Here is a 91,178-nt window from a genome sequence, read left to right on the forward strand (position 1 = left end):
CTCTAATCTATAATCTTTTGCCATCTTTACTTCCTTATACCTTCAACAGCCACAATACAAGTTACAGTCAGAATGGTGCAAAGTAACACCCGCAGCAGCAACAGCCAAATGCCGGAAAACGAGAAGAACTCAATGGAGAGTAATGCCAAACTATGCACAAAAACACTTGCAGTAGTATATTTAAGGAAAGGAGTGATTCCCATCGTCTTGAAAGAAGGAATGAAACTATCCAGGTTGTCACGGGGAGTAAACAGACGCAGCAGGGAAGGACGAAGGAAAGCGAGGAGCACGGTAGCAGCCGCATTCATCCCCGGAGTATCGGCAAACACGTCGATGGTGAGTCCGAAAAAGAAGGCCCACAGCATCAGTTCATTCCGCGAAGTGCCGGAGTTGAACTTCAGTATAAAGTAAATATAGAGAAAGGGAGTAGCATATCCCGCTATATGTACGTTATTCAGGATAAGCACCTGAAGAAGTACCAGTCCGATAAACCATCCGATTCTATGTATATAGGTGATAATCATTCTTTTGTCGCCTTGTTTTCAAGTTTCTTCTGTTCCTCCTGACCGTTGCGCGCTACTACACGGACATCACCGAGTTTACCGAAATCGGTAGCCAGTTTTATCTTCAACAGGTAAGACAGCCCGTCGTTGGAGTCGGACATATCATCTACCGTACCCACCATAATACCTTCCGGGAATACGGTTGAGAAACCACTGGTCACTACGGTATCTCCCAAATTAAATTCCGCGTGACGGGGCAGGTCTTTCAGATAGGCATAGCGCGAATCTCCATGCTCCCACTTCAGATAACCGAAGTAATCACTGCCTATAATCTTGCAACTTATATTGGACTTGCTGTTCAATACGGAAATCACGACCGAATAAGAAGGAGACGTCTCGTACACAATACCCACAATTCCGTTGCCGTCTACCACTCCCATCTCGGGGCGGATGCCGGAAGAAGAACCTTTATCAAGGGTTATGTAGTTATCAGGCAGTGTCAGGCTGTTCTTTATCACATGCGCCTTGAACAGTTGATAATCATTCTGCGGCATCTGACGGATACTGTTGACAGTCACCGAATCGACCTGACGCTCTTTCAAGGCTTTCTCCAGGTTCGTGATTTGCTGCTCAAGCAACATATTACGATCCAACAAGTCTTCATTGACCGATTTCAGATGAAAATAAGAGGTAATTCCTCCCGAAACTTCATAAACCGCCCCCACAACCGTATTGGCAGAAGTAAAATAAGTACTCTGCTGATAGCGGTTGAACCGAAATAACAAAACAAAACTGGCTACCTCTAATATGATAAAGAGGAACCAGTAATTGTATTTCAGAAGGAAGTTTATTAAATTCCTCATCCCTGATTTATCTCATTAAGAAGGAGAAACGGTCTACATTCTTTAACGCAACTCCTGTACCTTTGGCAACAGCGTGCAAAGGATCTTCCGCAATGTGGAAAGGAATATTAATCTTGTCAGTCAGTCTCTTGTCCAGTCCACGAAGCAATGCGCCACCACCGGAAAGGTAGATACCATTGTGCACGATGTCAGCGTAAAGTTCGGGCGGAGTACATTCCAACGCGCTCAAGATAGCCGTTTCAATCTTCGAGATTGATTTCTCCAGACAGTGGGCTACTTCCTGATAGCATACGGGTACTTCCATCGGAAGGGCTGTGATACGGTTCGGGCCGTGAACAATATAATCTTCGGGAGCACCTTCGCCCAGTTCGGTCAAGGCAGCGCCTACGTTTATCTTGATACGTTCCGCCATACGCTCGCTGACTTTCACGTTATGCTGACGGCTCATGTATTCGCGGATATCTTCGGTCAGGTCGTCACCGGCAACACGGATGGAGTTGTTGGAAACGATACCTCCCAGGGAGATAACGGCAATTTCCGTAGACCCGCCACCTATATCGACGATCATGTTTCCTTCCGGTGCTTCTACGTCGATACCGATACCGATTGCCGCAGCCATCGGTTCGAAAATCAAGTAGACATCACGTCCGCCGGCATGCTCGGCCGAGTCACGAACGGCACGGAGTTCGACTTCCGTACTTCCCGAAGGAACGCCGATCACCATGCGGAGAGAGGGTGAAAATAAGTGGTTACGGGTATTTACCCGTTTAATCAATCCGCGCATCATCTGCTCGCAAGCATAGAAGTCGGCAATCACACCGTCTCTCAACGGACGGATAGTGCGTATGTTTTCGTGGGTCTTTTCATGCATCAACTTCGCCTTTTCCCCAACGGCAATCATCTTATCCGTACGACGATCCAAGGCTACAACCGAAGGCTCATCCACCACGATTTTTCCGTTCGTGATGATGATGGTATTGGCTGTGCCCAAGTCCATCGCAATTTCTTGTGTAAAAGAAAACAATCCCATTCTTTATTCTTATTATTAGTGTTTAAAATGACGGATACCGGTAGTAACCATCGCCATACCGTGCTCATTGCAATAAGCGAATGACAGGTCGTCTTTTACCGAACCTCCCGGTTGGATAACAGCCGTAACACCTTCCTTATCCGCAATTTCCACACAGTCGGGGAACGGGAAGAAGGCATCCGAAGCCATCACTGCACCATTCAGGTCGAAACCGAATGATTTAGCTTTTTCAATTGCTTGTTTCAATGCGTCTACACGTGAAGTCTGTCCTACACCGCTTGCGAGAAGTTGCTTGCCTTTTGCCAACACGATGGCATTGGACTTGCTGTTCTTCACGATTTTGTTGGCAAACAACATATCTTCTACTTCTTCGGGAGTAGGAGTTTTGTCTGTCACGGTTTTCAGGTCGGCTACCGTTTCAATATTAGTATCTTTATCCTGCACCAATACTCCGTTCAGCAGGGCGCGGAATTGCTTCTTCGGCAATTTGGCTTCCTTACGGACGAGGATGATGCGGTTCTTTTTCTGTCCCAGGATTTCGAGTGCATCCACGTCATAATCCGGTGCGATAATCACTTCGAAGAAAATCTTGTTGATTTCTTCGGCTGCTTCCTTGTCGATAACACCGTTGGTAATCAATACGCCGCCGAAAGCAGAAACAGGGTCACCTGCCAATGCGTCTTTCCATGCATCCAGTACGGTAGGGCGTGAAGCCAGGCCGCAAGCATTGTTGTGCTTCAGGATAGCGAAAGTGAGGTCGTCGAATTCGTCGATCAGGTCAACCGCCGCGTTGATGTCGAGAAGGTTGTTGTAAGAGATTTCCTTTCCGTGAATCTGGTCGAACATAGCTTCCAGATTTCCATAGAAATACCCTTTCTGATGCGGGTTTTCACCGTAGCGGAGTTGCTTTTGGTTGTTCACCGAGCAACGGAAAGCAGAGCCTTCGCCTGCATCGAAATAGTTGAAGATAGCTGAATCATAGTGGGAAGAAACGGCAAACGCTTCTTTTGCCATCCAACGGCGTTCTTCAAGTGAAGAAGTGGCGCCATGTTCCATCAACATATCCAGCAATGGTTTGTATTGAGCCTGTGAAGCTACGATGATAACATCATTATAGTTCTTGGCTGCGGCACGAATCAATGAGATTCCGCCTATATCTATTTTTTCAATAATGTCTGCTTCGGATGCGCCGGAAGCTACGGTAGCTTCAAACGGATACAAGTCTACAATTACCAAATCTATTTCAGGGATTTCATACTTCTCAATCTGTTGCATATCCTGCTCCAGTCCACGGCGACAAAGGATACCTCCGAAGATTTTCGGATGTAATGTCTTTACCCGACCACCGAGGATAGAAGGATAAGTGGTCAAATCTTCCACCGCCTTACAAGGATATCCCAATGATTCAATAAACTGACGAGTTCCGCCTGTTGACAGAAACTCTACTCCTTCTTCATGAAGTTTGGTAATAATTTCTTCCAAACCTTCTTTGTGGTATACAGATACCAGTGCAGTTTTTATTCTTTTAGATTCTGACATTGAATTGCCTATTAAGTATTTGATGCGCAAAGTTACGAAATATTGTTCATCGTACGTAATAAATAAGGTGTGAATTAATAAAAAAAAGCGTTGACTCTTCTATATGAAAAATCAACGCTTCTTCGCAAAGCTGGTTTCTATTCAAAAACTATTACCAAATAGACACGCGTTTGTCTTTAGGAACGAACATCGGGTCTTGCTCGGTAATGTTGAATGCTTCGTACCATGTTCCGATTTGAGGAAGCGCGCCGTCTACACGCCATTTGCCCAATGAGTGGGGGTCGAGTTTGGTCAATCGGAGAATTTCTTCCGGACGGATATTTCCCGCCCATACATTAGCGTAAGCAAGGAAGAAACGTTGTTCGGGGGTAAATCCGTCAACAGTTTCGAGCGGTGCGTTCGCTGTTGCGTTCTTGAAAGCCTGGTAGGAAACTTGAAGACCGCCATGGTCGGCTATGTTCTCACCGAGAGTCAGTTCACCGTTGGCATGTACGCCCGGAGCAACTTCAATACTGTCAAAGAAGTTCACCATCACTTGGGCACGTTCTTCGAACTTTTTGGCATCTTCTTCCGTCCACCAGTCTTTCAGGTTTCCGTCTTTGTCATATTGACGTCCCTGGTCGTCGAATCCGTGGGTCATTTCATGTCCGATAACGACTCCGATAGCACCGTAGTTCATGGCATCATCGGCATTCATATCAAAGAATGGCGGTTGCAGGATGGCTGCGGGGAAGCAGATTTCGTTCGTAGTCGGGTTATAGTATGCGTTGACAGTCTGCGGTGTCATCAGCCATTCGTCCTTGTCGACGGGCTTACCGGCCTTGGCAATCATTTCATTGTAATCCCATTGATTGGCACGTTCAATGTTTGCCCAGTAAGAATCGTTTTTAATCTCCAGTGCGGAGTAATCTTTCCATTTGTCCGGGTAGCCGATTTTTACATGGAAGGTAGCCAGTTTTTCCAAAGCTTTCTCTTTGGTCGGTTCGCTCATCCATTCCAGTCCTTTGATGCGTTCGCCCAAAGAAGTTTGCAGGTTCTTCACCAGTGTGACCATACGTTCTTTGGCAGCAGCGGGGAAGTATTTTTCTACGTACATCTGCCCTACTACTTCGCCGAGTACACCGTCTACCGTGCTTACAGAACGTTTCCAACGAGGTTGCATTTCTTTTTTGCCGGACATGGTACGGCTGTAGAAGTCGAAGTTCTGAGCTTCGAAGTCATCGCTCAGATAAGAAGCGGCGGCATCTATCAATCCCCATTGCAGATATAGTTTCTGTTCTTCCAATGGTACGGTATTGATAACATCGGCAACTTCTTTCATGGCAGCAGGCTGACCTATGTTCACTTCTTTGAGGTCTTTCAAACCGGAGATAGTGAAATATGTATCCCAATCGAAAGTCGGGAAGTTCTTTTTCAGCGTTTCCATGTCCATCTTGTTGTAGTTGGCATGAGGGTCACGCAGTTCTACCTGTGAACGGGCTGCTTTGGCAAGGCGGGTTTCGATGTTCATCACGGCTTTTACCGCTTTTTGTGCGGTAGCTTCATCATAGCCTGCCAACTGGAACATCTTGGCGATGTGTTCCTGATATTTGTTGCGGATATTTGCAGTCTGTTCGTCATCTTCAAGGTAATAGTCGCGTTGTCCCATTCCGATACCGCCCTGGTAGGTCTGCACCATATTCATGGAGCTGTTCATATCATCGGCGCTTACGAACATGGTGAAGTAAGGGCGGATGCCTTTCTTCTGGCTTTCGGCGATGTATGCGTAGATATCTTTCTTATCTTTGAGCGCGTCGATAGCTTCCAGTTCGGCTTTAATCGGAGCTACACCTTCCTGGTTCAGTTTCACGCTGTCCATTGCGATGTTGTAAAGGTCACCCACTTTTTGAGCGGCACTGCCCGGAGCATTGTCTGTCTTTGAAGCCAGTTCGGCAATCAAGGCTTTCAGTTGTTCACGGCTGTTTTCACGCAACATGTCGAATGTTCCGAAACGGGAGTACTCGTCCGTCAACGGATGGTCTTTCACCCAACCGCCACAAGCGTATTGATAAAAACTTGTACCCGGCATAGCCGTGGTATCCAGATTAGCAAGGTCGATACCGGACGTCAGCACGGCCTCTTTCTTACTGTTACATCCTGTTGTCATAAGGCATACGGCAAGAATTGGTAAATACTTGGTTACTTTCATATTCAATATAATAATTATAGAATTATCATGCTATTTGGTGTCAAAGTTACAGGTTCATTATATATAACGTTTAACACCCGTTGTTTTGTTCTAGCCTTTCACTTCTTCCAGCTCCATCGAAACACGCTCCCACTCTTCGACGATGGTATCCAACTGCTGTTTCAGTTTCTGATGATGTTCATACAGTTTCATGTCTGAAGCTCCTTCAGGAGTTGCCATTTTCTCTTCAACTATGGCAATCGCTGACTCGGTTTCTTCTATCGAGGTTTCACAATCCGCTACCTGCCGTTCGAGTTTCTTCACTTTCTTATTCAGTTCCTTCTGCGCTTCATAAGAGAGTTTGTTCTCTGAAGGCTGCGCCGACTCCTGTTCAGTCCCTTTAGCAGAAGCCGTAGGAGAAGACGATAACGACGCTCCTTTCTGAAGTTCGTTCAGGCTGTCTATCTTTTTCTTTTGCAAGAATTCATAGATGCCACTAAGGTGTTCTTTCACTACTCCACCACCGAACTCATATACTTTAGTCGCAAGCCCGTCCAAAAAATCACGGTCGTGGCTGACAAGAATGACTGTTCCGTCAAATTCGCGGATGGCTTCCTTCAATACATCTTTTGAACGCATATCCAAATGGTTGGTCGGTTCGTCGAGAATCAGGAAGTTGACAGGTTCGAGAAGCAGCTTAATCATTGCCAGTCGGGTACGTTCACCGCCGGAGAGGACTTTCACCTTTTTGTCCGAGGCTTCGCCGCCGAACATGAAAGCGCCCAGTATATCCCGTATCTTCAAACGGATGTCTCCTGTGGCTACACGGTCGATGGTATCGAATACGGTCAGGTTTTCATCCAGCATCTGGGCTTGGTTCTGTGCGAAATAGCCGATTTGGACATTGTGACCGATGGTGAGCTTGCCGTCAAAGTCAATCTCTCCCATGATGCATTTTACCAAAGTAGACTTACCTTCACCGTTCTTACCGACAAATGCGACTTTTTCGCCCCGGTTGATGGTGAGGTTCACGTCATGGAAAACGACGTGGTCACCATAGGCTTTGCGCACGTCTTCACAGATAACGGGATAGTTTCCGCTACGACTGGCAGGCGGAAATTTCAAACGCAATGCGGAGTTGTCTTCTTCGTCCACTTCGATGCGGTCTATCTTTTCCAGTTGCTTGATACGACTTTGCACTTGTACGGCTTTGGTAGCCTTATAGCGGAAGCGTTCGATAAAATCTTCCGTGTCCTGTATCTGTTTCTGTTGGTTTTCGTAGGCACGAAGTTGCTGTTCGCGACGTTCCTTGCGCAAAACGACAAACTCGTCATATTTCACCTTATAGTCATAAATCTGCCCACAAGTAATCTCAATCGTACGGGTAGTCACATTATTAAGGAAAGCACGGTCATGGCTGACTAACACAACTGCATTGGCACGGGTTGCCAGGAAATTTTCCAACCATTGGATACTTTCAATATCAAGGTGGTTGGTCGGCTCGTCGAGCAGGAGTACATCCGGACGACGAAGCAGCAGTTTTGCCAATTCGATACGCATACGCCATCCACCGGAGAATTCGGAAGTGGGACGTTCAAAGTCTTCCCGGCTGAAGCCGAGTCCGAGGAGTGTGCGTTCGATTTCTGCCTGGTAGTTTGTGCCCCCCATCATCAAGTAGCGGTCGTTCTCGTGGGTGAAGCGGTCTATCAATTGGTGATATTCTTCCGAATCATAGTCTGTCCGCTCAGCAAGTTCCTGATTCATCCGTTCCAACTTCGCCTGAAGTTCAAATATATGTTCAAATGCCAGTTCCGCCTCTCCCATCACCGTCCGGTTGTCGGAGAGAATCATGACCTGTGGCAAATATCCGATGGTAACATCTTTCGGAGTAGCTACGACTCCATGTGTCGGCGACTGTAAGCCCGCCAATATTTTAAGCATGGTGGATTTACCCGCACCATTCTTGCCGACCAACGCAATACGGTCTTTCTTATTAATGACATAACTGACATCCGAAAAAAGCGGCGTCGCATTAAATTCTACTGATAATCCTTCTACTGAAATCACTTCTGTCTCTGATTTATAAGATTTTGGACTGCAAAGATAACGCATCCAAACGGAATTAGCTGCTTCCGGGACGATGGAATTTAATAGTAAGGACACAAAAAAGGCGTAGATATGCATTAAATTGCATAGCCTACGCCTTATTTCAATATTTTCTTAATCAGAACAACTTAGCAGGATATTCACCGGCATCTACCAATGCCTGAATCTTGTCTACTACGCTCTGACGGTCTTCCGGATAAGTAACACCGAACCATTTGCTGGTAGTATCAAGAACTTCTACTGTCGCAGTTCCGTCATTAATCAATTTATCCACCATCAACGGGATGAAGAATTCGCTCTTCAGGTTTTCCATGTTCTTCGGGTCACTCAGGAAAGTTTTGAAAAACTCTTCGCTGTATGCAAAGTAATCAGGAGTGAAGCCCCAGAAGTTCATACTTACCGAAGTAGTGTCGGGAGTAGCAGTCCATTCACCGTTGTCGTCAATGTATTTCACTTCGCCGTCAAGACGTTGAATTTTTGTACGTTCTACGACAGAAGTCAACAGACCTTTAGCATCTGTACTACAAATACCACGGGATACTGTACCGCTCTCACTTAATGTATTTCCTACACGGAAACCTACCATTGAGTAAACGTTCTTTGAATTTTCAGGAAGAGCGGAAAGGAATTTACCCATTACCTGGAAAGAGTCACGACCGTAGAAGTCATCGCAGTTGATTACCGCAAACGGTTCTTTAATCACATCGGCACCCATCATCACCGCATGGTTAGTACCCCAAGGTTTGGTGCGGTCTGCCGGGCAAGTGAAGCCTTCGGGAAGATCGTCGATAGACTGGAATACCAGTTCGCAAGGAATGTGGCCTTCGTATTTGGAAATAATTTTATCACGGAAATCTTGTTCAAAATCTTTGCGGATTACAAATACAAGCTTGCCAAATCCGGCATTGATAGCATCATAGATAGAGTAATCCATAATAGTTTCGCCATTAGGGCCCAGACCATCCAATTGTTTCAAGCCTCCATAACGGCTGCCCATACCGGCTGCCAATAAGAATAAAGTTGGTTTCATAAATTGTGTAATATTAAAAGGTTAGTGATGTCAACGGCATCAGATTTCGGTGCAAATTTACAAAAATAGTTGATACCGACAGGACAAATATCAATCATTATTCACTAAAAGCGTACAAAAATCATTCACTAGAAGGGGTAACCGATAGCAAAATGTATTCCCAGATTCTTGAAGAAAGCTCCGGTGACATTGTAATAACCGCTCCGTTCCGTGTCATACGGCAGATGTAAAGGAATACCGAAGTCGAGACGGAAGACGAGGATATCCATGTCGTAGCGGACACCGAGCCCCGTGCCCAAAGCGATCTGTTTCGGGAAAGTTTTCAGGCGGAGCTGCGAATTGGGGCGAGCCTCATCCTTACGCATCAGCCAGACGTTTCCTGCATCGAGGAAGGTGGCTCCCCAGATGCTCTTGAAGATGCGGAAACGATATTCCACATTCGCTTCGAAGCGGAAAGTTCCTGTCTGGTCAAGATAGGAATACCGGCTTTCTTCAGGATGGTATCCACCCGGTCCGATGCTACGTACCGTGAAGGCACGGATACTGTTGGCACCACCTACGTAGAATTGTTCGCTATATGGGGCTATGGTGGAATTACCATAAGAGAAGAGAGCACCCAGTGCTACGCGGGAAGCAATCTTATTATTCTTATCCATATTCCATAAATGGCGGAATTCGGTGTTGAATTTCATAAATTGGGAGAACGGCGCACCCAGAAGCTTTTTCCCTTCTTCATCGTACGGACGGCCAAAAGCACGGTAGATGGTAGATGTCAAGTTTCCGGCAGAAGTAACAGTGGATTGCCACCAAATAGGATTCTTTACCCGGCGTACCGAAGCGTTGTCATAGGTGTATGTGTATTCCATGGCCGGGATAAATTGGTTGTCCAAGCTGATATATAGCGCAGGATTGGCAGCGGCTATTTCCTGGAATTCTTTCGTACGATGCTGTAAGACATTAAACGTCAGTTTGAAAGGCGTAATGCTATGACGGCTTGTGCGGGTCGGTTGGAAATCATAGGTTGCGTTTCCACCGAATGACAATAGTTTGTAATACTTGGCACGGTTCAACTGGTCGACGTATAGGCGGAATGTAGTGGTAGCCGGGAAGTCAAATTCCATTTTACCCAGGCGGGGGAATACGACTCTCGGGAAGGTGAGAGATGTGGAAAGCCCCATTTCCCAACTGTTCATTAACGAACTTTTGTTTCCGCCACCGGTTTGCCATTCATAAGAGCCTTTCAGTTTTACGTTCCAGCTTTCTCCACCACCGAATACGTTGTTACGGGTGACTCCGAATGAGGCACCGGGACCGGTCTGGTCGTTACTTTTGGTTACTACATTAAGTTCCAGTTCGGCATCCAGCGGTTTGGCGAAAGTGGCCTGCATCGTAATATCCAATGTATCGCAGAGGGCTGTCGTATCTTTGGGAGCGTATTGTATGTCCATATAGCTGAATATTCCCAGTTGGCTAAGTTTCTCCTGTACCTGCTCCTGACGATACTGGCTGTAAAGGCGGGTGCGGTTGGAAGCGCGCATTTGGGCATTACGCACAAATTGCTGATAATTCAGCCAACGGTAGAGCATATTGGGACGAACCTGTAATTTATTGTAATAGTGAATACTAAGGTTCTTGTATAGCATACTGTCGTTCGGGGCTTCGCCGTTCTTTCCAAACAGATAGACAGACGCATCGCCTACATAATAGGGACGTTGTGCAGCAGCGGGTAATCCCGGAACGGGAATCAAGCGCAGGCTGATATGTCCGCCGGGAATCAAGGTTGTATCTGCCTGGTATGTCATATAGTCGGGACGGAAATAAAAATATCCGCGGTTACGCAGCAGCGTGCTGATGCGGGTACGTTCTTCGTCCAGGTCTACCACGCTGAACTGTTCGCCGGGACTTATATAGGACATCCGGCGTCCGTGCTCCATAATCCGTAGGGTTTGAGGGGTGAAACGCTGATAATAAACCGTATCAATGAAGTAGGGATTCTTCATATCTACCGTATAGACGATACTTGCTTTCAGACTGTCTTTCTTGTCGACCAGTGTTTGGTAAGTCACTTTTCCGTTGAAATAGCCATAATCACGCAACAGGTTGGTTGTTACTTTGATGCGGACATCCGGATTGACGGTAGAGATAAAGACAGGCGGATTGGCGGCAAAGCGGTTGAACATCCACTTGCCGAAGCCTTTTTTGTATTTCACGAAATCGTTGTACATCCACATTTTGAAAGGGATGGGCAGAAATCCGCCGAACATTTTCGTACTGGGAGTTTTGTCGAGAGCGGCATTAATTTCAGTCAGAGCTGTCACACCTACCGGTGTAGTCGATTTATTCTCTACAACAGTTTTACTACCGGTATAAAGCACTTCCCCTTCGGGCAGATGCTTTGTCACCGAACAGCCGGAAAACAGGATGATACCAATCAGACTTATTACTACTATGTTACTATATATACTTTTCATGCTTACTTCTTTTTCTTAAAGATGAACAGTTCACTGAGCTTATCCAGTTTCTTGCGAAGTACCAGACCGACTCCGGTTTCCGTAATCTCGCCTTCGAGCACACTCTCGTAGTTCTTGTCATAGAACAGACGGACGTAGCGTGTCCCTGTCCTATCCAAACGGTATTCCAGAGAGATATTATCGATAAAGGATTCGGCATCGTTCGCCGCATTCTCGCCTGTTGATACCTTCCCGCCAATCACAATCTGGAAACGGTTATTGAAGAGACGTTGCGAATAACGGAAACTATAATCCGTACGCTTGCCACCCGTATCCGAGTTATCATGGTCTTCGACACCGACAGAGAGACTTGCATTTTTCAGGTTACCCATCAATGAGTTAATCTGGCTGCTCAATACGGAAGTCAGGGCGGAACCCATGTTCAGTTTACCGAGTCCACCGCCGCCACCGCCAATCGGCCCGGTGCCGAGGTAAGTTTTCATTACCATGATATATAGTGCTTGTTTACCGCGTTCTTCGGCACCCATAGCAGTCAGTTCATTTTGTACAGTCGCATCTTCGGGAGCTGACACATCGAATGCAAACGAAAGATTATCCAAACGGTTCTTGACTACGACGGAGACGTCGAAGTTGACCATGCGGCTTCCGCCGTTCTCGCCTTCGGATACGGACGCACGGATGCGGTCGGTCGCCTTGAAGTTCAGCATTGGATCCATCGGATTTCCCGTCCATTCCACATAGCTGCCGTTGTCAATGGCAAATTCTTTTGCCGCAATTACCGGCAGAGCGTATTTCATCAGACCGCCACTCAAGGTGTAACGTCCGGTCAGGGTCAGGTCACCTTGCGGAGTGTATTTCATGGAGAGGTCACCGCCGCCTTCCAATTCGATGCGGTTGTCATTGCTTGCGTCCAAATCGACTTTTACCCGGACGGACGGGTCGATATGCACCATCATCGCCATATCCAGTCCGCCTAACGAGACGGTCGGCACTTCCTGGCGGACAACGGTCGTGGTGTCACTGAATGAGGTGAAGGTCACAAGGCTTCCCAAGCGGTCTTGTACGGTTAATGGCGAGTCGGTCAAGACATACGAGACGTCGGTATTACCTAACAGGCTTACGTTTCCACGCATATTAAGCCCATCCAAAGGCCCTTTCACCGTTGCACGGAAATCGGCGAATACTTTACCATAAACCAAGCTTTCACGGGTGCGTTTGGCATCCAGCAAGGTATAGTTCTGTGCCAGCATATTCAGGTTTGCCATCGGACGGCTCATATCACGGAAGTCTACATAGCCGTCAATGGTAAACGGATTCTTCGATGTAGTGTAGATAGCGAATTTATCAAATAACAGCCGGTTATTTTTTATCTGCACAGGACGATTGTCAAACATGAAACGGGCACCATACTGGCGGGAAAGGACAGCAACGCTATCCAGTATCAGTTCGCCGTTTATCAAAGGCTGCTCCGTGCTGCCCGTGATGTTCAGATTACCATCCATATCGCCGGACAAGGTGACCATCTGGTCGGGAATAAATACATTGGCTACCCGGAGCGGGAAATGTTCCAGTGTCGTATTCACTTCCAGGCTGTCTTTACCCGTCCGGGTGGGAAGCAGTTTTCCATCCGCTACCAGTACTTCCACCTGGTCATGATTCAAGTAAGCATTCAGATATTGTTTTCCCTGTTCGCCGGGCAACCAGGTAGCGCCCAATGCAACGTCACCGATACGTTGGCGTTCATAGGTCAATTCATTAATAGACGCCTCAGCTGAGAGTTGCAAATCCTTTTCTGTCTGTATATAATGAGCTTCTAACGAGAACAATCCGGTTATTTCGGGGAAATAAGGCAATACACTCGTTATCTCTTGCAGACGGATTCTTCGTATTTCAACGTCTATATTCTGCAAAGATACCGTATCTCCTTGCACAGAATGAACTCGAAATCCCATTCCTTCCTCATCCCACATATCCACGTTGGCATATACACGCATATTCTTATGCAGGTATATCCAGTTGTGATTCTCGTTGAAATGGAACTTCTGGAAGGCGACAATCGGATTTTCCGGAATCAGCGTAAAAGCTATTCCATTCCCCCTGCCCTGTCCTTCGAAAAGAGGACGGGCGTTGACACCCAATAATACGCCTGTTTCTCCTTTGCCGTTTTTGTAATCTACCAGTAATTCTGCGTCACGGTCACGGATTTCTCCTGTCAGAGTGGTGGAGAAAGAGAATTGAGGGTTCTTCGGCCCGTTTATCACTCCGGCACGCAGCTTCATAAGCGTGGTATCTTGTTTGACGGTGAAGAAGATGGTATCCAGTTGTAACGTGTCCATTTTCAATGCATGTATGGCAGCCTTACCGTTGATTCCCCAATCGGGAGCTGTGCCGAATTTCATGGAAGCATCATGATAAGATATGTTCTTGGTAGCCAGGAAATAGGCCAACGGATTCTCTTTTCCTGCGGAGAAAGAGAGAATGGCTGTCGGCAATGCCTCGCGCAGTTCGGCATGGTTCAAGGCCTTTTCTTCTATCTGCTTCATCAATACATCTACGAAATGGGTAGACTGACGAATCAAAGGATTAACACCGGAACAGGCACTCAGGTTGAGTTTCATATCGCCTGATATCAGGTGCGCAAAGACACGGTTCTGACGGGCTTCGGCAGAAAGATTGAAAGCGAGCGGGCGCTTCATCGGTTCGGGCATCAGTCCCAGTTCGTGTAAATCGAGTTGGGTAACGTCAACCGTTACTTTTCCGTCGGGATAGCTGTGTGCCAGGTTGTATTCGGCATCTGTCGTCATTTTCAACAGAGCATTATCACTTGTCAGATTAGCTGTCACTAATGCACCTTTCAAAGCTCCCGTCAGATTAACATTGGAGAGATGGTATTGGGCATAGTGAAGCTGGTCTAACGTCAAATCCAGTTTGGCGTAAGAGTGATAAGACATAATATCCAAGCCGCGTCCATCGGCAGTTGCCGAAAGAGAGAGTTCGTAAATAGAGTCTTTCGGCAGGAAGTTATGGAGTTGAAGGTTGTCAATTTTCAGGTCGGCTTTGTAGACTTCGGTAGCTGTGTTTAGCGCAGCATTCACATCCATTGCTCCTTGTCCTTCTTTCAGGTGCAGTTTTGCTTTGTATTCAGGGCCTTTGATGTCAACCTGGGCAACCATGTTCATGCTGTCGGGGATGACAATCGTTCCATTAGGAGCTTCACCGGACAAAGCAGTCAGGAAGTTCAGGTTTTGAGTAATCATCTTCAGCCCGATGGTTCCCGAACGGGTGATGCTGTCAGCCAGGTTTTCGAGGATACCGCCGCCTTCTAAAGAGAATGCGCCCGGAAGGTCAACCGTAAAACGGGAAATCTGCATTTCTTTCAGGTTGCCGTCCGTACCAGCGCGGATAACAAGGGGACGGAAAGGATAGGCTTCTTTGAAGCTATCCGGCAGTTCTCCGGTGAATAGCATAACATCTTCTTTGCCAATATAGGCATTGAGATTGGCAGAAAGGCGTCCTGTAGTCGGGATATTGACAAGTTCCCAATAAGTATTAGCGGATAAATCTATTTCGGAATGAGGAGTTTGCAGTTTCAAGCCGGGAATGCTAATGATTGAATCGTTGGAGTATGCCCTGCCTGTCAGTGAGGTGATGCTTAGTCCGGAACGTTCGTTCATGGTAAATTCACGAATGATGGCGTTCATATCCCTACCCTTATATAATAAGGAGTCAAGACCGATGCGGACATCACGAACGGCAATATGGGAAGCGTCGAAACCATCGACGGGCTTGACGGCTCCGGTGTCGTAGCTGGCGGAAGTGCCCGATAGCAGGAACTTCTTCAAACCATAGAACTGATTTTTCAAGTCGGCTCGGGCATCGTCAATAGCTGCTTCGCCGATATGTGCCGCCATCCGCATGGAGTCAGCAGGAAGTTGCATACTGAACGATACGTTTTTCAGTTTCAGTTGATGAAGGTCTACTTTCCAGTTTATGGGGGCGGAAGCTGTAGTATCTTTCGGAGTAGTCGTGGTGTCGTTCATCAGCAGTTGCACGTGGGTGTCGGAGAGTTCCGCCTGGTTGATGACTGCTATTTCATTGGATAGGTCAACGCCGTGACTTTGCAAGAAAAAGTGTCCTAAAACTCCTTGTATCTGCATTCCTTCTATCATATTGGCAGAATTGACGGCAACCCGGTTCAAGGTCACTTCGTCTACTTCGACTTTTCCTTTGATGAGAGGCCATGCCTGCACACGTACATTCAGACTTTCCAAAGACAAGAGTGTGTCCGGCTGCTGAATGACTTCCACGCCACGTACCAATAGATTGAGCGGAAAACGAAGGTCGATCCGTTCCACCTGAATCTGCATTCCGGTTGCTTTTGATGCATAAGCAGTTACCTCCCGACGCAAAAGATTCTGTACGGGCGGAATGTAAAGCAATACCATTAGTATTACAAAGAGTATTATAGGAGTAAGCAGTATCCAGCTTACCCATCGTATCCATTTTCGTTTCATGTAAAAATGTGCCAGTGTAAATAAGGTGACACAAAGTAAACAATTTATTTTGAGAAAAGGTTTGGATAACGGCAAGAAAGATATAGTGACTGGCTAAGGAGTAGAATATTTCTGCCTAATCGACGTTTTTCATCGACATCAAATAGCTTTCCGCTTCGCTGATTATCATACAAACTGTTAACAATGTAGTCGACGTTGCATCGCCTATCTCACTCGTGAAAGATTCTCCACGACAGGATTCCAGGTATTTCAAAGGGGCTATGGCTTCGGATGCACCTATCAGTGTGAGAAGGGGGAGCAACTTATGTGCCATAGCGGCTATTCCGTCCGTATCTTTATCGGCCAGGGCTTGCTGCATCCGTTCAATATTTTTTTGGGTTTCTTCTATGAAGGTCTGAATGATAGAGCAGGCCGCTTCGGAATCATCTTCGGAATAGGCGGTAAGTGCGGAGAAGTTTATTCCGGTGTTTCCCATGTCTTCTGTGATATGGGCTTCGTCAGCCGAAAGCTGTCCTTCGTTGACGGTCAGCAGTAGTTCTTTCACGGTAAATGGTTTATGCAGGCATCCGGCAAAGCCGTGTTCGTGCAGGACAGCCTTATCCATTTCGCTACGGGCGGTCACGGCAATCACAGGAATGGTCTTTGCTTGCGGTATGTTAGATGTACGCAGCAGTTTCACTAAATCGAAGCCGTTAATGGCCGGCATTTGTATGTCTGTCAGTAGTACGTCGAACACTGAGGTTCGGAGTTGTTCTATCAGCTCTTCGAGTTGCTCGCAGCATACCGCATCAATGCCGTGTTGTTTCAACATGGCGGCTGTCAGACTAAGCTGGATTTTATCATCGTCAATCAAAAGGACTCGGATTACTTTCATCGAAGGAACGACAATCGCCCCTTCGTCCATATCCATAGTTTCGCTTTCGGATGATGGTTTACTTTCCATGATGGATTCTCCAATCGGATAAAGCGGCAAAACGACGGTGAAGCAACTCCCCTCACCTAATGTGCTTTCTACGCTGATTTTTCCTTCGAGCAAAGTAACCAGTTTTTTCACGATGGACAAGCCGAGCCCGAAACCTTCTTCTCCTTGCGCACCGGAAAGACGTGTAAATTCCTGGAAGATGCGTTCACGGTCTTCTGTTGCCATCCCTTTTCCGGTGTCTGCAATGGCTATTGTCAGTTTAGAGGATTCATAAGTGGCCGTGAGCGTGATTTCGCCTTTCTGTGTGAATTTTACGGCGTTGGATACAAGATTATTCACGATTTGCCGGAGTCGCAGAGGGTCGCTGATATATTTTCCGTTTAATTCCGAAGCTACGTGACATTGCAAAGTCAGTCCTTTGGCAGCGGTCAATGGTTCGAAACTGACATAGATTTCATCAAAGAGTTGGGAAGGATTAAAGGTGACACGGTTCACTTCCGCTTTATTGAGGTCGAGCCGATGGAAGTCGAGCAAGTCACTTACCAGTTTCAACAAATGTTCCGAAGAACTTTTCATATTATCGAGATAGAAGCGCTGGCGTTCGTCCTCGGTCAGTCGGGACAGAAGTTCGGTATATCCCATGATAGAGCCCAGCGGCGCTTTAAAGTCATGAGTGATGGCAAGCATCAGTTTCTCACGGGCGACGAGCAGGTCTTCCGCCCGCCTGTTGGCTATTTCAAGTTCACGGCGATAGCGGTTGCTACGGGAGATATCCCGCATAATCAATATCAGGAAAAAGGCGGACAGCAATACGGCACCAATGGCAATGCCGGCAATGATACGCGCCGAACGCATTCGCACTTCCTGTTGGAGTTCGGCATCCTGACGGGCACGTAAGGTCATCTCTTCCTCGTATTGTTTTATCAGGGTATCCATCCGGGCTGTCAACTGAGTATTCATCCGCTGGTACTTCGTACTGGTGCGGCGGATTGTTTTTCTGCGTTGCAGCCGTTTCTCTTCCGTAGCCATGCGGATTTTCTGTTGCAGGGAGTCTTTTGAAGAAGTCGGTTCGAGAATGGTATCTGTGGCTATTTCCAGTGATGTGTTGACTAATACGGCACTGTCCTGTTTGGAAGGGACAAATACTTCCGACAGCCGCTTGAAAAAACCTTTCTTTTTAGGGGTGGTTATCAAAGAATCACGTTTGGTTATGACGCGATGTTGCACCCGTTGCTGAACAATGATAGAGTCTTGTTCGGATATGATTTCTTCGATTTCTGAAGCGGAAAGAAGGCTGTCGTTTGCTTCGCTCAACACCCGTAACATCTGAATTGTATTCTGATCCTTCTCATGGAGAAGAGCCAGAAGGCTGTCCGTCCGCAGGTTCTGCTGGTCATCCGCAGCCGACAAGGTTTCCATCTCCCGATGTACAAACACCAAAGAAAAAAGAAGTATTGCCAGTAACAAGGTGTAACCGGCGGTGATTTTTAACTTTGTGAAACGGAAGGAAGCCATCGGGTATTAAATATTAAGTTTTTAAGTATTAGGTTCGGAGCTTGGGGTCGGGAAGTTTCGTCATATGGTGAAACCGCCACCAAAGCATTAATCCTGCACTTGTCAGTCCGAAAGGGAACGCCATCCAAACACCTACCACGCCCCATTCCATTACAAAGCCGCAGAAGTAACCTACGGGAAGGGAGATGATAAAATAGGCGATAAAGGCGATGACCATCATCAGCTTTACATCCGAGATTCCACGCAAAGCGTTGGCAAAAGTAATCTGCAATCCGTCACCAAACTGATAGACGAGGAAGGGAAATATAAGGGAAGTAACCATAGCGGCTACTTCCGGACTGTCGGTAAACCAACTTCCCAAGTGATTCCTGCAAAGAAAGACGATGAAAGAAAGTACGACACCCAATGTCATCATCAGGTGAAAACCGGCATAGGCGGAACGGCGTACATTGATTATATCATTCTGACCTTTGAAGTTGCTGACACGAACGGCTACGGCAGCACCCATCCCGTAATACATCATAAAGGTGAATTGGGAAATTGCCAGCATAACTTGATGGGAAGCCAGAGCAATCGTCCCCAGCCAGCCGATCATTATGGCGCTCAGGCTGAAAGAGGCTGTCTCCATTCCCATCTGGAAAGCAACCGGCCATCCGAGTCCGTTCAATCGCCCGAAGATGGCACGTGACCATCCCAAGCGGAGAAAACCTATCTTATAGCGAACGAAACGAGAGCTGCGTACAAAGATGATGATAAACACGATGACCATCACGATACGTGAAAACAGGGTGCTGATACCCGCTCCCAACAAGCCCATTTCGGGAAATCCGAGCTTCCCATAAATCAGGATATAGTTGCCGATAATGTTCAGGACGTTTCCGCCCAGCAGTATCCACATGGCGGTTTTGGTATCCGTGATTCCGTCCGTAAACTGTTTAAATCCGTTAAAAAGCATGACAAACACCAGAGAAGCAAGCAACACCAGGTAGTAAGGTTTAATCAGAGGAATCAATTCGTCCGGTTGTCCGAGACGTTCTATGTTCAGGAAAAGGACAGTCATGCAGACAGTCAGCAGAAGTGCGACCATCAGATTTGCCAGCAGACTGTTGCGTAAGGCTTGTCCGGCAGGGGCGTATTGGCGGGTACCGTACAGACCGCCCACAATGGGCGTCAGTCCGTACGAAAATCCGGTGCTGAAAATGATAGCCAGATTGAACACATTATTCACGAAAGATGCCGCACCCAGTTCTATTGTGCTATGATGCCCAATCATCAGTGTATCGGCAAATCCGAGTATAATAACGCCTATCTGTCCAATGACAATAGGTAATCCGAGATAAATCAGTGCTTTGTAATGGTCTCTGTATATATCAAATAGTCTCTTCATTATTTTTGTTTTATAAATAGGATTTATCAGGCACGGATTACGCTGTTGTCTTATGCAAGCATATTTCTAAGAACCGTGAAATCCGCGTAATCCGTGCCTGATAAAAAATCCTCATTTACTTTTATAATAGAGTACAACTCCGTTCTCTTTCCGGAAAGCCGATTGAGCTACAGTCTGCAACTGCGCAGCAGTGACGGAGCGATAACGGTCTACTTCTTTTTCCATGTCTTCGGCCTGTCCCAATAACTCGAACCAAGCAAGGTTGGTAGCTACATTCAGATAATTGATGTTACCGAATATTTGGGTAGACTCAAATTTATTTTTTACTTTTTCCAGTTCCTGTTCGCTGACAAGTTCCTGTTGCAGGCAATCCAATTCTTCACGGACAGCGGCTTCAGCCTGTTCCAGAGTCACGCCTGCAGATGGTTTTCCGGCAATATGAAACAATCCCGCGTCTACGCTGCCTGAGATATAAGCGTCGATACTCGAAAATAGTTGTTTCTCTTGGATGAGACGCTGGTTCAGACGGCTGGAACGTCCGTTGCTCAATATATCCGACAGAATATCAAAAGCATAATAATCCGGATGCCAATGGTCGCACATATGGTAACTCATGAACAAGGCGTCGAGGGGAACATTCCGTTCTACCGTCAACCGGCGTTCTTCTGTCTGTTCCGCTTCCTGCGGAAGATTCCGTCGGGGAACTTCCCGACGGGGAATAGGGCCGAACCATTTTTCTGTCAGCGCTACCGCTTCTTCGAAAGTGATATTACCGGTCACGGACAGAATCGCATTGTTCGGGGCATAAAAGCGGAAGAAGAATGCTTTTACCTCTTCCAGTGTCGCGTTGGCAATGTGCGACAGGTCTTTGCCGATGGTAGGCCATTGATAGGGATGCGCCTGATAAGCCAGAGGACGGAGAAGATGTCCCACGTCTCCATAAGGCTGATTCAGACAGCGCTGCTTGAATTCTTCCATGACTACACCTCGCTGCACTTCCAGACTCCGTTCGCTGAAATCAAGGCTCAACATACGGTCGGATTCCAGCCAAAAGCCGGTTTCCACGTTCTGACGAGGTACAGTGAGGTAGTAATTGGTGATATCATTGTTCGTCCAGGCATTATTCTCGCCACTCGCCAGTTGAAGCGGCATATCATAATCGGGAATATTCACCGAGCCGCCGAACATCAGATGTTCGAACAGATGGGCAAAGCCGGTATGTTCGGGGTGTTCGTCACGAGCTCCCACATTATATAATATATTAAGGGCCACCATCTGCGTACTTTCGTCCTGCGAATGTACCAGACGCAACCCATTGTCAAGAATGTGCCTGTTGATTTTCATATCATTTAGTCAAGTATTGTCGCTTTTATTATCTTCACATCTTCTTCGGGACGGTCGCTACGGTCTGTCTTGACCTTCTGGATTTTATCCACGATGTCCATACCTTCCACCACTTCGCCGAATACAGTATATTCGCCGTCCAGATGCGGAGTACCGCCTACGGTAGTATATGCTTCAATCTGTTCGGGAGTGAAGTGGAATTCCGGTTCTTTAGCAGCCATTTCCTGAGCTTCGGCAAACAGTTTTTCCTGTAAGTCATAAAGTCCGTTTTCATCGTTCTCCTTACGCATCTTATAGATTTCCTTCATATGCTTCTGTGCCAATGAGTTGAAAATAACGTTGATTTTATTTTCATTCATCTGGCTTTCCATACCGAGCAATGTAGAATCATTGTAGACCTTACCTGTCACAATATAGAACTGGCAACCGGAAGATTCTTTTTTCGGGTTTACATTGTCTCCCTGACGGGCTGCCGACAGAGCGCCTTTCTTATGGAAATATTTCGGATATACGAATTCTGCCGGAATGGTGTAACCGACATCACCGCTGCCCAGCATTTTTCCTTTCGGCGCATTCTTTGAATCCGGGTCGCCTGCCTGAATCATGAAGTCTTTGATGACACGATGGAACAATGTCCCTTCATATACTCCGTCCTTCACCAGTTTGATAAAATTATCACGATGCTTTGGTGTCTCATTATACAACTTCACTTTGATGTCTCCGGCAGTTGTTTCAATCTTTACCAATGTCTCTTTATCCATGTCTCCTCCTTTTTTTGTTCCGGTTTTGCAGGAAGTTAACCCGCAAAACGATATGGTTAATAATATCAATACAATCTTTTTCATAACGCTTTTATTTAATTTAAGTTTGCAAATATACCACTTTCGCCTAAATCCTCTTACCTTTGTGACTTAAAAGAATCAAAACCTGACATCATGAAAGCCATATTAATAGTTGAAGATGATATAACTTTTGGGATGATGCTCAAAACCTGGTTAGGCAAAAAAGGGTTTGAGGTGTCGTCAGTGAGTAATATTGCGCGTGCCCGGAAGCATATCGAAAGTCAGACTGTTGACCTGGTATTATCAGATTTACGATTACCCGATTACGAGGGTATCGATTTGTTGAAATGGATGAATGAACGGGGAATGGATATTCCTCTGATTATCATGACAGGGTATGCGGATATTCAGTCTGCCGTACTGGCGATGAAGCTCGGAGCACGGGATTATATTGCCAAGCCTGTGAATCCTGAAGAGTTACTGAAGAAAATATCCGAGGCTTTGCAGGCGGAAAGTAGTCCGGCGGCAACTCATTCTACAGTCCGGAGCTCTTCCAACCCTAAAAAAGGCACTTCCCATTCATCACAAGGTACTTCCGAAACTCTCCACTCTTATCTGGAAGGAGAAAGTGATGCCGCCAAGCAACTATACAATTATGTAGGATTGGTGGCCCCGACCAATATGTCCGTACTAATAAACGGTTCCAGCGGAACGGGAAAAGAATATGTGGCGCATCGTATCCATCAGCTCAGCAAACGAAGTGACAAGCCGTTTATTGCCGTAGATTGCGGCTCTATCCCCAAGGAACTGGCAGCTTCCGAGTTTTTCGGTCATGTGAAAGGCTCTTTCACGGGTGCACTGACGGACAAAACTGGAGCTTTCGTCGCAGCCAACGGCGGCACTATCTTTTTGGATGAAATCGGAAATCTCAGTTACGAGGTACAGATTCAATTACTTCGTGCCCTGCAAGAAAGGAAGATACGTCCGGTCGGTTCTACACAGGAAATATCCGTAGATATCCGACTGGTATCCGCTACCAACGAGAATCTGGAACAAGCTATCGAAAAGGGAACGTTCCGCGAGGATCTTTACCACCGTATTAATGAATTCACTTTGCGGATGCCTGACTTGAAAGAACGGAAAGAGGACATTCTGCTCTTCGCTAATTTCTTCCTCGACCAGGCCAACAAGGAACTGGACAAGCATCTGATCGGCTTTGACACAAAAGCGTCACAGGCTTTACTGAGTTATCACTGGCCAGGAAATATACGGCAAATGAAGAACATCGTCAAAAGAGCGACTTTATTGGCACAAGGGAGTTTTATTACTTTATTGGAACTGGGAACTGAGTTGCTGGAAGTTCCGGTACCCACCAGTAGTAGTATGGCACTCCGCAATGAAGAGACTGAAAAAGAACATATCCTAGAAGCATTGCGCCAAACCGGAAACAACAAGAGCAAAGCTGCGCAATTATTGGATATTGACCGGAAAACTTTATATAATAAGTTGAAGTTATATAATATCGATTTGTAGGTGACAGTTCAAAGATACTGGCCTTATAATAAGGTAGACTAAGCATCTAATAGCCCTTTATTCTTATTGATTTCTATAGGCATTCTTTTATAACTGATTCACTATTCAGACTTATTTCATTCGTTACTTTTATTTCGTTCCACTATAGTGTACTTTGCGTTCCACTATAGTGCTCCGCAAAAAGAATAAGTAATGAAGCTAATCCAATTAGGCAAAATAAGAAATAAAAATACCGCTATCTCATCTTCCAACCACCAAAAAGTGTTTTCTTAAAGCAAGCCTTGTTCTGTTTCGCCTCGTCCGAATCATATTCTATAGCACGATCGAAATACTCTATCGCTTGCGGTATATCCTGCTCTGTCCCTCGTCCGAATCCATAAGCAACACCGAGAGCGTTCAGCACCATGGCATCAAGAGGCTCCCACACCTCACCAAGCATATCATTCTCTTCTATCTCGGAAAGGAATTCGAATGCGGCATCATCATCTTGAAAAGTACCAAGACCATTTTGATAACAGATGGCAAGCTCGGCTGCCGGTTGCCAAGAGTCCTCATCATCCATATTTTGATACGCTTTATTCAACCATACAACTGCCTTGGCATAATCCTGTGCAATATTGCCACGCCCTTCAAAATAAAAGTTTCCTATCTGGAACTGTGCTTTTGCGTTGCCTGCTTCCGCTGCTATCATATAATTCTCAAAGGCCTTATCCAAATCTTCATCAACCCCATAACCGGTTCCGTAACACACAGCCACATTATAGGCGGACTGGACATCTCCGCGCTCCACTGCCATCGAATAATAATGGAAGGCTCCTTCCGCATCATCATACTCATCTTCCAGCAACTTGCCATAGTCATTGCAAGTAAGCGGATCACCTGTATCAGCAAGCTGTTTCAGATAGTTTTCGTATACCTCTTCATCAATATCCGCCAGTCCGGACTCATAAATCGTACGATAATTGCCGAATGCAGTAGGCAGACCATTATCGAACGAGTTTTCATAGTATTGTGCCGCTATGGGATAAGCAAAAGCATAATATTCATCTCCAGAATTGTACTTGCGGCTTTCTTCGTCGCCACGAATAACGAGATAATCGCCATAGAACAGGACGTTTCCCACCATATACTGACTAAAGGCATCTCCCTCCTGCGCCTGCTGCTGCACCGCCGTAAAAGCTTCCTCAAGCGAAGCGAAAGGCATCGTTTTCCGAACTGCGGGAGACAAGTTGCCGGTACGCAAGGCACACAATACCCCATCGGCACTACCCAGACGCACACTCTCCTTTATCAACCGGGACGCCAGTTCCTCATCTACGGGAAATTCCGCCCCACACCAGACAAATTCCTCCCCCAAATGGCACCGTCCAAGATAGCAGCAAGCATCTGCATCTCCCTTTTCCGCTGCCTGACGCAGAAGTTCATACCCTTCCCACATTTGTTCTTTGTCGTAGCTTTTCCATATTTTGTCAATGGCAACAGCTACCGTTTCACTGTGTTTCATTATTGCAAATTATTGTATATCCGTTTTCTTTCGATAAGTCATTTACCCCTTTATTCATCGTTGGCGACTTCCTCCGTTATGTCCACCCATTCATCCGTCATCCGAGGAAATTCACGTTTATGGTAATAATTGTAAAGCCAGTATCTGACACGCCCGATATAAGGGGCATGAGTCATGAACACCACCCAATCCCCTTCTTCATTATTCCCTCCTGTCTCAACGATATAATCGTCTTTCGTCCCTCTCACTTCCAGATAACCGTTCTGGCAACCGGGAGTCCTCAACAACAGCGAAGCACATTTACCGGCTTCGAGATTCTCGAGAGCTGCTAAAACATCTTCATAAGTGATATATTTGTATTCTTCGTTGTCCACATACAGATAATACGGCTCATCGTCAGGAGGCACCGGAGTGTAATGCCCTTTCTCCCAATCACTGATTTCCGGAATTTCAAGCCGTTCGAAGTAGTTATAGAACATCCGGACAATATCATCCGTTCTATATCCACCACAGACATACCTCATCAACCCGTCAGTCATGGCAAAATATACGGCAACCTGCGGATTGCCATCCGGCACAGCCATACACGATATCCCCGAACAGTTGCCGTAAGGAGTGATTACAGTACGACAGTTACTAAGCCATACGTCCCCGTATTTATCCAGATTCTCGATCGCCCGCCGAATTTCTTCTTTGGAGACTCGTGACGTCTGTTCACGACCTTCCGAATAGTTCAACACAAATTGCATGGATGGTCCCGACGGTTCAATCTTTTCTGTCTTTTGCTTTCTCCCCGAAAAAATTTGTTTAAAGAATGAAAAGCCCATTTTATGCACTCTTAATAAGTTTTGCTAATGCAAAAATAAAGAGATATTTTCAAAATAAGAGCAATTCTTTTCCACAAACCGTTCTTTTACTCACCAATATTTTTCAATCCTTTCATAGCCGAAGATTTTGCTGCGCTCATCCTCCATGCCCTGTATTTGCCTACATATAATCTGTGCACCAATCATACTGAAAGTTATGCCGTTTCCGCCATACCCCAAATCAAAGAACATCCGCTCCTTGCCCGGCCACGTACCGATAAAAGGTAAACCATCTTTTGTGGTACTGAACGTGCCGCACCATGCCATCTCAGTTTTGAAAGGAATATCCGGAAACAATTTCTTGAATTTCTTTTCCAATATGCGGGTTTTCTTTCTAAGCAAGGCATCACGGCGTTCCGGATCGCAGAACTTCTCATCTTCACCGCCAATGATGATACGATTGCCACCGGTAGTCCGGATATATAAATACGGTTCGGCAGTTTCCCAAATCAGACAGTGCTCAGGCCAAAGCTCAGCGGGATTCACCGGATGTGACACCAATGCATAAGTTGACGTCAAATCCATAATCTCTTGCGGCAGGAACTTTCCAGCTTCAAATCCGGCTGCCACAATCACATATTTACAATTAATCTTATGTCCTCCGTCCGTTTCTATGACATATCCCCCCTGCTGCTCAACACATTCTTTTACACCCGTATGCGTAAAAACTTTTAGCCCGTCTTCCTTCATATGGTAAAGCAACAGACCGGTAGCTACTCTATAAGCGTCAATTTGTGCCGACACCTCGTTCAACAATCCACAGCCCGGTGCCTCCAACTTATAACGTTTCTTTATCTCTTCCTTCCCGAGCAGACGGACAGGCAGATTATGTTTTTTCCTCATCTCATATTCTTCCTTCACAAGTTGCTCATCTTTCGAAGTGCTGGCATAGAACAGACTTGGTACCCTCTCAAAACAGCCATCCACGCCCGTCGATTCCAACACCTTTTCAATGTCGGAAATAGACTGTAGACACGCACGGTATGCGGATACAGCATTATCCTCCCCAATCATTTCCGACATACAGCAAAGAGGAACATCTATTTCATATTGTAATAAAGCAGTACTCGCCGCAGAGCTTCCTGTCGCAATGCTACGCTTGTCAACGACACAACATTTCAAACCGGCACTACACAATTCGTGCACCATCAAAGCACCGGTTATCCCGGAGCCAACCACTACGACATCCGTAGAGTAATCATCTTTCAATGGATGAAAATAATCCAATAACGAGTTTTTAATGACCCAATAGGGCAATCCTGAATGTAAGTCCATAATACAACTGAATATACTGGTTCAACACTAGTTACGTTCTCATTTGAAACAACAGTACATGAAAAAATATGGTTCGAAGGATATTTATTTTTTTAACACAACACATAAATGTCATCACAAAAATTACCAAACAAAAAATCTTTCCGGGCTGTTTTCTTTCTGAAGTATGAATACAATATTAACTCAAAAACCTTACGATTATGAGAAAATTAAGTTTGGCTGACCTTAAGGACAGGATATCCTGGGGCAGCGTTTTCGGTGGTGTAATGACCGTACTGGCAATATCCGTATTGCTATCTATTCTAAATTCAAGTATCGGACTATTCATGCTCGATCCTCTGTCCGAACATCCGGCTTCAGGCATCGGCACTGCTGTCGGCATCGGTTCTGCCGTCATACTGATTGTCAGTATGGCAGCAGGCGGATTTGTTGCAGGAAAACTAGCGGGCATGGACGGAATGATACATGGTTTTCTTGTTTGGGCAACAACCCTTATTGTTGCTGCCATATTGGGAATCTTCTTGGCTGTCGGAGCCGCAAAAATGACCGCCAATGCTTTGGGAGCCGTCTCATCTGTTACCGGTAACGTCTTATCCGGAGCAGGAAGCATTGTCGGAAACGGTGTTTCCGCATTATCTGAGAAAGCAGAAGATTTGTTCGGGAAGATTGATTTCAGCGGTACTTTAAAAGAAGAAAACATTCCGCAAAACATTCGTACCGCACTAATCAAAAGCAACGTGAAGGAATTGCAGCCGGACTATTTGAACAAACAACTGGAAGAGGTAAAAGATGACTTAAGTAAATCCGTCAAGGAAATCGTCGCCTCTCCTCAGGAAGCGGATGAAGCCATCAACAGTTTTCTGGACCGCTTGAAACAGCGTGCGGAGAATCTAAGTCAAAAGATTGACCGGAACGATTTGTCCAAAGCGATAGCCAACAACACCAATATGTCCAAAGCAGAAGCGGACAAGACAGTGAATCAGTATATGAATCTGATAGATAACGCACGTGCAGAAGCCGGAGAACAGATAGACAAGCTGGAAGCCAATCTGCAAAAGGCGGCACAAGAATGGAAAGAGATCAAACATAAGGCACTTGTGGCTGCCGACAAGGCAACAGATGCTGCTGCACGATCTACTTTGGTTTCATTCTTTGCTCTTTTGATCGGAGCCGCATTATGTTGTGCTGCCGGTGCATATGGTGGCAGGAAAACACAGGAAAGGGTGGATATCTGATATTCATTGAATCGAAATAAAGAGGCTTGTCGTCATATAGGGCAGGCCTCTTCATTATATCTTGTTCCCACAACATACAAAAAAAGTAATCTGTAACATTATTTATTCACTTTTATGCTTATATTTGTACCAAAAGCAGAGATATGAAAAAGAAAATTCCAAAGATTGATTTGCCCGATGATTGGGTTATATACACAGATGTTAACCAAGATTTCTTCAAAAAATACTCCGATCATCCCGTACGTCTGAAATGTGAGCTATTATTACTCTGTATGGAAGGAGAAATAGAAGCTACAGTCAATATAAGCCGAACAACAGCAAAAGCCAATGACCTGATTATACTTACCCCGGGAAGCATATTACAAATCCACAGAGTAAACAATAACTCAGAATTTCATATTCTAGGATTTTCACAACACTATATAGAACATCGTATTCCCGAAAATATCATACCCGAAACTTTATATGTCGCATTAGGAAAAGCAAAACTAACTCTGAAACCGGCAGAAGCCAATATGATAAAAACTCATTTCATGTTTTTACGGCAGCTATACCTATCAATGGATGAGAAAACGAGGAAGAGAGTTACATATAATGTACACCTGAATGCACACACCGGCATATCCATACTATATAAACACAGAGAAGCAGATACATTATCACTTTCGAAAAATGAACAGTTGTGCCGGAATTTCGCACAATTAGTATTCTATCATTACACACAAAACAGAAAAGTCGCCTGGTATGCCGAAAAGCTGGGAGTAACCCAAGTGTACTTATGTACAGTAGTCAAACAGGTAACAGGAAGAACATGCATAGATTTTATTTCATATATGGTAATCATGGATGCTAAGTCACAGTTAAAACTATCAAGCGCCTCCATACAATCAATATCCGATGCACTAAATTTTCCTAATATTTCCCTTTTCAGCCGATACTTCAAGAGATATACCGAAATGACTCCTTTGGAATACCGGAATAAAGGATGAGTCAGGCGCCAAGAAAGACTTTAAATATCTTACCAAATAGCGGGACAAACTACAAGCAAGAATCCTTTATGAAGCAGAACTCTAGCTTGTAGTATTGTCAAATAAATATTTACTAGATATAACAACGCTCGTTAATGAACAGAGCGTTTGTCAATCCTTTAAAACTTCTTCCAAATTTTTTTGAAGCTCCTCCCCCCGAAGCTCTCTGCCTATAATCGTTCCCTCTCCGTCAATCAACATAGTATAAGGAATACTCTGTATCGCATACAATTTGGCAGCCTTGCATTTCCATCCTTTAAGATCAGACAGTTGCGGCCAAGAGATTTTTAAATGATCCACAGCACCCCGCCAGTCTTCTTCGTCTTCGTCCAACGATATACCTATCACTTCAAAATCTTTATTTTTATACTTGTCATAAGCCGCCACAAGGTTGGGCATTTCTTTCAGACAAGGGCCACACCAGCTAGCCCAGAAATCTAACAGGACGACTTTTCCCTTACCGGCAAAGTCCGACAGTTTTTTTGTCTCGCCTGACAAAGTTTGTAGCTCAAAATCCGTAAACTTTTTACCTACCATCGTGTTCTTACCATTCTCCACCCTATCTTTGATTTTTATAATGGTCTGATCCCCCTGATACATAGCAGGCACTAGTTGCAATAATGAGTCGTTTTCTTCCAGTGTATTTTCACGATACATTTGTTTGAAAAGAGAAACGCCGACAAGATTGGTAATTTGTTGCTTCATACAATCTTTGACAATCTGATAATATGCCGCCTCCTTCAGCCTTACCTGTTGTTCTCCCTCCTTACGTTGTTCGTCTGTCAAAGTTGTATCACGCAAGAAAGCATAAGCCTCATCTATTTCGGCAACCGCCTTATCCACCACCTCACGGACTTTTTGATGAATATCATTAATATAGGTTCCGGTAGCGGAAACAGCCTCTTTGGTTAAACTGACAGTGATATTGCCATTTTCCAAAAAGAAATCAACCATATATTCACGTCCGTCTATCTTGCCGGTGATATAACGGCAAATCGCAGAGTCCTGCTTTCCTTCAAAAGTGAAATAACCGTTCCGGATCACAGTCGTTTCCAGTGGAGACAAATCTCCGTTCACCGCTTCCTGAAGGACTACAGTGTCGCCTTCTTGCGCATTTTCCACTGTTCCGGTAATTTTATAACCGGCATTTCCCGTACAAGCCATACACCCTACCAACATACAGGCAACGGCCGAAAAAATAGAATACTTCATATAATTCATTTAAATATAAATATGTTTCAATACATTTTTTATTTGCCTTTGAATGCAAAATCCGATTTCCACGCCGAACGTCCGACACAGTTGTTCAACACCCATCTCATTCTCATACACTGATCACGTGAAACGGAGCAATGCCCCCCTGTCGGGTCGTCCATGATATTCTCCGCCCGAAAGTAACATCCTTCACTCTCTTTGTACCATGTTTCGTTCTTTCCCGGTTTAGATTCGTCCCTTATATAATTCAATGTGTCATCACAATAATCCGTACCAATCTCATCATTCATATAATTGCAAGTAGGCAATAATCCCAAATACCGCCCGATGTAATAACCAATTTCATTATATCCCGGCTCATACTCGCTAACTTTAAAGTTCCGGTCTATTTTATCCAGTTCCTGTAATTTGTAGAGCACCCCCAAGTCCTTGGCAAGCAAAGGTTCATCCTGATATTCCTTCCATTCAATACCTTCAGGCATTCCCTGCACATCTGCCGGAACATACAGAGGAATACAACGGTTACTAACTTTCGAGAAAGTTCCGCTCACATTGCCACGATCAGAAATAAGCCATATATTCATATACTGTCCGGCAGGCCATATCAGATGGTTTGCTGCCAGAAAATCCTCATAATTATTAGTAGCATCAATTTCTTTCATCGTGAACCGGTTAATACCCGGTTCCATCATCCGGCTACCATCCGGACTATAACCGGCAAGTACCAGACGGATATGAGTATCCACCCCTACAGGGTTCTGCGTAGTTTCTCCGCTAAACATATAATTCAGTTTACGAAGCACTTGTTCTATCTGCTCCTGTTTATAAGCGCCCCCAAAAGACTCAATATCTTCCGTTGTCTGGATGATATGAAAAACAACCGGAATGCGTATTTCCGATGTATATTGCCGATCCAACGGCTCTGTCACTTGAAATGATACGGGATTAGACTCCAACTGAGTACCTTTTATCTTCAACTTTGCCGTTATTGTTTTTCCAACAAAAGAAACGTCAGTGGTAGAGAAGTAACGTTGCAAGGCAATGCCTGATTCAGAAGTATATTCCAGCCAGTCGTCCTGTATCCGTTCATCAGGAATCTGGTAGTTGTCTTTGGTAAATAAACGAGGATAGAGTTCCAATTGCGCCCTGCCGTCGGCAAGCACCATTTTCTGATTGGCTATCAATTCTATATGATCTATATCTTCAATGCTCATGATACTGTTGTCATGATAAGTATAATCGTCAGGACTGCAAGCCGAAAATGCTTGCAGCATCAACGCCATTCCGAAAAAGCGTATGATTGTTTTCTTAGTCATAAAGGTCTTTTTTTGAAGAGTTAATAAATGATGATTTGTTCCCAACCCGGATTCTGCACCATATTCTTGTTGAGTTTCATCTCCCGTGCCGGAATAGGGAAACTATAACGAAAATCGTCAGGAGTCAGCACATGTCTCTCACCGCTGATTGTCCGTTCCATTCTGATACCCAAACGCTTCATATCCAGCCAACGGAAATCCCCCTCCTGATAAAACTCCCGGTTACGTTCATCGAGAATCGCATTCAATAACGCTTCGTGTGCGGATGGTATCTCAGGAGCAGAAGTGTAACGTGCATTACAGAAATCGGTCAAAACACTGCGTGCTTCTCCATCTTTTTCTTGCCTACACAATGCTTCGGCTTTGATAAGAAACATTTCTGCCAAGCGGAAAGGCAACAGGCAACCTCTGCATTTCCCGTTTTCCCCCATCATATTGTATTTATTATTATACATACCGTTTTTGAACCACACACTTTTCCGGATATCACTGTCAGTAAAGAAAGAAGCATAGGTGGCAGTGATTCTTCCGTCACTTACGTTATCTTGCAGATAGGTACTATACAAGTCGCAGACATTGGTATATTCTCCGTCCATAATTCTCACGAAGAACTCGTCGTTCGTCAAATCTACAGTATATGTTGCCGTTGAACAGTCGAATACCCGTTTCAAAGTTTCTGCAGAATGCGTCAACGACCGTCCTTTCATAGCTTCTGTAGCATGTTTCCCCGCATCCTCCCAATCGGAAGGTTCTGCCGCACCGGACATCGCTTTCCATGTATAGACACTTGCCAGCATGGCATGAATAAAATCTTTCCGCCATATAAAGTTCCACTCATTCGTCAGTGTCTGCTCCATTAAATCGAATGCCGCGTTACAATCAGCAAATATTTGTCCGAAAACAGTTTGCTGCGTCTCACGTGACGGCATAGTGGTTCCTATCTCCATTTGAGGAGTCAGATAGACGGGAATTCCATAATTGTTATCCTTATAAGGAGCATAATATTGCAGCAATTTAAAATAAGTGTAAGCTCTCCATACAAGCGCTTCGCCTTTCACATAATTACGCAGATTTTCATTGTCTCCTTTCGCCGTACTAATATCCGAGATTATGAGGTTAATGGGACCTAAAAAATTATAATACTGCCGCCACGCCTCCTCGTTACTCATCAGCCAAGTCTGCATACTCTTCCCCGTTTGTGTATAATCACCGGCTTTCTTATCATAATATTGAGAAGAATTTGTATTGATATTCACTTCTCCGGTATATACGGCAAGATTACCATGAACATCCGAATGAAAAGGTACTGTAAAGGCATCGATACCAAAAATGTTTTCCTGTCGGGGCATATCCGGTGTTTTCAGGTAGTACATGAAACTTGCCATGATATCCCGATAATCTTCTATCGTACTGACTACCTTTTGGTCACGCGGCGTAAGTTCAAGAAACTTGTCACACGATGTTGTCAGAATGCATAACAAACTTCCGACCAATATACTTATTTTCTTCATAATTCTCCTTATTTTTAGAATCCGACAGTTAGTTTAAAGTTAAATTCGCGGGCAACGGGATAAGAGAACGCATTTCCGGTACCGACATCCAGCCCTCTATACTTGGTAAACGTCACCAGATTACGGGCGTTGAATCCTAAAGACAGGTTTTGCATACCCGCCCACTGCTTGATAAGCCTTGAAGGGAAGCGGTAACTCAACGAGAGATTAGTCAGACGGAGATAGTCTCCCTTCGAATATTTGTCAGAGGTGCACAACGAAGCCCAGTAATCATTGTCCGAAGTGGTGAATTTTGGGATGTCAGTACGATCACCCGGGAATTGCCAATAATACAGATATCGCTTTTCACGATTGGTAGCAGACACTTTCAGGTCGGAAGAATATCCGAGTGCCGCTCTCGCCGAACTGGCTTCGTTATTCGGCGCATTCTGATAATCGTTGAAGTTGGGTACAAGATGACCGGTTTTGAAAGTCCACGAGGTCGTGAATTCCAAACCTTTATATCTCAAGTAAGTGTTGAAACCTCCCACAAACTTCGGATTCGAACGACCGAGATATTGCATGGAAGGCATCTGATATCCCATTTTCTTATCACTATCCCGCACAAAATCCACTACATCCGGAATACCGTTGGGAGAGCCGATCATAGCCAAATACTGTTTCTTCTGCTCCTCACTGTAGGAATCCCATTTATCAAGGAATGCCCCATACGCCCTTTTACCGGCTTCGGTGAGATAATATTGCGGATTACCTGTCTGCGGATTTACGCCTGCCACCTTCCAGCCATAAATACTTCCGGTTTCTTGTCCGATAATATTAATGACACCACCCATGCTGACATTTGATTTAATGGCATCTTGATAAGAATCATAATCATAGAATGATTTCTTTATCACATTTTTGTTGCGGGCAATGTTGAAAGCAGTACTAAAAGTCCAGTCATTATTATTCACCCATTTAATGTTAGTATAGAATTCCAATCCCTTATTTTCAACAATACCGCCATTCGCCTTCACCGTAGTCCGTCCGGTAGAAGCAGGAATTTCCAGATTCTCAAGAATATCTTCCGTTTCATTGAAATAGTAGTCCAGAGTAATGTTCACACGACTATTGAGCAACGACATATCCAGACCGATGTTGCGGTCTTTTTTCTTCTCCCAGCCGACAGTAGGATTAGGATAAGTAAATCCCGTAGCAAAACGATTGCCCATATACATCACATTACCGAAAGAGATGGTAGAGAATGGATAAGCGGAGCGGTCAATATTTCCCGTGAAACCATAGGAAGCCCGGAGTGACAGTTCATTGACGATAGGATTCGCAAAAAATCTCTCTTTATGCAGATTGTAACGCAACCCGGCAGACCATAGCGGAGTGAACCTGTTCGTATCACCGATTACGTCGGCACCGTCAGCACGATAATTGAAATTGAAAATATACCGGTCTTTATAACCGTAACGGAGAGAACCAAGAAATGAAACACTACGGTCTTGCCCGTCCTTCGTATGGAACATATTGCTGATAGCGGAAACCATATCTTCGTAAGGTACATTCTTGTCAAAGGTAGGGATACCCGTAATGCGATAATCGCCATAATAAATAGGTGAAGTATAACCGAAACTGGTATATTTCTTCGACATAACTTCATTGGCTAGTAAGATACTGAACAAATGCTCCTTTTTGATTGTGAATGAATAATCTATCTGATTACGGATAGCCCAACTATGGTTCTTTCCGGAATTTTCGGAAAGTTCTCCATTATCATACCCGCTTGGCATGATGTCGTAATAGCGGTATGCATTGCGGGCAAACGCTTCATTCGTCCAAGATGTATACGTCCCCGGTTCTACTTCAGTAGTTTCCGTGTTGTAACTGACACCTTTCCGGAAAATAGACTCTACAGACAACCCGGGCAGCACGTCATAGCGGAGATTTAGTGTCATCTCCACATCCGAACCATCCTGTATATTACGTGTGTCCTTCATTTCGCGCAAGATATTGAACTGATCGTACACATAGCCGGAAGCACGTTCCGTAGTGTAATTATTACTCAGATAACTGAGGTCGGCTGCATAGTTTCCGTTTTCGTCATACGGACGTTCATAAGGATTGGCAAACATGGCATAGGTGAACGGATCAATAGCAGAAGCATTGTCCCTATTCTTACGCGTATTGGCGGAAACGTTCAGAGCCACAATCAAATTCTTGATAGGCCGATAATCCAGTTTCATCAACAACCCAGCACTCTGGTACTTGTTAGAGAGAAGAATACCGTTCTTTTCCTGAAAATTAACGGAAGTATAATACGTCAGTTCTTCAGAACCTCCGCGCAGACTGACATTGTGTGAATGTGAATGAGCCGTACGGAAAAGTACGTCGAACCAGTCGGTATTGATCTGTGCCAGATTCTGAATAGTGGCGTTATACTCACCCGGAGTCAGGAAACCATTCACCATTCGCTTGTAGCTATATCCGCCGCGACCTGTAAGATAAGCATATTCCAGCCCGAAGTTATTAATAATAGACTGTTCATATCTCAACTTCTCGGCAGAATTCATAAAATCGAGACGGTTAGTCGGAGCAAAAGCGCACTCATAAGTACCACTATAATTGATTTGTGTTTTGGAACGGAATCCTTTCTTAGTTGTGATTACGATAACACCATTAGCTGCGCGCGCACCATAAATGGCGGCAGCCGAAGCGTCTTTCAAGATACTGATAGATTCAATGTCTTCCGGCATAATATTGCCTACTCCATCCTGCATAATCGTTCCGGCATAATCTCCTGTATTACTTTGAGGAACTCCCTGCGTCATAGGAAGCCCGTCAACAATCCACAGAGGTTCGGAATTACCACTCAGGTTGTTTTCACCACGGATAGTGATTTTAGAACGTGTACCCGGCGCACCGGACACGGTAGCACTATTCAGTCCCGCAACTTTACCTTCCAAAATACGGTCGATAGAGGTAATACCCTGCATCTTCAGATCTTTGGCGGTAATAACCGTGGCACTACCAGTCATACGGTCTTTCTTTATCACTTCCATACCTGTAACAACGACTTCATCCAACGCTTCAGCACTTTCGCGCATCACCACCCGGATAGATTTGCCCGGCTGGCTGATATGGCGTGCCTGCATTTTCATACCGATAAAGGTGAACTCCAGCGTATATCCTTTCTCACTGGCGGGCACGCTGAACAGGAAATATCCTTCGGCATCGGTCCCCGTGCGATGTGTCGTTCCCTGTAAGGTGACGGTCACTCCCGGCAAAGGTTCTCCTGTGGTATCTACTACACGACCTGTTAATTCTACTTTATTCTGTTTGCCTTCTTGCTGGACGGACGATGCTGCCAGCGCACTCCCTGAAATGCAGAGGAGACAGAACAGGAACGTCCATACAGCACGCAACTGTCTTGCCAATGGGGAGTAGAGTTGATATTGAACTTTCATAATGTCCAGTGTTTTTTATTAGATTATCTGATTTGTGGATTGGCTACAACTGCCGGGCATTTGATTTCCAGTAGAAGGGATGGATTCAAGGGAGAATCAATATAACCACCACTATATATATCATATTCAGTTTCCATATCCTGCGGAACATAGGACTTCACTTTGATGACACCCAGAACCCCTTTTCCCGTCTGGAAAAAAACATAAGCAGGCTTAAAATCTACTGTTGAAATCTTCACCTTTTCTTCGGTAATTTGAAAAGAGAAATCATCTGCACTCAAATTCTCAAAATCAGTCTCCGAGAAACCTTCAGGCGCATTCATATAAACCGTATGACAAGGAAAATCGTACTTAGACCTATGATCCAACATACTACGAATACGTATGGGCGATTCAAAATAGAACGCCTCTTGTTCTTTATTCCACGTCAACGCCAAATCTATCTGTTCTCTATTTTTTCTAGCGTTATTTGCTATCTGACTTAAGCCTGTACTTAAAGAGAACAATGACATTCCATTGTATTCAGTATCAAAATCGGTACCTGAACTTTCGGGATCGATAAACTTCTCTCCGTCAACAATCAGACCTAACATTTCTGCACCATCTTTGAGAGGAAAACCTTCAAGACCGATTTGGTCAAGAATATTACGTATTACATCACCCGTATACCACATCACAATTTCCACCTCATCCATCAGCCCCGACAAAGAGACATTGTTATATTCGGTAGAACTAACCTGCGACACCCTGTGCTGCTGAAGTGTCCCATTATACTCTCCTGTAATATCTCCGCCAAAAGTCGTTTTACATTGAAATACTACACGATATTTATCACCATTCTTTTCAACTGTCACTTCTCCTTCAGAAAGGACAGCAGGAATGTTCTCTTTATTCTGCGTATTGTAATCGGACGAGCAATATCCAATGAAAGTATAGGGTTCCTTATCTGCTCCAAACACGTATTTTCCCGGAGCCAATTCTCCAAGTTCCGGAGATGCTAGATGGAAACAGATACAAGCTCCCTCACCTTGGGCTTTTTCCAATTCCATATTGCCGTAAAGACCTGTTTCATAGAGCGAAATCATAAAGTTACCGGTCTCAATCCGTTCATCACCAGCACGAAAACCTTCCACACGGTCAGTCACCATCGTACCACCCTTCTCGTAAGTATCCTCATATATATAAGGGATACTCGAAACAATTGCATTTGGATTACTTTGCCAAATAACTCCACTTTGCAAATTATACGGATAACCATACATTTGGATCATCTTATCAGGATTTATCAGATTATCATCCTGATCGGAACAGCCCCAAATGCAAACCAGCATACAGAAAGCCACTCCCCATAAATACTTTTTTTTCATAATACAAATTCTTAGTTAACGCAAACTTTAAATCTGGTAATACTCAGTATACCGATATTACATATTCCAATAGCTCCGAGTTAATTTTATGCAAAATAAACAAGTATGCTTATTACCATCAATATCTATTTTTTATTTTTTTGTTCATTTTTTAATATATCCACCTCAAACAGCAACATATTTCATCAAAATTTAAACAAATCATATCAAATTACCCTACAATCACCAAAGGAATTTGCCGAAAAACACTATCTTTGTATCACTAATTTGAAGCAATTCACAATAAGGATTATTCCGTTGTGAAAACATTTAGGATGGGGCATTTGTCTCGTCTTTTTTTGTGCCATTAATCAGCATGCTGCTATTTGTTGAAAAATTTCTCACAAGACTACAAACTCACCTTTGGTAAACGAAAAATCCCCGTCAGACAATAAAACTCAATGTTGTCTGGCGAGGATTTCACCGTCTTTTCTATCGAATACCGATATCTTATCTTACCACCACTTTTGCCTGCAACCTAATATCATTCGAAGCCGTCCCGACCATTACCTGAAAAGTCCCCGGCTCCACTACTGTTTTCAAATTCCGGTCTATTATCGTAAAATCACTTTCAGACAAAACGCACTTCACTTCCTTAACCTCTCCACGCTTTAAATAAAAGCGTTCGAAGTATTTCAACTGTTTCAGCGGCTGCACTACCGAAGCGTATTCATCTCTCAAATAAAGCTGGGATACTTCTTCGCCATCATATTTCCCGGTGTTCTTGACCTTGAATGAAACTTCAAAAGAATGAGGGGATATGGATGATACACGTAAATCCGAATATTCGAAAGTTGTATAACTCAGACCATATCCGAAAGCATAAAGCGGAGAAGCGGACAGTTCTACATAATCGTGGTTCTGAGGGGCTTTCTTGTTGTAATAAATGGGAATCTGCCCTACCGAACGGGGAACTGTCAGCGGCAATCTTCCTGCCGGGTTATAATCTCCGAACAGGACATCAGCGATGGCATTTCCGCCTTCTTGTCCCGGATAGTAGGTTGTCAACAGGGCATCGGCGTTTTCATCAGCCCAGGTTTTATCCAAAGGGCGGCCTTCGATATATACTACAATCAACGGTTTCCCCGTAGCTTTCAATGCTTTGAGCAATTCTTGCTGTCTCCCTAATAGAGAAAGCGTCGCACGGTCAAACCCTTCACCACATTCCATGTCACTGACCGTCTTTTCATCAGCAATTGCAGCACCCGTTTCCTTATAACTGGTTTTGAAATCACGGGCACTGGAACCACCTACTACGGCAATTACGGCTTCTGAACGTCGGGCGGCAGCGACAGCCTGTTCAATATCGGATGTCAAAGTATCGCGTATGGAACAGCCTTTCACATATTCTACTTGCAATGGAGATAACTTAGTCCTGATTCCATCCAATACGGTCTTTACATTCTTCTCTTCCTGAGGAGCGGTATAGTCCCCCAACATATTATAACGATTATCAGCATTAGGGCCTATCAATGCTACTTTGGAAATATTCTTATTTAACGGAAGCAGTGAACGGTCATTTTTCAACAGAGTGATTGAGGCTTGCGCTATCTTACGTGCCAAAGCAATATGCGCATCATTGCGCACTTCTTTCTCCGCCTTTTCAGGGATGACATATGGGTTCTCAAATAAACCCATTTCAAACTTCAACCGGAGCACACGGGCGACAGATGCGTCAAGTGCCGCATTACTGATACGACCGGTATTTACGGCATTGATTATATTCATATACGCATCACCTCCCAAATCTACATCTACTCCGGCCGATAAAGCCATGACAGCCGCTTCCTCCATGGTTGGCGCAACAAAATGGCTTTGGTGAATCCCTTCGATGCTGTACAAATCCGAAACCACAAATCCTTTAAATTGCCATTCATTCTTCAAAAGTTCAGTCAGTAAATAGTGATTTGCAGTACAGGGGATACCATCCAACGAATTATAAGAAGTCATGACAGACAAGGCTCCGGCATCAATTGCCTGTCGGAAAGGGGAAAGAAAGTTCTCGTGCAATTCACGTATCCCTATAAAAGAGGGATTTCCGTTCTGTCCGCTCTCCGAGATTCCGTATGCCAGAAAATGCTTCAATGTAGCCAGTGTGCTGTATGGTTGGGATAGATTTCCGCCACCCAGTCCTTCAACCATTGCTTTCCCTATCATACCCGTCAATACAGGGTCTTCACCGAACGTCTCCTCTACCCGCGACCAACGCGGATCGCGGGTAAGGTCAAGCACGGGGCCATAGCTAATATGTCCGCCCTGAAGCCGTATTTCTTTTCCTATCGCTTTCCCGACTTCGTTTATTAGCCGAGGTGACCATGTAGCGGCCATTCCGATTCCCGTCGGAAAGACAGTAGTACCGATTGCCATGTGACCATGCGGGGCTTCTTCCGCCAGAAACAAAGGAATCCCCAAACGGGTATTCTCCATTACGTATTTCTGCAAGGCGTTTCCGGCTTGAGCTGCCAATGCAGGATTCAGACCATTTTCGAGCGTTTTCTTTGTCCACGGGTCGGCACGGTAGGTTGCCCAAAGCATTCCGGCATGACGTTCTTTCATCAGTTGCTTGAACTTGTCGGAAGCGGTGACTGTTTCTCCTTTTATCTCGTACATCTCCCAACCTAAGGGACAGAGAAGCTGCCCGACTTTCTCTTCCACGGTCATGCGGGAGAGTAAGTCTGCCACTCGTTGTTCGACTGGTAGTTGGGGATTTTTATAGGATTCTATTGGCAATTGTGCATAAACGCAGGTTCCCACCATCAACAGTCCAACGAACAATAGTAATCCACGTATTCTATTTAGCATAAATAACCTCTATTTATATTAATGACTTTATTTCTCCATTATAAAAAACATTTCAAATAAGAAACCTGCTATCATCCCGCAATGCCTTGTGGCAAAGCTGATTTGACAGCAGGCTCCATTTGAGTGAAAAACAACCTCTATTCTACCCTATTTTAAAACGGACATTTCTGATTGTCGACATAAGTAACAGTACCACCCGGTACAGCATTATGTCCATGTCCTGTCATATCAAGCACCGTACCGTCATCTTGCGTTTCACCATCAAAACGCCAATAAGCGATTAGCCCTTCACTTGTGGGGTCTACATAGCAAACGCCATCCTCAATCTGGGCAGCCGTACGTGCCACATTCCATACACGACATTCACTGATGTAACCATCAAAGAAACGTGCGTTACCTGCAGAACGACCAATAGAGAACGTGTCCTCCCATGTATGACCATCATAAGCCATACTCAAATTAATGGTTCCGCCATTCTTGGTTTCCACAAAGTGAATTTGTTCACCATCCAAATAGAGACGTAAATACTGACCGTCATATACGGCAGCAAAGTGCAACCAATGACCGGTAGGAAACTCTTTTTCTACCCATGACTCATAATGGTCTTTCTTATCGGGATGCGAAGCCGCACCAATTGACCCTTTCACAAACTGTAATTTATTAACAGGATTACCGGCACCATCACCGAAACGGAAGAGGAAATTCTCTTCACATCCACATAAAGAACTAATCCCACTGGCACTCCTTTCCTGACCAACCGGGAAGGATACAGGAAGCACCTTCATCTCCAATGTCATCTGTCCGAGTGCTTTTACCGGACTGTTTTCCTGATTACCGAACGATGGAATATTAAAATATCCCCGACGTGCCAAGTAAGCAGCCTTGATATTGATAACCTTAGTCAACATAACATAAGCAGTACGGGAAGTTTCCATCACTTTCAGATCGCTATTTGACACAGAAGTAATAGATACAGGAAGACAATAGGATACACCTTCCTGTAATTTCTCGGAATCAGCAGTTACCTTGATTTGCGTAGACTGATTTTGCCCGGCAGGAATCACCACTTCACCACCTTCAAAACTATAACTACCTTCGGGCGGCATCTGGCAGTTACGACCGGTAGAGGCATTAAAAGACTCAAGCAGCTGAGGAGCCACCTGCACACCAACTTTCACATCAGTGTCCGTCTTATCGGTTGAAGTCACGGTCAAGCCTAAGGTAGACTGTCCCTCAACGAGAAATTTCACATTTGAAGAAGTCAACGTGCCGGTCATATAGACAGCATCACTGTAATCAGGTTCAGTCTTGCAACCTGACACACAAAGCAACAAGGTGAATAAAGATAAGAGCGTATATTTCTTCATAACTTCAATTATTATTTAGCGTAAACATTAAACACACCACATTCCAAAGATGCACCATACCAACCACCAGCATTCGGAACAGTTATTCGAATATATCGGGCAGTCAACGGAGCGTAGAAAACACAATCTTCAGCATCACTTTCAATTTCTCCCTGTGCTTTCCAATCCGTACCATTATCACTTGTACTGACAGTCATACCAGCAGAAAACGAACCACTATCACCATAATAACTGGAGCTCATCATCCGAATACCATCAAAAGAATAAGGTTTCCCCATGTCAACATCCAGCCAAAGGTCGCCCGACCTATTGGAAATATAACAGTAAGTCTCACCATTTCCATCAAAAATCGATTCTATCGGATCATACCAAGACTGAACAGTTCCATTGGTGGTAGCAGTCCATCCTGTTTGGTCTGCAACTAATGTGCCAGTACCAGTATATTGGATAGCTTCATGATTCATATTATCCTCGGTCACAGTAATAGTCAAGAAAGAAGGTGCCAGCATATTAGTGCTCAACTGCGAATTACCACCTTCTGCTGAAACAAGACGCAAAGGAATAATATATCCTTTCGCACTTTTAAGGGTAGAGAGAACATTCGCGTCATCAGTCAATTTTAGATGTACAGCGTCCGCCACCACCATTTCTCCTGCGGGAATAGTCATTTCTGCATTCTCCAGCACAACAGCTTCAACAGGCAAAGCTTCAAACTCGGTGTCATGTTCTTCATTATAAGCATCAATCAGGGAGTTATCAACCGCTACCGTTACTCTAATGTCTCCACTCGCTTTCTTTGAACATCTCGCTTCCCATGTGAAATCGACATTACTGACTGTACTGACGGGAGTCTGCACTATCTTATACTCCTTGGAATTATCCAAAATGTACACTCTATTATACGGATCTCCATAGACATCGTAAGTCTCATCATCGCCACAAGCAGCAAAACCGAGCACACAGATGGCGAACATACCTATATAAAACAGATTTTTTCTATTTTTCATTGTCATCTTTCATTAAAAAGTTAATTAATGGATAGCCGGATTCTGTATTTGGATACATTGACGGAACCGATAGTAAGGTTCAGGATTGTATTCGTGCACATTATAGTCACGATGGATAAAGAATGCTCCAAAACCTCCTTTACGTTTACCGTTCGCAGGTTTATAACGTGCCTGATTGTACATAGACTGCATATCACCTTGCCAACCGTCACCCATATTGCAGCAGTATACCACCTTTTCATCAGGCCATCCGCCGGCACCAGTTCCACCACCATACGCCTGAAGGAAACAATAATTACTATATGGAACAAGACTTGTCATGCCGGTAGATGTCTGGTCAATATTCAGCATCTTGTCACAAATGCCTTCTTGCGAAGCTATTTCTTTACCATAACGTTCTTCAATAAGTTGTAGACGTTCTTCTTTCGTGATATCCGGATTCGGCCCCATATATTTAGCCATATGCTTGTAGAAGTGTTCAAAATTTGAGCCACTCAAAAAGTCGCCTTCCGGTTCATAGTCAGCATCGAAGCCGTCAAGGTCATTCAGGAACACCTGATCAAGGAAATATTCGGCATACATTTCAAAGGAACGATTAAGCGCTGCGGTTCGTTCATCACCATTCGGCATTGCTTTCGCTTCATTATAAGCCTTCTTAAAATCGTGTTCATCAGTTTCCGCATCAATACGTGTAATTGCCACACAGAGCATTTTGGTTCCTTTCACTTTCTGCACAAAACGAATTTCTTCCCATATCTCAGTATTCTCCTTTACCGGGATGCCGCCCCACATAGAGCAAATGTCAAGACTGTCGGGCAATCCCATAAATCGAACAGCCGCTGAGTTTTGAGGTCCATACTGCGCAAACCATCCAAAAGCAATTTCATGATCACTTGCTTTGTAATCGCGCAAGTTTTGGTAGTACTGGTCGTCGTAAGTCAACGGTCGCTGAATGGTCAACGATTCGATGTCCGTGTTACACGCAGCCATCAGGCTGCCTGTGGCTATCGCGGTCAACAAGTATTTCATTGTTTTCATATTCTAATTACTTAGTTAGATTATTCTACATTATATATCTGATTACCTTTTCACATCCCACCAAAGACGTGTACCGGCAATATCCGTACCCTTCAATAGAGAGATGGCAGCTTGTGTATTCTCGCTATTGTCAGAATACTCTGTTGTCGGGAACTTCAGGCGACTGATGAGTTCTCCTTCAGGAACTTCACCACCGGAACGATTCGAACTGATAGTTACAATTCCTGGATAACCTGTACGACGCATCTCACTCCATGCCTCCTGGCCGTCAGGAAAAAGAGCAATCCATTTCTGGATCATAATACGCTCCAGTTTCTTACTTTCAGTAGCATTATCGTTCCACTTCACTGTCAAGTTTGAAACCATACTGCTTACATCAGTACTACGTCCGGTTGTCGGATCTACAAAAGATGTAGACGGCACATTTGTATTATCTGCGAGGTAAGTATCCACCCCCGTAGCACCTTTGGAAGAGAAAGATATTCTCACACCTTCTTCATAATACTCCTGTACAGTTTTATCCCCCAAGTTCAAACGCAATTTAGCCTCTGCAAGTAAAAAATAAGTTTCAGCAGCGCTCATCCACTCTATATTATCATTTTGTCCCACATTCATACTGGAAGCAGCTTCAGACAATGTTCCCTGATTACGGCTAGTTTGTCCATTCCTTACTCCATGATATGCTCCATCCTTCGCCGCAGCCTTGAAGTAACATGCCAAACGCGGATCTTGCAAACCTTTCAAATAACAATCCATAGTAGCACTCATACGAAAATCATTAAAACTTTCAAATGCTTCCCACCACTCATTGATAAAAGTGAACGATGCAGCCTGTTTCAAAACCGCATTATCATCAACAGTTCTCATCAACCCTATACTATGACCTATTGCAGTTTCTATTTCAGTCCGGGCTTTTGTTTCATCTACATAAGAAATGCGCATTGCCAAACGGAGACGGAGTGTATTGGCAAACTTTATCCACTTCTCTACTCTGCCATTATAAATATAGTCATAACGTTCCATATAAGGTTCGGATGTCCGGCTATTATATCCAGTAAGCACATCAATGGCATCTGCCAACTCTTCAAAGAAGCGATAGTATATATCTTTCTGGCTGTCATAAGCCACATGAATACCTGTACCAAACTTAGAATAAGGAATAGGACCATACTTATCCGTAATACGGCTCATACCAAACACCTTGACAATAGTCGCCAAAGCACGCGCGGGTGAAACCTCATCGGTATTCTCCACGATGCTTTGCCACGGTTGCATCACTTCAGTATAAGCGTTGTTGAACGGTGAATTATACCACTGCCGATAGAGTTTATAACAGTCATTATCTTCTGTTCCGGCATAATCCCATGTCTTGACAGGAGCAAAGTAACTGGCAAATATATCACCGGTCAGCATCTGAGTTTCCTCAAACAAACCTCCTTTATCCTTACCTACCACGAAAATACCTCTCTCCATTTGTGTGAAGTAAGCTCCAGTTTTAAGGTTATCGCGTTCCATCTGCTCCGGAGTCACCTCATTCGGATTGATATTCCAATTTTCAAAATGGCTGGTGCAAGCTGTAAGCAGCAAGCCTCCGGCAAACAACGCACCATTGACAACTTTTATATATTTTGATATCTGTTTCATCTTGTCGATTCTTTAGAAATTAAGTTTAACAGAGAAGCCTAAATTACGCAGGCTCGGCAACATAAAATAGTCCATACCGCTAAAGTGTGTACCTGTACTTGCCGTCAGTTCAGGATCATAAGGAGCCTTACAATAGAACATGAACAAATTGCGTCCGGTGAAGGCTACATTCATACTTTGAATCCATGGAATTATCTTTTGAACGGGAACGTCATAACCGAGAGACAATTCCGCCAGACGGACATTTGTAGCACTGTAAACATACATCGAGCCTACACCACTTCCCACAGTACTGTAATATTTCTGCACGGCAGGCACTTCGTGACCATCAATCAATACATATCCTAAATCACGTGCCGTAGCCGTAGCCTTAGAAACACCGTAAGCATCCATCAATGCCTGGGTCTGCGAAACAACCACACCACCGATACGGGCATTAATCAAGCAACTCAATGTCAGCCCTTTCCAAGAGAAGGAGTTACGCCATCCCATCATGTATTTGGCTTGAGAGTTACCTGCATAAATCCAGCCATCCTTACGTTCGCCGGCTTTGTCGTCAATAGCTACTGTATTATTAACATAATCCACATCAATATATCCGTGATGATCTGTACGAAGAGCGGTCACATAGAGGTCACCAATAGAACCACCCTCAAAAAGACGTGACTTCACGATTTCAAGCCCACCAAGATCCATCATGTCCTGACTCACGACTTCTCCACCCGACAAAGTGGTCGGTTTCAACAACTTTTTAATTTTGTTGCGATTGAGAGTGTAAGTAAACGTAGAGTTCCATTTCACCGGTCCAAGAGGCTGATTCAATGTCAGACTGGCTTCTATACCTTTATTATCCACTTGCCCGCCATTAATATAGATAGAAGAATAACCGGAAGATGAGGGGAGTGAAGGATTGAACAATTGATTGTAGGTAGATGTCTTATACAAAGATACGTTCAGTTCCAATTTATCATTCCAAAGATGAGACTGCAAACCGACTTCCCACGCTTTGGTACGCTCCGGCTTAATATCTGTGTTAGGATACGTAGTAGCTGTTGTGGGAGAAGCCGACTCATACGGATAGGTCTGATAAGCAATATAACGCGTAGGAGCATTTCCCACCTCACTATACGAACCACGTACTTTCAAGAAAGTAAGCACATCGTTTTTGATAGGCAACAGTTCTGTCAGAATGGCAGAAAGACCGACCGACGGATAAGCAACTGACTTCGCCTCAGTCCATGCCAAAGCAGAAGACCAGTCTACACGCCCTGTTACATCCAAATAAAGTTTGCTTTTCCATCCTAACTGTGCGGTAGCAAAAATAGATTGCGTCTGGTCATGATAACCATCTTGCTGAAACTTCACGGTAGACTGCATCAAGTTGAGCGTTGTAAAGCTATTGGCTACCGAGTTCAAACTACCACCGACATCGAAATACTGGTAGTTGACATCCTGAATGCTGGTTCCTAACGTAGCTGTTAATGAGAAATCACCAAAATATTTATCTATATTCAGCATCACATCACCATAAAGCTGACGAGTAGAAGCATCGCCTTTGTAGTATCCGCCAAAGTCCTGACAAAAGATATTATCAGTAGACGCCGAATATTTCTTTTCAAACAAAGCTGAGGTATAATCCATTTTGGCACGCGCACCTAATGTTATACCTTTAGTGATCTCGAAATTCAAACCTCCGCTTACAAGAAAACGATTCTTATGATTGATAAAATTGTCACGGTTGACAATCCAATAGGGATTCTGCAAAGCAATTCCCTGATTACTCCATGGCCAATATTGTGTCTTGAAGTTACGAGTTTCATTATACATTTCGAACTGTTGAAGCATATCCAAACTGTAGCTCGGTGACATCAGATAAACAGGAACTATCGGATTAAAATACTGTCCCTGCGATATCATATTCTGTTCGCGCACATTCATATAACTCGCACCCAAGTCGAGACGCAAACGGTCATTGAGCATACTAGTTGTATTCCGGATAGTGAAATTGTAACGATCCAACGTATTGTTCGGAACAATGCCTGCCGCATTGGTAGCAGCCATAGAAAGGAATGTCTGGTTCTTCTCATTACCATTACTGATAGTCAAAGAGTTAGTTTCATTCCATCCTGTTTGATAGAAATCTAACGGATCGTAATTACTGGGTTGTCCCATTTTCTGCCCCCAACTTTTCAGTTCACCTGTAGTTGCACCATAAGTATTTTGAAACTCCGGAGTTACAAACGGATTGAAGAACGAAGTATTGTTGGCATAACTGACGCGAAGTTTATCTTTTGCACCTTTTTTCGTGGTAATCATGATAACCCCATTAGCAGCATCGCTTCCATAAAGTGCAGAAGCTGCGGCACCGCTTAATACAGACATAGTCTCAATATCTTCGGGATTAATCATGGAAGCGCCGTCACCGGATTGTCCCATACCAGTCATAAAGTCATCCGGCTGTGTGGTTTCCAGTGAAGGCATCGGAATACCATCAATTACATACAGCGCATTATTATTTCCAGAAAGGGATTTTGCTCCACGCATCACCACCTTTGCTCCGCCACCGATACCAGATGAACTGGAGTTGATAACTACACCGGCAATTTTACCGGACAAACTGTTTACAAAATTGGCATCCTTAACACCAACGATTTCACTGGCAGATACTTCCTGAACATTATAAGAAAGCGCCTTCGCTTCTTTTTTAATACCAAGGGCGGTGACCACCACTTCATTCAATACTTGTGAATCATCCTCCAAAGTAACATTCAAGACCAAACCCGTGACAGGTTGTTCCTTCTTCTGATACCCCACATATGAAAATAATAACACCGGATTGGCAGTATGAACAGTCAACGTATAATTTCCATCAAGATCCGTCACCGTTCCATTAGCGGTTCCTTTCTCCACAATGGAAACACCAATTAACGGTTCTCCATTTTTATCAACTACCGTACCTTTAACGCTTTGCGTCTTTTGCTGGACAACTTTAGTTTCCTTAGCTGTCAGTACAATTTGATTATCCAATATCTTATATTCGATATTGGTACCTTCAAAGACTTGCTTCAGTACTTGAAAGATATTTTTATCCGATACGGAAACCGTTATCCGGCGATTGAGATTCAGATTCTTGCTGTTAATAAAAAAGCCGAATCCAGATTCACGTTCAATCGTGTGCAGCACTTCTTCGATAGTACTGTTCTTCACGTTCAACGAAATAGAGTTTCTTTGTGCATATCCGTCAGACGCATAAGTCAGCCCAACAGAACAAACAAGCAGCATTAATAGTAATTTCATAGCCAACGATATTTCTTTTAAGGTTCGTCTAAACGACTTTAATCCTCCAAGAAATTGGACGATACAATAATTTTGCATAGATTTGTAACGAGTTTAATTAGAAAATTGGTAGTTATACTTGTCTGCAAACAAGTAGTTCACAATTACTGAGGCTCATACGGGAAGATACGGCCAATATCGTCCCGTATTTTTTGTCATTAGGGATCTTTGTTTTTCATGGCGATAAGTTATTGGTTTTCAAGGTTTATGTTTCTAGTACTAAATAAATATCTCTATTTTTATCTTCTCTTTACCGGCATCTCCATTATTATTCAAATAACGCCAGCGTACTTTCGAGGAGACGCTGATAAAATTAAGTATCTGCTCCAGATTCCGGTTGGTGAAGGTTCCAGAAAAGGAGTCGTCATGAGGAACATTTTCTCGAATCGTAAATTCTGCGTTATATCTATCTGCCAAAATATCCAAAGCCTCCCGCAAGGATGTCTGCCGGAAGATGATTTTACCATCTTTCCATGAAAGTTCACGTTCGCCGGAAGTTGCGTAAAGTTCTGTTCTTCCATTCTGAGAGTTATAGATCAGTTGTTGTCCGGGAACCAACACGATATATTGCAATTGTTTAACAGCATTGTTGAATTCAAAGTTGACTTTTCCTTCAACCAAGGTTGTAATAACCTCATCTGCTTCTTTGTATGCCTTTACATTGAATTTGGTACCCAATACTTTTATAGCAGACTGATGGGCCGTGGAAACAATGAATTGTTTCTCAGGGTCTTTCCGAACATCAAAATAAGCTTCTCCATCAAGTTCAACTTTGCGTGTACGGGAAGAAAAACGATTTGGAAAAGTCAATGTACTTTTTCCGTTCACCCATACCGTGGTTCCATCGGCAAGTGTTACTTGGGTACGCTGTCCGGCAGGCACGTAAACAGTCTGCATCTCTACATTTTCTTTTTGGAAAGTCTGTATCATTATATAGCTCAAACCGAAAGCCACTACAAATACGGCTGCAATCTGCCATACCCACCGTGCAACGGGACGCAACGAAAAAGTCTTTTTCGTTTTCCGAGAGAGACTTTCCGTATCCTGCCATAGGAATGCATCGTAACTTTTACGAAGTGAAATAAACTCTTTGAGATTTGCTGCGTCCGCATCAATCCAAGTGACAACCTCTTCTTTCTCTTGTTGGGATGCCTTGCCTGAAATATATTTCAATAGTAATTCTTTATTCATGATAACGTATAGTTTATAAACAGTAATAAGTAGGGTTATTTGTCCCCCTTCATAAAGAATACCACCCACCAAGAATATTCCCTAGTAAGAAATGCGATTTTTTTTGTTATTACTCAAAAAAAGTAGAAATAACAGCCCTATACTGCCGCTTTAAATGAAGAAAAATAAAAATGGAGCATAGTCTTTGAGATTGTCACGTAGCATTTTAACCGCCCTGCTGATATGATATTCCACTCCTTTCACACTTATCCCTAATTCTTCGGCTATCTCTTTATGCGATTTACCATCCAATCGGTCGCGTACGAAAGCAATGCGGGTTTTCTCAGGCATACTAGCCAATAGCGTCTTTACTTTTGCCCGTAATTCTTCTGATAGTATTTCATTAGGATCGCAGGCTTCCAATGTCGATATACGAATCTCCAGTTCGCGCTGTCCCTTATCAAGCAGAGTTTGATAAACACTCTCCTGTGCCTGTATGTGTTTCAGATAATTTAGTGATTTACTGCGGATGTAAGTGATCAATATAGCTTCAATACTCGGAATCTCCCGCTCTTTGCTCAATTCCCATAGATGAATAATTGCCTCCGAAACAATATCCTCTGCAACCTGGTCATTATGAACATACGACAAGGTAAACAGGAAAGCTTTCCTGTAATAAGCTGTATATATCGAATTGAAGTTGATTTGAGCCATTCAAGCAGTTTCATAAGTATTAAACTGCTGCAAAGAAATATATTTTATATGTGAAACAAAAACTTTTTAGAGAAAATTTAAATATGGCTAAAATTCCTTTTATTAAAAGATAAGAAAACCTGCGAACAAACATTTGCTTAATTCACAGGTTTCCTTCTTCCTTTTGTATAAAAAAACAGCCCAAGCTTATCCAAGTTCAGCTCTTTTATACGCTGATTAACAGATCTAAACTTATCGGTATTTTAAAAACTGATGTTTATCACTACTCGATAGCTACCGGAGTATCCAATGTGGTAATTCTTATACCATTAGTTGTGCCATTTATTTTACCAGTAGAGTCTGTAATAACTCCTCCTTCTTCGACTTCCGTTCCGTTCAACTTATAATAGAGTACTAATCCATCCGATTTCGGATCAACGCCCAGCACATTCTGTTTAAGCTGATTTTCCGTACGAGCTACGTTCCAGACACGAAGTTCACACATTTTGCCATACAACGGACGTTCTCCCCATGGGAAGCCCGGAATCTTACCAATGTTGAAACCTACATCTGAATTTGGATCAAAACCCGGAATACCCCAATCTGATCCGGCCCATTTCGAGCCATTGACATAAATAGCCGTTTTTCCCAAAGGTTGGTCATAAGTCAAAGCAATATGATACCAACGCTTCGCCTGTAATGCCTCCTTGACTTTATAACCCTGTGTTCCTGCGACTTCCAGAATATCCCTAGGAGTTACCCCGCCTCCTGCGTCACCGATACGAAGAATCATTTTGCCTTCAGTCCCCATAATCGTATTGTTATCGCCAAATCTGTCGATATAAACCAATGCTTCATAAGTGAACGATGAGAAATAAGTTCCAACCGGGAATTTTACAGAAATATAATTGCTATTGAATGTACCGACTTTGGTTATCTTTAGAGGTTTAGAGAGAATGAAATAAGCAATGCTTGTTCCGGGAAGAGTCGATATAGAAGTCGACTGTACACGCACCGGCAAGGCATATGATTTTCCCTCTTCAAGCGTCTCCAGATTAGAGAGTTCCAGTTGTACATTTTCCGCATACAACTTTCCACTTGGAATAGTAGAAGTCGCACTGCTTAATTTTACATTCGATGCATCAAACATCTCATAAGCTGTCCCATATTGCGTGTTGTATTCGTCCAATACACTTTTATCAGCAATGGTATACGACACATCCACCTGCGAAGAAACCATGGAAGAAAGTCTTGAAGATAAATCAAAACTCTTTACCCCACTTTCATCTTCCAACGAGAATACATATTCCCTATTTTCAAAATAAAGTTTAGGTTCCAATAAGTCACTCTCGCTATTATTGCAAGCGCTCATCAGCAAGGCCATACCTCCTAACACCAAATAATTGAATCTATGTTTATTCATAATTCTTTCGTTTTATTGATTTACCAACCCGTCTATTCTGACTTGTTCTCTTCTTTACTTTGATTTGCTTTCCATTCATTGAAAACCTTCTGATTTATTTGAATGGCTTGACGCATCCACTTGTAATCGGGAGTATTGTCATAATCATTATCGAAACGATAAGCCCCTATTCCACCTTTATAACTTTTGGACGGCATATGAGCAGCTTGGTTAAGCAACTGACCACCATTAACGGCATACTTTTCGAAATTTTCCGTGCAAATTATTTTCTTGGGATCTACACCATATCCTTCAAGACTAGGTCTGGAAGAACCATAACTTTGTATAATCCAATAATCGACATACTCATCCAACTCTCTGGTAAGACCATAAATTTGACCATCAATACAAATCATCTTATGTCCTTTGCCTTCCGGGTCGCTTTTCGGACCAATATAGTTATTCATCTCCTTTATTAAATGAATTAAGTGCCTATTCTCACTTAACGTTCCATCCATATCAAACACACCACTTCCGATTTCCCAGTCAACATCATAACCATCCCAGTCGTTTGCATCCAAAGAGTCACAAAGAGCTTTAGCGAACTTTGCCAAACATTCATAATGGTTTTCACTGTTGAATTCGCCTTCAAATCCCCAAAATTCCCAACGAGCTTTCTTCTTCGCATCTTCCAGTTTGGAATCACTCCAGCCTTCTTCCTCTGCCTGTTTTTCCACAGGAGTATATACCGAGTTTGGAGTTGCCCCTTTGCCAATATAAGAAAGCAGGCTCACCTGCAACAATTTTGTACCTTTCACTTTTTGCACAAACTCTTTATCCGCTTTCTGTTCGGGAGTGATATCAAAGCGTCCGGGAGCACCGCTCCACATGGAAACAAAGTCCATACTGTCCGGCATAGAAGTCAGATATCCTTTTCTGTAAGCTCCGGCAGGAGACCAATTGGAGTACCATCCGAAAGCAACGGGACGCCCATAATTCCAGGCGGTTGCCTTGTAGGCACGCAGATTGGCATAATATTCACTATCGCCCATCGTATTATTACCTCCGATGTGCTCCATATCTATATTTTCCACATCAGTGCAGGAAGTTGTTATCATCAAGCCTGCCAGAGAGAGGAAATATAATAAATTTCTTAATGTTTTCATATTCTTCATTTTGTATCAAAATAGTGATTATAGGTTATCGTTTACAATCCCACCACAAGCGGGTTGAAGATTTATCCTCGCCTCCTTGACCGTTATTAAGTAACAACAAAGCTGCGTTATAAATAGCCTGTCCCTCCTCTGTCTGGTAAAAACTTGTAGGATAAATCATACGGCGTACGCCACTCTCTTTAGTTGCACCTTGACTCGAACCATTATTTACCATTACAGGATTCAATTTCGGATATCCGGTTCTTCTCCACTCTGTCCAAGCCTCCTGACCATTAGGGAAAAGAGCAATCCATTTCTGAATGATGATCTTCTCCAATTTCTGTTCTGTGCTACCTTCAAATTTAGCAGTAGCAGTAGAAGGTGCCGGGAAGCTACAAGCATAGGAACCTGTGAATTCATGCTTCATCGGTGCTTTACCAGAATTCATATAGGCATCCACAGAAGTAGTTACACCATTTTCCTGAAACGACATTTCAATACCTTGTTTGTAAAGCGCTTCAGCACTGCCAAACTCGGCAGGCCATACTAAAGCTGCTTCAGCACGCAAGAAATAAACTTCGGAGGCACGCAGCCAATAAGTCGGAGTGTTACTTTCAATCTTTGGTTTAGAAAACAATTTATAAACATCATTCGGTGCAAAAGTATGTCCGGCAGGCACTGCTTGATATTTTTTACCGTCATAAGCCACTTGCCCGGCTGTACTTGCCGCGTCTACAGGCTTAAAATAAGCACCTAAACGAGGGTCAGCATATCCCATTAAGTAGGAGAATATAGATGATCCCATACGTGACTCCTCGTACGTTTCGGACAACCATTCAATGTTATTACGAAAAGTAATACCAGCACCTGCACTCATCTGTGCTTCATCATCCCTTGCAGTCATTACACCTATAGAATGTCCGACAGCCTGAATCGCATACTTCTTTGCCATTTCTTCATCAGCAAAACGAACGCGAATCGCCAGACGAAGCATCAATGAGTTGGCGTATTTCACCCATTTCCTGGTATCGCCAGCATAAACCGCATCATATTCCTCCATCACTTTTATACCGTTCACAGCTTTTTCAGTCAATACGTCAATGGCATCAGTCAAGTCTTGAAACATAGCAGTATATACCGCCTTTTCCGAATCGAAAGGTATATTCATTGTCGGATCAGCAGCATGGGTGTAAGGCATTGGCCCGAAACACTCCAACGTTTTGTGCCAAGCCGAAATTTTCAGAACTTGTGCCAATGCATAAATTTCAGGGGCATCATTTTTTTCTGAAAATACTTTCAATTTCTTCCAAGAATTAAATGCATTGGTATACGAACGTGTATAAGTGCCCGCAATCCAACCGTCAATTAAAAAATAGGTTGTATTGTTACGGCCCGAATTCCAACCGGTAGAGTTATTCTGCCCGAAGAAACCACTCCAACAATCGGCCGAAAGATGATAATCAGTCTGATATTGATTAATAATGTCTGTATCATCGGCTTGAGTACCCACCGGAAAAACAGTTTGTTCCATGGCCGTAACCAAACCGCCTACAGCAAAACCATCCATCAGCCCTTCTTCTTCAGTCATTTCAAACGGATTGGTATTGATTCTTTCATAATCACATGCCGTCAAAAATGACAAGAGGCATATACCTGCTAAGAGTTTATATTGATTTATCTTTTTCATAATAAAGTTGGTTTATTATAATTTAAATTTAATGCCAAAACCAAAGCTACGTACACTTGGTTGCATAAAGTAGTCGTTACCTTGTCCATAAGTACTTGTAGAAGGTGTAAGTTCAGGGTCAAACGGAGCTTCACAATATAACATCCAAGGATTATTTGCGATAAACGAAACCGTAACATCTCTCAGTACATTTCCAAACCATTTATTAGGCATAGTGTAGCTGAATGACAATTCTTGCAAACGAATATTGGTAGCACTGTACACATAATAACCGGATGTTTCATAGTTTCCTGTACCAATCATTTGATAATAGGACTTCGCGTCTACTCTACCTTGATTCTTTATCAAAGCTCCCCCGGCATCCCGTGCCTCAGCCGAACGTTTGGAAACCCCAAAACGGTCAAGCAAAGCTTCTGTAGAAGAAGTTACTACACCACCAAAGCGTCCGTTAACCAGGAAGTTTAGCCCAAAACCTTTGTATGACAATGCATTACTCCAACCGAGATTGAAATCCGGTGAGGTTTTGCCCAAGTAAACAGGTTCACCTCTTTCCATACCAAATTTTCCATCACTCTCTACTGCCACAAATCCTTGACTGTCTTTCTTAAAAAATGTATTGGCATAAATATCATGGATACTACCTCCCACTTTCAAAATCGTACGACCTTTGTCTTTCACAACTTCGGGAATATTAATCGGCGAAGTTCCCTCCAGACCTGTCTCATAATTAGTTACCATTTCTTTGATTTCGTTGACGTTACGTGAAAAAATCAAAGTAGAAGAGAAAGATAATCCGTTTTTAAACTTATCGCTATATCCCAATGAAGCTTCCCAACCACGGTTCTCTACATCACCTGCCTGCAAATAAATTTGTTTGTATCCAGTATACTCGGGAAGTTCACCCAAGAATGTCTGGTTCTCCGTATTAGAATGATAGTAAGTAACTTCCGCACTCAATTTATTCCACAAACGAAAAGTCAAACCAAATTCATAAGATTTAGTACGTTCTGCCTTGAAATCAGTGAAAGGATAGATATAGGTAGGATTCAAAAGGCCACCCACAAGCGGATCAGTCACCGTACCGGGAGTCAAACCCGCACGAGATACCGGAGCTCCTACTCCAGTGACAGAACCACGTACTTTTAAGTAAGATATAAATTCAGGTAGTTTTACCATTTCAGATACAATGGCCGACAGACCAACAGAAGGATAGAAGAAAGATTCCTCATTGGTATTTACCAAACGAGAATTCCATTCGTTACGTCCGGTCAAAGTCAGATAGAGCATACTTTTCCACCCTAACTCCACGTTAGCAAAGATGGCATGATTACGCATACTGTCACCACCTCCTTTTTCGGAGATACGTCCATTTTTTGTATCGATGTTAGTAGTGGTAAATTTATTGGGAAGCTTGAGTAAGGCACCTTTATATCCTCTTTCCAAAGCCCAATAATTAGAATAGCTCCAACCAAGGTTGGCAGCAAGACTCAAATCCAGAATGCGTTTGTTGATATTCAGCATAAAGTCGGCATACTCCTGGCGGTCATTGTAATTACTGTACCCGTAATGCCCCTTAGTACCTTCTGCAAACTTCTGATCGGAAGAAGCATAAATTTTACGTTCAAAACTCACATAGGTATCGTCCATTCTGAAACGACCGGCAACATTCAGCCAATCGGTGATTTTATAGGTCAATCCCACATTGAACATGTAACGGCTCTTTTCATTGGTAGCTACATTGCGATAAGCTGTCCAATAAGGATTTTGAGAAGCATAAGTAGACTCACCCACAGGCCAGTATTGCACAGGTAAATTACGGCTCTCATTATAGCGTTCAAAAGTCTTTATGTCCTCAAAATTCTCACCGTGCGGGAACAAATAAGCAGCCATCACCGGATTCCAATACTGACCTTGCGAAACCATATTTTTATCTTTTTGCTTCACATACGATGCTCCCAAATCCAGTTGTAACTTATCATTCAGAAATGTAGAAGTGTTACGAATGGTGAAGTTTAAACGGTCGTATGCGTTATTGGGCACGATACCTTTAGAATTAGTAGATGAGATAGAAGCAAAAGTCTGATTCTGCTTAGTTCCCGTGGTCAAAGTAAGTGAGTTTATGAAATTCGTACCGGTATTAAAGAAATCATGCTTAGGGTCGTAACTTGACGGAGTTGGCAATTTCTCTCCCCAGCTTTCATACATATCTTTCTTGTTTCCATATGTATTTTGAAATTCTGGAGTCATATACGCTTTGCTAAACTCAGTAGAAGATGAGAACTGAATAGATAGTTTCCCTTCTTTACCTTTTTTGGTTGTTACTAGGATGACGCCGTTTGCCGCACTACTACCATACAACGCAGCAGCCGAAGGACCACTCAACACAGAGAGACTTTCGATATCTTCAGGATTAAAGTCAGCAATACCTTCTGTTCCAGCCTTTCCTTCACCCATAATACCACTGTCTGTATTTCCCATATTGGTATTAAACAAAGGAATACCGTCTACCACATATAATGCATTATTATCTCCTTCGATGGATTTTGCACCACGCATCACAACACGAGTTGCACCACCGACACCAGCCGCACTCTTGTTTATGGTTACACCGGCTATCTTACCGTTCAATGAGTTTACAAAGTTTGCGTCTTTCACAGTAGTCAATTCATTACCTTTTATCTGCTGCACATTATAGGACAAAGCTTTTTCTGCACGTTTGATACCCAATGCAGTAACAACCACCTCATCTAACACCTCCGTATCCTGCTTCATGGTAATCGGATAAAAATCTTTTTTGGAAACAGTTACCATTTGAGTAGCATATCCTATATAAGATACTTTCAAAGTAGAGTTGTCTGAAGCTTTTATTGCAAAGTTTCCATCAAAATCGGTAATTGTACCGGTCGAATTGCCATCCACTGAGATATTAACTCCAATCAGTGGTTCACCGCTCTCATCAACAACTTTTCCTTTGATATCCTTCATAGTTTGTGTTGCAACTGCAGGTTTCTTTTCAGTGATTATAATATAATTACCTTGAATTTGATAGGCGAAACCAGTTCCTTTCAAGATTACATCAAGTGCCGCAGACACAGCAACATTTTGCAAATTAAGATTTGCTATTTCTTTTCCTTTCAATTCGGAGTCACTGTAGTTAATAGACATTTTTGACTGCTTTTCCACAGTTTTCAAAGCATCAATAACAGTGATGTTCTTCTGCTGAATAGTAATTTTATTACCACTTTGAGCAAAAGCAAGGGTAGATGTTAGTAACAAAAGACTTAAAAAAGTGAGAAAGCCTCGCTTTTGAGCTATTTGTTCTGCTATTTTTTCGTAAATTTGTAGCATCTTTAGTATTAGTTAATTGGTTATTATTCTAGGATCATTCAGAATAGCGTCAATACACGCTAATATTAAGGAGAACTTGATTTCACATCCGGAAGGAACGGGCATTCCTTCCGGATACTTTTTTACATAGTATTTCTAATTTAAATAGGTTTTACAACAGGTTTATTTTTTATTGGTTACATAGCATTTATTTCCTTTGATAACATAGTTTACATCCCCTACCACTTGTGATATAATCCCCATAATTTCTCCCAGACTTGCTTGATTCTGGAAACGGAAACTATAGGTATTCTTCTTCATACTATGAAGACTATAAACAAAGGCATAAGGGAATTTACGCTCCAAACTTGTGAAAATATCTTCCAGATGCATATTGCTAAAGACCAATTCTCCACGTTGCCATGCTGTCACATCATCTATTTCCGGCAATCGCAGGTTATGTTCTTTTGTATGCTTGTTATATATCAATTGTTCATTAGGCTTTAGAATAACATTAGATATCAGGTTGTTGAATTCTACTTTCACACTACCTTCCAGCAAAGTGGCGACCAATTCATTACTTTCCGGATAAGCATTTACATTAAATTCTGTCCCTAAGGCTGTGACTTGATAATCGTTCGCTTTTACAATAAAAGGATGTTTCTTATCCGGTTTCACTTTAAAATTAGCTTCACCTATCAAATATACACTCCTCGTCTTTCCGCTGAACTGTTCCGGATATAATAAGGTACTTTTTGAATTCAGCATGACATGCGTGCCGTCAGGCAAGGTAAGTTCATGAATCTCTGCCGTTGGAATATAACACTCCACCAAATCTTTTACAGGTCGTTCTTTTTCCAACATCAGATAAACAGAAACAGATGATACAGCCAGTAAAAGAATAGCCGCCGCTCTCCATACAAATAGCTGATAATTCTTATGAGAAACAGGCTTTACTCCTATATTCTGTTGCATTTGGCGTATTGATTGTTGCATTCCATTGGGAACTCCCCGTTCCCCTGCCTGTTTCCAAAGCATACGGAGTGCTCCATTTTTTTCGTCAACATGCTCTTCGTCAGCCAGCCATCGTTGAACTTTCGTTCGCGTACCGGCCGAATAATCATTGTTTCCGAATAATTCTACGAGTTGTTGAATATAGTTTTTCATAAACCTTTTTCTTTCTTTTTTGGGCTTTATATACTAAATACAACTACTCCGCACAGACTACTTAAAAATATTTGAGAAAAAAATAAATAAGACAAGTATCTTCTTTAATTCTATTAATGCCAGATAAACCTGATGCTCTATTGTACGGATCGAGACATCGAGTTTATCAGCAATTTCCTTATGGCTTAACCCCTTGAAACGGCTAAGTTTAAATATCAACCTTCGTCGCTTCGGCATTTTCTCCAGAGTTAGCTGAACAATCATCAGCATTTCCTTATAATATACGTTATTCAAAATCTCCTCTTTCTCAGTCAACTCATAAAGAAAAGTCCTTTCGACAACTTCATCCTGATATTCCTGCTCTATTTGTTGATGTTTGAAGATATTCAAAACAATATTCCTGGTCAGTATAAAAAGATAGTTATCCAAGTCCTTGTCAGTATCCAACCATATTTCAGGCTGCAACCAAAGTTTACAGAAAACATCTTGAGCCACATCTTCCGCCTCTGCTTCTGATTTAAGAAGCATCTGAGCAAAGTTTTTCACTTTAGGAAAGTTAGCTGTAAAAAACTTCTGAAATTTTAATTCGATCTGCCTATCGTCATTTTCCATCTCTCTAGTATTTCCAGTGTTAACAATAAAATCAATTATCCCAATATAAAGGGGCAAAGAGTATTAGTATAATATCAGGTCATAATCTAAAAGCAAAATAAAAGATTAATAACACAATAAAAAAATAATAGAACTTTATTTTGATATGTTTTCCCAAGCACACCTAATATTGCACCTTATTATGAAAACAAATCAAACGTACATAGTACACCCATTAAAAAAGAAAAAGGCTCTATGAATCAATGATTCATAAAGCCTCTAAAGAATACTCGTACTCGAAGCGGGACTTGAACCCGCACAGCCGCAATGGCCAAAGGATTTTAAGTCCTTCGTGTCTACCATTCCACCATTCGAGCATCCTTTCAAAGAAAGAGCGGAAAACGAGACTCGAACTCGCGACCCTAACCTTGGCAAGGTTATGCTCTACCAACTGAGCTATTTCCGCATTTTTTCAACGGGTGCAAAGATAAGTAGTTTACTTGTTTCTGCCAAATCTTTTCGAAGGAAAGTTTAAAAAACTATCCTTCGAAAGTTTATTTTATCTTCCAAGCAACGTTTTTTCCGCCTTCTCCATTCCACAGAAGTTAAATCCGTCAACGACTTGTTGCATCAGAGCAGAAATCTCCGCATTGCAAAGGTTGCCGATGCTTCCTTCATGGGTGTGATGAACTTCCTTACCATGCGAGAACTTACCTGCCTCAATATCCAGACCTACCTTTTTATATGCATCACGGAAAGGCATGCCTTCACGCGCCAGACGATTCACCTCTTCCACACTAAAAATAAGCAGATATTTATCATCATCGAGAATATGCTCATTTACTTTGATCTCATTCATGATGTAGGTTGTCATCTGCAAGCAGTCTTTCAGTTCTTGAAAAGCCGGCAGGAAAACTTCTTTGATAATCTGCAAATCACGGAAATAACCGGAAGGCAGATTATTGGCAATCATCATAATTTGTTGAGGAAGTGATTGCAGTTTGTTGCATTTGGCACGTGTGAGTTCAAATACATCCGGATTCTTCTTATGGGGCATGATACTAGACCCCGTAGTACAATCGTCCGGCAATTTCACGAAACCAAAGTTCTGACTATTGAACATACAGGCATCAAAAGCCAGTTTGGAAATAGTTCCGGCAATTGTAGCCAATGCAAAGGCAACATTACGTTCCAGCTTTCCGCGTCCCATTTGCGCATACACTACATTGTAGTTCATAGAATCAAAACCGAGCAACTCTGTCGTCATCGTACGGTTCAACGGGAATGATGAACCATAGCCGGCAGCAGATCCCAACGGGTTGCGGTTGCACATTTTGAATGCAGCCTGCAAAAACAGCATATCATCTACCAAACTCTCGGCGTAGGCACCAAACCATAATCCAAAAGAAGAGGGCATGGCAATCTGCAAATGGGTATACCCCGGCATCAATACATTTTTATATCGCTCACTCTGACGAGCCAACACATGGAAGAGCTGTTCAACTGCTTCGGCTATTTCTTTAATTTGTGTACGAGTAAAGAGTTTCAAGTCCAGTAACACCTGATCATTCCGCGAACGGCCGCTATGGATTTTCTTTCCTATATCTCCCAAACGACGGGTCAACATCAATTCCACTTGAGAATGTACATCTTCCACTCCGTCTTCTATCACAAATTCACCTTTTTCAGCCGAAGCATAAATATTCTTCAATTCAGCCAGCAACTGTTCCAGTTCTTCCTTTGTCAACAAGCCAATGCTTTCGAGCATCGTAATGTGAGCCATAGAACCAAGCACATCGTGCTTAGCCAGATAAAGATCCATCTCGCGGTCACGACCAACCGTGAAACGTTCGATATCTTTATTCACCTGTACGGATTTCTCCCAAAGTTTCTGTGCCATAAGCTTTCTTAATAATGCAAGGTTTAATAATTAATAACCGCCAACATTTCAACCATCTTTTCCAGACCTTCCTGAAGCGGCTTCTGCACCATCGCTTTCATGAACGGATTAATATCCATTCCGATAGTTACCTTCACTTTACATTCTTCTTCTCCCGTTGCGACCAACTGAATCCACATATTAAAAGGAATCGGAGAGTTAGTTGTTGCCAACTTTATACATTTAGATGGTTCACGTTCAACAATTTGCAGTGTCAGTTGCCCAATAGGTGAAACACTAAAGCTCAATGTATCCGAATCAAAACTCAAATCCTGCACCTTATCCTGCGACAGACGATCTTTGATTGCTTCCAGATTACTCAAATCTGAAAGTTTACTATATACGCGTTCCTGGCTATAAGGTATTACCTTAACACTGCTTTCAAAATTACTCATAATTTTCTTTTAGTATAAAACAAAAAAAGAACAACCCGGCCAATTCATGTCCGAATAGTTCTTTTTACAAATATGTCTGATTAAAACAAAGTCCTTATTTTCCAGCATCCCAATGAGCGGGGTCTTTACGCCATTCGTTCAATGTCTGTATGTCTTCTTCTTCGATATAACCAGTGCGAAGAGCCACGTCAAGCACAGCTTCGTAATTAGTCAATGTCACCAAAGTTACTTTGGCATTCTTGAATGCCTCTTCAGCAACCGGGAATCCGTAAGTATAAGCCGCAACCATACCAATCACTTCGCAACCATCACGACGAATTGCCTCTACAGCCTTCAAACTACTACCACCGGTAGAAATCAAATCTTCTACAACAACAACTTTCATACCCGGACGAAGCTCACCTTCAATCAGGTTTTCCAATCCATGGTCTTTCGGGGTAGAACGAACATACACGAACGGTAAATTCAATGCATCAGCTACCAAAGCTCCCTGCGGGATAGCACCAGTCGCCACACCTGCAATCGCATCCACCTGTCCGAATCGTTCCAATATCAGACGTGTAATTTCAATCTTCACAAAATTACGAAGAGAAGGATAGGACAGAGTTTTACGGTTATCACAGTAAAAGGGGGATTTCCATCCAGAAGCCCATGTGAAAGGGTTAGCGGGTTGAAGCTTAATAGCCTTAATCTTCAACAGTTTCTCCGCAAATAGTCTCTCTAAGTTTTTCATAACTAAACTAACTATTAATTATTTGCCGCAAAAGTACAGAATTTGAACGAGAATAAAAAGAAGAATCCGTTTATTTTTTCAGTCAATCTGTTCCTCTTCATCGGGAATGTCAATACAACGCTTGATATCTTTCAGTTCAAATCCACGGCTCATGGCAAACCGCATCAGTTTTCCGTTCAATTCATACTCATCCTGTGCATGAATACTTTTCCTCTTGGAAGCCAGGAGATCACGCAGAATGGAAAGATATTCTTCATCATCAATCTCATTCAGATAACGCCATGCTACATCAGAAGGAATCCGCTTCATATAAAGTCCCTGGGCTATTTTCATCTTCCCCCACTTGGAAAAACGGAACTTATCTTTCACGAAAGCCCTGCAGAAACGTTCATCATCGATAAACTTCTCTGCTTCCAGTCGGTCAAGAATACGCGCAATGGTATCATAGGCAATTCCCCAACGTTGTAACTTCTCATTTATTTCTGCCCGGCAATGCTCGGCAGTGGAGCAATAAGAGGCTACTCGATTCAAAGCCTCTTCATCTGTTAATTGTGCACTCATCGGTTAGCTGTAACTATTCTTTCTTTTCCAAATATGTCTCTTATAACACGAACATCATGATATTGGTTCATTTCAAGTATGTGTGCTGTTTCCCGGCCATAAGCCTGGTTTATTTCAAAATAAAGTTTGCCATCCGGCAAAAGTAATTCACGTCCTAAATCAGCGATTCTGCGATAAAACCGCAACGGGTCATCATCAGGAACAAACAAAGCGAGCTCCGGTTCCCAATCAAGCACGTTGGCATCCATATCCTTCTTTTCCGCTTCGGTCACATAAGGCGGGTTACTGACTATTACATCAAAAGAAGGCGCTTTCTTCCAATCATCTGATAAAACATCTCTTTGCAGAAACGTGACATCTGCCGCTAATTCCTTATTATTCTCACGGGCAATTGCCAACGCATCTTCCGAAATGTCCCAAGCTTCCACTTCCGCTTCCGGCAGTTTCTTATCCAAAGAAATTGCAATGCATCCGCTTCCCGTACCTATATCTAATAAGCGGCGGGCGCTCGCATTCTCCCGAGCCACCAGTTCTACCAGCTCCACCGTCTCAGGACGTGGAATCAACACACCGGGAGCCACTTTGAATCTTCTTCCATCAAACTCCGCAAAGCCACGAATGTACTGTATCGGCTCATTTTTCTGTAAACGGAATATAATGTTTTCTAATTCACGCTCTTTGCATTCGGATAAAATCATATCTTTGCCGAGGTAAATATCAAGCGCATCCAAACATAACATGTCGCAACAGATCAACATTGTAAGAGCTTTGACCTCTTCCGGCGGATAAATATCCTGCAAGGACTGGCGGATGTAATTAGTGATACGATTCATATATTTACAATTTCGGAGTGCAAAAGTAAGAATAATATAGCGAAGAGCACCAAAATGGAAGAAGAAAAATACATAAGACGCTGCATTGAGCTCGCCGCGAACGGATTATGCAATGTTGCTCCCAATCCGATGGTAGGGGCTGTTATCGTATGTGACGGGCGTATTATCGGCGAAGGCTACCACATTCGTTGCGGAGAGGCACATGCCGAAGTCAATGCCATCTGTTCCGTCAAAGATGAATCTTTATTGCAACGTTCTACGATCTATGTAAGTCTGGAGCCTTGCTCACATTATGGAAAAACTCCACCTTGCGCCGATTTGATTATTGAGAAACAGATTCCGCGGATTGTCATTGGTTGCCAAGACCCTTTTTCAAAGGTAGCCGGACGAGGTATCCAGAAGCTACGGGATGCCGGACGAGAAGTGATAGTTGGCGTATTGGAAAAAGAATGCCGGCATTTGATTCGTCGCTTTATTACTTTCAACACACTTCATCGTCCTTTCATTACATTGAAATGGGCAGAATCGGCTGACCACTTCATTGATATAGAACGTACTAACGGAAAGCCGATGATACTTTCCTCTCCTCTCTCGTCCATGTTAGTACATAAGAAAAGGGCAGAAGCCGATGCCATCATGGTAGGCCGACGGACAGCCTTACTGGATAACCCGTCACTAACAGTACGCAATTGGTATGGACATAATCCGATACGTATCGTTTTAGACCGTAGCTTATCCCTTCCAAACGATTTACAAATATTCGACGGAGATATTCCGACATTAATCTTTACAGAGAAGAAACGTTCTGAAGAAAAAAACATCACCTATATCACGATTGATTTCAACCATAACCCACTGATACAGATTATGGAAGAGCTATATCAGCGTAAGATACAATCATTGTTGGTCGAAGGCGGGAGTCAGTTGCTGCAATCTTTCATTGATAACGGCTTATGGGATGAAGCATTTATCGAGAAGTGCCCCAGCAGGCTATATTCCGGTGTTAAAGCACCTGAAATAAGCGATAAATTTAGTTACTCGACAGAAGAACACTTCGAAAGACAGATTTGGCATTACATTCATCAAACGTAGCTAAAATAGTCCTGCTCAGGGAGTTTTACGTCGATAAAATCAGTATTATTATCTATAATTTTATATAAAACTTGCCGGTATTGTTCTTTATCGGAAAAAATGTTTCTATTTTTGCAACTTGTAAATAAACACAATCTTTCAAATGAGAATAAAGTTTTTATCATTCATTGCGAGTTTTTTCATGGTGTCATTTGTTATAACGTCATGTCTTGATGACGATAATAACATCGAATATAGCCCGGATGCGACTATACATGCATTTGCACTTGACACAATTGGATATGGAATAACTTATAAATTCACTATTGACCAACAAAAAGGTGAAATCTATAACGAGGATTCTCTTCCCGTTCATGCTGATACTATTATTGATAAGATTCTAATCAAGACATTGACTACAGCTTCTGGTGTCATCACAATGAAGAATAAAGCCAATGAAGATTCAATTATCAACATTAGCGACTCCATAGACCTTAGGAATCCGATTAAAATTAAAGTATGGTCTACAGAAGGTCTTGCTGAAATGAACGATAGCAAAACCAAAGAATACACTATTACTGTACGAGTACATAAACATGATCCGGACTCGTTGAGATGGAAATATTGGGGAAACATTAATGATGCAGAACTTGATAATCAAGTAAAAGAACTGAAATCTGTTATTTTAGCTGATGAAATCCTGACTTATTCTATTGTGGGTGGTAAACTTAAGGTATATCGTGCACAAAAAGACAATCCTAAATCTTGGTCTTCAAGTGAAGTGGACGGTAATGTATTTAATAATACGCTTCCAACTTCAATATTATCATATGATAAAAAGCTATACGCAACATCAACGATAGAGAATGGAAAAGTTTATGAGTCTACTGATGGAACAACATGGACAGAATCTAATTTATTTAATAATGAATACGTAAATCTGCTACTTGCTCCCTTAAGTCATAAAATAACATATATCAAGACTGTTGATAGCAAAAAGGTCTTTGATTCAACAGAAAAGATTGAGTCACGGGCAGAAAAAGAACTTCAAGCAGTACCCGACGATTTTCCGATTGGCAATATTTCTTATACGACTTATGCAACATCGACCAAAGTTGATGCAATAATGCTTATTGGCGAATACAAAGAACAACCGACTGTTGGAGAGACTAAAACTATTGTTCCTTGGGGTTATATGGGAGATATATGGACTCCCCTGCCACCAAACAATGTAGACACAAGTTGTCCTGCATTGACAAATCCCTCTATCATGTATTATAATGACCAATTCTATATCTTCGGAGAAGACTTCGAATCATTTTATGTTTCCAAGGCAGGTATCGCATGGAAAAAAGCAAATAAGAAATTCGATTTCCCCTATCAGGATTGGAGTGAATCCGATTTTAAGCCAAGTACCGAAAAGCCTGAATTTAGAGGAAGAAAAACTTATTCGTCTGTAATTGATACTGAAAATAATAATATCTTTATCCTTTTCAGTAAGGGCGAGGCTAGCTTTGAAGAAGAAGTTGAAGACGAAGAAGACACTACGAGAGCTACCAAGACACACAGTTACCCTTATGGCTCTGAAGTGTGGAGTGGTCGTCTGAATCAACTATGGTTTGACTTGGATCCAGAACATGCCGGTCAATAATAAAACGTATACGTTTAAAATAAGAAGATGTCCTATATAGAACAAATAGACAAAACTCGGATACCCCAACACGTAGCCATCATCATGGACGGCAACGGACGATGGGCAAAGCAACGAGGGGAAGAACGTACTTACGGTCACCGTGCAGGCGCAGAAACGGTACAGAAAATTATCGAAGACGCAGCCCGCTTGGGAGTGAAGTATCTGACTTTATACACCTTCTCTACCGAGAACTGGAATCGACCGCAAGAAGAAGTAGCGGCTCTGATGAATCTATTGCTAGATTCTATTGAAGAAGAGACACTGATGAAAAACGATATTCGCTTCAAGATTATTGGTGATTTCAAGAAATTACCGGATGAAGTTCAGAAAAGTTTGGCATCATGCATAGAACATACGGCAGGGAATACAGGTATGTGCCTGGTATTGGCTCTTAGTTACTCTTCCCGTTGGGAAATAACTGAAGCAGTCCGCCAAATAGCGACACAGGTTAAAAAGGGAGAACTATCTCCCGAACAAATAACAGATGAGTGCATCGTATCCCATCTGGAAACAAAATTTATGCCCGACCCTGATTTATTAATCCGTACGGGAGGAGAAATCCGACTAAGCAACTACCTGCTATGGCAATGCGCTTATTCGGAACTCTATTTTTGTGATACCTTTTGGCCGGACTTCGACAAAGAAGAATTCTACAAAGCCATTTACGAATATCAGCAACGGGAGCGCCGCTTCGGCAAAACCAGTGAACAAATCAGCTAACATAACTCGAAACATCAAATTATAACATAAATGCATTATCGTATTTCCTATCTATTCATAACGTTTATCTGCCTGTGTTGCTTTGCGACAACAGGTATTGCGCAAAATGCCAATACTGATGAAGACTCGAAACCTGTCATCTTATACTCCGGAACACCCAAAAAGTATGAGATAGCGGACATAAAGGTCGAAGGCGTGAAGAATTACGAAGACTATGTATTGATTGGACTATCAGGACTATCGGTAGGACAAACAATCACTGTGCCGGGTGACGAAATCACCGGAGCAATCAAACGTTATTGGCGTCATGGCTTGTTCTCAAACGTACAAATCACAGCCGAGAAAGTGGAAGGCAACAAAATCTGGTTAAAGATCAGTCTGACACAGCGTCCACGTATCTCTGACGTACGTTATCATGGTGTCAAGAAGTCCGAACGTACTGATTTGGAAGGCAAATTAGGTATGGTGAAAGGTATGCAGATTACCCCGAATACCGTAGACCGCGCCAAGACATTGATCAAACGTTACTTCGACGATAAAGGATTTAAGAATGCAGAAGTCATCATTTCACAGAAAGACGATCCTTCCAGTGAGAATCAGGTAATTGTCGACATTGACATTGATAAAAAGGAAAAAATCAAAGTTCACGCTATCGAAATCGTTGGTAACTCCGCCATCAAAGCTTCCAAGCTGAAACGGGTGATGAAGAAAACCAATGAGAAAGGTAAACTTCGCAACTTGTTCCGCACAAAGAAATTCGTGCCTGAGAACTACGAAGCAGACAAGCAACTTATCATCGACAAGTATAATGAGTTGGGATACCGTGATGCCATGATCGCAAAAGACAGCATCGCACAATACGATGAAAAGACAGTTAATGTATATCTGAACATAGACGAAGGACAGAAATATTATCTCCGCAATGTAACCTGGGTAGGTAACACCCTTTACCCTTCCGAACAGTTGAACTATTTACTTCGCATGAAGAAGGGAGATGTATATAACCAAAAGTTACTAGGTGAACGTACTTCAACGGATGATGATGCTATCGGTAACTTATATTATAACAACGGTTACCTGTTCTACAACCTCGACCCTGTGGAAGTTAATATTGTCGGTGACTCTATCGACCTCGAAATGAGAATCTATGAAGGTCGTCAGGCTACTATCAACAAGATCAACATCAGTGGTAACGACCGTTTGTATGAAAACGTTGTTCGCCGTGAGCTCCGTATTCGTCCGGGACAACTGTTCAGCAAGGAAGACCTGATGCGTTCTTTACGTGAAATCCAGCAGATGGGACACTTTGACCCTGAAAAACTGCAACCGGACATTCAACCGGATCCGATGAACGGAACTGTTGACATAGGCTTGCCGTTGACATCCAAAGCAAACGACCAGGTAGAATTCTCTGCTGGTTGGGGACAAACCGGTATTATCGGTAAATTGAGTCTGAAGTTCACCAACTTCTCTGTTGCCAACTTGCTGCATCCGGGTGAAAACTACCGTGGTATCCTGCCGCAAGGTGACGGACAAACATTGACCATCAGCGGACAGACGAATGCTAAATACTACCAATCATATAGTATTTCATTCTTCGACCCCTGGTTTGGAGGAAAACGCCCGAATTCATTCTCTTTATCGGCATTCTTCTCTGTACAGACTGATATTAGCAGCCGTTACTATAACTCCAGTTACTTCAACAACTATTACAATAGTATGTATAGCGGTTACGGTGGCTATGGTATGTATAACTATGGCAACTACAACAACTACGAAAACTATTATGACCCTGACAAATCAATCAAGATGTGGGGACTTTCAGCAGGTTGGGGTAAACGTCTGAAATGGCCGGATGACTATTTCACACTCTCTGCAGAGTTGGCTTATCAACGCTATAACTTGAGCGACTGGCAATATTTCCCGGTAACCAACGGTAAATGTAATGACCTCAGTATCTCATTGACTTTGGCACGTAACTCTATTGACAATCCGATCTTCCCGCGTACTGGTTCCGATTTCTCATTGTCAGTTCAGTTCACTCCACCGTATTCGTTGATGGATGGCAAGGACTATAAAGGATATTACAGATCAGACGGTAGCATTACCCAGGACAACATGAATAAACTTCACAGATGGGTAGAGTACCACAAATGGAAATTCAAAGGAAAAACATATACTCCGTTGATGGATCCGGTTGCTCATCCCAAGTGTCTTGTATTGATGACACGCACAGAGTTCGGTTTGCTGGGCCACTATAACGAATACAAGAAATCACCGTTCGGTACATTCGATGTAGGTGGCGACGGTATGACCGGTTATTCAACCTATGCTACAGAAAGTATTGCTCTGCGTGGTTACGAAAACAGCTCATTGACCCCATACGGTTCCGAAGGTTATGCTTATGCACGTCTCGGTATCGAATTAAGATATCCGTTGATGCTGGAAACAAGTACTAACATTTATGTGTTAGGTTTCCTAGAAGCAGGTAACGCATGGCATGATATCAAGAAATTCAATCCGTTCGAGTTGAAACGTTCTGCCGGTGTCGGTGTTCGTATCTTCTTGCCGATGATTGGTATGATGGGTATCGACTGGGGTTACGGTTTCGATAAAGTATTTGGTTCTAAACAATATGGCGGAAGTCAATTCCACTTTATCTTAGGACAAGAATTCTAATGTATCACAAAAAACTAAACGTCATGAGAAAGTCTGTTCTATTAATCATGTTGTTGTTTGCCGTCGGAATGGCAGCAAACGCACAAAAATTTGCACTGATCGATACGGAATATATTATGAAGAATATTCCGGCTGCTCAAAGCGCCAATGAGCAAATGCAAGAAGCTACGAAGAAATATCAGGGTGAAGTAGAAACTCTGGCAAAGGAAGCACAAAAGATGTTCCAGGATTACCAGACAAAATCATCCACTCTATCTGCCGCCCAAAAGACAAAGAAAGAGGATGAAATCGTAGCCAAAGAAAAAGAAGCGGCCGAACTGAAACGCAAATATTTCGGCCCTGAAGGCGAATTAGCCAAGATGAGAGAGAAGCTGATTTCGCCGATTCAGGATGACATCTATGAAGCAGTGAAAGCTGTATCGCAACAGCATGGATATGACATGGTAGTCGACAGAGCCTCTGCTGCAGGTATAATTTTTGCAAATCCACGTATAGATATTAGTGATGAAATCCTAAGAAGATTAGGATATTCAAATTAATTTCATACATTTGCAACTGGAAATAACTAAAAAAACATTCAAATAAATTATAGAACTATGCTAAAAAAAATCGCACTTGTAATGTTGCTTGCACTCCCAATGGGTGTATTTGCACAGAACCTGAAATTCGGTCATATTAATGCACAGGAGATTATCACTGTGATGCCTGAATTTACTAAGGCACAAAACGACATCCAAACATTGGAAAAACAACTCACTGCCGAACTTCAAAGAACTCAGGAAGAATTCAATAAGAAATATCAGGAATTCCAGCAAGCTATCGCTAAGGATTCTCTTCCGGCCAATATCGCGGAAAGAAGACAGAAAGAGTTGCAGGATATGATGCAGAGACAAGAACAATTCCAACAGGATGCACAGCAGCAAATGGCGAAAGCTCAGAATGACGCAATGGCTCCTATCTATCAGAAGTTGGACAATGCTATCAAAGCTGTAGGTGCCGCTGAAGGTGTAATCTACATCTTCGACCTTGCAAGAACTCCGATTCCTTACGTTAACGAGTCACTAAGCATTAACTTGACCAATAAGGTTAAAGCAAATCTGGGTATCAAATAAGATTTCTCGCCAAGAGAAAGAAATACTAAAAGCGAAAGCGAAAGAAGTTTAAACTTCTTTCGCTTTCGCTTTTTTTGGTGTACATTTGCGTATATAAATCCTGTTTGTCATGAATCAACATCTATCGCATATACCCGGCCCTATCGGAGTGTTCGACTCCGGCTACGGTGGCCTGACTATCCTGGACAAGATAAGAGAAGCATTGCCTGAATATGACTATATCTACTTGGGCGACAATGCACGTGCTCCTTACGGGACACGCTCTTTTGAAGTCGTGTACGAGTTCACCCGGCAAGCTGTCAACAAACTATTCGACATGGGCTGTCATTTGGTCATATTGGCCTGCAACACAGCTTCCGCCAAGGCACTACGTAGCATTCAGATGAATGACTTACCGAAAATTGACCCGGCACGCCGTGTGCTCGGCGTGATTCGTCCCACCGTAGAATGTATCGGAGATATTAGTAAGAACCGGCATATCGGTGTACTGGCAACAGCAGGTACCATCAAATCCGAATCTTACCCTTTGGAAATACATAAGCTGTTCCCGGATATTCAGGTAAGCGGAGTGGCATGCCCGATGTGGGTATCATTGGTAGAAAACAACGAATCGCAAAACGATGGAGCCGATTACTTCATCCGCAAATATATAGACCAGCTACTCTCAAAAGATCCACAAATAGACACCGTCATTCTCGGATGCACCCACTTCCCTCTCCTTCTTCCTAAAATCCGACAATACATTGCCAATGACATCAGCGTAATCTCACAAGGAGAATATGTAGCGGAAAGCCTGAAAGATTATTTGAGAAGACATCCGGAAATGGACGCAAAGTGCACAAAGAACGGAAATTGCCAGTTTTACACCACAGAGGCGGAAGAGAAATTCTCCGAATCAGCGTCTACATTCCTAAACCGACAAATTAGTGTGAAACACATCACACTCGAATAAATTTTAAGAGAAGAATAACCTTTTGTCTTTCTTTTTTGTTATATTTGTAGAAAACAACCCTAATACCATACAATCATGAAAGAAGAAGATTATAGCAAGTCAATAGAAGTATTCTCCGGTTCTCCATGGGAAGCCGAAATCATCAAAGGGTTATTAGAGAGTAATAATATCCGTTGCGTCATCAAAGACGGGATTATGGGGACACTAGCTCCCTACATCGCTCCTGCTGTTTCTATCCTTGTCACCGAGGAAGAATACGAGGCAGCCACCGAACTTATCAGAAGCCGGGACGAGAAAGATAGCGACTAATTCGTTCCAGGCCTTCTTTGATATTCTTTTCAGCCTGTTTTGGTTACATATCGACAAAAAGTCCTATATTTGTGCTTTCAAATCGTTAGTAAAGATGAAACAGGAATTTACACGAATCGCAGTAAAAGTAGGAAGCAATGTATTGGCACGCCGCGATGGAACGCTGGATGTAACCCGCATGTCGGCACTTGTCGACCAAATAGCGGAATTACATAAATCCGGTGTGGAAATTATTATGGTTTCTTCGGGAGCCGTCGCTTCCGGACGCAGCGAAATACACCCGCAAAAGAAACTTGACAGTGTAGACCAGCGTCAGCTATTTTCTGCCGTCGGACAGGCAAAGCTAATCAATCGCTACTACGAACTATTTCGTGAACACGGCATCGCTGTCGGTCAGGTGCTGACAACGAAAGAGAATTTCGGTACCCGCCGCCATTATCTGAATCAAAAGAACTGCATGACGGTGATGCTCGAAAATAACGTCATTCCTATTGTCAATGAAAACGATACCATTTCTGTCAGTGAGCTGATGTTCACGGACAATGACGAGCTGTCCGGACTCATCGCTTCCATGATGGATGCGCAAGCACTTATCATTTTAAGCAATATCGACGGCATTTATAATGGTTCTCCTGCCGATCCCAATTCTTCCGTCATCCAGGAAATCGGTCATGGCAAAGATTTATCCAACTATATCCAGGCATCCAAGTCCAGTTTCGGTCGGGGTGGTATGTTGACAAAAACAAATATCGCCCGTAAAGTAGCCGATGAAGGAATTACAGTCATCATCGCCAACGGGAAACGTGACAATATTCTGGTAGACTTGCTCCAACGTCCCCAAAATACACTTTGTACACGTTTCATCCCTTCTAAAGAACCGGTATCCAGTGTCAAAAAATGGATTGCACATAGTGAGGGATTTGCAAAAGGAGAAATTCATATCAATGAATGCGCCACGGAAGTACTAAACTCAGAGAAAGCTGTCAGCATACTTCCGATTGGGATTACACATATCGAAGGAGAATTTGAAAAAGACGATATCGTACGCATCATGGACTTTCAGGGAAACCAAATAGGCGTAGGAAAAGTAAACTGTGATTCAAAGCAGGCGCAAGAGGTCATTGGCAAACACGGAAAGAAGCCGGTGGTGCACTATGATTATTTGTATATCGAATAAAAAGAGTATCAACCGAACGATATAAAACAAACTGCCCATAGAAATACGAAACACTTTATTTGCAATAAATTATTAATAGCAGTATATTTGTTCCCTGAAACAAACAATATAACCTCATGCTATTAAAACATTGGCATTTTACACTTATTATATTCATCTTCTTAACCACCTCCTGCGAGGGTGACAAGAATGAAACCACAGTAGACTCAACTCTGCTATTTCCTGTCGGCAAAGAGTTTAATGTAAGTCTGGACATCGCCCCTTTTCTTGAAGTGGACGAGCAGCCATTAGGACGTTCGGTTGCTTCCAGCCTACCCGGTGGATTATATGCAGTCAACGTATTTTGGAAAGGAAAAAGCCTGACTTCTTTTCAGCCTTATGCATCCGGTCTTTTCGACGATCCTTACAGAGTGGAAATAGGGTTAATCGAAGGATATACCTACCGGTTTGATTGCAGTTTCTTAGATTATAAAGACGCCCCATACTGCAAAGTGGAAAATGACATTCCTCTTTATGGTCTTCCTTTCTCATGCTCTCCCTCAAAAGGAATGGACGGACGTATCACCAATGACTTATTGATTTCAATTAACCCTCTAAATATCAATCAGTCATTCTACCAACATATATACAAAGGTGAAATGCAAATGAAACAGGATAGTACAAGTACTCATCCCACCGTTAAGCGCTTTTTCGGCAGCCAGCAGATGGAGTTCTTGACTCCGGGTACCAACACTTCCGTTTCCATCTCATTAAAACGTGCCTATTACTCGGTACAATTCACCACAAACGAGTTAAATCCCGGTGATTCTATCAAAATCACAGCAACTGATATTTCACCGCTATATCTATTATACTCTCCCGACGGAACATCAAAATCGGAAGAACGAATCATTTCAATGTACGACATATCAGATTATTATACAGCAAGGCTAAAGGATGATGAGACAATCGGGTTCACCATCACCTACCGCCCGGCTGACGAAGAAGAATGGTATACCATATACGCTGACCAAGGTCTTAAGATGAGAAGAAACAAAAAGAACATAATCAAAATAACCAAGATAGACAAATTTATAAATAATGCTACCATCTCTTTCGGTGAGAACGCCGAAATGGAAGAAGCAGAACAGGAAATCGGGAAATAATCAATCACATCAAAGTTGAACAACTACTAAAAAACATTCATATGAAAATCAAACATCTTATGATTACAGGCTGCCTATTCACAGCTTTCACCTTACAGTCATGTATTGAAGAGAAAAATCTGTATCAGGAGCCGCCCACTACTTATTCGGAACTGAACTTAAAACTAGACGGAGACTACCTTATCACTGAATTGCCGATGTCACGTTCCACAAAGTCGTCTGTAATTGATGAAAGTAAAACAATAGTAGGAATCGCCATATCCATGACACCTAAAGAAGGAGCAAATCCGACTTCAAAGCCATATGCCTATGGAATATTTCAATTAGACAAAGCCAAGAACTCTGAAAATTTAAAAATAAGGGTCATCGACGGATATACGTATCGCATATCCTGCTCCATGATAGCCAACGCAAAGGATTCCATACGAATGGAAGATGGCGGTTTTGCAGCTCCGTTCGATTTAGAGCGCAACGGAAAAATCAAAGGAGAATGCTTGAATAAGTTCCTTACTGCCGAACAAGTAGACGGAGTTAAATTCTTATACAATATCGAAAACCCTAAAATACAAACAAAGAGCGAAGGACAAGACAAGTGTGGCCGCCCATTCATCGAACGTTATCATGGACTAATAGACAAGTTGAACGTTACAGACGGAATGGAAAATCCGATTATGCTCTATCGCCGTTTTTTCGGAGTCAAGTTCAAACAAACAGGTTTGGAAAGCGGACAGCTCAGAATACAATTGGACGATGCACCAAGTATTTATTTGGATGCGAGTGGAGATATTCACAAAACAGTTGAATCAGAGTTGAAAATGGTCAGCATGAAAAATCTGACAGCAAACATACCTACCGGCGTTAACCAGCACTTGACCGAAAACATTAAAGTGACAGTCTATTGGAAAAAGAATCCGGAAGAGGATGAAAAACAAATAATCAACAGTACCATTACTTTTAAAAGGAACTATATACACAGCATTGCATTAACCAATATTGACCATATAGGAACACCGGGCAATATAGGAATCGAAATAGAAGAAGGAGAAATGGGAGAAGATCCCGGACAAGACCTTCCATGGCAAGGGGATAATTTCTAATAATAACCTTTCATACAAATAGTTTCAGCGAATCAAGCCAGTGCGGAAATGAGTTGAAATATAATTTCAGCTACTCTACTAGAGAATTAAAAAGTGGAATTTTGCTGTCACCTGTCACATCTTTACATTTAAGTCTTTGATTGTGAATAAGTAATGATGTGACAGCAACATGTGACAACACGGTGACAGCATTTCTGTTGTCACCTCTTCTTCCTCTTTTAAAAGCAAGTTTCAAGTTAGTTTCCTTGCCTGAAACTTTAGTTTCGCACCGAAGAAACTAGAGTTTCAAGCAAAGGAAACAGTTGTTTCAAGTAATTGAAACTAGAGTTTCAAGCGTATGAAACTTTGGTTTCAAGCATGTGAAACTCTAGTTTCATCCCATGAAACCAACAGTTTAAAGGCATGAAACGAATATCCCCTACGGTTAAAAAACATAAAGCTATGCAGCTTGCGACTCTCAAGAAAGAGAAAAGGAAGAGAAGAAAGAAAAAAAGAAGAGAAATGGTGACACCACTTCTGCCGTCACCGTGCTGTCACATGCTACTGTCACGTCCTTACTCACTCGCAATCAAAGGTTTAAATGCAAAGATGTGACAGGTGACAGCAAATTTTCACTTTGTAATCACATTGTAAGAGAAGAAGGAAACATAAATATTCTCCAAATCTATTTTAAACTCTGATTTAAAAGAGAGCATTATAAATAACTACCCAACATTTATTTTGTTTTTCAACGAGTTTTATTCACATCATTCACTATATTTGCATAGTTTATCTTTCCATTTAATGCAAAAAAGGAGCAAATGACTACAGATTTAAACGAAACCTTTGCTGCCGTGCAGGCAGCAAGTCGGGAATTAGCCTTGCTGAATGATGATACCATCAATCAGATTTTAAATGCAGTGGCTGACGCAGCGGTTGCAGAAACGTCTTTCATTCTTACAGAGAATGAAAAAGATCTCGCACGAATGGACAAAAATGATCCGAAGTACGACCGGTTGAAATTGACGGAAGAGCGTTTGAAAGGTATTGCGGCGGATACACGTAATGTAGCTACACTCCCCTCTCCTTTGGGTAGGGTGCTGAAAGAGACTGTCCGCCCGAATGGGATGAAGTTGACAAAGATCAGCGTACCTTTCGGAGTAATAGGGATTATTTACGAAGCTCGCCCTAATGTCAGTTTCGACGTATTCTCTCTTTGCCTGAAGAGCGGGAATGCTTGCGTGCTGAAAGGAGGAAGTGACGCTGACTGTTCCAATCGGGCTATTATCCGTGTGATTCATGAAGTATTGAAAAGATTCAATGTCAATCCCCATATTGTAGAACTGCTTCCGGCAGACAGAGAAGCTACGGCAGCGCTACTAAATGCAGTAGGCTATGTTGATTTGATTATCCCCAGGGGAAGTAGCGGGCTTATCAATTATGTACGCGAAAATGCAAGGATTCCCGTTATTGAAACAGGGGCTGGTATTTGCCATACTTACTTTGATGAGTTTGGAGACGTAAGTAAGGGGGAGGATATTATCCATAATGCCAAGACACGCAGGGTGAGTGTATGTAATGCGTTGGACTGTACTATCGTGCACGAGAAAAGACTGGCTGAACTTCCTGTACTTTGCGAGAAATTGAAAGACAGCCATGTGATTATTTATGCGGATCAGCAGGCTTATCAGGCATTAGAAGGGCGCTATCCTGCCGAACTCTTGCAGCATGCGAAGGCAGAAAGTTTCGGAACGGAGTTTCTGGATTACAAAATGGCCGTCAAGACTGTGAAGAGCTTTGAAGATGCCTTGGGGCATATTCAGGAAAATAGTTCGAAGCATAGCGAATGTATCATCACGGAAAACAAGGAACGTGCGGCGCTGTTTACAAAGATAGTAGATGCCGCTTGTGTATATACTAATGTGTCCACCGCTTTCACCGACGGAGCACAATTCGGCTTAGGAGCCGAAATAGGTATCAGCACGCAGAAACTGCATGCACGGGGCCCGATGGGACTGGAAGAAATCACTTCTTACAAGTGGATCATCGAAGGAGATGGACAGACAAGATGGTAGAATGAATTCATAAGACAATAACGAATTAATGATAGATAAAATGAAGAAATTTACTTGTGTACAGGACATCGGCGATTTAAAATCGGCCCTTGCAGAAGCATTTGAAATCAAGAACGATCGCTTCAAATATGTAGAACTGGGTAGGAATAAGACATTAATGATGATCTTCTTCAATTCCAGCCTGCGCACCCGTCTCAGCACACAGAAAGCTGCGCTTAATCTGGGGATGAACGTTATGGTGCTGGATATCAACCAAGGCGCCTGGAAATTGGAGACCGAACGAGGCGTTATCATGGATGGTGACAAGCCGGAACATTTATTAGAGGCTATTCCTGTAATGGGATGCTACTGTGATATAATCGGAGTACGTTCGTTCGCCCGTTTCGAGAATCGTGATTTTGACTATCAGGAAACGATTCTGAATCAATTCATCCAACACTCGGGACGTCCGGTATTCTCCATGGAGGCTGCAACCCGCCATCCGCTACAGAGTTTCGCTGACTTGATTACAATTGAAGAGTATAAGAAAACTCCACGTCCGAAAGTGGTCATGACCTGGGCACCGCATCCCCGTCCATTGCCGCAGGCCGTTCCAAATTCTTTTGCGGAATGGATGAACGCTACCGATTATGATTTTGTCATTACCCACCCTGAAGGATACGAACTGGCTCCCGAATTTGTAGGAAATGCCAAGGTAGAGTATGACCAGATGAAGGCTTTTGAAGGAGCCGACTTTGTATATGCTAAAAATTGGGCTGCTTATGCAGGCGATAATTACGGACAGATATTGAGCAAAGACCGCGCATGGACAGTAAGCGACCGCCAGATGGCCGTCACCAACAATGCTTATTTCATGCACTGCCTGCCGGTTCGCAGAAATATGATTGTCACGGATGATGTCATTGAAAGTCCGCAATCAATCGTCATTCCGGAAGCTGCAAACCGTGAAATCTCGGCAACAGTCGTTCTGAAGAAATTATTGGAAGGACTGGAATAAGTAAGACAAATAAATAAGGCACGGATTACGCGAACCAACACGCTTTTTAAAAGACAACCTATTCAAAACCGTGAAATCCGCGTAATCCGTGCCTAGATTATGACTAGCACTTCTTATTACTTATTTTTCAACATCCTTACCATTCGCCTGCCAGGAATTGAATCCCTTATCGAGGTCAAAGACTTTATAGCCTTTCGCGCCCAGAATAGCAGCAGCCTTCTTGCTTCGTTTGCCACTACGGCAATATACAGCCACCGGTCTGTCTTTCTGCAATAACGAGTCTGCCATTGCGGCAAAAGAATCATCCATCACATTGATATTAATCGTTTTTGCAATATGCCCTTCCGAATATTCGGCCAATGTGCGGACATCCAGGCGCTGTATATCCTCATTCTGAATAAGAGTATCGAAATCCTCTACATTCATTGACTGAAAGTCCCCTTTCTGCTGACAGGAGAAGAGGGAAGAAAGAAATAAAAATATTCCCACGATTAGTTGATTCATTTTAAACATATATACTCAATTCTTCAATTCAGTTCCGGGATATAGTCAAATCCGGGATTACAATATTTGTCTGACTCTTCGCCAGTCCCGTCCTCACCGTATTTGTAATATTTAAACTTAATCTTTATCGCCCGGTCAGGATTTTCCGCATCTACGTATTTCTCCAAAGGAACAGAGATATAAGCGCGTCGGTTGTAATACTCCGCATCACTGTTCGCATCATGATATAATAACATATTTACAATGCCTTTTGTTTCCAGTTCGGATACATCTTCCACTATGCCGAATACATGTCCCTTGCCGGTGCTGACTTTCAGATTCAAAATCATATTCAGATAATTTCGTCCAAGCCAAATGCTGACCATCTCTACAGGATCAGTCTTTACGCCGTCTTTATAAACCGGATCATCTTCCGGTTTGGGCTCCGGCGTCATAAGTGACTGCAAAGAATAAATACGGACACCGCCCGTCAGCAGTTCATAATTACTCATTACACGTCTGGAAGTATTCGGAGAAATAGCAGACTTTGTACGGTCTTCCAATACAGGCAACGACTCCCCTTTATCGGGGATAAGCGTCTGTATGCTACCATCCTCACCGGACACTACTGTAACAAATTCCAGTTGCACCGAAGGATAATAATAGTCGTCATCTCCACAAGCAGTCATCAGGAATAGCAATCCCCACAACCAGACTATATGTAATTTACTTCTTCTCATTGGCAGGCAGCTAAATGATTTACTAACGGATTGGAATACATCAATAACAACTTCTCACGCAAAAACTCCTCATCCTTATTCGGAATCTTTATCTTACCCAATTGTTGCTCAATATAGTTTATAAACCGTTGTTTCTCTTCTTCGGTATAGTTAGACGCAAACTTCGTCGTACCGTTCAGCAAATCGTAAGCCACATAATTACCCGGATAAATACGGTAGTTACGATGGATTCTACGGTCGAGACAAGAAGAAATACGGGCAAACAGTTCCGGTTTAGGCAATGAACGATCCAGACGTTGCAACTCATCATTCAGACAGGGGGCAACCTGGAAATGGACTCTGCCCTTATATCCGAACAGACCAGTCTGCATATTAATCAAATCGTCCTGCGTGGTCTTCTTATATCCTTCTACGTCCCTTTTCAATTGAAATTCCTGCGCTTTCAGAAAATCACAAGGGTCATATTCATATGAAATGGCAAGCGGAGCAATGTTCATTTCCATCAGACGCTCTACCAAATCACCTTCACCACCCATTGCCAGCATCTTCAGGACACTATCCTGTGTACGGTCATTGGAGTCTTTCGCACGCCCTTCACGCTGCGCAACCCAGATAGACTGTTTTTTCTGCGAAATGGTGTAATGCATATAACGTGACATCCGTGCCGAGGATTCAAGCATCTGCCGCATGGTCAATGTCCGCTGCACAATAAAGGATTTGTTGACACGAACCAGTTTCTTAATCCAGGGATAAATCAGCAGATTATCCCCAATCGCAATTTCCACGGTATCCATTCCCTGATCGATCAGCAAAATGGAAAGGAAACCCGAATCAAGGATAATATCCCTATGATTTGACATATAAGTATAGGCTTTGCTCTTGTCCGGTATAGCAGTGTGGTCAAGGGTCAATCCGGCCGTATGGTCGGCAGCGATCTTCCACAAAATGCCATAGCAGAATGCTTCCTGGAAATCCAGTTTTGTCTTACAAGCACGCATTTTCTGCGCCAGAAGTTCGAATGGGACGTTCGGTATAGCTCCTGTGGCGGCTTTCTGAAAAGCCGGATCAGCAATCAGTTCCTCAAAGATTTGAGGAAGCTCCTCATCATTATAAGGGCGAATATCATTAAACTCTGTCAGATCCATAACGCGATTAAAATTTGTTTTCAATAATATCGGTCATCACATCCTTTATCTCCAGTCCGGCAGCACGCACTTGCTGGGGTATAAAGCTGGTAGCAGTCATTCCCGGAGTTGTATTCACTTCGAGAAGGTTAAGCTTTTCACCGGCAGTCACTATATAATCCACACGGATAATGCCGGAGCAACCCAATATGTCATAGATAGCCGAAGTCAGCATCTGCACACGTCCGGTCAGTTCGTCCGAAATACGCGCAGGTGTGATTTCATCTACCTGACCATTGTATTTTGCATCGTAATCAAAAAACTCATTGTGCGTCACCACTTCCGTAGGCGGGAATACCACCGATTTCTCTTTGGTCTTATAGCAACCGCAAGTCAGCTCCGTTCCTTCCATAAATGCTTCTACAAGCACTTCTTCCGCTTCTCCGAAAGCCTTAACAATGGCAGGTTGGATTTGTTCTTTCGTTTTTACTTTCGTAACGCCGAAGCTCGAACCGCCCAGACTGGGCTTGATGAAGCAGGGCAAACCTATTTTTTCGATCACGTCTTCATCGGAAACCGATTGTCCACGGCGCAGCAGCAGTGATTCGGCAATGCGCACCCCAAAAGCTTTCAGATACTGGTTGCAGGCAAATTTATCGTAAGTAATGGCAGCAGCCAGTACCCCGCAGCAAGAATACGGAATACGCATCATGTCGAAATAACCTTGCAGGCGGCCATCCTCACCCGGTGTGCCATGAATGGTGATATAGGCAAAATCGAACACCACCTTTTCCGTTCCGTTCGTAAAACTAAAATCATTTCTGTCCACCGGAATTCGTTTTCCGTCCGGCAATTGTACTTCCCAGCGACGGCCTTCCATCTCCACAATGTACAAATTATACTTTTCCTTATCTATAAAGGAATAAATACCCTGTGCGCTACGCAGGGAAACTACGATTTCAGAGGTATCTCCCCCTGCTACGATAGCAATGTTGCGTTTCATTCTAATTCTCTATTACTGATATAGCCTCTCCACTTCTCGATAAGCCGGGTCATGTCATCCGGAAGTTCGGAAGTAAAGTGCATCTCTTCACCTGTGACGGGATGCACAAATCCCAACGTCATGGCATGCAAAGCCTGCCGGGGACAAGTGTCAAAGCAATTATTTACAAACTGTTTATATTTACTGAAATGAGTTCCTTTCAGTATCTCATGGCCGCCATAGCGTTCGTCATTGAACAGCACATGGCCGATATGTTTCATATGAACACGAATCTGATGTGTACGCCCTGTTTCCAGAATACATTCCACAAGAGTGACGTATCCCAACCGTTCCAATACGCGATAATGGGTTACGGCGTGCTTGCCTACTGTCGGGTCGGACATCACCGCCATCTGCATCCTGTCTCTCGGGTTGCGGGCGATATTGCCAATGATGGTTCCTTCATTCTGTTCTACAATTCCCCATACCAAGGCGCGATACTTGCGTTTGGTCGTTTTATTAAAGAATTGGAGTCCAAGGTTTGTTTTCGCATCCGGCGTTTTGGCAATCACCAGTAATCCCGAAGTGTCTTTGTCAATCCGGTGAACAAGTCCGACATGCGGGTCGTTCGCGTCATAATCGGGATTATCCTTCATGTGCCAGGCAAGGGCATTGACCAGTGTACCGTGGTAATTCCCGTGTCCCGGATGCACTACCAGTCCTGCAGGTTTGTTCACAACCATCAGGTACGGGTCTTCATAAACGATAGTAAGGGGGATATCCTCAGGAATAATTTCATTTTCATAGCGCGGACGATCCATCATCACCGTGATGACGTCCAACGGCTTCACTTTATAGCTACTTTTCACCGGTTTGCCGTTAGCCATAACGAATCCGTCTTCGGCAGCTTTTTGGATACGGTTGCGCGAAGCATTGACAATACGTTCGAACAGATATTTGTCGACTCTGACCATCGCCTGACCTTTGTCTACAACCACACGGAAGTGTTCGTAAAGTTGGGCTTCGTCACCGACAGGTTCTATATCATCCAAGTCATTTTCCAGTCCGTCCGGAAGTTCTTCCTCTATCATGTGAGTCTGTTTCTGTTATTTATCAATTAAAACCAACTGTCGTCTTGAACAGGTGATGTTTCCGATGCCACAGGCTTTTCCGTATCCGCATCGGTATCTATGGAGTCTTCTTCGGTCATATCGCCTGCTCCGTCTCCGACCATTAACGTCAGGGAAGCACCCATAGGTATTTTTTCTCCTGCTGTCAACTGGCGTCCCTGATACTTCACACCATACACCCAGTCTTTCTCGCCATGTATCAACTGAATTTCAGTCAGCTTGAAACCGGCACTCTGCAACTTGGCTTCCGCCTGCCGAAGCGAACTATTATCAGCGACATCAGGAATGACGCGCAAAGGAATATCCAATGTATTGACCGTCAGGTAGACAGTACGGCCTTCTTTTACTTTTTCTCCAACTCCCGGCTTCAGATCGAGAATAATACCTGCCGCCTCATCCTTCACATACTTGGTGTCGGAAATCACACATACCAGCCCGTGATTGCGGAACATTTTTGTGGCTTCTTCCACCGTCATACCTTTCACATCAGGCACCATGACTGTCTCACCATGATGTGTATGTATATCGAGCCATTTCAACACACCGAATACCATCACTATCACCACCACAATCATGGCGATAATATTCAACCAGAAAAATTTATTTGTTTTAAAAGAAAAGAATTCTTTAATAGTCATACGCATTGCTGTTAATATGCGCCAAAGATACGACAAAATAGTTGAATTTATGAAAAGTAGGCGATGAAAAATGTCCTCATTTACGATGCAAGGACACTAATCATCGCCAGAATTGCTGCAACTATAATCCCCACTCCTATAGATTTCAACAACCTTATTATGATTATACGGGTTTTCAAGTCCCGGATATATTCTTTCATCGTATATGTTTGCTTATGTTTTTCTATATTCGGCTACAAAGAAAAGCAAAAAACAATAAACGAGTGCCAACAGCGGAGTATTTTAACATTCTATTTTTCAAAAAATCATGGAAACAAAAAAGGCGGAGATCAATTTCTCCGCCTTTTTTGTTTCCATGATGGCAACTGATTACCACTTCTGTCCGTTGTACTCATCAGAAACAGTCAGTTTCTTTCTGCCTTTTGCACGGCGGGCTGCTAACACTCTACGACCGTTAGCGGATGCCATTCTCTCACGGAAACCGTGTTTGTTCTTTCTCTTTCTGTTAGAGGGTTGAAATGTTCTTTTCATTACTGTATCTTGTTTTTATGTTATTATTCTACGTAATCGGGCTGCAAAAATAGGCACTTTTTTTAAATTAACCAAGAGATAACTCATTTTTGCTCAAAAGTTTTTGTGTTTTTTACCGATTTAGATTACTGTTGCACTCGATTTCCTGTGAAAACAATTAAATTACAATAATATAAAAAGAAAAACAGCAGTATGATTAATGCTCAAGACATCAAAAACGGAACTTGTATCCGTATGGACGGAAAGCTCTATTTCTGTATTGAATTCCTGCATGTAAAACCAGGTAAAGGTAACACTTTCATGCGTACTAAACTGAAAGATGTAGTTAGCGGATACGTTCTGGAACGTCGTTTCAACATCGGTGAAAAACTGGAAGATGTACGTGTTGAACGTCGTCCCTACCAATTCTTATATAAAGAAGGAGAAGATTATATCTTCATGAATCAGGAAACTTTTGACCAACACCCTATCGCTCACGATTTGATTAACGGTGTTGACTTCCTGCTCGAAGGTATGGTATTGGATGTAGTTTCCGATGCTTCTACAGAAACTGTACTTTACGCTGATATGCCAATTAAAGTTCAGATGAAAGTAACTTACACAGAGCCAGGATTGAAAGGTGATACAGCTACAAACACATTGAAACCTGCCACTGTAGAATCAGGCGCAACTGTTCGTGTTCCGTTGTTCATCAGCGAAGGCGAAACAATCGAAATTGATACTCGCGACGGTTCTTACGTAGGACGCGTGAAAGCATAATTTACAAGAACATATAAAAATAGCCGGGAGTCATTGGACTTCCGGCTATTTTTATATACATACGGTTCTATTCTTATTTGTATCCTGCCGCTTTGGCAATTCTCTTCGGAATTTCAGTATTGTCTATCTTTTCACCAAACAAGTGAGAACCGGCTCCGATAGCGAATACCGGAACAAAACCTGCAGAGTGTCCGCCGCTTACCCAGCCGACCATAGATATTTCATCCATCACCTCTTTGGCACGTGCAGCCATCGGTTCGCTTTTTGAGTACATGCTTTCTGCAAATACCACCTTATTTTTCACGAATGACTTTTCAAATTCATCACGCAATTTCTTTTCCTGCTCCCAAGAGATAGGAAATTGTTTCCAGAAGCCCATTTCCTCACCAAGGAATGTTTTCATGTCTTCCCAAGTCACTTTATTGCCTTTTGATTTTCTCAATTCGCTGATACGTTGTGAAAGTCCGTCAGCAGAATGTTTCTGATATTGCAATGCTTTCAGGTTCAACGCATACTTTCCTGTACCAAGTACGATACCACCTGTTTCATGGTCGGCAGTGACAACAATTAAAGTTTCTTTCGGGTGCTTCTTATAGAATTCGTAAGCTACCTTAACAGCATCGTCCATATCTTTCACTTCATTGAACACAGTAGCAGCGTCATTAGCATGGCAAGCCCAGTCGATCTTTCCACCCTCTACCATCAGGAAGAAGCCTTTGTTCTTGCCTTTCGTCAGGAAGTCGATAGCGCTTTCGGTAATCTGTGCCAATGTCAAATCACCCTCTTTGCGGTCAATGGCATAAGGCAGGCAGGACGGATTTGCTCCTTCTTCCTGGATAAGAATCATTTTGTCAGCTTTGCCGGCTTTCGCTTTATAGTCATTGTAACCACGCGCCACTGTATATCCTGCTTCTTCAAAAATAGGGAAAATACTCGGAGCCTCTTTCTTGTCAAAAGAGGTATTCGGTTTCAGGAAACCACCGCCTGCATAGAAATCAAAATTAGCCTTCGGTAAGTCAAGGGCAATTTCATAATTCATACCACGGTCCGGTTGGTGTGCGTAAAATGCGGCCGGAGTGGCATGGTCTACACTAACAGAAGTAGTGACACCTACTTTCTTGCCGGCTTTCTTCGCTTTTTCGGCTACTGTCTGAATCGCATTCTTATCTTCTCCTACAGAAATAGCATGATTATACGTTTTCTGCCCCGTAGCCAATGCAGTGCCTGCGGCAGCAGAGTCGGTTACTGAATTTGTCGCAGAGAAAGTAGTTGCCATGGTAGCAACCGGGAATTGAGTGAATAACAAAGGTTCGACACCAATACGTCCGTTTTGAAGTTCGGCCTGGTACATCTCCGTACCATTCACTTGGTTCACTCCCATCCCATCCCCGATGAAATAGAATACGTACTTTGCCTGACCGTTTGCAACAACGGAGATAAGGACAAAGAACAGTGTGTAGATTAACTTTTTCATTTTTTAGTAAGTTTATTATTAGATTAGTCGTCTACAAAGATAGGAAAAAAAAGAAGAAATTAACCGGATGCCATATTACAAATTCATCACATCTTGCTCAAACCTGTCCTTATCACCGGCAGCCTTGTTACGCATCCGGCTACGATAATTATAAATGGTAGCCAGAGAATATCCCAAGAAATGGGCAATCTTGTTACTATCTACCACTCCCAGGCGAATAAGGGCAAAAATACGGAGTTCCGTTGTCAGCAGTTCGTCGGATTTCGGATATATGCGCCCCTCTTCTACCAGCAAATCATTAAAAGCGGTAATGAAATTAGGGAACAGTTTCAGGAAGGACTTGTCGAACTCATTATAAAATTCATTCCGTTCATCACGGATGAACTGCTCGGACTTTATGGCTTTGAACAGGTCTTCGATACGGGATGCCATAGCCAATTTAGCCAATGAACGGCGATAAGTTTCCAGTTTATCCAGATAGTTGACACATCTATCGAGATAACGGGCGATATATACTTCTTTAATTTTCCCCGTTTGTTCTAGTTCTTTGTTTACTGCCTGCATTTGTTTGTTCGCCAAACTTAAATCACGCCGCATGGCAGACAGTTTCTTCATCCAGCGATACAAATAGAAAACGGCAATGAGAAGAAAGAAAGATAGCATACTGACGCTGACAAGCATTGCCTGTGAAACCGCACGTTCTTTTTCTTCCTTCAGTTTATAAGCCTTGTCGATAATAGGAAAAAATTCGGTCACCTCAATAAAACGCAGGCGGGCATTGCAAGCTACGGCGTCTTCCATCGAACAGCTCAGATATTTGTAAGCGCGGTCTACATCGCCCAATTCATACATCAGGTGCGCCAGCTTCTGCAACGAAGCATACTCCCTGACAGAAGATTCCAAATCAGCAATAGCTGTCAATATCAGATAATAGACTTCTTGTTCCGTATCTTTTTTCATCCCATACGCTTCGGACATCGTATAATATATATATACTTTCTGACGCTCGTCGGCCGCATCTTTCAGCGCGTCACCAAGCATCACCAAAGCCGTATCAGCTTTGCCTGTGACGATGCATTGTTCTGCCAATACAATCGTGCGGTTTATTTCCGGCGGCATAATACTTATGATGGAGTCGCGGTATAGATCAGTCTTCTTCAGATATTTCTTCTTTTCTTCCCGATTGGTGGTATAGTCTGCAAGCCAGCCATAGCAGGCACGATACGTCTGATAATAGGACAACAATGTTTGTTCGTCCAACTTCGCCGGATTTATTTTCTCCAGTTCTTCCATGGCTTCAATGTACATTCCCATCACTCCCAATGCCGTGGCGCGGTCAATGATTATCTCGTTTGCTAATTCCGGACGTTCCAGTTGAGGAAGAATCTGCTGTCTCCTATTTATATAATGAAGCGCAGAATCTGCCTGATAATGAAGATAGGCATCGAATAACGAACCATATAACCTATATTTATCAGCAGGAGTAACCGAATGGGCAAGTTGCACTTTCAAAGCATCAATATCCTTCTCTTTCTGAATCTGAAAGGTTTCTTTCTTATTTATAATATCATCCAGCCTTTTAAGAACTGCCGCATTATCTGTCTGTTTTGCAAATAGCAAAATCGGGCAAACTAAAAGAAAAGCGAAGATATAGGTTATATTTCTCATAGGTCACTTTTTAAAGATGTCACAAATATAATGAATATAGTAATGATTATGAAATATACGGTCAAAATAATTTTAATTCCTACTTGTATTTTCTTATAGTCAGTCAGCCGTCAATATCCTCATTGTCAACACAATAATCATCAGAGGTATTTATATTTATATTCTAGTCCCAAAATACTGCATCCTATCCCCCTACATTTGCAACATCGGTTCTCCGAGCAAACATTTAAAATCTATGTTACCATGAAAAAGAATTTTCTATTTGTAATCTTACTTGTACTACTATTCGGTTGCAGTCCTGTATATGCCGCAATTAGTATAAAAAAAGTAGCCCCTACTTTTTGGTGGGCAGGAATGAAAAACCCGGAACTGCAAGTTTTGCTATACGGTGAAGATATAGCGTCTGCAGAAGTCAGCATCTCTTCCCGTGACATCACTCTGCAAGAGGTAGTTAAACAAGAAAATCCGAACTATCTCATTATCTATCTGAATACATCGGAAGCAACTCCGCAGACATTCAATATTATCCTGAAACAAGGTAAAAAACAAACTGCCATTCCTTACGAACTCAAACAAAGAAAGCCGGATGCTTCCGAAGTGGAAGGATTCGACTCCGGCGATGTGCTTTATCTTATTATGCCGGATCGTTTCGCAAACGGTGATCCTTCCAATGACATAATTCCCGGAATGTTGGAAGCGAGAGTAGACCGCAACGATGCCTTTGCCCGCCATGGCGGTGATTTCAAAGGAATAGAAAAGCATATGGATTACATGGCAGATTTAGGAGTGACTAGCATATGGCTGAATCCGATTCAGGAGAATGATATGAAGGAAGGTTCTTATCACGGCTACGCCATCACTGATTATTACCAGGTAGACCGCCGCTTCGGGAGTAACGAGGAATTCCGGAATCTTGTAGACCAGGCACATGCCAAAGGAATGAAAGTGGTAATGGATATGATTTTCAACCACTGTGGAGATGAAAACTATCTGTATAAGGATATGCCTTCCAAAGATTGGTTCAACTTCAAAGGAAACTATGTACAGACGAGCTTCAAGACTGCCACCCAACTAGACCCGTACGCGTCTGATTATGAAAAGAAAATCGCTGTTGACGGTTGGTTCAGCCAGGCTATGCCCGATTTTAACCAACGAAACCGTCATGTAGCTACTTATCTGATTCAGAACAGTATCTGGTGGATAGAGTATGCCGGTATTAACGGAATCCGCCAGGATACACACCCTTATGCAGACTTTGACATGATGGCTCATTGGTGCAAGGC

The 91,178-nt window shown here is 43.0% G+C and carries 67 protein-coding genes and 2 tRNA genes; 18 read left to right on the forward strand and 51 right to left on the reverse strand.

Annotation, left to right across the window (positions count from 1 at the left end):
• Nucleotides 1-26: 26 nt before the first annotated feature.
• From mreD to AB5443_RS15280, 13 genes are all read right to left on the reverse strand, one after another.
• Entirely contained in the window at nucleotides 27-524 is a 498-nt protein-coding gene (gene mreD / locus AB5443_RS15220) for a rod shape-determining protein MreD (protein ID WP_022138792.1), read from the reverse strand.
• A complete protein-coding gene (gene mreC, locus AB5443_RS15225; protein ID WP_022138791.1) occupies nucleotides 521-1,366 on the reverse strand; it encodes a rod shape-determining protein MreC in 846 nt (281 codons plus the stop codon). Before mreC ends, mreD begins: the two co-directional genes overlap by 4 nt.
• A gap of 7 nt (nucleotides 1,367-1,373) precedes the next feature.
• Entirely contained in the window at nucleotides 1,374-2,396 is a 1,023-nt protein-coding gene (locus AB5443_RS15230) for a rod shape-determining protein (RefSeq protein WP_022138790.1), read from the reverse strand.
• 15 nt (nucleotides 2,397-2,411) lie between these two features.
• Complete coding sequence (gene purH / locus AB5443_RS15235; protein WP_022138789.1) at nucleotides 2,412-3,935, reverse strand: bifunctional phosphoribosylaminoimidazolecarboxamide formyltransferase/IMP cyclohydrolase; 1,524 nt, start codon at nucleotides 3,933-3,935, stop codon at nucleotides 2,412-2,414.
• Nucleotides 3,936-4,086: 151 nt separating this feature from the next.
• Nucleotides 4,087-6,123, reverse strand: a complete 2,037-nt coding sequence (locus tag AB5443_RS15240) for a M13 family metallopeptidase (RefSeq protein ID WP_195662903.1) — start codon at nucleotides 6,121-6,123, stop codon at nucleotides 4,087-4,089.
• Between the two features lie 90 nt (nucleotides 6,124-6,213).
• Nucleotides 6,214-8,169, reverse strand: coding sequence for a ribosomal protection-like ABC-F family protein (abc-f, locus tag AB5443_RS15245; protein ID WP_277132209.1), 1,956 nt, complete (start codon nucleotides 8,167-8,169; stop codon nucleotides 6,214-6,216).
• A 157-nt stretch (nucleotides 8,170-8,326) separates the two neighbouring features.
• Nucleotides 8,327-9,238 carry an NDP-sugar synthase gene (locus tag AB5443_RS15250; protein WP_368114131.1) on the reverse strand — a complete coding sequence of 304 codons (912 nt, stop codon included), beginning with the start codon at nucleotides 9,236-9,238 and terminating at the stop codon, nucleotides 8,327-8,329.
• A 128-nt stretch (nucleotides 9,239-9,366) separates the two neighbouring features.
• Nucleotides 9,367-11,709 carry a BamA/TamA family outer membrane protein gene (locus AB5443_RS15255; protein WP_277131913.1) on the reverse strand — a complete coding sequence of 781 codons (2,343 nt, stop codon included), beginning with the start codon at nucleotides 11,707-11,709 and terminating at the stop codon, nucleotides 9,367-9,369.
• A 2-nt stretch (nucleotides 11,710-11,711) separates the two neighbouring features.
• Nucleotides 11,712-16,223, reverse strand: a complete 4,512-nt coding sequence (locus tag AB5443_RS15260) for a translocation/assembly module TamB domain-containing protein (protein WP_368114130.1) — start codon at nucleotides 16,221-16,223, stop codon at nucleotides 11,712-11,714.
• A gap of 115 nt (nucleotides 16,224-16,338) precedes the next feature.
• A complete protein-coding gene (locus AB5443_RS15265) occupies nucleotides 16,339-18,660 on the reverse strand; it encodes a sensor histidine kinase (protein WP_277131917.1) in 2,322 nt (773 codons plus the stop codon).
• Nucleotides 18,661-18,688: 28 nt separating this feature from the next.
• A complete protein-coding gene (locus tag AB5443_RS15270) occupies nucleotides 18,689-20,047 on the reverse strand; it encodes an MATE family efflux transporter (RefSeq protein ID WP_277131919.1) in 1,359 nt (452 codons plus the stop codon).
• Between the two features lie 111 nt (nucleotides 20,048-20,158).
• Nucleotides 20,159-21,391: a pitrilysin family protein gene (locus AB5443_RS15275; protein WP_277131921.1), complete on the reverse strand. Its 1,233-nt coding sequence runs from the start codon at nucleotides 21,389-21,391 to the stop codon at nucleotides 20,159-20,161.
• A gap of 5 nt (nucleotides 21,392-21,396) precedes the next feature.
• Complete coding sequence (locus AB5443_RS15280; protein WP_044653257.1) at nucleotides 21,397-22,236, reverse strand: peptidylprolyl isomerase; 840 nt, start codon at nucleotides 22,234-22,236, stop codon at nucleotides 21,397-21,399.
• Nucleotides 22,237-22,323: 87 nt separating this feature from the next.
• Between AB5443_RS15280 and AB5443_RS15285 the strand changes: the two genes are divergently transcribed.
• Nucleotides 22,324-23,706, forward strand: coding sequence for a sigma-54 dependent transcriptional regulator (locus AB5443_RS15285; protein ID WP_277132211.1), 1,383 nt, complete (start codon nucleotides 22,324-22,326; stop codon nucleotides 23,704-23,706).
• 235 nt (nucleotides 23,707-23,941) lie between these two features.
• Here the strand turns inward: AB5443_RS15285 and AB5443_RS15290 are convergent, their stop codons facing one another.
• The 3 genes from AB5443_RS15290 to AB5443_RS15300 form a co-directional block, all read right to left on the reverse strand.
• Entirely contained in the window at nucleotides 23,942-25,210 is a 1,269-nt protein-coding gene (locus AB5443_RS15290; protein WP_277131924.1) for a hypothetical protein, read from the reverse strand.
• Nucleotides 25,211-25,260: 50 nt separating this feature from the next.
• Nucleotides 25,261-26,037, reverse strand: a complete 777-nt coding sequence (locus AB5443_RS15295) for a hypothetical protein (RefSeq protein WP_277131926.1) — start codon at nucleotides 26,035-26,037, stop codon at nucleotides 25,261-25,263.
• A 90-nt stretch (nucleotides 26,038-26,127) separates the two neighbouring features.
• Complete coding sequence (locus AB5443_RS15300; protein WP_368119619.1) at nucleotides 26,128-27,351, reverse strand: NAD(P)/FAD-dependent oxidoreductase; 1,224 nt, start codon at nucleotides 27,349-27,351, stop codon at nucleotides 26,128-26,130.
• Nucleotides 27,352-27,551: 200 nt separating this feature from the next.
• Between AB5443_RS15300 and AB5443_RS15305 the strand changes: the two genes are divergently transcribed.
• On the forward strand, nucleotides 27,552-28,586 hold the full coding sequence (locus tag AB5443_RS15305) for a TIGR04086 family membrane protein (RefSeq protein WP_022140264.1): 1,035 nt from the start codon (nucleotides 27,552-27,554) through the stop codon (nucleotides 28,584-28,586).
• A gap of 143 nt (nucleotides 28,587-28,729) precedes the next feature.
• The gene (locus tag AB5443_RS15310; RefSeq protein WP_022137582.1) at nucleotides 28,730-29,575 is read left to right on the forward strand and encodes a helix-turn-helix domain-containing protein; all 846 of its coding nucleotides are present in this window, start codon (nucleotides 28,730-28,732) and stop codon (nucleotides 29,573-29,575) included.
• 150 nt (nucleotides 29,576-29,725) lie between these two features.
• Here AB5443_RS15310 and AB5443_RS15315 read toward each other — a convergent pair whose 3' ends face one another.
• The 26 genes from AB5443_RS15315 to prmC form a co-directional block, all read right to left on the reverse strand.
• Nucleotides 29,726-30,826 carry a TlpA disulfide reductase family protein gene (locus tag AB5443_RS15315; protein ID WP_277131931.1) on the reverse strand — a complete coding sequence of 367 codons (1,101 nt, stop codon included), beginning with the start codon at nucleotides 30,824-30,826 and terminating at the stop codon, nucleotides 29,726-29,728.
• Nucleotides 30,827-30,864: 38 nt separating this feature from the next.
• Nucleotides 30,865-32,145 (reverse strand): hypothetical protein, encoded by a 1,281-nt coding sequence (locus AB5443_RS15320; protein WP_022137584.1) that lies wholly within the window; start codon nucleotides 32,143-32,145, stop codon nucleotides 30,865-30,867.
• A 20-nt stretch (nucleotides 32,146-32,165) separates the two neighbouring features.
• A complete protein-coding gene (locus tag AB5443_RS15325) occupies nucleotides 32,166-33,656 on the reverse strand; it encodes a RagB/SusD family nutrient uptake outer membrane protein (RefSeq protein ID WP_277131933.1) in 1,491 nt (496 codons plus the stop codon).
• A gap of 14 nt (nucleotides 33,657-33,670) precedes the next feature.
• Nucleotides 33,671-37,108, reverse strand: a complete 3,438-nt coding sequence (locus AB5443_RS15330; RefSeq protein WP_277131935.1) for a SusC/RagA family TonB-linked outer membrane protein — start codon at nucleotides 37,106-37,108, stop codon at nucleotides 33,671-33,673.
• Nucleotides 37,109-37,131: 23 nt separating this feature from the next.
• On the reverse strand, nucleotides 37,132-38,475 hold the full coding sequence (locus tag AB5443_RS15335) for a hypothetical protein (RefSeq protein ID WP_368114129.1): 1,344 nt from the start codon (nucleotides 38,473-38,475) through the stop codon (nucleotides 37,132-37,134).
• A gap of 489 nt (nucleotides 38,476-38,964) precedes the next feature.
• On the reverse strand, nucleotides 38,965-41,316 hold the full coding sequence (locus AB5443_RS15340; RefSeq protein ID WP_277131939.1) for a glycoside hydrolase family 3 N-terminal domain-containing protein: 2,352 nt from the start codon (nucleotides 41,314-41,316) through the stop codon (nucleotides 38,965-38,967).
• Nucleotides 41,317-41,468: 152 nt separating this feature from the next.
• Nucleotides 41,469-42,683, reverse strand: a complete 1,215-nt coding sequence (locus tag AB5443_RS15345) for a DUF1735 and LamG domain-containing protein (protein WP_022137589.1) — start codon at nucleotides 42,681-42,683, stop codon at nucleotides 41,469-41,471.
• A gap of 11 nt (nucleotides 42,684-42,694) precedes the next feature.
• Entirely contained in the window at nucleotides 42,695-43,690 is a 996-nt protein-coding gene (locus AB5443_RS15350) for a DUF1735 domain-containing protein (protein WP_277131943.1), read from the reverse strand.
• 24 nt (nucleotides 43,691-43,714) lie between these two features.
• The gene (locus tag AB5443_RS15355; protein WP_277131945.1) at nucleotides 43,715-44,728 is read right to left on the reverse strand and encodes a glycoside hydrolase family 18; all 1,014 of its coding nucleotides are present in this window, start codon (nucleotides 44,726-44,728) and stop codon (nucleotides 43,715-43,717) included.
• A 42-nt stretch (nucleotides 44,729-44,770) separates the two neighbouring features.
• Complete coding sequence (locus AB5443_RS15360) at nucleotides 44,771-46,372, reverse strand: SusD/RagB family nutrient-binding outer membrane lipoprotein (RefSeq protein ID WP_277131947.1); 1,602 nt, start codon at nucleotides 46,370-46,372, stop codon at nucleotides 44,771-44,773.
• A 12-nt stretch (nucleotides 46,373-46,384) separates the two neighbouring features.
• Nucleotides 46,385-49,747 carry a SusC/RagA family TonB-linked outer membrane protein gene (locus AB5443_RS15365; protein ID WP_277131949.1) on the reverse strand — a complete coding sequence of 1,121 codons (3,363 nt, stop codon included), beginning with the start codon at nucleotides 49,745-49,747 and terminating at the stop codon, nucleotides 46,385-46,387.
• A gap of 180 nt (nucleotides 49,748-49,927) precedes the next feature.
• Entirely contained in the window at nucleotides 49,928-50,899 is a 972-nt protein-coding gene (locus tag AB5443_RS15370; protein ID WP_277131951.1) for a FecR family protein, read from the reverse strand.
• Between the two features lie 150 nt (nucleotides 50,900-51,049).
• Nucleotides 51,050-51,592: an RNA polymerase sigma-70 factor gene (locus AB5443_RS15375; RefSeq protein ID WP_022137595.1), complete on the reverse strand. Its 543-nt coding sequence runs from the start codon at nucleotides 51,590-51,592 to the stop codon at nucleotides 51,050-51,052.
• 262 nt (nucleotides 51,593-51,854) lie between these two features.
• On the reverse strand, nucleotides 51,855-52,997 hold the full coding sequence (locus tag AB5443_RS15380) for a DUF1735 and LamG domain-containing protein (RefSeq protein WP_277132213.1): 1,143 nt from the start codon (nucleotides 52,995-52,997) through the stop codon (nucleotides 51,855-51,857).
• A gap of 29 nt (nucleotides 52,998-53,026) precedes the next feature.
• Nucleotides 53,027-54,139 carry a glycoside hydrolase family 18 gene (locus tag AB5443_RS15385; RefSeq protein ID WP_022137597.1) on the reverse strand — a complete coding sequence of 371 codons (1,113 nt, stop codon included), beginning with the start codon at nucleotides 54,137-54,139 and terminating at the stop codon, nucleotides 53,027-53,029.
• A gap of 34 nt (nucleotides 54,140-54,173) precedes the next feature.
• On the reverse strand, nucleotides 54,174-55,814 hold the full coding sequence (locus AB5443_RS15390; RefSeq protein ID WP_277131954.1) for a SusD/RagB family nutrient-binding outer membrane lipoprotein: 1,641 nt from the start codon (nucleotides 55,812-55,814) through the stop codon (nucleotides 54,174-54,176).
• A gap of 15 nt (nucleotides 55,815-55,829) precedes the next feature.
• On the reverse strand, nucleotides 55,830-59,162 hold the full coding sequence (locus tag AB5443_RS15395; protein ID WP_368114128.1) for a TonB-dependent receptor: 3,333 nt from the start codon (nucleotides 59,160-59,162) through the stop codon (nucleotides 55,830-55,832).
• 162 nt (nucleotides 59,163-59,324) lie between these two features.
• Entirely contained in the window at nucleotides 59,325-60,308 is a 984-nt protein-coding gene (locus AB5443_RS15400; RefSeq protein ID WP_073346648.1) for a FecR family protein, read from the reverse strand.
• Nucleotides 60,309-60,365: 57 nt separating this feature from the next.
• Nucleotides 60,366-60,920, reverse strand: a complete 555-nt coding sequence (locus AB5443_RS15405; protein WP_073346650.1) for an RNA polymerase sigma-70 factor — start codon at nucleotides 60,918-60,920, stop codon at nucleotides 60,366-60,368.
• Between the two features lie 272 nt (nucleotides 60,921-61,192).
• Nucleotides 61,193-61,276: transfer RNA gene (locus AB5443_RS15410), tRNA-Leu, on the reverse strand.
• A gap of 16 nt (nucleotides 61,277-61,292) precedes the next feature.
• Nucleotides 61,293-61,365 (reverse strand) — tRNA-Gly (locus tag AB5443_RS15415).
• A 93-nt stretch (nucleotides 61,366-61,458) separates the two neighbouring features.
• Nucleotides 61,459-62,799 (reverse strand): argininosuccinate lyase, encoded by a 1,341-nt coding sequence (gene argH / locus AB5443_RS15420; protein ID WP_277131961.1) that lies wholly within the window; start codon nucleotides 62,797-62,799, stop codon nucleotides 61,459-61,461.
• A gap of 23 nt (nucleotides 62,800-62,822) precedes the next feature.
• The gene (locus AB5443_RS15425) at nucleotides 62,823-63,233 is read right to left on the reverse strand and encodes an SRPBCC family protein (RefSeq protein ID WP_277131963.1); all 411 of its coding nucleotides are present in this window, start codon (nucleotides 63,231-63,233) and stop codon (nucleotides 62,823-62,825) included.
• 94 nt (nucleotides 63,234-63,327) lie between these two features.
• Nucleotides 63,328-63,966, reverse strand: a complete 639-nt coding sequence (gene pyrE, locus AB5443_RS15430; RefSeq protein ID WP_004299787.1) for an orotate phosphoribosyltransferase — start codon at nucleotides 63,964-63,966, stop codon at nucleotides 63,328-63,330.
• 78 nt (nucleotides 63,967-64,044) lie between these two features.
• Entirely contained in the window at nucleotides 64,045-64,527 is a 483-nt protein-coding gene (locus AB5443_RS15435) for a regulatory protein RecX (protein ID WP_044655090.1), read from the reverse strand.
• Nucleotides 64,524-65,360: a peptide chain release factor N(5)-glutamine methyltransferase gene (prmC, locus tag AB5443_RS15440; protein ID WP_022137607.1), complete on the reverse strand. Its 837-nt coding sequence runs from the start codon at nucleotides 65,358-65,360 to the stop codon at nucleotides 64,524-64,526. Before prmC ends, AB5443_RS15435 begins: the two co-directional genes overlap by 4 nt.
• 54 nt (nucleotides 65,361-65,414) lie before the next feature.
• Here prmC and ribD point away from each other — a divergent pair, with 54 nt between their 5' ends.
• From ribD to AB5443_RS15505, 13 genes are all read left to right on the forward strand, one after another.
• Nucleotides 65,415-66,452 carry a bifunctional diaminohydroxyphosphoribosylaminopyrimidine deaminase/5-amino-6-(5-phosphoribosylamino)uracil reductase RibD gene (ribD, locus tag AB5443_RS15445; RefSeq protein WP_368114127.1) on the forward strand — a complete coding sequence of 346 codons (1,038 nt, stop codon included), beginning with the start codon at nucleotides 65,415-65,417 and terminating at the stop codon, nucleotides 66,450-66,452.
• Nucleotides 66,453-66,594: 142 nt separating this feature from the next.
• Entirely contained in the window at nucleotides 66,595-68,082 is a 1,488-nt protein-coding gene (locus AB5443_RS15450; protein WP_277132002.1) for a DUF6242 domain-containing protein, read from the forward strand.
• A 27-nt stretch (nucleotides 68,083-68,109) separates the two neighbouring features.
• Entirely contained in the window at nucleotides 68,110-68,844 is a 735-nt protein-coding gene (locus tag AB5443_RS15455) for an isoprenyl transferase (RefSeq protein WP_044654275.1), read from the forward strand.
• A 30-nt stretch (nucleotides 68,845-68,874) separates the two neighbouring features.
• On the forward strand, nucleotides 68,875-71,523 hold the full coding sequence (locus tag AB5443_RS15460; RefSeq protein ID WP_073346658.1) for an outer membrane protein assembly factor: 2,649 nt from the start codon (nucleotides 68,875-68,877) through the stop codon (nucleotides 71,521-71,523).
• Between the two features lie 23 nt (nucleotides 71,524-71,546).
• Nucleotides 71,547-72,062, forward strand: coding sequence for an OmpH family outer membrane protein (locus tag AB5443_RS15465; RefSeq protein ID WP_195407328.1), 516 nt, complete (start codon nucleotides 71,547-71,549; stop codon nucleotides 72,060-72,062).
• A gap of 57 nt (nucleotides 72,063-72,119) precedes the next feature.
• Nucleotides 72,120-72,635 carry an OmpH family outer membrane protein gene (locus tag AB5443_RS15470; RefSeq protein WP_277132007.1) on the forward strand — a complete coding sequence of 172 codons (516 nt, stop codon included), beginning with the start codon at nucleotides 72,120-72,122 and terminating at the stop codon, nucleotides 72,633-72,635.
• Nucleotides 72,636-72,744: 109 nt separating this feature from the next.
• On the forward strand, nucleotides 72,745-73,587 hold the full coding sequence (gene murI / locus AB5443_RS15475) for a glutamate racemase (RefSeq protein WP_073346663.1): 843 nt from the start codon (nucleotides 72,745-72,747) through the stop codon (nucleotides 73,585-73,587).
• Nucleotides 73,588-73,662: 75 nt separating this feature from the next.
• Nucleotides 73,663-73,896, forward strand: coding sequence for a DUF2007-related protein (locus AB5443_RS15480; RefSeq protein ID WP_022137615.1), 234 nt, complete (start codon nucleotides 73,663-73,665; stop codon nucleotides 73,894-73,896).
• Between the two features lie 94 nt (nucleotides 73,897-73,990).
• A complete protein-coding gene (proB, locus tag AB5443_RS15485) occupies nucleotides 73,991-75,073 on the forward strand; it encodes a glutamate 5-kinase (RefSeq protein ID WP_277132010.1) in 1,083 nt (360 codons plus the stop codon).
• Between the two features lie 116 nt (nucleotides 75,074-75,189).
• On the forward strand, nucleotides 75,190-76,218 hold the full coding sequence (locus AB5443_RS15490) for a hypothetical protein (RefSeq protein ID WP_277132012.1): 1,029 nt from the start codon (nucleotides 75,190-75,192) through the stop codon (nucleotides 76,216-76,218).
• A 41-nt stretch (nucleotides 76,219-76,259) separates the two neighbouring features.
• The gene (locus AB5443_RS15495) at nucleotides 76,260-77,315 is read left to right on the forward strand and encodes a hypothetical protein (protein ID WP_073346667.1); all 1,056 of its coding nucleotides are present in this window, start codon (nucleotides 76,260-76,262) and stop codon (nucleotides 77,313-77,315) included.
• Nucleotides 77,316-78,115: 800 nt separating this feature from the next.
• Nucleotides 78,116-79,369, forward strand: coding sequence for a glutamate-5-semialdehyde dehydrogenase (locus AB5443_RS15500; RefSeq protein WP_368114126.1), 1,254 nt, complete (start codon nucleotides 78,116-78,118; stop codon nucleotides 79,367-79,369).
• A gap of 40 nt (nucleotides 79,370-79,409) precedes the next feature.
• Nucleotides 79,410-80,366, forward strand: a complete 957-nt coding sequence (locus tag AB5443_RS15505) for an acetylornithine carbamoyltransferase (protein ID WP_022138111.1) — start codon at nucleotides 79,410-79,412, stop codon at nucleotides 80,364-80,366.
• 120 nt (nucleotides 80,367-80,486) lie between these two features.
• Here the strand turns inward: AB5443_RS15505 and AB5443_RS15510 are convergent, their stop codons facing one another.
• From AB5443_RS15510 to rpmH, 7 genes are all read right to left on the reverse strand, one after another.
• Nucleotides 80,487-80,879: a rhodanese-like domain-containing protein gene (locus tag AB5443_RS15510; protein ID WP_195662930.1), complete on the reverse strand. Its 393-nt coding sequence runs from the start codon at nucleotides 80,877-80,879 to the stop codon at nucleotides 80,487-80,489.
• A 14-nt stretch (nucleotides 80,880-80,893) separates the two neighbouring features.
• Complete coding sequence (locus tag AB5443_RS15515) at nucleotides 80,894-81,589, reverse strand: NigD-like protein (protein ID WP_368114125.1); 696 nt, start codon at nucleotides 81,587-81,589, stop codon at nucleotides 80,894-80,896.
• A complete protein-coding gene (locus tag AB5443_RS15520) occupies nucleotides 81,586-82,734 on the reverse strand; it encodes an acyltransferase (protein ID WP_368114124.1) in 1,149 nt (382 codons plus the stop codon). The genes AB5443_RS15515 and AB5443_RS15520 overlap by 4 nt, the downstream gene beginning before the upstream one ends.
• A gap of 7 nt (nucleotides 82,735-82,741) precedes the next feature.
• A complete protein-coding gene (locus tag AB5443_RS15525; RefSeq protein WP_073346675.1) occupies nucleotides 82,742-83,716 on the reverse strand; it encodes a D-alanine--D-alanine ligase in 975 nt (324 codons plus the stop codon).
• Nucleotides 83,713-84,786, reverse strand: a complete 1,074-nt coding sequence (locus AB5443_RS15530) for an RluA family pseudouridine synthase (protein WP_097677796.1) — start codon at nucleotides 84,784-84,786, stop codon at nucleotides 83,713-83,715. Before AB5443_RS15530 ends, AB5443_RS15525 begins: the two co-directional genes overlap by 4 nt.
• A 26-nt stretch (nucleotides 84,787-84,812) precedes the next feature.
• The gene (locus AB5443_RS15535; protein ID WP_368114123.1) at nucleotides 84,813-85,463 is read right to left on the reverse strand and encodes a PASTA domain-containing protein; all 651 of its coding nucleotides are present in this window, start codon (nucleotides 85,461-85,463) and stop codon (nucleotides 84,813-84,815) included.
• 369 nt (nucleotides 85,464-85,832) lie between these two features.
• Nucleotides 85,833-85,994 carry a 50S ribosomal protein L34 gene (gene rpmH, locus AB5443_RS15540; RefSeq protein WP_005678985.1) on the reverse strand — a complete coding sequence of 54 codons (162 nt, stop codon included), beginning with the start codon at nucleotides 85,992-85,994 and terminating at the stop codon, nucleotides 85,833-85,835.
• A 192-nt stretch (nucleotides 85,995-86,186) separates the two neighbouring features.
• Between rpmH and efp the strand changes: the two genes are divergently transcribed.
• On the forward strand, nucleotides 86,187-86,753 hold the full coding sequence (gene efp, locus AB5443_RS15545) for an elongation factor P (RefSeq protein ID WP_022137368.1): 567 nt from the start codon (nucleotides 86,187-86,189) through the stop codon (nucleotides 86,751-86,753).
• 73 nt (nucleotides 86,754-86,826) lie between these two features.
• Here the strand turns inward: efp and AB5443_RS15550 are convergent, their stop codons facing one another.
• Complete coding sequence (locus AB5443_RS15550; RefSeq protein WP_022137369.1) at nucleotides 86,827-88,227, reverse strand: alkaline phosphatase; 1,401 nt, start codon at nucleotides 88,225-88,227, stop codon at nucleotides 86,827-86,829.
• A gap of 75 nt (nucleotides 88,228-88,302) precedes the next feature.
• On the reverse strand, nucleotides 88,303-89,895 hold the full coding sequence (locus AB5443_RS15555; RefSeq protein WP_073346677.1) for a DUF6377 domain-containing protein: 1,593 nt from the start codon (nucleotides 89,893-89,895) through the stop codon (nucleotides 88,303-88,305).
• Between the two features lie 243 nt (nucleotides 89,896-90,138).
• Here AB5443_RS15555 and AB5443_RS15560 point away from each other — a divergent pair.
• Nucleotides 90,139-91,178, forward strand: a 1,040-nt coding sequence (locus tag AB5443_RS15560) for an alpha-amylase family glycosyl hydrolase (protein ID WP_368119620.1), incomplete at its 3' end; no start/stop codon positions are given.

The sequence above is a fragment of the Bacteroides sp. RTP21281st1_H5_RTP21281_210402 genome (assembly GCF_040918965.1).
Lineage (GTDB): Bacteria > Bacteroidota > Bacteroidia > Bacteroidales > Bacteroidaceae > Bacteroides > Bacteroides congonensis.

Bases quoted from the DNA above. Each gene is read 5' to 3' on its own strand.
- mreD (WP_022138792.1), bottom strand. From the start codon at position 524: ATGATTATCACCTATATACATAGAATCGGATGGTTTATCGGACTGGTA.
- mreC (WP_022138791.1), bottom strand. From the start codon at position 1,366: ATGAGGAATTTAATAAACTTCCTTCTGAAATACAATTACTGGTTCCTC.
- AB5443_RS15230 (WP_022138790.1), bottom strand. From the start codon at position 2,396: ATGGGATTGTTTTCTTTTACACAAGAAATTGCGATGGACTTGGGCACA.
- purH (WP_022138789.1), bottom strand. From the start codon at position 3,935: ATGTCAGAATCTAAAAGAATAAAAACTGCACTGGTATCTGTATACCAC.
- AB5443_RS15240 (WP_195662903.1), bottom strand. From the start codon at position 6,123: ATGAAAGTAACCAAGTATTTACCAATTCTTGCCGTATGCCTTATGACA.
- AB5443_RS15250 (WP_368114131.1), bottom strand. From the start codon at position 9,238: ATGAAACCAACTTTATTCTTATTGGCAGCCGGTATGGGCAGCCGTTAT.
- AB5443_RS15255 (WP_277131913.1), bottom strand. From the start codon at position 11,709: ATGAAAAGTATATATAGTAACATAGTAGTAATAAGTCTGATTGGTATC.
- AB5443_RS15260 (WP_368114130.1), bottom strand. From the start codon at position 16,223: ATGAAACGAAAATGGATACGATGGGTAAGCTGGATACTGCTTACTCCT.
- AB5443_RS15265 (WP_277131917.1), bottom strand. From the start codon at position 18,660: ATGGCTTCCTTCCGTTTCACAAAGTTAAAAATCACCGCCGGTTACACC.
- AB5443_RS15270 (WP_277131919.1), bottom strand. From the start codon at position 20,047: ATGAAGAGACTATTTGATATATACAGAGACCATTACAAAGCACTGATT.
- AB5443_RS15275 (WP_277131921.1), bottom strand. From the start codon at position 21,391: ATGAAAATCAACAGGCACATTCTTGACAATGGGTTGCGTCTGGTACAT.
- AB5443_RS15280 (WP_044653257.1), bottom strand. From the start codon at position 22,236: ATGAAAAAGATTGTATTGATATTATTAACCATATCGTTTTGCGGGTTA.
- AB5443_RS15290 (WP_277131924.1), bottom strand. From the start codon at position 25,210: ATGAAACACAGTGAAACGGTAGCTGTTGCCATTGACAAAATATGGAAA.
- AB5443_RS15295 (WP_277131926.1), bottom strand. From the start codon at position 26,037: ATGGGCTTTTCATTCTTTAAACAAATTTTTTCGGGGAGAAAGCAAAAG.
- AB5443_RS15300 (WP_368119619.1), bottom strand. From the start codon at position 27,351: ATGGACTTACATTCAGGATTGCCCTATTGGGTCATTAAAAACTCGTTA.
- AB5443_RS15305 (WP_022140264.1), top strand. From the start codon at position 27,552: ATGAGAAAATTAAGTTTGGCTGACCTTAAGGACAGGATATCCTGGGGC.
- AB5443_RS15310 (WP_022137582.1), top strand. From the start codon at position 28,730: ATGAAAAAGAAAATTCCAAAGATTGATTTGCCCGATGATTGGGTTATA.
- AB5443_RS15315 (WP_277131931.1), bottom strand. From the start codon at position 30,826: ATGAAGTATTCTATTTTTTCGGCCGTTGCCTGTATGTTGGTAGGGTGT.
- AB5443_RS15320 (WP_022137584.1), bottom strand. From the start codon at position 32,145: ATGACTAAGAAAACAATCATACGCTTTTTCGGAATGGCGTTGATGCTG.
- AB5443_RS15325 (WP_277131933.1), bottom strand. From the start codon at position 33,656: ATGAAGAAAATAAGTATATTGGTCGGAAGTTTGTTATGCATTCTGACA.
- AB5443_RS15330 (WP_277131935.1), bottom strand. From the start codon at position 37,108: ATGAAAGTTCAATATCAACTCTACTCCCCATTGGCAAGACAGTTGCGT.
- AB5443_RS15335 (WP_368114129.1), bottom strand. From the start codon at position 38,475: ATGAAAAAAAAGTATTTATGGGGAGTGGCTTTCTGTATGCTGGTTTGC.
- AB5443_RS15340 (WP_277131939.1), bottom strand. From the start codon at position 41,316: ATGCTAAATAGAATACGTGGATTACTATTGTTCGTTGGACTGTTGATG.
- AB5443_RS15345 (WP_022137589.1), bottom strand. From the start codon at position 42,683: ATGAAGAAATATACGCTCTTATCTTTATTCACCTTGTTGCTTTGTGTG.
- AB5443_RS15350 (WP_277131943.1), bottom strand. From the start codon at position 43,690: ATGAAAAATAGAAAAAATCTGTTTTATATAGGTATGTTCGCCATCTGT.
- AB5443_RS15355 (WP_277131945.1), bottom strand. From the start codon at position 44,728: ATGAAAACAATGAAATACTTGTTGACCGCGATAGCCACAGGCAGCCTG.
- AB5443_RS15360 (WP_277131947.1), bottom strand. From the start codon at position 46,372: ATGAAACAGATATCAAAATATATAAAAGTTGTCAATGGTGCGTTGTTT.
- AB5443_RS15365 (WP_277131949.1), bottom strand. From the start codon at position 49,747: ATGCAAAATTATTGTATCGTCCAATTTCTTGGAGGATTAAAGTCGTTT.
- AB5443_RS15370 (WP_277131951.1), bottom strand. From the start codon at position 50,899: ATGAATAAAGAATTACTATTGAAATATATTTCAGGCAAGGCATCCCAA.
- AB5443_RS15375 (WP_022137595.1), bottom strand. From the start codon at position 51,592: ATGGCTCAAATCAACTTCAATTCGATATATACAGCTTATTACAGGAAA.
- AB5443_RS15385 (WP_022137597.1), bottom strand. From the start codon at position 54,139: ATGAAAACATTAAGAAATTTATTATATTTCCTCTCTCTGGCAGGCTTG.
- AB5443_RS15390 (WP_277131954.1), bottom strand. From the start codon at position 55,814: ATGAAAAAGATAAATCAATATAAACTCTTAGCAGGTATATGCCTCTTG.
- AB5443_RS15395 (WP_368114128.1), bottom strand. From the start codon at position 59,162: ATGCTACAAATTTACGAAAAAATAGCAGAACAAATAGCTCAAAAGCGA.
- AB5443_RS15400 (WP_073346648.1), bottom strand. From the start codon at position 60,308: ATGAAAAACTATATTCAACAACTCGTAGAATTATTCGGAAACAATGAT.
- AB5443_RS15405 (WP_073346650.1), bottom strand. From the start codon at position 60,920: ATGGAAAATGACGATAGGCAGATCGAATTAAAATTTCAGAAGTTTTTT.
- argH (WP_277131961.1), bottom strand. From the start codon at position 62,799: ATGGCACAGAAACTTTGGGAGAAATCCGTACAGGTGAATAAAGATATC.
- AB5443_RS15425 (WP_277131963.1), bottom strand. From the start codon at position 63,233: ATGAGTAATTTTGAAAGCAGTGTTAAGGTAATACCTTATAGCCAGGAA.
- pyrE (WP_004299787.1), bottom strand. From the start codon at position 63,966: ATGAAAAACTTAGAGAGACTATTTGCGGAGAAACTGTTGAAGATTAAG.
- AB5443_RS15435 (WP_044655090.1), bottom strand. From the start codon at position 64,527: ATGAGTGCACAATTAACAGATGAAGAGGCTTTGAATCGAGTAGCCTCT.
- prmC (WP_022137607.1), bottom strand. From the start codon at position 65,360: ATGAATCGTATCACTAATTACATCCGCCAGTCCTTGCAGGATATTTAT.
- ribD (WP_368114127.1), top strand. From the start codon at position 65,415: ATGGAAGAAGAAAAATACATAAGACGCTGCATTGAGCTCGCCGCGAAC.
- AB5443_RS15450 (WP_277132002.1), top strand. From the start codon at position 66,595: ATGAGAATAAAGTTTTTATCATTCATTGCGAGTTTTTTCATGGTGTCA.
- AB5443_RS15455 (WP_044654275.1), top strand. From the start codon at position 68,110: ATGTCCTATATAGAACAAATAGACAAAACTCGGATACCCCAACACGTA.
- AB5443_RS15460 (WP_073346658.1), top strand. From the start codon at position 68,875: ATGCATTATCGTATTTCCTATCTATTCATAACGTTTATCTGCCTGTGT.
- AB5443_RS15465 (WP_195407328.1), top strand. From the start codon at position 71,547: ATGAGAAAGTCTGTTCTATTAATCATGTTGTTGTTTGCCGTCGGAATG.
- AB5443_RS15470 (WP_277132007.1), top strand. From the start codon at position 72,120: ATGCTAAAAAAAATCGCACTTGTAATGTTGCTTGCACTCCCAATGGGT.
- murI (WP_073346663.1), top strand. From the start codon at position 72,745: ATGAATCAACATCTATCGCATATACCCGGCCCTATCGGAGTGTTCGAC.
- AB5443_RS15480 (WP_022137615.1), top strand. From the start codon at position 73,663: ATGAAAGAAGAAGATTATAGCAAGTCAATAGAAGTATTCTCCGGTTCT.
- proB (WP_277132010.1), top strand. From the start codon at position 73,991: ATGAAACAGGAATTTACACGAATCGCAGTAAAAGTAGGAAGCAATGTA.
- AB5443_RS15490 (WP_277132012.1), top strand. From the start codon at position 75,190: ATGCTATTAAAACATTGGCATTTTACACTTATTATATTCATCTTCTTA.
- AB5443_RS15495 (WP_073346667.1), top strand. From the start codon at position 76,260: ATGAAAATCAAACATCTTATGATTACAGGCTGCCTATTCACAGCTTTC.
- AB5443_RS15500 (WP_368114126.1), top strand. From the start codon at position 78,116: ATGACTACAGATTTAAACGAAACCTTTGCTGCCGTGCAGGCAGCAAGT.
- AB5443_RS15505 (WP_022138111.1), top strand. From the start codon at position 79,410: ATGAAGAAATTTACTTGTGTACAGGACATCGGCGATTTAAAATCGGCC.
- AB5443_RS15510 (WP_195662930.1), bottom strand. From the start codon at position 80,879: ATGTTTAAAATGAATCAACTAATCGTGGGAATATTTTTATTTCTTTCT.
- AB5443_RS15515 (WP_368114125.1), bottom strand. From the start codon at position 81,589: ATGAGAAGAAGTAAATTACATATAGTCTGGTTGTGGGGATTGCTATTC.
- AB5443_RS15520 (WP_368114124.1), bottom strand. From the start codon at position 82,734: ATGGATCTGACAGAGTTTAATGATATTCGCCCTTATAATGATGAGGAG.
- AB5443_RS15525 (WP_073346675.1), bottom strand. From the start codon at position 83,716: ATGAAACGCAACATTGCTATCGTAGCAGGGGGAGATACCTCTGAAATC.
- AB5443_RS15530 (WP_097677796.1), bottom strand. From the start codon at position 84,786: ATGATAGAGGAAGAACTTCCGGACGGACTGGAAAATGACTTGGATGAT.
- AB5443_RS15535 (WP_368114123.1), bottom strand. From the start codon at position 85,463: ATGACTATTAAAGAATTCTTTTCTTTTAAAACAAATAAATTTTTCTGG.
- rpmH (WP_005678985.1), bottom strand. From the start codon at position 85,994: ATGAAAAGAACATTTCAACCCTCTAACAGAAAGAGAAAGAACAAACAC.
- efp (WP_022137368.1), top strand. From the start codon at position 86,187: ATGATTAATGCTCAAGACATCAAAAACGGAACTTGTATCCGTATGGAC.
- AB5443_RS15550 (WP_022137369.1), bottom strand. From the start codon at position 88,227: ATGAAAAAGTTAATCTACACACTGTTCTTTGTCCTTATCTCCGTTGTT.
- AB5443_RS15555 (WP_073346677.1), bottom strand. From the start codon at position 89,895: ATGAGAAATATAACCTATATCTTCGCTTTTCTTTTAGTTTGCCCGATT.